This window comes from Mycobacterium sp. NGS62, from assembly GCF_059812285.1.
Window position 1 is genome coordinate 1 of record NZ_JCALCK010000010.1, and the last position, 115,343, is coordinate 115,343.

General features: G+C 65.8%; 95 protein-coding genes and 1 tRNA gene (1 of these 96 running past the window's edge). 38 read left to right on the top strand and 58 right to left on the bottom strand.

The genetic code is table 11. From position 1 onward, the window contains the following. Positions 1-200: 200 nt before the first annotated feature. Both tyrS and AC5Y49_RS19450 read right to left on the bottom strand, forming a co-directional pair. Positions 201-1,490 (bottom strand): tyrosine--tRNA ligase, encoded by a 1,290-nt coding sequence (gene tyrS / locus AC5Y49_RS19445; protein ID WP_499889964.1) that lies wholly within the window; start codon positions 1,488-1,490, stop codon positions 201-203. Between the two features lie 23 nt (positions 1,491-1,513). Further along, positions 1,514-2,125, bottom strand: a complete 612-nt coding sequence (locus tag AC5Y49_RS19450; RefSeq protein ID WP_499889965.1) for a DNA-3-methyladenine glycosylase — start codon at positions 2,123-2,125, stop codon at positions 1,514-1,516. Positions 2,126-2,183: 58 nt separating this feature from the next. Here AC5Y49_RS19450 and AC5Y49_RS19455 point away from each other — a divergent pair, with 58 nt between their 5' ends. The 3 genes from AC5Y49_RS19455 to AC5Y49_RS19465 are packed head-to-tail and all read left to right on the top strand — an operon-like array spanning position 2,184 to position 4,337. Continuing rightward, entirely contained in the window at positions 2,184-2,948 is a 765-nt protein-coding gene (locus tag AC5Y49_RS19455) for an ABC transporter ATP-binding protein (protein WP_499889967.1), read from the top strand. Next, entirely contained in the window at positions 2,882-3,712 is an 831-nt protein-coding gene (locus tag AC5Y49_RS19460) for an ABC transporter permease (protein WP_499889972.1), read from the top strand. The genes AC5Y49_RS19455 and AC5Y49_RS19460 overlap by 67 nt, the downstream gene beginning before the upstream one ends. 4 nt (positions 3,713-3,716) lie before the next feature. Continuing rightward, positions 3,717-4,337 carry a TetR/AcrR family transcriptional regulator gene (locus AC5Y49_RS19465; RefSeq protein WP_499889974.1) on the top strand — a complete coding sequence of 207 codons (621 nt, stop codon included), beginning with the start codon at positions 3,717-3,719 and terminating at the stop codon, positions 4,335-4,337. On the opposite strand, the gene AC5Y49_RS19470 is transcribed toward AC5Y49_RS19465, so the two are convergent. Together AC5Y49_RS19470 and AC5Y49_RS19475 are read right to left on the bottom strand one after the other, a co-directional pair. Next, positions 4,303-4,515 (bottom strand): Trm112 family protein, encoded by a 213-nt coding sequence (locus AC5Y49_RS19470; protein ID WP_499889976.1) that lies wholly within the window; start codon positions 4,513-4,515, stop codon positions 4,303-4,305. The two genes, AC5Y49_RS19465 and AC5Y49_RS19470, sit on opposite strands and share 35 nt — an antisense overlap. Further along, on the bottom strand, positions 4,512-7,496 hold the full coding sequence (locus AC5Y49_RS19475) for an acyl-CoA synthetase (protein ID WP_499889978.1): 2,985 nt from the start codon (positions 7,494-7,496) through the stop codon (positions 4,512-4,514). The genes AC5Y49_RS19470 and AC5Y49_RS19475 overlap by 4 nt, the downstream gene beginning before the upstream one ends. A gap of 87 nt (positions 7,497-7,583) precedes the next feature. Between AC5Y49_RS19475 and AC5Y49_RS19480 the strand changes: the two genes are divergently transcribed. Continuing rightward, positions 7,584-9,347 (top strand): ABC-F family ATP-binding cassette domain-containing protein, encoded by a 1,764-nt coding sequence (locus AC5Y49_RS19480; RefSeq protein WP_499889980.1) that lies wholly within the window; start codon positions 7,584-7,586, stop codon positions 9,345-9,347. Here the strand turns inward: AC5Y49_RS19480 and argH are convergent. The 12 genes from argH to AC5Y49_RS19540 form a co-directional block, all read right to left on the bottom strand. Then, on the bottom strand, positions 9,344-10,750 hold the full coding sequence (gene argH / locus AC5Y49_RS19485; protein ID WP_499889982.1) for an argininosuccinate lyase: 1,407 nt from the start codon (positions 10,748-10,750) through the stop codon (positions 9,344-9,346). The two genes, AC5Y49_RS19480 and argH, sit on opposite strands and share 4 nt — an antisense overlap. 85 nt (positions 10,751-10,835) lie before the next feature. Next, on the bottom strand, positions 10,836-12,032 hold the full coding sequence (locus AC5Y49_RS19490) for an argininosuccinate synthase (protein ID WP_499889984.1): 1,197 nt from the start codon (positions 12,030-12,032) through the stop codon (positions 10,836-10,838). A 17-nt stretch (positions 12,033-12,049) separates the two neighbouring features. Then, entirely contained in the window at positions 12,050-12,544 is a 495-nt protein-coding gene (locus AC5Y49_RS19495; protein WP_499889986.1) for an arginine repressor, read from the bottom strand. Beyond that, entirely contained in the window at positions 12,541-13,467 is a 927-nt protein-coding gene (argF, locus tag AC5Y49_RS19500) for an ornithine carbamoyltransferase (protein ID WP_499889987.1), read from the bottom strand. Before argF ends, AC5Y49_RS19495 begins: the two co-directional genes overlap by 4 nt. After that, positions 13,464-14,654 carry an acetylornithine transaminase gene (locus AC5Y49_RS19505; protein WP_499890242.1) on the bottom strand — a complete coding sequence of 397 codons (1,191 nt, stop codon included), beginning with the start codon at positions 14,652-14,654 and terminating at the stop codon, positions 13,464-13,466. Before AC5Y49_RS19505 ends, argF begins: the two co-directional genes overlap by 4 nt. Before the next feature lie 44 nt (positions 14,655-14,698). Then, the gene (gene argB, locus AC5Y49_RS19510; RefSeq protein WP_499889990.1) at positions 14,699-15,580 is read right to left on the bottom strand and encodes an acetylglutamate kinase; all 882 of its coding nucleotides are present in this window, start codon (positions 15,578-15,580) and stop codon (positions 14,699-14,701) included. Then, a complete protein-coding gene (gene argJ, locus AC5Y49_RS19515) occupies positions 15,577-16,791 on the bottom strand; it encodes a bifunctional glutamate N-acetyltransferase/amino-acid acetyltransferase ArgJ (protein WP_499889992.1) in 1,215 nt (404 codons plus the stop codon). The genes argB and argJ overlap by 4 nt, the downstream gene beginning before the upstream one ends. Then, entirely contained in the window at positions 16,788-17,825 is a 1,038-nt protein-coding gene (gene argC / locus AC5Y49_RS19520; protein ID WP_499889994.1) for an N-acetyl-gamma-glutamyl-phosphate reductase, read from the bottom strand. The genes argJ and argC overlap by 4 nt, the downstream gene beginning before the upstream one ends. Positions 17,826-17,957: 132 nt before the next feature. Then, complete coding sequence (pheT, locus tag AC5Y49_RS19525; RefSeq protein ID WP_499889995.1) at positions 17,958-20,444, bottom strand: phenylalanine--tRNA ligase subunit beta; 2,487 nt, start codon at positions 20,442-20,444, stop codon at positions 17,958-17,960. Then, complete coding sequence (gene pheS, locus AC5Y49_RS19530) at positions 20,444-21,487, bottom strand: phenylalanine--tRNA ligase subunit alpha (RefSeq protein WP_499889997.1); 1,044 nt, start codon at positions 21,485-21,487, stop codon at positions 20,444-20,446. The genes pheT and pheS overlap by 1 nt, the downstream gene beginning before the upstream one ends. 135 nt (positions 21,488-21,622) lie before the next feature. Continuing rightward, a complete protein-coding gene (locus AC5Y49_RS19535; protein WP_499889999.1) occupies positions 21,623-22,408 on the bottom strand; it encodes a rhomboid-like protein in 786 nt (261 codons plus the stop codon). Between the two features lie 9 nt (positions 22,409-22,417). Then, entirely contained in the window at positions 22,418-23,344 is a 927-nt protein-coding gene (locus tag AC5Y49_RS19540) for an adenylate/guanylate cyclase domain-containing protein (RefSeq protein ID WP_499890001.1), read from the bottom strand. A gap of 204 nt (positions 23,345-23,548) precedes the next feature. On the opposite strand from AC5Y49_RS19540, the gene AC5Y49_RS19545 reads away from it, so the two are divergent. After that, complete coding sequence (locus tag AC5Y49_RS19545; protein WP_499890003.1) at positions 23,549-24,628, top strand: oxygenase MpaB family protein; 1,080 nt, start codon at positions 23,549-23,551, stop codon at positions 24,626-24,628. Here the strand turns inward: AC5Y49_RS19545 and AC5Y49_RS19550 are convergent, their stop codons facing one another. From AC5Y49_RS19550 to infC, 4 genes are read right to left on the bottom strand one after another with little or no spacing between them, the layout of a single operon-like run. Further along, entirely contained in the window at positions 24,629-25,399 is a 771-nt protein-coding gene (locus tag AC5Y49_RS19550; protein WP_499890005.1) for a TrmH family RNA methyltransferase, read from the bottom strand. Between the two features lie 16 nt (positions 25,400-25,415). After that, complete coding sequence (gene rplT / locus AC5Y49_RS19555; protein ID WP_499890007.1) at positions 25,416-25,805, bottom strand: 50S ribosomal protein L20; 390 nt, start codon at positions 25,803-25,805, stop codon at positions 25,416-25,418. 32 nt (positions 25,806-25,837) lie between these two features. Beyond that, a complete protein-coding gene (gene rpmI, locus AC5Y49_RS19560) occupies positions 25,838-26,032 on the bottom strand; it encodes a 50S ribosomal protein L35 (RefSeq protein WP_499890008.1) in 195 nt (64 codons plus the stop codon). Positions 26,033-26,050: 18 nt separating this feature from the next. Further along, positions 26,051-26,647, bottom strand: coding sequence for a translation initiation factor IF-3 (gene infC, locus AC5Y49_RS19565; RefSeq protein WP_499890244.1), 597 nt, complete (start codon positions 26,645-26,647; stop codon positions 26,051-26,053). Between the two features lie 339 nt (positions 26,648-26,986). On the opposite strand from infC, the gene lysX reads away from it, so the two are divergent. Genes lysX through AC5Y49_RS19590 form a run of 5 tightly spaced genes read left to right on the top strand, consistent with a single transcriptional unit; the run spans position 26,987 to position 33,632 of the window. Then, complete coding sequence (gene lysX, locus AC5Y49_RS19570; protein WP_499890010.1) at positions 26,987-30,310, top strand: bifunctional lysylphosphatidylglycerol synthetase/lysine--tRNA ligase LysX; 3,324 nt, start codon at positions 26,987-26,989, stop codon at positions 30,308-30,310. A 52-nt stretch (positions 30,311-30,362) separates the two neighbouring features. Continuing rightward, a complete protein-coding gene (locus tag AC5Y49_RS19575) occupies positions 30,363-31,796 on the top strand; it encodes an alpha/beta hydrolase (protein ID WP_499890012.1) in 1,434 nt (477 codons plus the stop codon). A 9-nt stretch (positions 31,797-31,805) separates the two neighbouring features. Continuing rightward, on the top strand, positions 31,806-32,222 hold the full coding sequence (locus AC5Y49_RS19580) for a DUF6653 family protein (RefSeq protein ID WP_499890014.1): 417 nt from the start codon (positions 31,806-31,808) through the stop codon (positions 32,220-32,222). A gap of 9 nt (positions 32,223-32,231) precedes the next feature. Next, positions 32,232-32,447, top strand: a complete 216-nt coding sequence (locus tag AC5Y49_RS19585; RefSeq protein ID WP_499890015.1) for a hypothetical protein — start codon at positions 32,232-32,234, stop codon at positions 32,445-32,447. Then, the gene (locus AC5Y49_RS19590) at positions 32,448-33,632 is read left to right on the top strand and encodes a winged helix DNA-binding domain-containing protein (protein ID WP_499890017.1); all 1,185 of its coding nucleotides are present in this window, start codon (positions 32,448-32,450) and stop codon (positions 33,630-33,632) included. On the opposite strand, the gene uvrA is transcribed toward AC5Y49_RS19590, so the two are convergent. Further along, on the bottom strand, positions 33,629-36,529 hold the full coding sequence (uvrA, locus tag AC5Y49_RS19595) for an excinuclease ABC subunit UvrA (RefSeq protein WP_499890019.1): 2,901 nt from the start codon (positions 36,527-36,529) through the stop codon (positions 33,629-33,631). The genes AC5Y49_RS19590 and uvrA overlap by 4 nt on opposite strands. 92 nt (positions 36,530-36,621) lie before the next feature. Here uvrA and AC5Y49_RS19600 point away from each other — a divergent pair, with 92 nt between their 5' ends. From AC5Y49_RS19600 to lnt, 3 genes are read left to right on the top strand one after another with little or no spacing between them, the layout of a single operon-like run. Further along, positions 36,622-37,299 carry an MBL fold metallo-hydrolase gene (locus AC5Y49_RS19600; protein WP_499890021.1) on the top strand — a complete coding sequence of 226 codons (678 nt, stop codon included), beginning with the start codon at positions 36,622-36,624 and terminating at the stop codon, positions 37,297-37,299. A gap of 41 nt (positions 37,300-37,340) precedes the next feature. Further along, positions 37,341-38,852 (top strand): Hsp70 family protein, encoded by a 1,512-nt coding sequence (locus AC5Y49_RS19605; RefSeq protein ID WP_499890023.1) that lies wholly within the window; start codon positions 37,341-37,343, stop codon positions 38,850-38,852. After that, positions 38,849-40,312, top strand: a complete 1,464-nt coding sequence (lnt, locus tag AC5Y49_RS19610; RefSeq protein WP_499890025.1) for an apolipoprotein N-acyltransferase — start codon at positions 38,849-38,851, stop codon at positions 40,310-40,312. The genes AC5Y49_RS19605 and lnt overlap by 4 nt, the downstream gene beginning before the upstream one ends. A gap of 6 nt (positions 40,313-40,318) precedes the next feature. Here the strand turns inward: lnt and AC5Y49_RS19615 are convergent, their stop codons facing one another. From AC5Y49_RS19615 to AC5Y49_RS19625, 3 genes are read right to left on the bottom strand one after another with little or no spacing between them, the layout of a single operon-like run. Then, entirely contained in the window at positions 40,319-40,795 is a 477-nt protein-coding gene (locus tag AC5Y49_RS19615) for a nuclear transport factor 2 family protein (RefSeq protein WP_499890027.1), read from the bottom strand. Beyond that, complete coding sequence (locus AC5Y49_RS19620) at positions 40,792-41,580, bottom strand: SDR family NAD(P)-dependent oxidoreductase (RefSeq protein WP_499890028.1); 789 nt, start codon at positions 41,578-41,580, stop codon at positions 40,792-40,794. Before AC5Y49_RS19620 ends, AC5Y49_RS19615 begins: the two co-directional genes overlap by 4 nt. Before the next feature lie 16 nt (positions 41,581-41,596). Further along, a complete protein-coding gene (locus AC5Y49_RS19625) occupies positions 41,597-42,043 on the bottom strand; it encodes a universal stress protein (RefSeq protein WP_499890030.1) in 447 nt (148 codons plus the stop codon). 342 nt (positions 42,044-42,385) lie between these two features. Here AC5Y49_RS19625 and AC5Y49_RS19630 point away from each other — a divergent pair, with 342 nt between their 5' ends. Next, positions 42,386-43,756, top strand: coding sequence for a DUF2254 domain-containing protein (locus AC5Y49_RS19630; RefSeq protein WP_499890032.1), 1,371 nt, complete (start codon positions 42,386-42,388; stop codon positions 43,754-43,756). Here the strand turns inward: AC5Y49_RS19630 and AC5Y49_RS19635 are convergent. Genes AC5Y49_RS19635 through uvrB form a run of 3 tightly spaced genes read right to left on the bottom strand, consistent with a single transcriptional unit; the run spans position 43,753 to position 48,225 of the window. Further along, a complete protein-coding gene (locus AC5Y49_RS19635; RefSeq protein WP_499890034.1) occupies positions 43,753-44,622 on the bottom strand; it encodes an SCO6745 family protein in 870 nt (289 codons plus the stop codon). The two genes, AC5Y49_RS19630 and AC5Y49_RS19635, sit on opposite strands and share 4 nt — an antisense overlap. Positions 44,623-44,632: 10 nt before the next feature. Then, positions 44,633-46,057, bottom strand: a complete 1,425-nt coding sequence (locus tag AC5Y49_RS19640; protein ID WP_499890035.1) for an MFS transporter — start codon at positions 46,055-46,057, stop codon at positions 44,633-44,635. Further along, positions 46,054-48,225, bottom strand: coding sequence for an excinuclease ABC subunit UvrB (gene uvrB, locus AC5Y49_RS19645; protein WP_499890038.1), 2,172 nt, complete (start codon positions 48,223-48,225; stop codon positions 46,054-46,056). Before uvrB ends, AC5Y49_RS19640 begins: the two co-directional genes overlap by 4 nt. A 125-nt stretch (positions 48,226-48,350) precedes the next feature. Between uvrB and AC5Y49_RS19650 the strand changes: the two genes are divergently transcribed. The 5 genes from AC5Y49_RS19650 to AC5Y49_RS19670 are packed head-to-tail and all read left to right on the top strand — an operon-like array spanning position 48,351 to position 51,954. After that, the gene (locus AC5Y49_RS19650) at positions 48,351-48,791 is read left to right on the top strand and encodes a ribonuclease FAU-1 family protein (RefSeq protein WP_499890246.1); all 441 of its coding nucleotides are present in this window, start codon (positions 48,351-48,353) and stop codon (positions 48,789-48,791) included. A gap of 49 nt (positions 48,792-48,840) precedes the next feature. After that, on the top strand, positions 48,841-49,830 hold the full coding sequence (ligD, locus tag AC5Y49_RS19655) for a non-homologous end-joining DNA ligase (protein WP_499890042.1): 990 nt from the start codon (positions 48,841-48,843) through the stop codon (positions 49,828-49,830). Further along, positions 49,830-50,720 (top strand): non-homologous end-joining DNA ligase, encoded by an 891-nt coding sequence (gene ligD, locus AC5Y49_RS19660; RefSeq protein WP_499890045.1) that lies wholly within the window; start codon positions 49,830-49,832, stop codon positions 50,718-50,720. Before ligD (AC5Y49_RS19655) ends, ligD (AC5Y49_RS19660) begins: the two co-directional genes overlap by 1 nt. Next, complete coding sequence (locus tag AC5Y49_RS19665) at positions 50,713-51,492, top strand: Fpg/Nei family DNA glycosylase (protein WP_499890048.1); 780 nt, start codon at positions 50,713-50,715, stop codon at positions 51,490-51,492. Before ligD (AC5Y49_RS19660) ends, AC5Y49_RS19665 begins: the two co-directional genes overlap by 8 nt. 48 nt (positions 51,493-51,540) lie before the next feature. After that, the gene (locus AC5Y49_RS19670) at positions 51,541-51,954 is read left to right on the top strand and encodes a hypothetical protein (protein ID WP_499890051.1); all 414 of its coding nucleotides are present in this window, start codon (positions 51,541-51,543) and stop codon (positions 51,952-51,954) included. Here the strand turns inward: AC5Y49_RS19670 and coaE are convergent. From coaE to polA, 3 genes are all read right to left on the bottom strand, one after another. Further along, positions 51,947-53,164 (bottom strand): dephospho-CoA kinase, encoded by a 1,218-nt coding sequence (gene coaE / locus AC5Y49_RS19675; protein ID WP_499890054.1) that lies wholly within the window; start codon positions 53,162-53,164, stop codon positions 51,947-51,949. The genes AC5Y49_RS19670 and coaE overlap by 8 nt on opposite strands. A 5-nt stretch (positions 53,165-53,169) precedes the next feature. Then, positions 53,170-54,606 carry a 30S ribosomal protein S1 gene (gene rpsA, locus AC5Y49_RS19680; protein WP_499890057.1) on the bottom strand — a complete coding sequence of 479 codons (1,437 nt, stop codon included), beginning with the start codon at positions 54,604-54,606 and terminating at the stop codon, positions 53,170-53,172. Between the two features lie 177 nt (positions 54,607-54,783). After that, complete coding sequence (gene polA, locus AC5Y49_RS19685; RefSeq protein WP_499890248.1) at positions 54,784-57,447, bottom strand: DNA polymerase I; 2,664 nt, start codon at positions 57,445-57,447, stop codon at positions 54,784-54,786. A 164-nt stretch (positions 57,448-57,611) separates the two neighbouring features. Here polA and AC5Y49_RS19690 point away from each other — a divergent pair, with 164 nt between their 5' ends. Both AC5Y49_RS19690 and AC5Y49_RS19695 read left to right on the top strand, forming a co-directional pair. After that, positions 57,612-58,052: a Zn-ribbon domain-containing OB-fold protein gene (locus tag AC5Y49_RS19690; protein ID WP_499890061.1), complete on the top strand. Its 441-nt coding sequence runs from the start codon at positions 57,612-57,614 to the stop codon at positions 58,050-58,052. After that, positions 58,049-59,251: a lipid-transfer protein gene (locus tag AC5Y49_RS19695; protein ID WP_499890065.1), complete on the top strand. Its 1,203-nt coding sequence runs from the start codon at positions 58,049-58,051 to the stop codon at positions 59,249-59,251. Before AC5Y49_RS19690 ends, AC5Y49_RS19695 begins: the two co-directional genes overlap by 4 nt. A gap of 12 nt (positions 59,252-59,263) precedes the next feature. On the opposite strand, the gene AC5Y49_RS19700 is transcribed toward AC5Y49_RS19695, so the two are convergent. Next, positions 59,264-59,878, bottom strand: coding sequence for an ANTAR domain-containing response regulator (locus AC5Y49_RS19700; protein WP_499890069.1), 615 nt, complete (start codon positions 59,876-59,878; stop codon positions 59,264-59,266). A 100-nt stretch (positions 59,879-59,978) separates the two neighbouring features. Between AC5Y49_RS19700 and AC5Y49_RS19705 the strand changes: the two genes are divergently transcribed. Then, positions 59,979-60,052: transfer RNA gene (locus tag AC5Y49_RS19705), tRNA-Leu, on the top strand. 3 nt (positions 60,053-60,055) lie between these two features. Here AC5Y49_RS19705 and AC5Y49_RS19710 read toward each other — a convergent pair. After that, positions 60,056-60,895: an alpha/beta fold hydrolase gene (locus AC5Y49_RS19710; RefSeq protein ID WP_499890073.1), complete on the bottom strand. Its 840-nt coding sequence runs from the start codon at positions 60,893-60,895 to the stop codon at positions 60,056-60,058. Between the two features lie 60 nt (positions 60,896-60,955). On the opposite strand from AC5Y49_RS19710, the gene AC5Y49_RS19715 reads away from it, so the two are divergent. Genes AC5Y49_RS19715 through AC5Y49_RS19725 form a run of 3 tightly spaced genes read left to right on the top strand, consistent with a single transcriptional unit; the run spans position 60,956 to position 63,446 of the window. Continuing rightward, positions 60,956-61,585, top strand: a complete 630-nt coding sequence (locus tag AC5Y49_RS19715) for a TetR/AcrR family transcriptional regulator (RefSeq protein WP_499890078.1) — start codon at positions 60,956-60,958, stop codon at positions 61,583-61,585. After that, positions 61,585-62,091: a DUF488 domain-containing protein gene (locus AC5Y49_RS19720; protein ID WP_499890080.1), complete on the top strand. Its 507-nt coding sequence runs from the start codon at positions 61,585-61,587 to the stop codon at positions 62,089-62,091. Before AC5Y49_RS19715 ends, AC5Y49_RS19720 begins: the two co-directional genes overlap by 1 nt. 23 nt (positions 62,092-62,114) lie before the next feature. Continuing rightward, complete coding sequence (locus tag AC5Y49_RS19725; RefSeq protein ID WP_499890082.1) at positions 62,115-63,446, top strand: adenylate/guanylate cyclase domain-containing protein; 1,332 nt, start codon at positions 62,115-62,117, stop codon at positions 63,444-63,446. Between the two features lie 10 nt (positions 63,447-63,456). Here AC5Y49_RS19725 and AC5Y49_RS19730 read toward each other — a convergent pair whose 3' ends face one another. The 3 genes from AC5Y49_RS19730 to AC5Y49_RS19740 form a co-directional block, all read right to left on the bottom strand. Further along, the gene (locus tag AC5Y49_RS19730) at positions 63,457-64,092 is read right to left on the bottom strand and encodes a hypothetical protein (RefSeq protein ID WP_499890086.1); all 636 of its coding nucleotides are present in this window, start codon (positions 64,090-64,092) and stop codon (positions 63,457-63,459) included. A gap of 128 nt (positions 64,093-64,220) precedes the next feature. Continuing rightward, positions 64,221-65,459, bottom strand: a complete 1,239-nt coding sequence (locus AC5Y49_RS19735) for a hypothetical protein (protein ID WP_499890090.1) — start codon at positions 65,457-65,459, stop codon at positions 64,221-64,223. 132 nt (positions 65,460-65,591) lie between these two features. Further along, positions 65,592-65,879 (bottom strand): hypothetical protein, encoded by a 288-nt coding sequence (locus AC5Y49_RS19740; RefSeq protein WP_499890253.1) that lies wholly within the window; start codon positions 65,877-65,879, stop codon positions 65,592-65,594. A gap of 145 nt (positions 65,880-66,024) precedes the next feature. Between AC5Y49_RS19740 and AC5Y49_RS19745 the strand changes: the two genes are divergently transcribed. The 6 genes from AC5Y49_RS19745 to AC5Y49_RS19770 all read left to right on the top strand — a co-directional run bounded on the left by AC5Y49_RS19745 (position 66,025) and on the right by AC5Y49_RS19770 (position 73,185). Further along, on the top strand, positions 66,025-66,654 hold the full coding sequence (locus AC5Y49_RS19745; protein ID WP_499890093.1) for an HdeD family acid-resistance protein: 630 nt from the start codon (positions 66,025-66,027) through the stop codon (positions 66,652-66,654). A gap of 113 nt (positions 66,655-66,767) precedes the next feature. Further along, positions 66,768-68,225 carry a cytochrome ubiquinol oxidase subunit I gene (locus tag AC5Y49_RS19750; RefSeq protein WP_499890096.1) on the top strand — a complete coding sequence of 486 codons (1,458 nt, stop codon included), beginning with the start codon at positions 66,768-66,770 and terminating at the stop codon, positions 68,223-68,225. Between the two features lie 23 nt (positions 68,226-68,248). Continuing rightward, positions 68,249-69,289 carry a cytochrome d ubiquinol oxidase subunit II gene (gene cydB, locus AC5Y49_RS19755; RefSeq protein ID WP_499890100.1) on the top strand — a complete coding sequence of 347 codons (1,041 nt, stop codon included), beginning with the start codon at positions 68,249-68,251 and terminating at the stop codon, positions 69,287-69,289. Between the two features lie 77 nt (positions 69,290-69,366). Beyond that, the gene (cydD, locus tag AC5Y49_RS19760) at positions 69,367-70,947 is read left to right on the top strand and encodes a thiol reductant ABC exporter subunit CydD (RefSeq protein WP_499890254.1); all 1,581 of its coding nucleotides are present in this window, start codon (positions 69,367-69,369) and stop codon (positions 70,945-70,947) included. Continuing rightward, on the top strand, positions 70,934-72,598 hold the full coding sequence (gene cydC / locus AC5Y49_RS19765; RefSeq protein WP_499890102.1) for a thiol reductant ABC exporter subunit CydC: 1,665 nt from the start codon (positions 70,934-70,936) through the stop codon (positions 72,596-72,598). Before cydD ends, cydC begins: the two co-directional genes overlap by 14 nt. 35 nt (positions 72,599-72,633) lie before the next feature. Then, on the top strand, positions 72,634-73,185 hold the full coding sequence (locus AC5Y49_RS19770) for a DUF4190 domain-containing protein (RefSeq protein ID WP_499890104.1): 552 nt from the start codon (positions 72,634-72,636) through the stop codon (positions 73,183-73,185). Positions 73,186-73,193: 8 nt separating this feature from the next. On the opposite strand, the gene AC5Y49_RS19775 is transcribed toward AC5Y49_RS19770, so the two are convergent. The 11 genes from AC5Y49_RS19775 to AC5Y49_RS19825 form a co-directional block, all read right to left on the bottom strand. After that, positions 73,194-74,591, bottom strand: coding sequence for a bifunctional lysylphosphatidylglycerol flippase/synthetase MprF (locus AC5Y49_RS19775; protein ID WP_499890106.1), 1,398 nt, complete (start codon positions 74,589-74,591; stop codon positions 73,194-73,196). A 134-nt stretch (positions 74,592-74,725) separates the two neighbouring features. Then, on the bottom strand, positions 74,726-75,568 hold the full coding sequence (locus AC5Y49_RS19780) for an acyl-CoA thioesterase II (protein WP_499890256.1): 843 nt from the start codon (positions 75,566-75,568) through the stop codon (positions 74,726-74,728). 24 nt (positions 75,569-75,592) lie between these two features. Beyond that, positions 75,593-77,011: a pyruvate kinase gene (gene pyk, locus AC5Y49_RS19785; RefSeq protein ID WP_499890110.1), complete on the bottom strand. Its 1,419-nt coding sequence runs from the start codon at positions 77,009-77,011 to the stop codon at positions 75,593-75,595. A 29-nt stretch (positions 77,012-77,040) separates the two neighbouring features. Then, positions 77,041-77,427 (bottom strand): DUF2752 domain-containing protein, encoded by a 387-nt coding sequence (locus tag AC5Y49_RS19790; RefSeq protein ID WP_499890114.1) that lies wholly within the window; start codon positions 77,425-77,427, stop codon positions 77,041-77,043. Continuing rightward, on the bottom strand, positions 77,417-77,803 hold the full coding sequence (locus AC5Y49_RS19795) for an NINE protein (protein ID WP_499890117.1): 387 nt from the start codon (positions 77,801-77,803) through the stop codon (positions 77,417-77,419). Before AC5Y49_RS19795 ends, AC5Y49_RS19790 begins: the two co-directional genes overlap by 11 nt. Positions 77,804-77,830: 27 nt before the next feature. Beyond that, positions 77,831-79,750, bottom strand: coding sequence for a prolipoprotein diacylglyceryl transferase (gene lgt / locus AC5Y49_RS19800; RefSeq protein ID WP_499890119.1), 1,920 nt, complete (start codon positions 79,748-79,750; stop codon positions 77,831-77,833). Beyond that, positions 79,750-80,559: a tryptophan synthase subunit alpha gene (trpA, locus tag AC5Y49_RS19805; protein ID WP_499890124.1), complete on the bottom strand. Its 810-nt coding sequence runs from the start codon at positions 80,557-80,559 to the stop codon at positions 79,750-79,752. The genes lgt and trpA overlap by 1 nt, the downstream gene beginning before the upstream one ends. Next, positions 80,556-81,830: a tryptophan synthase subunit beta gene (gene trpB / locus AC5Y49_RS19810; protein ID WP_499890126.1), complete on the bottom strand. Its 1,275-nt coding sequence runs from the start codon at positions 81,828-81,830 to the stop codon at positions 80,556-80,558. The genes trpA and trpB overlap by 4 nt, the downstream gene beginning before the upstream one ends. 28 nt (positions 81,831-81,858) lie before the next feature. After that, positions 81,859-82,677 carry an indole-3-glycerol phosphate synthase TrpC gene (gene trpC / locus AC5Y49_RS19815; RefSeq protein WP_499890130.1) on the bottom strand — a complete coding sequence of 273 codons (819 nt, stop codon included), beginning with the start codon at positions 82,675-82,677 and terminating at the stop codon, positions 81,859-81,861. 80 nt (positions 82,678-82,757) lie between these two features. Then, the gene (locus AC5Y49_RS19820; RefSeq protein ID WP_499890133.1) at positions 82,758-83,372 is read right to left on the bottom strand and encodes a TIGR02234 family membrane protein; all 615 of its coding nucleotides are present in this window, start codon (positions 83,370-83,372) and stop codon (positions 82,758-82,760) included. Beyond that, on the bottom strand, positions 83,365-84,900 hold the full coding sequence (locus AC5Y49_RS19825; RefSeq protein ID WP_499890134.1) for an anthranilate synthase component I: 1,536 nt from the start codon (positions 84,898-84,900) through the stop codon (positions 83,365-83,367). Before AC5Y49_RS19825 ends, AC5Y49_RS19820 begins: the two co-directional genes overlap by 8 nt. Positions 84,901-84,962: 62 nt before the next feature. Between AC5Y49_RS19825 and AC5Y49_RS19830 the strand changes: the two genes are divergently transcribed. After that, entirely contained in the window at positions 84,963-85,427 is a 465-nt protein-coding gene (locus AC5Y49_RS19830) for a peroxiredoxin (RefSeq protein WP_499890137.1), read from the top strand. A 71-nt stretch (positions 85,428-85,498) separates the two neighbouring features. After that, positions 85,499-86,797, top strand: a complete 1,299-nt coding sequence (gene lipL, locus AC5Y49_RS19835; protein WP_499890139.1) for an esterase/beta-lactamase LipL — start codon at positions 85,499-85,501, stop codon at positions 86,795-86,797. A 1-nt stretch (position 86,798) separates the two neighbouring features. Here the strand turns inward: lipL and AC5Y49_RS19840 are convergent, their stop codons facing one another. The 3 genes from AC5Y49_RS19840 to AC5Y49_RS19850 form a co-directional block, all read right to left on the bottom strand. Continuing rightward, positions 86,799-88,349, bottom strand: coding sequence for an HNH endonuclease signature motif containing protein (locus AC5Y49_RS19840; RefSeq protein WP_499890141.1), 1,551 nt, complete (start codon positions 88,347-88,349; stop codon positions 86,799-86,801). Between the two features lie 197 nt (positions 88,350-88,546). Continuing rightward, positions 88,547-89,014: a DUF898 family protein gene (locus tag AC5Y49_RS19845; protein ID WP_499890143.1), complete on the bottom strand. Its 468-nt coding sequence runs from the start codon at positions 89,012-89,014 to the stop codon at positions 88,547-88,549. 67 nt (positions 89,015-89,081) lie between these two features. Continuing rightward, the gene (locus AC5Y49_RS19850) at positions 89,082-100,106 is read right to left on the bottom strand and encodes a type I polyketide synthase (protein ID WP_499890145.1); all 11,025 of its coding nucleotides are present in this window, start codon (positions 100,104-100,106) and stop codon (positions 89,082-89,084) included. Positions 100,107-100,454: 348 nt separating this feature from the next. On the opposite strand from AC5Y49_RS19850, the gene AC5Y49_RS19855 reads away from it, so the two are divergent. From AC5Y49_RS19855 to AC5Y49_RS19875, 5 genes are all read left to right on the top strand, one after another. After that, a complete protein-coding gene (locus AC5Y49_RS19855; protein ID WP_499890148.1) occupies positions 100,455-101,876 on the top strand; it encodes a condensation domain-containing protein in 1,422 nt (473 codons plus the stop codon). A gap of 45 nt (positions 101,877-101,921) precedes the next feature. Continuing rightward, complete coding sequence (locus AC5Y49_RS19860) at positions 101,922-104,894, top strand: MMPL/RND family transporter (RefSeq protein ID WP_499890151.1); 2,973 nt, start codon at positions 101,922-101,924, stop codon at positions 104,892-104,894. Between the two features lie 64 nt (positions 104,895-104,958). Continuing rightward, on the top strand, positions 104,959-106,077 hold the full coding sequence (gene pe, locus AC5Y49_RS19865; protein ID WP_499890155.1) for an acyltransferase PE: 1,119 nt from the start codon (positions 104,959-104,961) through the stop codon (positions 106,075-106,077). A 54-nt stretch (positions 106,078-106,131) separates the two neighbouring features. Next, the gene (locus tag AC5Y49_RS19870; protein WP_499890157.1) at positions 106,132-107,871 is read left to right on the top strand and encodes an AMP-binding protein; all 1,740 of its coding nucleotides are present in this window, start codon (positions 106,132-106,134) and stop codon (positions 107,869-107,871) included. Positions 107,872-107,901: 30 nt separating this feature from the next. Continuing rightward, entirely contained in the window at positions 107,902-108,552 is a 651-nt protein-coding gene (locus tag AC5Y49_RS19875) for a GAP family protein (RefSeq protein WP_499890159.1), read from the top strand. Positions 108,553-108,559: 7 nt separating this feature from the next. On the opposite strand, the gene AC5Y49_RS19880 is transcribed toward AC5Y49_RS19875, so the two are convergent. The 9 genes in view from AC5Y49_RS19880 to hisD are tightly spaced (at most 34 nt apart) and all read right to left on the bottom strand, a layout consistent with a single transcriptional unit that may run on beyond the window. Beyond that, positions 108,560-109,870: an MFS transporter gene (locus AC5Y49_RS19880; protein ID WP_499890162.1), complete on the bottom strand. Its 1,311-nt coding sequence runs from the start codon at positions 109,868-109,870 to the stop codon at positions 108,560-108,562. A gap of 34 nt (positions 109,871-109,904) precedes the next feature. Beyond that, positions 109,905-110,252, bottom strand: a complete 348-nt coding sequence (hisI, locus tag AC5Y49_RS19885; RefSeq protein WP_499890164.1) for a phosphoribosyl-AMP cyclohydrolase — start codon at positions 110,250-110,252, stop codon at positions 109,905-109,907. After that, a complete protein-coding gene (gene hisF / locus AC5Y49_RS19890; RefSeq protein WP_499890166.1) occupies positions 110,249-111,022 on the bottom strand; it encodes an imidazole glycerol phosphate synthase subunit HisF in 774 nt (257 codons plus the stop codon). The genes hisI and hisF overlap by 4 nt, the downstream gene beginning before the upstream one ends. Positions 111,023-111,024: 2 nt before the next feature. Further along, on the bottom strand, positions 111,025-111,840 hold the full coding sequence (locus tag AC5Y49_RS19895) for an inositol monophosphatase family protein (RefSeq protein WP_499890171.1): 816 nt from the start codon (positions 111,838-111,840) through the stop codon (positions 111,025-111,027). Beyond that, a complete protein-coding gene (gene priA / locus AC5Y49_RS19900) occupies positions 111,837-112,568 on the bottom strand; it encodes a bifunctional 1-(5-phosphoribosyl)-5-((5-phosphoribosylamino)methylideneamino)imidazole-4-carboxamide isomerase/phosphoribosylanthranilate isomerase PriA (protein WP_499890174.1) in 732 nt (243 codons plus the stop codon). The genes AC5Y49_RS19895 and priA overlap by 4 nt, the downstream gene beginning before the upstream one ends. A gap of 28 nt (positions 112,569-112,596) precedes the next feature. Beyond that, positions 112,597-113,217 carry an imidazole glycerol phosphate synthase subunit HisH gene (gene hisH / locus AC5Y49_RS19905; RefSeq protein WP_499890176.1) on the bottom strand — a complete coding sequence of 207 codons (621 nt, stop codon included), beginning with the start codon at positions 113,215-113,217 and terminating at the stop codon, positions 112,597-112,599. Then, positions 113,214-113,828, bottom strand: coding sequence for an imidazoleglycerol-phosphate dehydratase HisB (gene hisB, locus AC5Y49_RS19910; protein WP_499890179.1), 615 nt, complete (start codon positions 113,826-113,828; stop codon positions 113,214-113,216). The genes hisH and hisB overlap by 4 nt, the downstream gene beginning before the upstream one ends. A 7-nt stretch (positions 113,829-113,835) precedes the next feature. Further along, complete coding sequence (locus AC5Y49_RS19915; protein WP_499890181.1) at positions 113,836-114,963, bottom strand: histidinol-phosphate transaminase; 1,128 nt, start codon at positions 114,961-114,963, stop codon at positions 113,836-113,838. After that, on the bottom strand, positions 114,960-115,343 hold the 3' end of the coding sequence (gene hisD, locus AC5Y49_RS19920; protein ID WP_499890261.1) for a histidinol dehydrogenase. 933 nt of this gene lie beyond the right edge of the window; 384 of the gene's 1,317 nt are visible here — the last part of the coding sequence; its start codon lies beyond the right edge, outside the window; its stop codon occupies positions 114,960-114,962. The genes AC5Y49_RS19915 and hisD overlap by 4 nt, the downstream gene beginning before the upstream one ends.

Sequence of the window (115,343 nt, forward strand, 5' to 3'; positions counted from 1 at the left end):
GCATCCCTGCGGCCGCGCAACTAACCCGCGACCATGGCCGCGAATCGATAGAGCGGACTAGGTGAACGTCCTCAACAGTGGAGGTATTCTCCTGGGATGCCGCGTTGCGGGCTAGCCGCAGCGCGAACCCACAAGTTACGCGAGGGCAAACCGAGAGTCAAATCCCCTGCTAGTTCTTGGCTTTCGGCTCGTAGTGGTCATCAAATGCGCTCCACGCCGGCGATATTTCGCTTGCCGCGCCGCAGCACCAGCCACCGGCCGTGCAGGAAGTCGGCCGGCTGCGGCGCCCAGGCCTCATCGTCGACCTTGGTGTTGTTGACCGAGACGCCGCCTTCGGCGATTGTGCGCCGCGCTGCGCCCTTGCTTGGGCATAAGCCGCTGGCGACCAGCAGCTCGACAATTCCGTCCGGCGTGCCGGGTTTCAACTCCGCCACCGGGGTTTCGCGCAGCGCGGCCGTCAAGGTGTTTTCGTCGAGGCGCGCCAGGTCCCCGCGACCGAACAACGCCCGGCTGGCGTGTTCGACGGCATCGGCCGCTCCCTCGCCGTGCACCAGCGTGGTGAGTTCGCGCGCCAATCGCCGTTGCGCCGTGCGGTCCTGCGGCCGGGACTGGGTGGCCTTGTCCAGCTCGGCCAGTTCCTGGGCTGACAGGAAGGTGAACCAGCGCAGGTAGCGGATGACGTCGGCGTCGGCAGTGTTGACGAAGTACTGGTACCACGCGTACGGCGTCGTCATCTCCGGGTCCAGCCACACGTTGCCGCCGCCGGTCGACTTGCCGAATTTCGTGCCGTCGGCAGTAGTCACCAGCGGCACGGTCAGTGCGTGCACGCTCGCGCTCAGCTTCTGACGCACCAGCCGCACTCCGGAGATGATGTTGCCCCACTGGTCGGAGCCACCGATCTGCAGCACGCAATGATGACGTCGGTACAGCTCGACGTAGTCGTTGGCCTGCAACAGCATGTAGCTGAATTCGGTGTAAGAGATGCCGTCGCCCTCCAGCCGCCGCCGAATGGTGTCGCGGTCCAGCATCACGTTGACCGAGAAATGCTTGCCGATGTCACGCAGCAGCTCGATCGCCGACATGGCGGTCGTCCACTCGAGGTTGTTTTCGACGATGGCGCCCGTCGGTGAATTGTCGAAGTCGACAAAGCGTTCCAGTTGCCCGCGGATCCGCTCGGTCCATTCCACGACCGTGTCGGCGGTGTTGAGTACCCGTTCGCCGCTATCCCGGGGATCGCCGATCAGGCCGGTGGCGCCCCCGGCCAAGACGATGGGACGGTGCCCGGCCCGTTGAAAGCGTCGCAGCGCCAGCAGCGGCACCAGGTGCCCGGCGTGCAGACTCGGCGCAGTCGGATCGAATCCGGCGTACAGCGTGATCGGTCCCCGGGCTGCCTCGGCGGCCAGCGCATCGAGATCAGTGGATTGGGCGATCAGCTCGCGCCAGCTCAGCTCGTCCAGGATGCTCAATGACCGAGAAGGTTCAGGAGCCATGGGTAGATCTTCCAGGATCGTGGCTAGTCGCTGGCCCCAGGGGCGGGCGCGCGTGGACTGCGCCGGTACGCCGAAACTTCGGGTCGGCCCTGTAGCCACAGTCGCCAGGGCCGGTCGGCGGCCTTACTGACTCCGACCCGGGGTCCGCTGGCCGAGTCGAGCGCGTCGTTGAGCCGCAGCGTCACTGGACTGTCGCCGTCAAACAAATCGAGCCCGTTGTCGTCCATCGTGATTCCGAGGGCCGAACACAGATTTCCCGGTCCCCGGGCCAGCGCCACGTCGCGCACCGCCTCGCCGCGGCGCAACTGCGCGACGTCCAGACCGCCATCGACCGCTGCCGCCCTGAGCAGCACAGCGGCGGCTGTTCCGGCGGGGCCGCAGGCGACGTTGGCGCACACGTGGATGCCATGACTGCGATAGGTGTAAAGCCGCCCGGCGGGGCCGAACATCACCGCGTTGCGGCCACTGATGCCACGGTAGGAATGCGCTGCGGCATCCGGCCACGGTCCGTCGGGAACGCCGCCATACGCCTCGACCTCGACGATCGTCGCGCTGACGCCGCGGCCCAACAGCGTGGCGCCCAACAGTCGGTGGGCCGCTGCGACAGGGTCGACAGTCAGTTGGTCAGCGCTCACCGGACAGATTCTGCCCAAGTCCTTGACAGGCGGGCCCACAGGGGCGGATATTCATCATATGATGACTTCATCAAATGATGAATTACCTACCGAAGGTGTGGGCACCGCCGTCGACTTCCGGCATCTACGGGTGATTCGTGGCAAACACGCAGCGCTGCACGACTTTTCAGTGCAGATCGCCCGCGGCAGCATCACCGGGCTGCTGGGACCGTCCGGTTGCGGCAAAACCACACTCATGCGCTGCATCGTCGGCACTCAGATCGTGACGTCGGGCACCGTGCGGGTGCTCGGGAAGCCGGCGGGATCGGGTGCACTGCGCCGGCGCGTCGGCTACATGCCCCAAGACCCCACCATCTACGACGACCTGCGAATCATCGACAACGTCCGCTACTTCGCGGCGCTGTACGGATTCGACCACCAGGCCGCCGATGCCGCCATCGACCGAGTGGGGCTGAGGGATCACCGCACCGCCTACTGCGGAAACCTTTCCGGCGGTCAACGCACCCGGGCATCGTTGGCCTGCGCATTGGTGTGCCGACCGGAGCTGCTGGTCCTCGACGAGCCCACCGTTGGTCTGGATCCGGTGTTGCGGGCAGATCTGTGGGAGCAGTTCACCGACCTCGCCCGGTCCGGGACCACGCTGCTGGTCTCCAGCCATGTCATGGACGAAGCCGACCATTGCGGTGACCTGTTGCTGATGCGCGAAGGCCGGTTAGTCGCCCACACCACTCCGACCCAGCTACGAGAGGACACCGCATGCACGTCACTGGAGGACGCGTTTCTGTCCATCATCAGACGCAGCACCGTGCGCCAAGCCGGGTAGGGCCGGCCGGTTTTCTGCAGGCCTATCGCGCCACTACGGCGCGGATTCTGCGGCAACTGGTTGCCGATCGCCGCAGCGTCGCGATGATCTTGTTGGTGCCGGTTCTGGTCATCACGCTGATGTACTTCATGTTCGAAGACACTCCGCATGCGCCGGGCGCCCCGACGCCGTTCAACAACGCCTGCTTGATTCTGCTGGGCCTCTTCCCACTCTTCTTGATGTTCATCATCACCTCGATAACGATGCAGCGCGAACGTGCCTCGGGAACGTTGGAGCGCATCCTGACGACGCCGCTGCGCCGCCTCGACCTGCTGATCGCCTACGGGACCGCGTTCTCGGTTGCTGCGGCGATCCAAGCGGTTTTAGCGTGCATCGTGTCGTTTTGGTTTCTCGGCTTCGATACCGCGGGCAACCCCGGATGGGTGTTCCTGATCGCGATTGTCAACGCGGTGTTGGGCGTCGGCCTGGGCCTGCTCTGTAGTGCGTTCGCCCGCACCGAATTTCAGGCTGTGCAGTTCATACCGCTGGTGATGGTGCCGCAGCTGCTGCTGGCCGGCATCATCGTCCCCCGAGCGCTCATGGCGACATGGCTGGAATGGATCAGCAATGTGCTGCCGGCCAGCTACGCCCTGGAGGCACTGCAGCAGGTCGGAACGCACCCCGAGCTGACCGGTGTCGCGGTGCGAGACATTCTCGTCGTGTTGGGCTTTGCGTTGGCGGCGCTGTGCCTGGCCGCCGCGACGTTGCGTCGTCGGACGACGTAATCCAGTGGCCACCAACGTGAGTCGAAGGCGGCCCGGCCGCCCCCGGGGCGGATCCGACAATCGGGAGCGCATCTTGTCCAGCGCCCGGGAATTGTTTGCCCGCAACGGCTTCGACAAGACGTCCATCCGCGCGGTGGCCGCAGCAGCCGACGTGGATTCGGCGCTGGTGCATCACTATTACGGGACGAAGGAGCAGTTGTTCACCGCCGCGATCGACCTGCCGTTTGATCCGCTGACCGTCATCGGCCCGCTGCGTGAAACGCCCGTCGAACAACTCGGCTACACACTGCCGTCGCTGCTGTTGCCATTGTGGGATTCCGAGCTCGGCAACGGCATGATCGCGACAGTTCGCTCGTTGCTGTCCGGCGCCGACATCGGGCTGGTGCGGTCATTTCTGCGCGAAGTGATCATCGAAGAGATCGCCGCGCGGGTAGACGATCCGCCAGGGTCCGGAATCATCCGGGCCGAGTTCGTGGCGTCACAGGTTGCCGGCGTGTTGATGGCCCGCTACATCGTGGAGCTGCAGCCGTTCGCGTCGTTGCCCGTCGAGCAGATCGCCGAAACCATCGCGCCCAATCTGCAGCGTTATCTCACCGGGGATCTTCCGCGGCAGCCCGCGCCATGAGCCGGGCATGCTCGTCGTCGCCGACATCGGTCGCTTCGTCGATCAGCAGCACCGGGATGTCGTCTTCGATCCGGTAGGCACGACGCAACCGCGGGTTGTAGAGCAGCTGGTCGATCAACAGCAGCGGACCGCGATCGGCCGGGCAGACCAGAATGTCCAGCAGCGTCTGGTCGATCACTCGTGGCCGCCCGCGATCTCGGTTCGCACCGACCCGGTCAACCGCCGGAACTGGTCGGCGGCCGAGTCGAAATACCACGCATGGCGGCTCGGTTTGGGGATGCCGGCGGCACGCAACGGGCTGACCGTGGGGCGGTAGCTGGCGCTGAGCGTCATTTCGGGTACGACGTGCACGATGTCGGGACCGGGCCCGTGCTCCATGGCGGCGATCGTCTCGGTCAGGTCGGCCGCGGTGATCGTCGCACCCGGTCGCAGTGTTACCGCCGAGACCGCGACGAACTGACCGCCCACCGGCACCCCGTAGGTCACCGCGAGGTCAACTGCCGGAATGAGTCCGAGGGCGTCGGTGATCGGCTCGCAGAAAACCATGCCTCGCGCGGTGCGAATCACTGAGCCGCGCCGTCCCACCAACCAGTAGTCCCCGTCGCTGTCGCGACGGAACAGATACTCGGTGGAGATCCAGGTGTCAGCCGGAGCGAAGACACCACGTTTGACCGATGCGGTGGGGTCGATCGGTCCGCGCGGCTGGGCCAGCAGCACACCGACTTCGTCGGTGCCGGCGACCTGTACGAACCCCTCGTCGTTCTCCAGGATGAGGTCATGCTCGGCGTCGTAGGCGCCAAGCTCGACGCGGCCGACGCCCGGCAGCGGCCGGCCCTTGCTGCCGACCTTGGCGCCGGACACGTTGGCCAGCACCGCCTGTCCGTCGGTGGTGGCGAAGAACTCGACGACGTGTGCGGGCGCGAATGCGTCGACGATGCGGCACCAGAGCCCGGTCGGCATACCGGAACCGATGAACAACCGCACCGGATGATTGCCGTGCAGCACGAAACCCGGGTCGTCGATGACGTCGCGGAGCATGGCCCACGTGTAGGACACCACGGTCACGCCGTATTGGCGCACCTCGGCGATGAACCGGTCCGATTGCAGCCCGCGCGACAGTGCGATGCGGGCACCGCCGACCACCGCTCCGCCCAGGCTCACCAGTAGTCCGGACTCGTGGTGCAGCGGTGTCAGGCAGTACACGGTGTCGCTGCGGCTGAGCGCGGCGGTCGAGGCGGTACCGAATGCCGACAACGCCCAGCGATAGTTGGTGATCTGCTTGGCGGCCAGTTCGCCGCCGGCCGAGCTGAACGCGATGAACGCCAGATCCCGCGCAAAGCCGGGATCGGGCCGATACCAGCCGGGCAACTCGACGGCGTCGGGATCGATCTGCTCCATGTCGATGACACCTGCATCCTCGGGCAGATGCAGATCGCGTGCTTCACCGCCGCCGAGAACGAGGATCTGGCCGGGCAATTGGCGCGCGGTCTCCAGGTGAGTGGGATCGGTGATGATCTCGGTTACTCCCCCGATCCGGACCGCCGCGGCCAAGTCGGTGTCAGGGTGCATCAGCACCGCGACCGCGCCCAGCCGAGACAACGCGGCGATCGCGACCAACGCGCTGGGCCGGGTCTCCATCAGCACACCGACGTGTTCGCCCTGGCGCACCCCAACTTCGATGAGGCCGCGCACGACGTTGTCGATGCGGCGATTCACCGCTTCGTAGGTGTGAACGCGGCCATCGAAGAGCAAGAATTCGCCCTGTGGCGCGTCGCGCGCCTGCTCGCCGATGATCCTGCCCAGCGAGATCCGGGTGTGGTCGTTGATCTGCCCCAGCCGAACCAGTCGGGGCAACGTGCGGACGGTTTCCACCGCCAGCGTGCGCACCGATTTGTTGGCCGCCACGACCGCGTCGGCGGCACCGCGTGCCAGCGCCAGCGCCACCTCGGAAGCCTCACCGATGCCGTGTGCCACCCGGGAGCTGATTGCCACGCCGCTGTCGGTGCGCTCGACGGGCTGGTCGGCCATCGGTGCGATGCTGTCCGGTTTGCCGGAATGTCCGGAAATCCACCGCACCCACTCAGCGACGGTCGGCCAACTTTGTTCGGCGGCCTTGGATCCGACCACCAAGCCGAAGTGACCCGCGCGCAGGGTGTACTCGTACACCTCGGCATTGGGCGCCGCGCGCCGGATGCCGCGCACCGCGGGCGGCTGCCCGATGTCGTCGACCTCTCCGACGAAGGCCAGTACCGGGCAGGTGATGTCCGTCAGCGTCACGAGCTGCCCGTTGATGGCGAAACCGCCAGTCATCATCCGGTTGTGTGCAATGAACTGCTTGAGCAACTCGGAGACCGCCGGCCCCGACCACGCGATCCAGCCCTCGGACTCCAAGAATCTGCGTTGGGCTTCACGCGGCAGCAATGCCTCACGATCATGGAGCTGGCGCACGAAGTCTAGCCGGGCTTTGGCCGTCTTGAGCGGATCCATCATCTGAAAACCGGTGCGGGCCAACCAACTTGGGATATCGAGCCGGTTGAAGACGTGGTCTGCCATGAAGTTGGCGGTGGCTTGGGCCAAGTTGGGCGGGACACCCATCGGCAGCGCGGCCAGGGTGTCCACCGGAGAACCGAACGCCACGATGCTGGCAACGTTCTTCGACCGGCGATAGGCCGCGGCCTGGTAGCAGAACATCCCGCCTTGCGAATAGCCGACCAGGTGCACATCTTGGCCGGTGGTCTCCGCGGTCGTGTCGACCGCCTCGCTCAGTGCGACGATGTGGTCGGCGAGGGTGCGGCGCATGCCGCCCTCGACCTTGTCCGGTGAGCCGAAGTCGATGACCCAGGGATCCAGGCCAGCGGCGTGCAGGATGCCCACCGCACCCTCGGCCCTGGTGACGTCCCACATATTCGCCGACATCATCATCGGATGCACCAGCAACACCGGCGGACCCGCGGGAGGCTGCCCTGGCCGGTTGTCTGGCGGGAAATACCGACGGAGCTTGTACATCGGCACGCTCTCGACGACCTGGAACGGCGACGGAACCGTCCCGGTCTCCAGACCGCCGAGCCGCAAGACCTCCAGGCCGTTCTGGGCCGTGGCCATCAGGCGCTCGACCGGTCGGGTGACCGGTCGCGTGACCGCTGAGAAATTCAAATCCACCGCTACTCCCGTGATTGCCTGCACATTCTGGCACATCGTCAGGGCCGCGCCCGCAGCTTTGGGGCTGTTACAGCTAGTCTCGGGCCGATGGCGCACCTGCTGGGAGCCGAGACCGTGCACCTGGAATTTCCGACTCAGGTGGTCTTCGAGTCGCTGACGGTGGGAGTGAGCGACGGCGACCGTATCGGCATCGTGGGACGCAACGGGGATGGCAAATCCACCCTGCTGGGATTGCTGACCGGGCAGCTGCTTCCGGACTCCGGCCGGGTCACCCAACGCAGCGGGCTGCGAGTCGGTGCGCTGAGCCAGGCCGACACGCTCGACCCCGGTGGCACCGTCGGCACGACGCTGGTCGGTGACCGACCCGAACACGAGTGGGCCGGCGATGCCCGAGTGCGTGACGTGATCGGCGGCCTGGTGTCCGACATCGATTGGGGTGCAACGATTGCCACACTGTCGGGCGGGCAGCGACGGCGGGTGCAACTGGCCGCGCTGCTGGTCGGTGAGTGGGATGTCATCGCGCTGGATGAGCCCACCAATCACCTTGACATCGAAGGCATCACCTGGCTGGCCGGCCATCTGGGTCAGCGCTGGGTCCGCAACACCGGCGGGTTGCTGCTGGTGACCCACGACCGCTGGTTTCTCGACGAGGTAGCCACCACGACGTGGGAAGTGCACGACGCAACGGTCGAGCCGTTCGAGGGCGGTTACGCCGCCTACGTACTGCAGCGCGTCGAGCGGGACCGCCGCGCCGCCGTCGCCGAGGCCAAGCGGCAGAACCTGATGCGCAAAGAATTGGCCTGGCTGCGCCGCGGTGCGCCGGCGCGCACGTCGAAGCCCAAATTCCGCATCGACGCCGCCAACCAGTTGATCGCCGACGTGCCGCCGCTGCGCGACACCGTCGAGTTGGCCAAGCTGGCAACCGCTCGGCTGGGCAAGGACGTGATCGATCTGCTCGACGTGTCGGTGTCCTTCGACGGACGATCGGTACTGCGCGATATCGAATGGCGGATCGGCCCCGGTGAACGCAGCGGCATCGTCGGCGCCAATGGCGCCGGAAAGTCCACCCTGTTGGGCCTCATCGCCGGCACGGTTTTGCCTACTGCAGGAAAGGTCAAGCGCGGCAAGACGGTTCAGTTGGGGATACTCGATCAGCAGGGCGATGCCCTGGCACCGCTGGTGGGCGAGCGGGTGGCCGATGTGCTGGGCAAGCTGCGCAGCGGCTACCAGGTTGACGGTCGCGAAGTCAGCCCGACGCAGCTGCTGGAACGGCTGGGTTTCGGTCGTGATCAATTGTCCGCCCGCGTCGGTGAGCTCTCCGGCGGGCAGCGCCGGCGGCTGCAGTTGATGCTCACGTTGCTGGCCGAGCCGAACGTGCTGCTGCTCGACGAACCCACTAACGACGTGGACACCGACATGTTGGCGGCCACCGAGGATCTGCTCGATTCGTGGCCGGGAACGCTGATCGTCGTCTCCCATGACCGGTATCTGCTCGAGCGGGTCACTGATCAGCAGTATGCGATCTTGGATGGCCGGCTACGGCACCTGCCCGGCGGCGTCGAGGAATATTTACAACTGGCCAATGTGGCTGAACGTCCGGCACCTGCCACTCGAAAATCGACGGGCGGCGCCGAATTACGCGCTATGCAGAAGGAAATCGCGGCAATCGACCGCAGTCTCGCGCGGCTGGCGGAGCGGATCACCGGCAAACACGTCGAACTGGCCGAGCATGACCAGGCCGATCACGTCGGCTTGAGCCGGCTGACCCGGGAATTACGCGGGCTTGAAGACGAAGTCGCCGCGATGGAGAGCCGCTGGCTGGAGTTGTCCGAGTTGGTGGATGACAGCTAGAGACGCTGCCGCAGCCGGTCGGCGGTGTCACGAACCGCGTCGAGCTGCTTCGCGACCTGGATCGGCGCCGTTCCACCACGGGCGTCGCGCGAGGACACCGAACCCTGGATGGTGAGCACCTCGCGAACTTGTGGAGTCAATTCGGGGCTGATCGCGGCCAGCTCGTCATCGGTCAACGCTTCCAGCCCGACACCACGCCGCTCGGCGGCCTGTACCGCCGCGCCGGCCGCCTCGTGGGCCACTCGGAACGGAACGCCTTGGCGCACCAGCCATTCGGCGATATCGGTGGCCAGCGTGTAGCCGGCCGGGGCCAACGCCGCCATCCGCTCGACATCGAATGTCAGGCTGCCGACCAGGCCCGCCATCGCCGGCAGCAGCAGCTCCAGCTGCGCTACCGAGTCGAACACCGGCTCCTTGTCCTCCTGCAGGTCGCGGTTGTAGGCCAACGGCTGCGCCTTCAGGGTTGCCAACAATCCGGCCACGTTGCCGATCAACCGGCCGGATTTGCCGCGGGCCAACTCGGCGATGTCAGGGTTCTTCTTCTGCGGCATGATCGAGCTGCCGGTCGACCATGAGTCGTGCAGCGTGACGTAACCGAATTCTGTTGAGCTCCAGATGATGATGTCCTCGGCGAGCCGCGAGAGGTCGACGGCGATCATCGCGAACACGAAGGCGGCCTCGGCAGCGAAATCCCGTGCTGCCGTGCCGTCGATGGAGTTGTCGACGGCAGCGGCGAAACCCAGCTCGTCGGCGATGGCATCCGGATCGAGCCCCAGCGACGAGCCGGCCAGTGCTCCAGACCCGTACGGCGACACCGAGGTGCGCTTGTCGAGGTCGACGATCCGGTCCACGTCGCGTAACAACGGATGGGCGTGGGCGAGCAGGTGGTGAGCCAGCAGGATCGGCTGGGCCGACTGCAGATGCGTTTTGCCCGGCATGATCGCGTTCGGGTGCGCGGCCGCTTGGGCGGCCAGGGCGTTGACGACGTCGAGCGCGCCCGCGGCGACCCGACCGGCGGCATCGCGCAGCCACATCCGAAACAGCGTGGCTACCTGATCGTTTCGCGATCGTCCGGCGCGCAGTCGGCCGCCCAGTTCGGGGCCTACCCGCTCGATCAGGCCGCGCTCCAGGGCGGCATGCACGTCCTCGTCGTTGGGCAGCGGGCCGAAGCTGGCGTCGGCCACGTCTTGGGCGAGGCTGTCCAGCCCGGCCAGCAGCCCATCGCGCTGGTCGTCGGTGAGCAGGCCGGCCCGAAAAAGCACCCGGGTATGCGCCCGCGACGCGGCAAGGTCGTAGGGCGCCAGCACCCAGTCGAAGTGGGTGGATCGGCTCAACGCCGCCAGCGCGTCGGACGGGCCGTCGGCAAACCGCCCGCCCCACAGCGATCCCTGGTTGGTGCTCATCGGACCGTCACCTTTGGCGCGAGCGTGCGTAAACCCGGCGACGCTCCGCATGCCACTTGGGACACGCACGCTCGCGGAAAGGGGGTCACCCCAGGTCCCGGCGGGCGGCGATCTTGGACGACAACCCGTGCACGTACACGAAACCCTTCGCTTTGGACTGGTCGAAGCTGTCGCCCTCGTCGTAGGTGGCCAGGTTGAAGTCATAGAGTGACTGCGCGCTGCGTCGGCCATTGACCGCAATGTGCCCGCCGTGCAACACCATTCGGACCTCACCGGTCACGTGCTGCTGCGTGGTGGCGACAAAACTCTCCAGCGCCGTCTTCAACGGTGAATACCACAATCCGTCGTAGACGAGTTCGGCCCAGCGCTGGTCGGTGTGCCGCTTGAACCGCCCGAGCTCGCGCTCGAGCGTGACGTGCTCGAGCTCGGTGTGGGCGGTGATGAGCACCATCGCGCCTGGGGCTTCGTAGATTTCGCGGCTCTTGATTCCGACCAGCCGGTCCTCGACGACGTCGAGCCGCCCGACGCCCTGGGCACCGGCGCGGGTGTTGAGTTCCTCGATGGCCTGCAGCATCGACACCGGCTTGCCGTCGATGGACACCGGCACGCCGCGTTCGAACCCGACGATGACCTCGTCGGGGGTGTTCCAGTTGAGGGTGGGATCTTCGGTGTAGTCGTAGACGTCTTTGGTGGGCGCGTTCCACAAATGCTCGAGGAAGCCGGTTTCCACCGCCCGGCCCCAAACGTTCTGGTCGATGGAAAACGGCGACCGCTTGGTGACGTTGATCGGGATGGCGTTCTCTTCGGCGAAGGCGATGGCCTTCTCCCGTGTCCAGGCATAGTCACGAACCGGCGCCAGCACCTCCAGATCCGGTGCCAGCGAAGCGAACCCGACCTCAAAGCGCACCTGGTCGTTGCCTTTGCCGGTGCACCCGTGCGCGACGATGCTGCCGCCGTGCTCGCGCGCGGCGGTGACCAGGTGCTTGACGATCAGCGGCCGGCTGATCGCCGAGACCAGCGGATAGCGATCCATGTAGAGCGCGTTCGACTGGATGGTGGGCAGACAGTAGCCCTCGGCGAACTCGTCGCGGGCGTCGACGACGACCGCTTCCACCGCCCCGCAGTCCAGTGCGCGTTGGCGCACCACCTCCATGTCCTCGCCGCCCTGACCCAGGTCTATCGCGACCGCGACAACCTCCCGGCCGGTCTCCTTGCCGATCCAGCTGATCGCCACGGAGGTGTCCAAACCGCCGGAATACGCCAAGATGACGCGCTCGGACATGAACCAATCTCCTTATATCACTTGAGGTTTTCGATAACGGTGGCCAGCTCAGCGCCAGTCATCGGTTCGCGTGCGGCCACAAAGATAGTGTCGTCGCCGGCGATGGTGCCGACGACGTAGGGTAGCGCCGCCCGGTCGATGGCGCTGGCCAGGTAGTCCGCCGCCCCGGGCGGGGTGCGCAGTACCGCGAGGTTTCCGGTGGCGTCGGTCGACACCAGCAGCTCGCTCAGCAGCCGCGACAGCCGCCCGGTGCCGCCGGACACCCCGCGTAGCGGGCTGCCGTCCTCGGGCACCATGTAGGCGCCGACGCCGCCGTCGGCGCCGCGCAGCTTCACCGCACCAAGCTCTTCCAAGTCACGCGACAACGTGGCCTGGGTGACCTCGATTCCCTCGGCGGCCAGCAGCCCGGCCAGCTCGCCTTGGCTGCGCACCGGAGCTGACGACAGGATCGCCACGATGCGGGCCTGCCGCCCGGCGCGGGTGACGTCAGCTGCCGCTTTTGACCGGGTCATCGCGACTGCTCCAGCAGCCACACCAGCAGCGCCTTCTGCGCATGCAACCGGTTCTCGGCCTCGTCCCATACCGCGCTGTGGGGTCCGTCCATCACCTCGTCGGTGATCTCCTCGCCGCGGTGCGCCGGAAGGCAATGCAGCACAACGGCCTCGGGGTCGGCGAGGCTGACCAGGCCGGCGTTGACCTGGTACGGCCGGAACGGCTGCACTCGATCGAGCCCGTCGTCTTCCTGCCCCATCGATGTCCAGGTGTCGGTGACCAGCACGTCGGCGCCAGTCGCTGCCGCGTCGGCATCCGCGGTGACGGACACCGATGCGCCGGTGACCACCGCACGCTGCGCGGCGGCGGTCAGTACCGCCTTGTCGGGCGCGAACGTCGAAGGAGCGGCGATCGTCACGTGCATGCCCGCGGTGACGCCGCCAAGGATCAGCGAGTGGGCCATGTTGTTGGCGCCGTCGCCGAAGTAGGACATCTTCAGGCCGCGCAGCGCGCCCTTCCGCTCGGCGATGGTCTGCAAATCGGCCAGCACCTGGCAGGGATGGAACTGGTCGGAAAGCGCGTTGACGATCGGCACCGTCGCCGTCGCGGCCATCGCGGTCAGCCGGTCCTGTCCGAAGGTTCGCCACACGATCGCATCGACATAGCGGGACAGCACTTTTGCGGTGTCTCCCAACGTCTCGTCGCGGCCCAACTGGGTGCTGCGCCCGTCGACGACGACGGCGTGCCCGCCCAGCTGCGCGATCCCCATCTCGAACGAGAACCGGGTACGAGTGGAGTTTTTGTCGAAGATGACCGCCACTCCCCGCGGTCCTTCCAGGGGGCGGCGGCTCAGCGGATCCTTCTTCAACTCGGCCGCCAACTCGAGCACTTCGGTCTGCTCGTGCGGCGACAGGTCGTCGTCGCGCAGGAAATGCCGGGTCATAAGCTTCCCCCGGCGCTGTCCAGAATGCCCGGTAACGCGGTGACGAAGGTGTCGAGCTGATGCTCGGTGATGATCAACGGCGGAGCCAGCCGGATGACGTCGGATGCCGCGGCGTTCACCAGGAAACCGCCTGCGCGCGCAGCCATCTCGACGTCTTTTGCGCTGGGTGCGGTCAGCACGATTCCGCACAGCAGGCCGCGGCCGCGGACATGGTCGATCAGCGGGTGGTCAAGCGATTCGATGCCGTGGCGCAGCGACTTTCCGAGCACATCAGCTCGCCGCACCAGGTCGTCGGCAGCCAGCACGCGCAGCACCGCCAGTGCCGCCGCGGCGCAGATCGGGTTGCCGCCGAACGTACTGCCGTGCAGACCCGGGGTGAGTAACTCTGCGGCCGGCCCGACAGCCAGACACGCCCCAATCGGCAGCCCGCCGCCAAGCCCCTTGGCCAGCGTGACCACATCGGGGCTGATGCCGTCGTGCTGGTGGGCGAAGAACACGCCGGTGCGGCCCATCCCGGTTTGCACCTCGTCGAGCACCAACAGTGCACCATGTTGTGCGGTAATGTCCCGGGCCGCAACAAGATAGCCGTCAGGTGGGACAACGACACCGCTCTCCCCCATGATCGGCTCCAAAAACACTGCCGCGGTGTCGTCGGTGACCGCTGCGGCCAGCGCGTCGGTGTCGCCGTACGGCACGTGCGAGACGTCACCGGGCAGCGGCTCAAACGGCGCCCGCTTGGTCGGCTGGCCGGTCAGCGCCAGCGAGCCCATCGTGCGGCCATGGAAGGCCTGGTGGGCGGCAACCAGTTTCGTACGCCCGGTGAGCCGCGACAGCTTGAACGCCAGCTCGTTGGCCTCGGTACCGGAGTTGCAGAAGAACACCCGGGCCTCGGCGCCCAACAGTTCGACCAATGCCTCGGCCAGCGCGATGCCGGGCTCGGCGGCATACAGGTTGGAAGTGTGGCCGAGCGTGGACATCTGCCGGTTGACGGCATCGATGACGGCCGGATGGCAGTGCCCGAGGATGTTGACGGCGATCCCGCCGAGCAGGTCCAGATACGAGTTGCCGTCCACGTCGGTGACAACCGCGCCGTCGCCGCTGGCCAATGCGACGGGCGGGACACCGTAGTTGTTCATCATCACCGCCGACCACCGCTGCTGGATGGTTTCAGTGCGTGGCGATCGCAAGCTCGGCGATGCCGAGCGCAGCGGGTCGCCACCATGTGATTCGGTCACGCGCTCACCACCTTGGTGCCGGTACCGGCATCGGTGAACAACTCCACCAACACGCAGTGCTCGACGCGGCCGTCGATGACATGTGCGCTGGGCACGCCGCCGGCGACGGCGCGCAGGCAGGCTTCGACTTTCGGGATCATGCCGGTCTCCAGCGCGGGCAGCAGTTGCCCCAGTGTTGCCGTGTCGATTTCGCTGACCAGTGAAGTGCGGTCGGGCCAACGGGTGTACAGCCCTTCGACGTCGGTGAGCATCAGCAGCTTTTCGGCTCCCAGCGCTTCGGCCAGCGCCGCCGCAGCGGTGTCGGCGTTGATGTTGTGCACGACGCCGTCGGTGTCCGGCGCCAGCGTCGACACCACCGGAATACGCCGGGCCGCAATGAGATCCAGCACCGCGGCGGTGTTGACGCGGTCGACATTGCCGACCAGTCCGATATCGGTGGCCACCCCGTCGACGGTGACGCTGCGCCGCACCGCGGTGAACAGCTGCGCATCCTCGCCGGTGATCCCGACCGCGTAGGGCCCGTGGGCGTTGATCAGGTTGACCAGTTCCCGACCCACCTGCCCGAACAGCACCATGCGCGCGACATCGAGCACTTCAGGTGTGGTGACCCGGAATCCGCCCTTGAAATCCCCGGGAACTCCGAGCCGCCGCAGCATGGCAGTGATCTGCGGGCCGCCGCCATGCACGACGACGGGATGGATACCGCAGTTACGCAGAAATGCCATATCCGCGGCAAACGCATGCTTGAGCGTCTCGTCGGTCATCGCGTTGCCGCCGTATTTGATGACGACGATCTTGCCGTGCAGTTGTTTGAGCCAGGGCAGGGCTTCGGCCAGCACCTGCGCTTTGACCAGGGTGGGTAGCTCGCTGGTCGTCATGAGCTGTAGGCCGAATTCTCGTCGACGTAGCCATGTGACAAGTCGGTGGTGCGGATGGTGGCGGTGGCGTCGCCGGCGCCGAGGTCGACGTCGAGATTGATGTCGGCGCCTGAAAGATCGACCTCACGCGCGCCGGGCATCCCGGCGCCGTCCGTGAACACTGCCGAGCCATTGAACGACACGGTGATCCGGTTCGGGTCGATGGTGAACGGCGCCATGCCCACGGCGGCGAGCACCCTTCCCCAGTTCGGGTCAGAGCCGAACAGCGCCGTCTTGACCAGGCTGTCACGGGCGATCAGCCGGGCGGCGGTGAGCGCGTCGTCGTCGCTGGCGGCACCGGTCACCGTCACGGTGATGCGCTTGGTCACGCCTTCGGCGTCGGCCTGCAGCTGGGCGCACAGGTCGTCGCAGACCCGCAGCACCGCATCGTCGAGATCGGCTTGGCTCGGCGCGATTTCGCTTGCGCCGGAAGCCAGCAGCAGCACGGTGTCATTGGTCGAGCAAGTGCCGTCGATGTCGAGACGGTCAAAGGTGATCGCGGTGGCGCGGCGCAGCGCCTGGTCGAGCGCTGCCGGTTCGGCCACCGCGTCGGTGGTGAGCACACACAGCATGGTGGCCAACGACGGAGCCAGCATCCCGGCGCCCTTGGCCATCCCGCCGATGGTCCAGTTGCTTTTATGGTGCAGTGCCACCTGTTTGGGCACGGTGTCGGTGGTCATGATGGCGCGAGCTGCTTCGTCGCCGCCGGTCAGTCCGCCGGCCATCTCGTGCACGATCTCGGCGACACCGGTGAGCACCTTGTCCATCGGAAGTCGGTCGCCGATCAGCCCGGTGGAACAGACCGCGACCTCGATCGCCCCAGTTTCGGTGCCCCAGTCCGACAATGCGGCGGCGACGGCCTCGGCGGTCGCGTGAGTGTCTTGAAAACCGGCCGGTCCGGTGCAGGCGTTGGCACCGCCAGAGTTGAGGATCACCGCACGCAGCCGGCCGGTCGTCAGCACTTGCTGGGTCCACAGCACCGGGGCGGCTTTGACCTGATTGCGGGTAACCACGCCCGTCGCTGCATAGTCGGGGCCTTCGTTGAACACCAGCGCCAGGTCGGGGGCGCCGGATGCTTTGATGCCGGCGGCAATTCCGGTGGCGCGGAAGCCGGCCGGCGCGGTCACTCCCTGCGCGCGCACCAACCGTGTGGCGTCTGCGATGTCGGTCATGGCGCCATCCCAACCAGCGGAAGACCTTCTGACTCCGGCCAGCCCAATGCCAGGTTCATCGACTGCACCGCGGCGCCGCCGGTACCTTTGACCAGGTTGTCGATCGCGGCGATCGCAATGAACGTCCCGGCGTCCTCGTCGACCGCGACCGCGAGGTGCGCCGCGTTGCTGCCGATCACCGCCCCGGTGCGGGGCAGTTGCGCGTCGGGGAGCAGAAAAATGAAAGGCTCAGCGCCGTAAGCCTTTTCGTAGGCAGCCCGTAACTCCGAAACCGGCGCACGGGTGGGTGCGGTACACGTGGCCAGGATGCCCCGCGACGTGGGGATGAGCACCGGCGTGAACGACACCGTGACGTCACGGTCAGTCACCAACTTCAGGCCCTGCGCGATTTCCGGTGTATGCCGATGCGCACCGGCGATGCTGTAGGCGCGCGCCGAACCGATGACCTCCGACCCGAGTAGGTCGGTCTTGGCGGCCCGCCCGGCACCGGAGGTGCCGCTGACTGCGACCACGGTCACCGCGGGCTCGATGAGATCCTCGGCCACCGCGGGCAACAGCGCCAGCAATGCGGCCGTCGGATAGCAGCCGGGTACCGCGATCCGGCGGGTAGCCCGCAGTTGGTCGCGCGCCCCGGGCAGCTCGGGCAGTCCGTACGGCCAGCTGCCGGCATGTGTGGACCCGTAGAACCGCTGCCAGGCGTCGGCGTCGGTGAGCCGAAAATCTGCGCCACAGTCCACCAGCAGCGTTTCGGAGCCGAGCTGTTCCGCCAGCGCGGCCGAATGTCCGTGCGGCAGCGCGAGGAAGACCACGTCGTGGCCTTGCAGTATCTCCGGCTCGGTCGGTTCCAGGAATCGCTGCGCCAGTGGCATCAGGTTTGGATGATGTTCGGCCAGCGTGCTGCCCGCGCTTGCCGCAGCGGTCAGAGCGCCGATGGTCAGCCGGCCATCGGAATAGGCTGGGTGTCCGAGCAGCAGCCGCAGGATCTCCCCGCCCGCGTAGCCGCTGGCACCGGCTACCGCCACCCGCATAGTCATGTCAGCATCCTTGCATGACTATGCATCGTGATGCAAATTCATTCCTGGGCTTCCGCGAGCGTGCGTGTTCCCGGGTTTCGCTCCGGAGTGTCGGCCGGGAACACGCACGCTCGCGGCAGAAGTAAGGGGCGCTTAACCCCGCAACACCGCACCGACCCGGTCGGCGGCGCATCGTACGGCGGCGTCGCGGGCGGAGCTGGCGTCGTCCTCGGTCAGCGTGCGGTCGGGGGCACGGAACCGCAGCGCAAACGTCAGCGATTTGCGGGCTTCGCCTAGTTGCGGGCCGGTGTAGACATCAAAGAGCCGGATGTCCTCCAAGAGCTCACCTGCGCCGTCGCGCAGCGCATCCATCACCGCCTGGGCGGCGACGTCGGTGTCGACCACCAGGCTGACATCCTGGAACACCGCTGGGAACGGCGATACCCGGGGCGCGGGCAGCGCCTCGACGATGGGCATCGCGTCGAGGTTCACCTCAACCGCGCAGGTGCCCTTCGGTAGGCCGGACCGCTCGATCACCGCCGGATGCAGTTGGCCGGCGTGGCCGATCACGGTCTCGCCGACCAGCACCTCGGCGCAGCGGCCCGGATGCCAGGGCAGATACTGAGCGGCTCGCAACACCACGTCGACACCGCTGACGCGGGCGATCACCCGAACCGCTTCGAACGCGTCGGCGGCCTCCACCGGCCGGCCGGCTCCCCACGGGCCACGCGGCTCCCGCAGCCCGGTCAGCACCGCGGCGACGTGCTGCGGCTGACGCGGCAGCGACGCGTCCAGCGCCGCGACCTCGGCAGCGGTGGGACGGCGGTCCACCGGGATGCGCGCCACGCCGTGGGGCTGCTCGGCCGACTGAGCCACCTGCGCGATGGCGTAGAGCGCAACATCGGCGATGCCCCGAGACACATTGCGCACCAACGCTTCCAGCAGGCCAGGCAGCAGGGTGGTGGCCAGGTGCGGCCGATCGAACTCCAGCGGGTTGAGCACCTGGGTGGTGGCACGCCGTGGGTCATCAACGGCTAGACCCCAGGCCTCGAACACTCCTGCGGACAGAAACGGTGTCGGAAGGATTTCGACGTAGCCGGACAGCGCCAGCGACTTGCCGACCGCGCGGCGCCGCTTTTGGGTGGCGGTGAGGCCGCGGCCCGCCGGCGCCGACGGCAGCACCGAAGGGATGGGCTCCAGGCCCTCCAACCGGAGTACCTCTTCAACCAGGTCGGCGGGTTGCAGCAGGTCGGGTCGCCAACTCGGCGGCGTCACGGTCACGACGTCGCCGTCGCCGGTCACCGTGGCGCCGATCTGCGTAAGACGCCGGGCGGTGGTGCCGTGCGGGTATCGGACGCCGGCGGTACGGTCCGGCAGGTCGGCGGCAATGCGGATCGGCGGCAACCGCCAGTCGTCGACAGGAGGGTCGCCGCGCCAGTCGGTCAATGTCGGGGCGACCGCGCCACCGGCGATCTCGGCGAGCAGCGTCGCGCAGCGGTCCAACGCCGCCACCGAGATGGCCGGGTCGACCGCACGTTCGTAGCGGCGGGCAGCCTCGCTGGGCAGGTGCAGCCGCCGTTGGGTACGCGAGACCGCCGCCGGATCCCAGACCGCGGCCTCGAGCAGCACCTCGGTCGAGTCGTCGCGCATCTCGGTGCTGCCCGATCCCATCACGCCGCCGATGGCCGCGGTCGCGACCTCGTCGACGATGAGCACATCAGCCGGATTGAGCTGGCGTTCGACATCGTCCAAGGTGGTCACGGTTTCGCCGGGCCGGGCGAATCGCACGTCGAAGCCACCGGTGACCCGCTTGCGATCGTGGGCGTGCATCGGATGGCCCAGTTCGAGCATCACGTAGTTGGTGGCATCTACGGCCGGCGAGATCGCCCGGATCCCGCACAGCAGCAGGCGCCGCTGCAGCCACCAGGGCGACGCCGCGGCGGGGTCGATGCCGGTCACTGGACGCAACGCGAATCGCCGCACCCCGGTCTCCGGTTGCACCGTCAGCGGCCACGCCTCTCCCTGGACGGGCAACGGCGCCACGTCGGCGGGGTCGACGAATTCGAGGTCGTAGGCGCAGGCGATTTCGCGGGCCAGGCCGCGCACCGACATGCCGTAGCCGCGGTCCGGGGTGATGGCCAAATGGAAGACGACATCGTCGAGACCAAGGACCGCAGCCCCGTCGGCTCCGGGCTCTGCGGTGTCCGGCGGAAGCACCAGGATACCGGAATGCTCCGCAGCCAAACCTAATTCAGCTGCCGAGCAGATCATTCCGTCAGAGGTGCGGCCGTAGGTCTTGCGCGCGGTGATCGTGAAGTCACCGGGCAAAACGGTGCCCGGTAGCGCCACCACCACCAGGTCACCAACGACGAAATTCGTTGCACCGCAGATGACATCGCGCGTCTGGCGCTCCCCCACGTCGACCTGGCAGGCGCGGATCGGCTTTTTGAATTCGGTGAGCTCTTCGATATCGGCCACCCGCCCCACCGTCAACGGGCCGCTGACCGGGCCGAGCGGAATCACCTCCTCGACCTCGTGGCCGATGCGGACCAGCGTCTCCTCGAGCTCGTCGGGCGGCACATCCCAATCCGGGGCGCCGAGGGCGACGGCTTCGCGCAGCCAGCTGTACGGGACGCGCATCAGGCCCCGACCCCGAACGGCAGCGAGAACCGCACGTCGCCCTCGACCATGTCGCGCATGTCGGGGATGCCGTTGCGAAACTGCAGGGTGCGCTCCAGCCCCATGCCGAATGCGAAGCCGGTGTATACCCCGGCGTCAATACCTGCGGCGCGCAAGACATTTGGGTTCACCATGCCGCAGCCGCCCCACTCCACCCAGCCCGGGCCACCTTTCTTGCCCGCGAACCACACGTCGACTTCCGCCGACGGCTCGGTGAAGGGAAAGAAGTGCGGGCGGATCCGGATGCGGGCGGACGGGCCGAACTCGGCTCGAGCGAACGCGTCCAGCGTCCCGCGCAGGTGGGCCATCGACAGCCCTCGATCCACCGCCAGGCCCTCCACCTGATGGAACACCGGTGTGTGAGTGGCGTCGAGTTCGTCGGTGCGGAAAGTGCGCCCGATCGAGATGACGTAGACCGGCAGTTCACGCTGTAGCAGCGTGCGCACCTGGACCGGCGAGGTATGGGTGCGCAGCAACTGCCGCGAGCCCTCCGGGGCGATGTAGAAGGTGTCTTGTTCGCTGCGCGCGGGATGGTCGGCGGGGAAGTTCAGTGCGTCGAAGTTGAACTGCTCGGTCTCGATTTCCGGTCCGTCGGCCAGTTCCCAGCCCATCGCGATGAAGGTGTCGGCGATGTGTTCGGCCAAAATCGTGATGGGATGGCGGGCGCCGGTCGGCTGGCGGGTCGACGGCAGTGTCACGTCGATTTGTTCGGCGACCAGCACCGCTGTATCCCGCTCGGCGCGCAGTTCTCCCAATCGCTCGTCGAAACTGCCCTGCGCTTCACCCCGTGCGCTGTTGACGCGCCGGCCGGCGTCCGCGCGGTTGGCTTTAGGAAGCGTGGCCAACGCTTGGCGGGCCTGCGCCAACGCCGACCGGTCACCGAGGTGCTCGGTTTTGGCGTGGGCCAGCGCATCGAGGTCGGTCGCCGCGGCAAAGGCCCGCCGTGCCGCGTTGACGGCTTCGGCCAACGCCTCCGGCGACAGGTCGACGGGCTGGTCACCCACGCGGCGACACTCTCCTTGGCTGGCGGTTCGCGGCACGAGTGTGACGCAAGTGCAAATCTTAGGTGATTGAGCGGCGCCAAGGATGGGGGCGTCGACACCTCCGGCGACGGTGTCGGGCGTGCTCGGAGTGCGGGGTCAGGCGGTGGACAACTCGGCCATCGGCAGCGGCCGGCGCAGCGTGCGGAGCCGGATGATCCCGTCTGCCGTCAGCGCGCCCAGGGCGCCCACACCGACACCGGCCAACACCGACCACGGGGTGTGCGCCAGCATCAAAAACCCGAAGGCGCCCCCGACGCTCAACAGCACATACCGCACCGGCGTCCACGGAGTCGGTCGCCCGAACCGGGTGGCGACCAGCATGCCCAGCACCAGTGCGACGGCGTGCCCGGCGTCGGTGAACTCGGCACCGACGGCCGCCGCCGCCACCGCGGCCGGCACCCACCAGCCGATCCACACCGGTCGCCAGCGCGCCGGCACGGCGCCGGTCAGCGCTCCCAGCACCGCGACGGCCCCGTAGCTCATGCCGACGTCACTGGCGTGCGAGATCGACATCGGCAACCAGCCGAGTTTGATCGCCGCAGTGATACCGGCCGCGACAAGCAGTGTCGCGCCGATGTGTCCGGTGACGAACACCACAGTCATCCGGGCGCTGTGCCAGATCAGCTCAGCCAGGGCGAGCAGGCATACCAGTCCGGGCAACCAGACGTAGATCGGCCCGGCATCGGTGACGAATGCGCTGCCGAACAGGGTGTCCAGGTGCCCGTGCGCCAGGTTGTGCACATTGGTGCTGGCGTTGCGAATGGCCTGCGCCTGCGCCTGCGGACCGAGAACCAGGAGTGCCGTGCTGACCGCTGTCAGAATCGCTGCGTAACCGACGGTGATCCGGACCCGGGCGAGCCGGGTGAACATATCGGCGATCATCGACATCTACTATGCCTCAGCATCGTCGTCTTCCGCTTCGTCGGTACCTGACAGGTCCCTGGCAGTTCTGAGTCGATAGAGGGCCAGTTCGGGAGGAAGCCCGGGCGTCTTGGCCGCGAACATCGATCGGTGGGTGCGTTTGGCCACCACTCCCAACTCGTCCAAATCACCCTGAGCGAGCTCGTCCAGGGTCGTGCCGGAGATCATGATGCCGCCCTTGGTCGCGCGTTCCATCACTCGGGCCGCGATGTTGACGTCGACGCCGAGCCAGTCGCCGGCCAGCCGCTGCGGACGCCCGGTGTGGATTCCGACCCGCATCCGCGGTCGATAGCCCGCCACGTCGACCGCCTTCACTGCCTGCACAGCAGCGCACACCGCGCCGACCGCGACGAGCGGATCGGCGAACACCGCCATGATGCCGTCGCCCATCCGTTTGACGATGTGCCCCCCGGCATCCAATAGCGGCGGCTCAACGGCGCGGGCCACCCGCCGCAACAGCATCAACGTCGCGTCGTCGCCGGCCTGCAACGACCACGACGAGAACCCCACCAGATCGGTGAACACCAACGTCACATCTGGGTTGGCCGGCCTGCGGGCAACCGCTTCGGTCAGCGCTTGCCACACCTGAAGCGCGCCGAGACCGACCTGACGCGACGCCCCGTCGCGGCCGCCGAGTAGCCGCCCCGCGGCCCGTGCCGCGGCGCGTGGACCGCCCTCCCCCGCGGTGGACAATGGATCGCCGAATTCAGGATCGCCGGGTAATGCGCGGCGGGCGCGCCGGATGAAGTCGACAACTCCCGCGCTTTGATTTCTGTCGCGCAGCCAATCCGCCGCTCCGTGTATCGATACCGGAGAGCGGTCTTTGGACGAAGGCGTGGCCGGCGTGGTCGCCGCTTGCTCGGGCTCGCCGGACGCCGAATCGGGCCCGAGGTCCACGGCGTCCAGCCTAGGTGCTGCCCAAAGAGCGCGGCAACGACCGTCGTAGTGGCGTCCGCCACCGTTGACGTCAAACCGCCTGATCACGCGCTTGCCTCAGCGCGGTCGACAGTCGGTAACACGTCGACGCGGCACACCGCGGAAATCGTAGACAACGTTTGTTGTCAACATTATCGTGGACTTATCAGCAGCCAGGAGGTCGCGATGACCACGACGAAATCGATACCGTCGGTCGAGCCCGCCCTCGTCACGCATAGCGACGATGCCGCCGCCAACGCCGAGCCCCTGGGCCCGGATTCGCTGACCTGGAAGTATTTCGGCGACCTGCGCACCGGGATGATGGGCGTGTGGATCGGCGCGATCCAGAACATGTATCCGGAGTTGGGCGCCGGCGTCGAGGAGCATTCGATCCTGCTGCGCGAACCACTGCAACGCGTTGCCCGCTCGGTGTATCCGATCATGGGCGTGGTCTACGACGGCGACCGAGCGCAGCACACCGGCGAGCAGATCAAGCAGTACCACCACACCATCAAGGGCGTCGACGCGTCTGGCCGCCGCTATCACGCGCTTAACCCGGAAACGTTCTATTGGGCACACGCGACGTTTTTCATGCTGGTGATCAAGGTGGCCGAATACTTCTGCGGCGGGCTGACCGAGGCCGAGAAGCGCCAACTGTTCGACGAGCATGTGCAGTGGTACCGGATGTACGGGATGAGCATGCGGCCGGTGCCCAAATCCTGGGAGGACTTCCAGGAATATTGGGAGCGCATGTGCCAGGACGAGCTGGAGATCAACCAGGCCACCCTGGACATCTTCCAAATCCGGATCCCCAAACCAAAATTCGTGCTGATGCCCACGCCGATCTGGGATCAGTTGTTCAGGCCGTTGACGGCCGGGCAGCGCTGGATAGCGGCCGGACTGTTCGACCCGGCGGTTCGGGAGAAGGCCGGCATGCGGTGGACGCCGGGCGACGAAGTGTTGTTGCGGCTCTTCGGCAAAGCAGTCGAGCTGGCGTTTCTGGCGGTGCCCGACGAGATCCGGTTGCATCCGCGCGCGTTGGCCGCCTACCGGCGAGCGGCGGGCCGGCTCCCCGCCGACGCCCCGCTGGTGGAGGCACCGGGTTTCATGGCGCCGCCACGTGATCGTCGCGGCATGCCGATGCACTACTTCCCGCCCCGCGCCCACCCCGCGAAGAACATCATTGAACGCGCCGGATCTTTGGTGCACACCACGTTCTCGTTGGCTGGTCTGCGACCCACGCGCAGCCGCGGTAGAGCCGCCTGATCAGCGCAGCGCCCGCGCGCTCTGGTAGAGGCAAATCGATGCGGCCGCAGCCACATTGAGGCTCTGCGCGCCGCCCGGCATGGGGATCTGTACGCGGTGGTGTGCCCGCTGCGCCACCTCCGCTGAAAGACCGTGCGATTCCGGCCCGAACAGCCACGCCGTAGGGCTGGCGAGGTCGGCGTCGTCGAGCGAGAGCTCGCCATCCAGCGTGGTCGCCAACACCTGCAAGCCGGCGGCCTGCAGCGACGCAACCGCGTTACCGGCATCGGGCGCCACCGCGACCGGGATGGAAAAGATGCTTCCAGCGGAGGCGCGCAGACACTTGCTGTTGTAGGGATCGACGCTGTGGCCGGCCAGGATCACCGCGGCGGCGCCCATCGCGTCAGCGACGCGAATCAAGGTGCCGGCGTTGCCCGGTTCGCTGATCTCGACGGCAACGACGACCAGTCGGGGCGCGCCAGTCAGCACGTCGTCGACGGTGACGGACGCCATCTCGCACACCGCCACCAAGCCAACCGGAGTCACCGTGTCCGACAACGCCTTTGCCGCGCGCTCAGTGACCAGATGAACCGGGGCATCCTGCGCGTCCAACAGTGCGGCGTGCCGTTGGGCGGCTGACTCGGTGACGAAGACGTCACGAGTCAGTCCGCGGCGAGACGCCGCCTCGACTAGGTTGGCGCCTTCGGCCAGAAACCGTCGGGACCGCCGCCGAGCGATATGCCGATGCAGTTTGACCGCCGTGACCACCCGGGTCGAGCGTTCGGTGAGCACCTGACTGCCGCGAAGCTCAGGCAGCCTCTCCGGAGGGCGCGTTGACGTCTTCGGGCAGTGCGGCCCGGGCGACATCGACCAGGGCGGCAAACGCCGCAGCATCGCTCACCGCGATTTCGGCGAGATTCTTGCGGTCGACCTCGACACCGGCGGCCTTGAGTCCCTGGATCAACCGGTTGTAGGTGATGTCGTTGGCTCGGGCTGCCGCGTTGATCCGCGCGATCCACAGCTTGCGGAACTCGCCCTTGCGTGCGCGACGGTCACGGTAGGCGTAGTTCAGTGAATGCAGTTGCTGTTCTTTGGCTTTGCGGTATAGCCGGGAGCGCTGACCGCGATAACCTCGCGAAGCCTTCAGGATGGTGCGCCGCTTCTTCTGGGCGTTGACTGCCCGCTTCACGCGTGCCATGGGGTGTTCCTATCGTCGGGTGGTTGGGCTGGTCAGCCGTTCAGCATCTTGTTGACCCGCTTGGTGTCGTGGGCCGACACGGCGGTGCGCCCTTCCAGGCGGCGGGTGCGAGTGGACGGCTTGTGCTCGAGCAGATGCCGGCGATTTGCTTTCTGACGCAGGATCTTCCCGGTACCGGTACGCCGGAACCGCTTGGAAGCCCCGCTGTGGGTCTTGGCCTTGGGCATGTGTCCTCAGTTCTGCTGTTAGTTCGATGGAGTTTCGGCGTCGTCACCGTGTGCGGGGCCGGCGGGTTCGCCGGCTTGCTGCGCCGCCCTGGCGCGAGTCTTCGCGCCGCGGTGCGGTGCCAGCACCATGGTCATGTTGCGTCCGTCCTGCTTGGCCGACGTCTCGACGAATCCGTAGTCGGCGACGTCGGCGCCCAACCGTTGCAGCAGCCGGTAACCCAGCTCGGGTCGCGACTGCTCACGTCCGCGGAACATGATGGTGACCTTGACCTTCGACCCGGCCTCCAGGAATCGGACGACGTGGCCCTTCTTGGTTTCATAGTCGTGATCGTCGATCTTGGGTCGCAGCTTCTGTTCCTTGACGACGGTCTGCTGCTGGTTCTTGCGAGACTCGCGCGCCTTCTGCGCCGCCTCGTATTTGAACTTGCCGTAGTCCATGATCTTGCAGACCGGCGGTCTGGCGTTCGGTGCGACTTCGACGAGGTCGAGATCGGCGTCGGCGGCGACGCGCAGTGCATCTTCGATACGCACGATGCCTACCTGCTCCCCTCCCGGGCCGATTAAACGGACTTCAGGTACGCGAATGCGCTCGTTGACGCGGGTCTCAGTGCTGATGGGGCCTCCTGGGCTCGATGGATAGTTTTCCGGTAGCGGCCGGCCGGTGTCGGAGATCCAGCGGTAGAAATACCACGCCATCAGCGAAAAAGCCCTGCGTAAGCAGGGCCCGTGCCGACCGGTCGCGGATCGAGCCGCCTGCGTCGCTCGCAGAACAGGCACCCTCGGGATGCCGGTGACCGGACCGTTGAGCCGGTCTGGCCAACGGTGGGAGTGGGACTCCACTTGCTGTCCCTGGCCTTCGCCGGGACGGTCGCGCAGGCAAGTCTAGCAGTGCTGATGCTATGGCCGGTCGCGTACTCAGGCGATTCGCGGTCTGAGGGCATATCCTCGCGGTCTGTGACACTTGTTGCGCCCCGCTCCGGGCGCCTTTCCGCCTCGCGCTATCACTGGGTTCCTGCCGCAGCCGGTTGGACCGTCGGGGTTATCGCGACGTTGTCGCTGCTGGCCAGTGTGTCGCCGTTGGTCCGCTGGGTCATCAAAGTGCCGCGAGAATTCATCAACGACTATCTGTTCAACTTCCCCGACACCAGCTTCGCCTGGTCGTTCGTATTGGCGCTGCTTGCGGCGGCTCTGACCGCACGCAAACGTATCGCCTGGTGGATCCTGGTCGGAAACCTGCTGGTTGCCGCCGCGATCAACGGCCTGGAACTGGCGCAGGGCAGCGATAGCGCGCTGCAGGTGTTCGGCGAGAGCCTCGGGCTCGCCCTGCATGTGGCGGCGGTCGTAGTTCTGGTGCTGGCCTATCGCGAATTTTGGGCCAAAGTTCGGCGCGGGGCGCTATACAAGTCGGCCGCGGCCCTCATCGCGGGGTGGGTGCTCGGGATTGCGCTGTCGTGGGGACTGGTCGAGTTGTTTCCGGGGTCGCTGCACCGCGGCGACCGGCTCCTCTATGTAGCGGACCGGGTGGTCGGCTTTGCGCTGGCCGGGCAGGCGTCGTTTGCGGGGAAACCACATCTTTTCCTCAACGATCTGTTCGGCCTCTTGGGCGCACTCGCACTGATCGTGGCAGCGATCGTGCTGTTTCAGTCCCAACGCGCCGAGAGCGCGCTGACCGGCGAGGACGAATCGGCCATCCGCGGGCTGCTGGAACTGTACGGAAACAACGATTCGCTGGGCTATTTCGCGACGCGCCGCGACAAGTCGGTGATCTTCGCGCCCAGCGGTCGCGCCGCGATCACCTATCGCGTCGAGGTCGGCGTCTGCCTGGCCAGCGGCGACCCGGTGGGCGACCCGAGGGCATGGCCGCAAGCCATTGGCGCGTGGTTGCAGCTGTGCCAGGCCTACGGGTGGGCCCCTGGGGTCATGGGCGCCAGTTCTCAAGGGGCTAAAGCTTTTCGGGAAGCGGGACTCAACGCTCTGGAATTGGGTGACGAAGCCATCCTGCATACCGCGGAATTCAAGTTGTCCGGCCCCGATATGCGCGCAGTGCGCCAAGCGGTGACCCGAGCCCGCCGGGCGGGGTTGTCGGTACGCATCCGCCGGCACCGCGACATCGCAGGCGACGAGATGGCACAGCTGATCACCAGCGCGGATGCGTGGCGCGACACCGAGACCGAGCGCGGGTTTTCGATGGCGCTGGGTCGTCTCGGTGACCCCGCCGACGGCGATTGCCTGTTGGTCGAGGCGCTGCATGGCGACAGCGACGTAGTGGCGATGCTGTCGTTGGTGCCCTGGGGGCAAACCGGAGTCTCGCTGGACCTGATGCGTCGCTCACCGCAATCACCCAACGGCACCATCGAACTCATGGTCAGCGATCTCGCGCTGAATGCCGAACGCCTTGGCATCAACCGTATTTCGTTGAACTTCGCGATGTTCCGTTCGGCGTTCGAGCAGGGCGCTCAGCTCGGCGCCGGCCCGGTAGCCCGGTTGTGGCGGGGATTACTGGTGTTCTTCTCACGCTGGTGGCAGTTGGAGACGCTGTATCGCTCGAACATGAAATACCAGCCGCAGTGGCTACCCCGATACGCCTGCTACGAAGACGCCCGGCTGATTCCGCGGGTGGGTGTCGCGTCGGTGATCGCCGAGGGTTTTCTGGTGCTGCCGTTTTCTCGCCGCAACGAGCAGCACACCGGCCATCGTCCGTCGGTGCCGTCGGTGCTGGTAGAGACCGGGCTGTTGCATCACGATGGGCGGGCTCCCGACGTCTCCGGCTTTCAGCAAGCCGAGGTCTCCGAAACCGAGGACCGTCAAACCCGCCTGCCCGAGCAGATGCGGGTCCGGTTGGCGAAGCTGAAGAAGCTGCAGCACAGCGGGATTGACGCTTATCCCGTCGGGCATCCGCCAACTCACACGATCACGCAGGCACTGGGCAGCGTCGACGACGCGACCGTTTCGGTGGCCGGGCGTGTGCTGCGGATCCGCGACTTCGGCGGCGTGTTGTTCGCCCAGCTGCGCGACTGGTCGGGGGAAATGCAGCTGCTGCTGGATAATTCGGTCCTCGAGCAGAGCCGCACTGCGGATTTCACCAGGGCCATCGACCTGGGCGACCTTGTCGAGGTTACCGGCCACATGGGGCTCAGCAGGACCGGCACCCGGTCGCTGATCGCCACCAGTTGGCGGTTGATCGGTAAATGTCTGCGACCACTGCCGAACAAGTGGACGGGGCTTGCCGACCCGGAAGCCCGAGTGCGCACCCGCTACGTCGACCTGGCGATCAACTCCGAATCGCGTCAGCTCATCACGGCGCGCAGCAGCGTGCTGCGCTCGATCCGGGAGACATTGACAGCCAAGGGATTTCTCGAAGTCGAAACCCCGATTCTGCAGCAGATCCACGGCGGTGCGACTGCCCGACCGTTCGTCACTCATATCAACGCATACGACCTGGACCTGTACCTGCGCATCGCGCCGGAGCTATACCTCAAGCGGTTGTGTGTCGGCGGTGTGGAGCGAGTGTTCGAGCTGGGCCGGGCGTTTCGCAATGAGGGCGTCGACTTCAGCCATAACCCGGAGTTCACCTTGTTGGAGGCCTACCAGGCGCACGCCGACTATTTGGTGTGGGTCGACGGATGCCGGGAACTGATTCAGAACGCCGCGGCAGCCGCCAACGATGCGCCGGTGGTGATGCGACCGCGATCCGACGATGCCGACGGCAGCTTGGAACCGGTCGACATCTCCGGTGTGTGGCCGGTGAAGACCGTGCATGACGCGGTGTCAGAAGCACTCGGTGAGCAAGTCGACAGCGGAACGGATCTGGCCACGCTGCGCAAACTCTGTGATGCCATCGGCATCCCCTACCGCCCCCGCTGGGATGCCGGCGCGGTGGTGCTGGAACTCTACGAGCAGCTCGTCGAGGCACGTACCGAACTGCCGACGTTCTACACGGATTTTCCGACGTCGGTGTCGCCGTTGACCCGTCCGCATCGCAGTAAACCGGGGGTCGCGGAGCGTTGGGATCTGGTGGCGTGGGGCGTCGAGCTGGGGACCGCCTACAGCGAGTTGACCGATCCGCTGGAGCAGCGGCGTCGGTTGCGGGCGCAGTCTCTGCTGGCCGCCGGCGGAGACCCGGAGGCGATGGAGCTCGACGAGGATTTCCTGCAGGCGATGGAGTATGCGATGCCACCCACCGGGGGCCTGGGGATGGGTGTTGACCGGGTGGTCATGCTCGTCACCGGCCGTAGCATCCGCGAGACGTTGCCCTTCCCGCTGGCTAAACCGCGTTGATTTCGACGCGTTTCACAGCCGGCGCTCAGAATCGCAGATCAGAATAGGTCTTGTGTCTGCATCGACGGCGATTGTGGCCGCGCCGCTGCTGGTGGGCCACCACACTTCGCTGATGCATGGCTGGGTTCCGATCACTGTGCAGGCCGTGGCCGCGGTCGCCTTGGTCCTCGCGGTCGGGTGGCGGTCGCGTCGTTGGCGGCTGGTATGGCTTCCAGTGGCGGCTGCCGTCGGAATTGCGGTGACGTGTTGGGCGTACTGGCAGATCGCCGACGACGGCCTGGCCGGCGAACCGGCGCCTCGCACGCTGTGGATGTGGATTGCGTTGACCGGTGTCGCCGCCGCCGTGCTGCTATTGGGCTGGCCGGGCGCGCGCTGGTGGCGACGAGTCGCGTCGGTCGTGGCCGTGCCGTTGTGCCTGGCCAGCTCCGCGCTGGTGCTCAACGAGTGGGTCGGGTACTTCCCCACGGTGCAGACGGCCTGGAACCAGCTCACTGCCGGTCCGCTGCCCGACCAGACCGACGCTGCCACCGTTACCGCAATGGCCGGCAAGGGCGTCCGGCCGCCGCGCGGCAGCGTGGTCCAAGTGACGATTCCCGCCGACGCGTCACATTTCAAGCATCGCGGCGAGCTGGTGTACCTGCCGCCGGCCTGGTTCGCTTCCAACCCTCCCCCGCGATTGCCGGCCGTGATGATGATCGGCGGCGAATTCAACACTCCGGCCGATTGGTTACGGGCCGGCAATGCGGTCAAGACGATCGACGACTTCGCCGCCACCCACGACGGCAACGCGCCGGTGCTGGTGTTCGTCGACTCCGGCGGGGCATTCAACAACGACACCGAATGCGTCAACGGCAGCCGCGGCAATGCCGCTGATCATCTCACTAAAGATGTTGTGCCATACATGGTTTCACGCTTCGGAGTCAGCCCTGAGCGGTCCAACTGGGGCGTCGTGGGCTGGTCGATGGGCGGCACGTGCGCGGTGGACCTGACGGTGATGCACCCGGACATGTTCAGCGCCTTCGTCGATATCGCCGGGGACCTCGTCCCGAACTCGGGTACCAAGGCGCAAACGATTGCCAGACTGTTCGGCGGCAGCGCCCAGGCCTGGGCGACCTTCGATCCGACCACGGTGATCACCAGACACGGGCGCTACAGCGGGGTTTCGGGCTGGTTCGCGATCAACTCGGCCGGTCCGCAGGCGTCGCATACTGTCACGGTGGCCGACACCGGCACCACGGGCACAGACCACCGAGGCGGCACCGCCAAACTCAGCGACACCGCGGCGGCCGCTGATTCGCTGTGCACGCTCGGGCGGGCCCACGGCATCGACTGCGCGGTCGTCGCCCAGCCGGGCAAGCACGATTGGCCGTTCGCCGGCCGGGTATTCACTGCGGCGCTGCCATGGCTGGCCGGCCAACTCGGCACGCCGGGCGTACCGCGCAGTGCGTTGCCGGCCCCGCCAGGACCGCACACCGGCGGCCGATAACCTCGCGTGATGGCATCGATCGCACGCATCCGCCGCGCGATATTCGCGCGGCACTCCAATCCGTGGAGCGCATGGACCCGCTGGGCAAGCACACCGCTGCTCTTGCTGCCGGTCTGGACACGCAAGTGGAGCCACGCCGCAGCGGTCGGGCTGTGGTTCGCAGTCAACCCGGTGGTGTTCCCGGAACCGGTCGACAAGAGCAATTGGGCCACCCGCGCCATGCTGGGCGAGGAGCTGTGGATCACCCGGCGGCCCAAGGACAGCGCCGCCGTCGTGAGCGCCGCGACGTCTGCTGCCACCGTCGTTGCGATCGTCGCCGCACGTCGCCGCCGGATCGCCGCAACCGCAGCGGCAACCGTGGTCGCGATGGCGCTGACGATGGTGTACTGGCAACAGATGGTGCGCTACCTCGACCGCGGCAGGTAACCTGGCGCCATGCCCGACCCGGAATACGATGACTCCGGTACGCCGACGTTCGACTCGGTCCGCGAGAGGATCGAAGCTCGCTACCAAACATCCCTCGGCGCAGCCGAACTGGACGCTGAAAGCGCAGCCGGCCGCAGCGCCGAACAACAGTACCGGGAGCGGGAGCAGGCGGCTGCTGACCGGCTGGCCGAAATCCGCGCATCGATGCGCAAGGACACGCACTGAGTGGTCCGGTCATTCACCAGCGGTGAGCGGCGGAACCGCTTAGCGCGCAGACATTTTCTGTCGAACACCGATTCCGCATCGATTACCGCAATCACCGCCGGACTGGTGGGACTGCATGCCACCGACCCCGCGACGCCGTATCTGTCGCTGTGGGCGCGAAAGCCGGGCTTCGTCACCGACGAACTCGACACGCAGCTGTACCGGAAGCGTTCTTTGGTCAAGCATCTGGCCATGCGTCGCACGCTGTGGCTGGTGAACGCCGGGGACCTGGCGACGGTCCAGCCGGCAGCCAGTGAGCGGGTCGCGGCCAACGAACGTCGCCGACTGATCGCAGATGTGCAAAAGGCCGGTGTAGCGACCGACGGCGAACGCTGGCTGGATAGGGCGGGCGCTGCGGTGCTGCGTTATCTGGACGAGCACCAACACGCCAACAGCGCCGAACTGCGGGCGGCGCTGCCAGAGCTGGCCGGAACCCATGATCCAGCACCCGGAAAGCGTTGGGGCGGACCGGTTCCGCTGGCACCCCGGGTACTGACGGTACTGTCCGTCCGCGGCGATATCGTGCGCGGTCCCAACGACGGCACCTGGACCACGTCGCGTCCGCGATGGACAAGCACCGCCAGTTGGGTCGGCGAGCAGGGCCAGCCGATACCCGTCGACGCTGCGCGCGCCGAACTGACCCGACGGTGGCTGCGCACATTCGGGCCCGCTACCGTCGAGGACATCAAGTGGTGGTTCGGCATCACGTTGACCGCGGTGCGCAAGGCGCTGGCCGAGGTTGGCGCGGTGGCCGTCGACTTGGAGGGCGCACCGGGATACGGGCTGGCCGACGATCTCGAGCCGGAACCCGACGTCGAACCGTGGGGCGCGCTGCTGCCCGGGCTCGACGCCACCATCATGGGTTGGTATCAACGCGGTTGGTATCTGGGCGACCATCGCGGCCAGGTGTTCGACACGAATGGCAACGCCGGCCCCACTGCGTGGTGGAACGGACGCGTGGTCGGCGGCTGGTGCCAGGACGCCGACGCCCGCGTCCAGCTGCAACTGCTCGAAGACCCCGGTGCTGATGGGCGGCGCGCCCTGCAGCAACGGGCCGACGAGCTCACCGGATGGCTCAACGGGATGCGGGTCAGCCCGCGGTTCCCGTCGCCATTGTCCAAGGCGGCTAACGGGACTGGCCGCTAGGCGCTGACCCGGCGCCGCCGTCGTGGCGCTGGAGTGGCCGGCACACCGAGTGTCTCGGCCAAAAACTTGCCGGTATAGCTCTCCGGAACCGCGGCGATGTCCTCGGGCGTTCCCTCGGCCACGACCGTGCCACCCTCGGCGCCGCCCTCGGGGCCCATGTCGATGATCCAGTCCGACGTCTTGATCACATCCAGGTTGTGCTCGATGACGATGACCGTATTGCCTTTGTCGACAAGGCCGTTGATCACGCCCAGTAGTTTGCGGATGTCGTCGAAATGCAACCCGGTGGTCGGCTCATCGAGGATGTAGACGGTGCGCCCGGTGGAACGCTTCTGCAACTCGGAGGCCAGCTTGACTCGCTGCGCCTCGCCGCCGGACAGGGTCGGCGCCGGCTGGCCGAGCCGCACGTAGCCGAGCCCGACGTCCACCAGGGTGCGCAGATAGCGGTGGATCCCGGTGATCGGCTCGAAGAACTCCGCGGCCTCCTCGATGGACATGTCCAGCACCTCGGAGATGGTTTTGCCCTTGTAGTGCACTTCGAGGGTTTCCCGGTTGTAGCGGGCGCCCTGGCACACCTCGCACGGCACGTAGACGTCGGGCAGGAAGTTCATCTCGATCTTGATGGTGCCGTCGCCCGAACACGCTTCGCAGCGGCCGCCTTTGACGTTGAACGAGAACCGTCCGGGTTGGTAGCCGCGGACCTTGGCTTCGGTGGTGGCCGCGAACAGGGTGCGGATCTTGTCGAAGACCCCCGTGTAGGTCGCCGGATTGGAGCGCGGTGTGCGCCCGATCGGCGACTGGTCGACGCGCACCAGCTTGTCGACGTGGTCGAGCCCGGTGACCCGAGTGTGCCGGCCGGGAACCTGCCGGGCGCCGTTGAGCTTATTGGCCAACACCGCGGCCAGGATGTCATTCACCAGCGTCGACTTCCCGGAACCGGAAACTCCGGTCACCGAAGTGAGCACGCCGAGCGGGAAGGCCACGTCGATCTCGCGCAAGTTGTGCTCGCGCGCACCGACGACCGTCAGCCGCCGCCGCTTGTCTACGGGACGCCGGATCGTCGGCGCCTCAATGCTTTCCGCTCCGGACAAGTAGGCGCCGGTGATCGACTTCTTGTTGCGCAGCAACTCTTGGTAGGTCCCGCTGTGCACAATCTGGCCGCCGTGCTCACCGGCGGCCGGGCCGATGTCGACGATCCAGTCGGCATGCGCGATGGTGTCCTGATCGTGTTCGACCACGATCAGCGTGTTACCCAACGCCCGTAACCGGGTGAGGGTTTCGATGAGCCGGCGGTTGTCGCGCTGATGCAGCCCGATCGACGGCTCGTCGAGCACGTACAACACGCCCACCAGCCCGGAGCCGATCTGGGTGGCCAGCCGGATCCGTTGCGCCTCACCGCCGGATAGCGTCGCCGCTGCCCGCGACAGCGACAGGTATTCCAAACCGACGTCGAGCAGAAAGCCCAGCCGCGACTGGATCTCCTTGAGCACCTGCCCCGCGATGGCTTGCTCACGCTGGCCCAGCGTGAGCGCATTCAAGAAGTCCGCGCAGTCGGAGATGGACAATTCGCAGACCTCGGCGATCGATTTCTTGCCGCGATCCCCCGCTGCCAGCGTGACCGCTAGAATTTCCGGCTTCAGCCGCGTGCCGTCGCACTCCGGGCACGGGATGTCGCGCATGAAGCCCTCGTAGCGCTCCTTCATCATCTCGGACTCGGTCTGGTCCATCTTGCGCTGCAGGAACGCCAGCACGCCTTCGAAGTCGGCGTAGTAGGAGCGGGTGCGACCGTAGCGGTTGCGGTAGCGCACGTGCACCTGCTCGTCGCAGCCTTCCAGAATCGCCTTGCGCGCCTTGGCCGGTAGCTTCCGCCACGGGGTGTCGACGTCGAAGCCCATGGTGTCGCCGAGGCCGGCCATCATCCGGGTGAAGTACTCCGCGGTGTGGCCCATCGACCACGGCGCCACCGCGCCCTCGGCCAGCGTGAGTTCGGGGTCGGGCACCACCAGGTCGGGGTCGACCTCCTTGCGGATGCCCAGCCCGCTGCACTCCGGGCAGGCGCCGTAGGGCGAGTTGAACGAGAACGACCGCGGCTCCAGGTCGTCAACGGCCAGCGAATGCCCGTTGGGGCACGCCAGCTTTTCGGAGAACCGCTGCTCGCGGTTGTGGGCGTCGTGTTCGTGATCGACAAACTCCAGCACCACGATGCCGTCGGCCAGGTTCAGCGCGGTCTCCACCGAATCGGTGAGCCGCTGCTTCGCGCTGGCTTTGACGGTGAGGCGGTCCACCACCACCTCGATGTCGTGCTTCTCTTGCTTCTTCAGCTTCGGTGGCTCGGTCAGCGGGTGCACCACACCGTCGACTCGGACCCGGCTGTAGCCCTGGGAGTTGAGCTTTTCGAACAGGTCGACGAACTCGCCCTTGCGGGTGCGCACCACCGGGGCCAGCACCTGGAACCGGGTGCCCTCGGGCATCGCCAGCACCTGGTCGACGATTTGCTGCGGGGTTTGGCGGGCGATCCGCTCGCCGCAGACCGGGCAGTGCGGGGTGCCGGCGCGGGCGTAGAGCAGCCGCAGATAGTCGTACACCTCGGTGATCGTGCCGACCGTCGACCGCGGGTTGCGGTTGGTCGACTTCTGGTCAATGGACACCGCCGGTGACAGGCCTTCGATGAAGTCGACGTCGGGCTTGTCCATCTGGCCCAGGAACTGACGCGCATAAGCCGACAGCGACTCCACATAGCGCCGCTGCCCCTCGGCGAAGATCGTGTCGAACGCCAGCGAAGACTTTCCCGAACCGGACAGGCCGGTAAAGACGATCAATGCGTCGCGTGGCAAATCAAGATCAACGCTGCGTAGGTTGTGTTCACGCGCACCCTTGACGATCAGGCGGTCAGCCAACGCGTTCCTTTCCAAACGAGTCATCACACACGTCGTTTTCCATGCTATGTGCCGGCACCGACAAGCAATTCTCGACCAGTACCGTGGCCGGTATGACCACCCTCGACGACAACTACACCGGGCACGTCGAGCCGGGCTCTGCCGCCCGCCGCACCCTGCCGGGCGCGACGATCGTCAAGGCGTCAGTCGGCCCCATGGACAACAACGCTTACCTGGTGACGTGTTCCGAGACCGGGGAAACGCTGCTGATCGACGCTGCCAACGACGCCGAGATCCTGATTGACCTGGTGCGACGCTACGCCCCGAAGGTGTCGCTGATTGTGACCAGCCACCAGCACTTCGACCACTGGCAGGCGCTCGAAACCCTGGCCGAGGCCACCGGCGCACCGACCGCCGCGCACGAGATCGACGCCGATCCGCTGCCGGTCAAACCCGACCGCCTGCTCGCGGGCGGCGACACGGTGCAGATCGGCAAGCTGAGCTTCGACGTCATCCATCTGCGTGGCCATACCCCGGGCTCGATCGCGTTGGCGCTCGGCGGACCCGCGGCTGGCGAGGCCACCCAGCTGTTCACCGGCGACTGCCTGTTCCCCGGCGGAGTCGGCAAGACCTGGCAGCCCGGCGACTTCGACCAGCTGCTCGACGACGTGACTACCCGGGTGTTCGACGTCTACGACGACGCGACAGTCATCTACCCCGGCCACGGCGACGACACCTCGCTCGGCGCCGAGCGGCCCAACCTCGCCGAGTGGCGCGAGCGCGGCTGGTAAAAGCACCGCGAAACGCGCTGCACCGCCTACACTCTGGCGAGATGAGGGTGGGCATCGACTTCGGCACAACGCACACGGTCGCGGCGGTCGTCGACCGGGGCAACTACCCGGTGGCGTCGTTCGACGGCGTGGACACCTGGCCGTCGGTCATCGCCGCCCACGAGTCGGGCGAACTGCGCTTCGGCCTGGACGCCGCCGCGGTGCGCCACGAACCGGGCTGGTCGTTGCTGCGGTCGTTCAAGCGCCTGCTCAACGACGCCGGGCCGCGGACGACGGTGCAGCTGGCCGGGCACAGTCACCGGCTGGCCGATCTGTTCGCGGGATTGCTCGCCCAGTTCAAGAGCGATCTGCAACAACGCTCCAACGTCGACCTGGCCCCCGGCGAGCGGATCGAGGCCGCGGTGAGCGTGCCGGCCAACGCGTCGAGCGCCCAACGGTTTTTGACCCTGGACGCCTTCGCGCAAGCCGGCTTCGAGGTCATCGCTCTGCTCAACGAGCCATCGGCGGCGGGGTTCGAGTATGCGCACCGATATCGCTCCACGATCAGCGCCAAACGCGAGTATGTGCTGATCTACGACCTGGGCGGCGGCACGTTCGACGCGTCGCTGCTGAGGATGACCGGACGGCTCAACGAGGTCGTCACCAGCGAAGGCATCCAACGACTGGGCGGCGACGACTTCGACACGGCGATCCTCAAGCTGGTTCGTCACGGCGCGAAACTCCGGACACTCGACGCCGTCGCGCAGGACCTGCTGCTCGAGGAGTGCGCGGCTCGCAAGGAAGCCGTCGGCCCCAACACCCGCCGCTTTTTGGTCGACCTCGACGCGCTCGGCGAGCCGCCGTTCTCGTGCCCGATCGACGACGTCTATACGGCCTGTTCACCGCTCGTCGCGAAGACCCTCGACGTCCTCGGGCACGTGCTGCACGACGCGCAGTGGTCCGAGGTGGCGGGCATCTACGTGGTGGGCGGAGCCGGCAGCTTCCCACTGATCGCCCGGATGCTGCGCGCCGACCGTAATGAGAAATTCGACGAGAAACGCGTCAAACGCTCACCGCACCCCTTCGCCGCGACGGCGATCGGGCTGGCCGTCTTCCTCGACAAGGAAGCGGGATTCGCGCTCTCCGAACGACTTTCGCGACACTTCGGGGTCTTCCGGGAGGCGCATGCGGGTGCGGACGTCAGCTTCGACCCGATCGTGCCCAAGGGCATGCAACTGCCCACCGACGACCAGCCTCCCCTAGTCGTCACCCGAAGCTACCGGGCAGCGCACAACATCGGGCATTTCCGGTTCGTGGAATGCAGTCGGCTACGCGACGGCCGTCCGGACGGTGACGTGATGCCCTACGACTCGGTCTTCTTCCCGTTCGACCCGGACCTGCACGACGATCAGGACCTCGGACACCGGCCGGTGCGCCGGCGCGATGACGGGCCCGACGTCGAGGAGCGCTACATCGTCACCCCGGGCGGAGCTGTCGAGGTCACCCTGACGACGCAACCGGCCCGGCTGACCCGAACCTTCCGGCTGGCGCGGCACGCCCTCGCCAGCGCGTGAGCTTCCGTCGCCTGCGAGGCTGCGCGGCGGCGTTTCTTCTCGGCGCACTGCCGGCGCTCGCCTTTCCGGCGCCGTCCTGGTGGTGGCTGGCCTGGTTCGGTGTGGTTCCGCTGTTACTCGTCGTGCGGGCGGCACCGACTCCGGCTGGCGGCGCGGTACGGGCGTGGTGCGGCCTGGCCGGGTATGTGCTGGCCACGCAGTACTGGCTGCTGCCGAGCAGCGGTCCGCTGCTGGTGCTGCTGGCCGCGGGGCTCGGTGCGTTGTGGCTGCCGTGGGGCTGGGCCGCCCACCGGCTCTTGTCAACGGCGGCCACGGCGCCTCAACTGCTGGCGGCCATGGTCGTATTGCCCAGCGCCTGGGTGGCGGCCGAGGCGCTGCGGTCGTGGCCCGCTCTGGGCGGCCCGTGGGCCGCGCTGGGCGCGTCGCAGTGGAACCAGCCCGTCACGTTGGCGTCGGCCTCGCTCGGCGGCATGTGGCTGACCGGCTTTTTGGTGGTCGCGGTCAATACCGGCATCGCTGCGGCGATCTTGTACCGGCGGCGCGCCATCCCAGTGGTCGCAGCGGCGCTGGTGTGTGCGGGTGTTGGGCCGACCACCTTCCTGGTCGAAGCGCCGACAGCGGCCAGCCCCACAGTCCCGGTGGCGCTGGTGCAGCCGGGCGTCATCGACGACTCGACCGCCCGGGCGGCGGCCAGTGTGGCGCTCACTCGCACGCTGGTAGGTCAACGGCCGGATGTGGTGGTCTGGGGCGAAAGCAGCGTCGGATTGGATCCCGCAAACCACCCGGACACCATGCACGAGCTGGCGGACCTGTCCCGGCAGGTGGGGGCGGACCTGCTCGTCAACGTCGACGCCCGCGCGCCGACCGGCGGCATCTATAAGTCGTCGGTGCTGATCGGGCCGCACGGGACACTGGGCGTCTACCGCAAAACCCGGCTGGTGCCGTTCGGCGAATACGTGCCGCTGCGCCCGCTGCTGGGGAAGATCACCGGGCACACCAAGGCCGCGGGCGAGGACCGGCTCCGCGGCAGCGACCAGGTAGTGCTGCGCACCGGTGGGCTGGCACTCGGGCCGCTGATCAGTTACGAGGCAGCGTTTCCGGATCTACCCCGCCGCGTGGTGCAACTCGGAGCGCAGTTGTTGGTCTACCAGACTGCGACCTCGACGTTTCAAGGGAGTTGGGCCCAACCGCAGTTGGCCGCGATGGTCGCGGTACGCGCCGCCGAAGTCGGCCGCCCAGCGGTACACGCCGGATTGTCGGGCGACAGCGCCGCATTCGATGCGCGCGGGCGCACACTTGCCTGGTGCCCGTCGAACTACCGCGGCGCGGTGGTTGTCAGTGTTCCGCTCGGCTCGCGCAACACCGCCTACCAGCGGCTGGGTGATTGGGTTCTGGTGCTGGCCTTCGGCGTCGTCGCGGGCACCGGCGGGCTGGCTGTGGTGCGGTCTCGTCGGCACTGAGCCGGTTCAGTGGCGCAGCAATGCGCGCGCCTCCGCCGACCCGTCCAGCGCTCGCGTCGTGCGCTTGACGATCTGCCAGCCCGACACCGCCCGTCGCAGCGTGATGCGGTTGGCTCCGGCCCGCCACACCCGGTAGCCGCTGCCGTCATCGCTGCGACGAATCAGAATCGACTCACACACCGCGACGGCGTCATCGCCGTCGACGTCGACGTGGACCGGGCCCAGGAAGTGTGCCGAACCCCCACGAATCAGTCCTTGATGCGCCGACGAGCGCACCATGTCGGCGACGTCGGCGCGGCTGCGCATGTGCCAGCCTTCGACGTCGTATTCGCCGTCCTCGGCCCATAAGCCGGCCACCGCATCGGCGTCACCGGCGTCGACCAATGGCCCGTAGGAAGCCAGCAGACGGCTGATCGCCAGCTCGTCTTCGACCCGGCGCAGCCGTTGCTCCAGCGCGGCGAGCCGCGCTTCCGGACCGGTCATTTCCCCATCAGCCGCTGCATCGTTCGGTGCGCGCCGAGCACCGCCGCGGCCCGGTCGGGATCATTGCGCATGGCCACGATCTCTTCGTTTCCGCTGACCACGTGCACCGGTCCGCGCGTCAGCCACTCCAGCCCCTCACGCGCGACGTCGGCCGGGTCGGCGACGGCCATGCCGGGAACATCGAAATTCAGGCCCACCCGCTCCATCGCCGGCGTTCGGGTCACACCCAGCACCAGCTCCAGTACGTCGACGCCGTGGTCGCGAAGCTCCAGCCAGAGCCCTTCGGCGAAAACGCGTCCGAATGCCTTGACGCCGCCATAGACGGTGTGCCGTATTGATCCCAGGTAGCCGGCGAGCGATCCGATCAACACGATGCCGCCCCGACGGCGGGCCCGCATCGGCTGTCCGTAGTGGTGAATGAGCGCTAGCGGCGTGGAGAGATTGAGATCGATGACGCGCTGGAACTCCGCCAGGTCGCCGTCGAGAAACTCGCGGCTGTGCGTGTTGGCGCCGGCGTTGAGGATCAACAACCCGACGTCGAGTCCCGCGGTTGCCTCAGCGATGCGGGCGCTGGCTGCGGTGTCACTGAGGTCGGCCGAGACGGTGCGGACCTCGTGGCCGTACTGTCGACAGCGCTGGGCGGTCTCGGTCAACGGATCGGGCTTGCGGGCAACCAACACCAGGTTCAGACCCGCTTCGGCGAGCAGCCGGGCGAATTCGGCGCCGACGCCTTCCGAACCACCCGCGATGACCGCCCACGGCCCGTACTTGGTGGAATCGATCACGAACGCAGGATGCAGCTCACGTGGTGGTGTGCACGATCAAGACGTCGACCTTGGCCCGACGCGAGACGTTGGCCGGCACCGAGCCCAGCAGCCGGCCGGCAATCGTGTTCAAGCCGACGTTGCCCACCACCAACAGGTCGGCTTGGACCTCCTCGGCGAGGCCGACCAGCGCGTCGACCGGGGCGCCGACCACAGACCGCTCCTCGATATTCTGCGCGCCCGCGGCGCTCGCCCGATCCTTGGCCTCGCGCAGGATCGAATAGATCGGGGCGCTGCCCGACACCTTGTAGCTTTCGTCCTTCAAGACGTCGGCGGCACGCGGGTCGTCGTGCTGGGGCAGGTAGGCCGTCGCGATGATCAATTGCGCGTTCGCCCCGGCGGCGATGGTGCCCGCCCGGTCGACCGCGCGCAGCGACGAGTCCGAGCCGTCGGTTCCTACCACCACGGTCCGATAGGCGCTCATTTACCCTCCCAGGTGTCGGTTGCTACGCCAACCCAAGACAGTATCGCTTCGCCGGATGCAGATGGTTGATTTGCGACACACCGAATAGGCGGCGCCACCGGCGTGCGGTCGACGCTGTGAGCGTCACTGTAATCGGCGGATGTCCAGTGCGGATGAAATTCCTTGCCCGGCAAAAGGGTTGTTGACGCGCCCACCAGGGGTAATCCCCTTACCAAAGGAGCCTTACAGTGACAGACAACATGGCTGTACCGTTACTCGACGAGCCTGCGACCGCGATCGCCCGCTCGGGCAGGCCGAGCGCCGGCAATTCCGCTTCGCCCAGCTCATCATGTCAGTGCACTGATGAGTAAACCGTTGCACCGTAAGCGTTTTCGTATCCGCACTGATCTGGGACTGCGTGGATCCGCAGTGGCCTACCGGTTCCGGGAGAGCCTATTCCTGTTGCCCGTCGTCCTGGTGATCGGCGGAATCGGCCTGGCCCTCGTCACCGGGGCGGTCGACAACGCCTTGGGCGCAGAGACGCGCGTTCCGTTGACGATCGCAATGGACATCGACGTCGCCACCTGGCTGTTGAGCACCATCGCCGGCGCGACCATCACCACCGCGGGCGTCATCTTCTCGCTGACCATCGTGAGCCTGCAGCTGGCGAGTTCACAGCTGTCGCCCCGAGTGATGCGGTCGTTCATCCGGGACCGGCTCAGCCAGGTCGTCATCGGGCTGCTGGTGGCGACGTTCGTGTACTGCGTTCTCACCCTGCCGCGCATCAACGGTCATGCGATGGAGCTGGCACCGCGGGTGTCGGTGACGGTCGCCGTCGTGCTGACCATCGTCACGGTGGTCACGATCATCGCGCATGTCGACCACCTCGCTCACCGCTTGGAGGTGGGCCGGGTGGTGCGCGACATCGCCGCGGAGGGCCGAGCGGTGATCGACGCTGTCGCGGCCACCGCCGGACGCGAGCAATCAGCGTCCGACGTCGACATGACGCCACCGGCGGAGTCGTTGCGAATCACCTCGCGCGTCGACGGTTGGGTGAGCCGAATCGACACTGACCGGCTGCTGGCCGCGGTGCCCGAGCGGACGACGGTGCGGCTCGACACGCGCGTGGGTGCCTATGTGCATCAAGGCGAACCGCTGGTGACCGTGTGGCCGTCTCCGGCGCGAGCCGATCAGGTTCGACGCCGGCTGGCCGCGACGATCGCGGTGACCGGCGGCCGCACCATGCAGCAAGACGTTGACTTCTCGTTTCGGCAATTGGTCGACATCGGGCTGCGGGCGCTCAGCACCGCGATCAACGACCCGACCACCGCGGTGGAGGCAACCCTGCGTGTCGGCAGTCTGCTACGCCGACTGCTCGTCGCCCCTCCGTTAGCTCGGGCGATATCCGGGCCGGAAGACCGAATTCTGTTGCGGCCGTGGGAACTCGATCCCGAGGAGTACATCGCCCACGGTTTCGACCAACTGCGCCACGTCGCCCCGACGCAGCCGCTGGTCGCAGCGACGATCCTTCGCGTATTGCGGATGCTGATCGTGCACGTCGAACATGCCGGCCGACCGGAACTGGTGCCGGCATTGCACAAGCAAATCGACATGCTGCTGGGGTCGCTGGAGAAAACTCCGGGGCTTCATCCTGACGACCTGGCTCGATTACATGCCATTGGTGCCGACACCACCGACCCGGCCGATCACAGCCACCGCCGCTTGACGCCCTAGCGATGTTCGCCGTGACGGGGCCCGAACAGTCCGGCGGGGAACACGTCGGCGGCTTGGACTGCGGCACGGATCACTGTGGCGAAGCTGACCAGTTCGTCAGCCTGGTCGGCGGTCATCGTCCGCCACGGTGCGTACCCCAACTCGTCGGTGAGATCTTCGATGCGGGAACGCAACTCGGTGCCGTCCGGCGCCAGTTCGCCGGTACTGCCCAGGATGCCTCGTGAGGTCAGGCCCTGCGCCGCGGCGTTCCATTGATCGACGCTCCACCCGCGCATCCGCCGCGCGTAGTCGGCGTTGAAGCCGATTCCTGTTGCAGTGTGGGTGATCAGCGCCTCCAAACCGCTGAGGCCGTTGGAAACCAGCGCGGCGATATGCCCGTCGCCGCGGTACTCACGCAACAACGTGATCGCGTGCCACAACTGGGCGACCGGGCTCTCGGGCCACGGCAGCTCGGCGTGGCCGGCGTACAACGGCCGGCCGTCTGCGTTGGGAATCGCTTCCGCGATCCCCCGCAACAATGCCGCCGCACGCCCCAATTCCGCAGACTGCGTGAGCTTCTCACCGAGCACCCGTGGCAACGCCGCCGCAACGATCTCGTAGCGCACCCTGGTCACCGTCGCCGGCGACGCCAGTTCCCAGGCGGCCGGAATGGCGCTGGCGACCAATTGTGCGTTGAAGTTATAGAACGTGGCCGCAACGACATTCGCCGAAACCGCGCCCATCGGCGCGGACCGGCCGGCGAAGTAGTGCGTCCGGAAATCCATGCCCAGCTCGCCGAATTTCTCGTTGGCCTCGGGCAGGAAGTAGACGACAGAGTGCAATGCGTCCAGCGAGCGGGTCAGCCGTCCGGCGGCGAAGGCGTCCACGCTGCTGAGACTAGCCCGGCGCCGCCGCCGTGCAGCGGTGTCCCCGGGTGGCCCGATAGGCGGCCAGTACACCGACCGCGGCCAGCACCGCAAACACGGCGAACAGCCAGCGCGCCGCCATAACGGCGCCGCCTTCGGTGCTGTTGACCACCACGCCGGCCAGCCCCGCACCGAACGCCCCGGAAATCAGCTGGACGGTGTTGATGGCCGCGGCTGCGGCGGGCCCCTCGGCCGGGTCGTCGACGCAGTCCATTGCCCAGGCCGACAAGTGCGGCCACGCCACCCCGATTCCGCTTCCGGTGATCAGCAGCGCTAACGCCCACAGCGCGACGACGCCGACCGGGGCGTTGTCGACCTGGGTGATCGCGCCCAACGCCAAGCCGACTGCCGTGATCAGCGGGGCAGCCGCGACCACGCGGGCAATCACCCGGGCGCCTTTCAGCGAGGCGCTGACGATCTCGCTGACCGTCCAGCCGACGGCCAGCGCCGCGCCCAGAAATCCGGCCACCACCGGAATCAGGTGGGCCAGTCGTTGACCGAACAGCGGCACGTACATGTCGACCATCGCCGCCCCCATCAGCAGCGCCATGGTCACGTAGATCCATTTCAGCGGACCCGATCCGAACGCGCTGCGGGGCAACACCGCGGCGGCCATCCGCCGGTCGACCACCACGAACCCCGCGACCAGCAGCACGCTGATCGTGAGCAACGCGACGGTGGCGATGTTGTTGTTGTGCGGGACTTCCGCGACGCTGATCGCCAGCGCCGCCGCACCGAGCAGCAGCAGCGACCACACCGGCACCCTGAGCGCCGGGGAGCGCTCGCTCTGGTCGACCCGGCGCGCTGATAACACGATGGGGACCAGCACACCCATCGCCGCGGTCAACACCGCCACCGTGCCGAATGCCCAGCGCCACTGGCCGAATTGGGCGAAGATGCCGCCCACCGCCGGGCCGACCACCGTCGCGACTCCCCACATCGCGGAGACCAGCGCCGAAGCGCGGGTCCACAGCACCCGCGGCAGTGCCGAGTTGATGACCGCATAGCCCAGTCCGGCCAGCAGCCCGCCCGCCGCGCCCTGCACGGTGCGCCCCGCCAGCAGAATTTCCATGGTCGGCGCCGTCGCGCACATCAGGCTGCCGATCCCGAAAACCACCACGCCCAACAGATACGACGTGCGGGCGCCGAACCGCTGCAGCGAGGCGTAGACCGTGGTGGCGGCGACCACCGACCCCACCAAGTACAGCGTGGTCACCCAGGCGTACAACCGTTCGCCCCCGATGTCGGCGACCGTGCTGGGCAGCAGGCTGATCGTCAGGAACTCGTTGGTGGCACACAGCGCCACTCCACCGGCCAGCAGCGTCGAGGTCCCGAGATACCTGCGGCCGAGTAGCGCCCGCCAACTGCCGGCGGTCTCGATGACGGGTGAGCTCACTTCAGACCGGCAGCATCCATACCGCGCAGTTCTTTTTTCAGGTCGGCAATCTCGTCGCGGAACCGCGCGGCCAGCTCGAACTGCAGGTCACGGGCTGCGGCCATCATCTGTGCAGTGAGGTCTTTGATCAGGTCGGCCAGCTCGGCGCGCGGCATGTTGGTCGTGTCGCGGCCTTCGAACACGCCGCCGCTGACCGCCCGCCCCGGTGCGCCCTGGGCGCGCCGCCCTCGCGACGCATTGCGGCCGGAGCCGCCGATCTCGACGGTGTCAGAGTCGTCGGCCTCGCGATAGACCTGGTCGAGAATGTCGGCGATCTTCTTGCGCAGCGGCTGCGGATCGATGCCGTTGGCCTCGTTGTAGGCGATCTGCTTGGCGCGCCGCCGTTCGGTCTCGTCGATGGCCTCTTTCATCGAATCGGTCATCGTGTCGGCGTACATGTGCACTTCGCCGGACACGTTGCGGGCGGCGCGGCCGATGGTCTGGATCAGGCTTCGCGACGAACGCAGGAAGCCTTCCTTGTCGGCGTCGAGGATCGACACCAGCGACACCTCCGGCAGGTCGAGACCCTCACGCAGCAGGTTGATGCCGACCAGCACGTCGTAGTCGCCCAGCCGCAGCTGGCGCAGCAACTCGACTCGGCGCAGCGTGTCGACCTCGGAGTGCAGGTAGCGCACCCGGATGCCCATCTCCAGCAGATAGTCGGTGAGGTCTTCGGCCATCTTCTTGGTCAGCGTCGTCACCAGCACCCGCTGGTCGGCCTCGGTGCGCTTGCGGATCTCGCCGATCAGGTCGTCGATCTGGCCCTTGGTCGGTTTCACCACGACCTTCGGGTCGACCAGACCGGTGGGCCGGATCACCTGTTCGACGAACTCCCCGCCGGACTGGCTGAGCTCGTAGGGGCCCGGGGTGGCCGACAAATACACCGTCTGCCCGATCCGCGATGCGAACTCTTCCCAGGTCAGCGGGCGGTTGTCGACGGCAGACGGCAACCGGAAGCCGTAATCGACCAGATTGCGTTTCCGCGAAATGTCGCCCTCGTACATGCCGCCGATCTGCGGCACGGTCACGTGCGACTCGTCGATGACCAGCAAGAAGTCCTCGGGGAAGTAGTCGAGCAACGTCGCCGGAGCCGAGCCGGCGGGACGGGCATCGATATGCCGCGAATAGTTCTCGATGCCGGAGCAGAACCCGACTTGGCGCATCATCTCGACGTCGTAGTTGGTGCGCATCCGCAACCGCTGAGCCTCCAGCAGCTTGCCTTGTCCTTCCAGTTCGGCCAGCCGCTCGGCCAGCTCCTCCTCGATGGTGGAGATCGCGTGCGCCATCCGCTCCGGGCCGGCGACATAGTGGGTAGCTGGGAAGATCCGCAGCGAGTCGACCTGACGAATCACATCACCGGTCAGCGGGTGCAGGTAGTAGAGCGCCTCGATCTCGTCACCGAAGAACTCGATGCGGACTGCCAGCTCCTCGTAGGACGGAATGATTTCGACGGTGTCGCCGCGCACCCGGAACGAGCCGCGGGTGAAGGACAGATCGTTGCGGGTGTACTGCACGTCCACCAGCAGCCGCAGCAGACCGTCCCGGGGAACCTCGCTGCCCACCTGCAGTTCGACGGAGCGGTCCAAGTACGACTGCGGTGTGCCCAGACCGTAGATGCACGACACCGAAGCCACCACCACCACGTCGCGCCGGGACAGCAGCGCCGAGGTGGCGGAGTGGCGCAGCCGCTCCACGTCGTCGTTGATCGAGCTGTCCTTCTCGATGTAGGTGTCGGTCTGCGCGATGTAGGCCTCGGGCTGGTAATAGTCGTAGTACGACACGAAGTACTCAACAGCGTTGTGCGGCAACATCTCTCGAAGCTCATTGGCCAACTGCGCGGCCAGCGTTTTGTTGGGTGCCATCACCAGGGTGGGCCGCTGCAGTCGTTCGATCAGCCACGCGGTGGTGGCCGACTTGCCGGTGCCGGTGGCGCCGAGCAGTACCACGTCGCGCTCCCCCGACTGGATCCGTCGCTCGAGTTCGTCGATGGCGGCCGGCTGGTCTCCCGCCGGCGCGTGCGGGCTGACCACCTCGAAGTGGCCGCCGACACGCACCAGCCCTTCCACCGCCTCTTCGGCTGGGCGGTACTCCGAGTGCGCGACCACCGGGTGTTCGGTAGCAAAAGCCATATCAAAAGCCTAGAACGAGATGCCGACAGGGATCGTTCCCGCGGCTTATCCTGACTGCTATCCATCCGCCCAAGCACGAGACGTTCGACCTGGTGGCCCGCACCAACACCGACCCAAAGGGCATCGTGCGGGCCGTCGACCAGTACACCGTGTGCCGGTGGGGCCTGTATATGGCGCGGCCCACACCCGGCCGCGCCCAATTCCACTACCTCGAATCGTGGCTGCTGCCGTCGCTGGGCGTGCGTGCCAGTGTCTTCCATTTCAATCCAGGCCATGAACGCGACCACGACTACTACCTGGACATCGGCGAATACACGCCCGGACCGGCCATCTGGCGGTCCGAAGACCGCTATCTCGACTTGGAGATCCGTACCGGCGTCGCGGTGCAGCTCGCCGATGTCGACGAGTTGCTGGTTGCCGTCCGACACAACCTGCTGAGGCCCGACGCCGCCGAACAGGCGGTGCGACGCGCTGTGGACACCGTCGACGGTCTGTCCCGGCATGGCTACGACCTGCAACGCTGGCTGACCAGCAAGGGCATGACGCTCAGCTGGCGTGACGCGTAGCGCGCGACCGAGGCGGGTACCTCCGAGGCATGGGCCTTAGCGAGTCGTCGTGATCGAATTACCGGGCGACCTTCGCGAAGGGCTACCAGACGAGCCGGTGCCCAGCTGGCGGACGCCGACCCTGGCCACCCTCACCGATCGGCGGTTTTCGGATCCGCGCTGGATCTTCGAGCGCAAATTCGACGGCGAACGCTGCCTGGCGTTTCGCGACGGCGACAAGGTGCGGCTGCTGTCGCGCAATCGGCACTCGCTCAACGGAACCTATCCCGAGCTGGTGGACGCACTTGCCGCCCAGTCGGCGTCCCGATTCGTCGTCGACGGCGAGGTGGTCGCTTTCGAAGGCCGACGCACCAGCTTCGCCCGCCTGCAGGGCCGGTTGGGCATCACCAACCCCAACCAGGCGCGCGCCACCGGCATCCCGGTCTACTACTACATTTTCGACCTGCTGCATCTGGATGGGCAGCGCACTACCGAGCTGTCATTGAGCTGGCGTAAGCGGCTGCTGCGTGACGCCTTTCAATACGGCGATCCGCTGCGGTTCACACCGCACCGGGTAAAGAACGGTGAGGCCGCCTACCAGGCTGCCTGCGCCCGCGGCGACGAGGGAGTGATCGCCAAGCTGGCCGACGCGCCTTATGAGGGCCGCCGATCGGCCAATTGGCTGAAGTTCAAATGCGTCCGCGACCAAGAGTTTGTGATCGGCGGCTACACCGCCCCGAAGGGCAGCCGAGTCGGGCTGGGGGCGCTGCTGGTCGGCTACTACGACGGGCCTGAGCTGGTCTACGCCGGCAAAGTGGGGACCGGATTCGACGACGCGACGCTGCGCAGCCTGCACAAGCGGTTGTCGGCTCTTGAGCAAGACACGTCGCCGTTCATCCGCGGCCGGGTCCGAGAACTCAAAACACATTGGGTACGACCAACACTCGTCGCCGAGGTAGGGTTCACCGAGTGGACCCGCGAGGGCAAGCTGCGCCATCCGCGCTACATCGGACTGCGGACCGATAAGGCCGCCGACGAGGTGGTGCGGGAGACCCGCTGATGCCACGTATCGACGTCGCGATCACCCACCCGGACCGGGTGCTGTTTCCAGCCGACGGGATCACCAAACGCGATCTCGTCGACTACTACTGCCAGGTGGCCGATGTGATGCTGCCGCACCTGAGAGACAGACCGTTGACGTTGCAGCGGTTCCCCCGTGGCATCGACGAAAGTGGGTTTGTCCAGCAAGACTTCGCTGACTCGATGCCGGCATGGATGAGCTCGGCAGAAGTCGCCAAGGAGGGTGGCAGTGTGGTGCATCCAGTGGCGCACCGGCCAGAAGCGCTGGCATGGCTGGCCAACCAGAACTGCATCACCTTGCACGCGTGGCAGTCGCGGCGGGACCGACTGGATAGGCCGGACCGACTGGTATTCGACTTCGACCCGTCCGGCAATGATTTCGCGGTGGTGCGGGCCACGGCCCGCGCGACCGCCGATGTGCTGACCGACCTCGGTCTGGCAACCTACGTGCAAACCACCGGATCGCGCGGTCTGCATGTCGTCGTGCCGTTGCGCGCAGACGCTGACTTCGATGCGGTCCGGCAATTCGCCCGCGACGTCGCAGACATCGTCGTGGCCGACGATCCGGCGCACCGCACCATTGAGGCCCGCAAGAGCAAGCGCGGCGAACGGGTATACCTCGATATCATGCGAAATGCCTACGCACAGACCGCGGTCGCACCGTACTCGGTGCGGGCCCGTGCGGGTGCGCCAGTGGCAACCCCGGTGGAGTGGGACGAATTGGGCGCTCGGGGCATGCGACCGGACCGGTTCACGCTGCGCGACCTTCCCAAACGGCTGGCCGGGCAACGTGATCCGTGGATCGATATGCGCCGGCATGCGCGTTCGCTGACCAGCCCGATGCGGCGATTGGCGAAACGTCGTGCCTGAACTGCCCGATGTGGAGGGCTTTCGCCGCGAGCTGGCCGGCACGCTGCCCGGCCGTCGGGTGCAACGCGTTGAGGTGCGCGACCCGGGAATCCTGCGCAATACCACCGCCGGGGCACTGGAGCGGGCATTGAAAGGCCGTCGCTTCGGAGCGCCGCGCCGGCACGGCAAGTGGCTGATCCTGCCGACCGACGGCCCGACGCTGATGATTCACAGCGGTATGACCGGACATCCGTACTATGCGCCTGACGGCGCGAAGACGGAAGGCCAAGAACGACTGGTGGTCTCGCTGGACCGCGGCGAGCTGCGATACCTCGACCAGCGCAAGTTGCGCGGAGTCTGGTTGGCCGACAGCGAAGATGACACCGCCGGTGTGATGGGCCCGCTGGGCCCAGATGCCATGAACATCAACCTGCCGGAATTTCGCGCCATATTGTCGGGCCGGCGTGGCGGGTTGAAAGCGACACTGCTGGATCAGTTCGTGATCGCCGGGCTCGGCAATCTGCTCGTCGACGAAATCTGCTGGCGGACACGGCTGCATCCGTCTCGACCGGTTGCGACGCTTGACGCCGACGAAGTCAAGCAGCTGCACACCGCCATGCGGCGGGTGCTGCGAACCGCGATACGGCATGGCTGCGTACCCGGATTGCCGCGGTGGCTGACCGGTGTGCGCGACGAACCGGATCCAAGCTGTCCGCGCTGCGGCACGCGGCTGGTTCGCGGTAAGGTCGGCGGCCGAACGTCACTGTGGTGCTCGCACTGCCAGCCACGGTAATTGGCTACCGGTGCCTACTATCTGCCGTTGCGGGTAATCTCTGCAGTCATGAGCTTCACCACGCAGCACGGGATGACGATCGTCATTCTGGCAGCCGCAGCGGCCGCATCGCAGTTAACTCCCCCCGCCGCAATGGCCGATCTGCACAACGTCACCTACATAGCCCGGGTCGACGGGGTCGCGCCCGGCGCGCAGGCCACCTTCCGGATCCACGACGACGAGACCAGCAGCTCCGGCCTGGGGTCGATGCCCGGCAACACATTCGAGGCCAATACGGTGCTGGCCGATCCCGCGAAGGCTGGCATGCAGGTGTCGATCCGCTGGCCGTATTCGGCGAATGTGCACTGTGAGGTGGACGTCGACGACAACGTCGCCGCGCAGGTCGACCAGTTCGTCCGTCCCACGCCGGGCAATGCCGACCCGATGAACGGCGTGCTGGCCTGCGGCGCGCCGCTCAGCTAGGCCGCCACTTAACCGCGTCGGCCCACTGCCAGGCCCGACGGTAGCCCTCGGCGAACCAGGGCTCCTTCGCGTCGGCGTAGGACGCACTGGTCGGATGCTCCTGGGCGGCGATTTGGCGCTTGGCGGCCAGATAGCTGGCTTGCTCGTCGGGATTGGCCTTCAGCCAGTCGACGAATAGCAGCGCGAATTGTTGGTTGGGCCAGCCGTCGACCCGCAGATGGAGGTAGGTGGGCCGGCCGGGATCTGCCGAGCCGTGAATCCGCTTGTGCCACAAAACCGCATCATCGCTGTGGTCGTAGCTTTCGACGGTGCTTCGAGCCTCGGGTTTGACTATGTCGCCGACGGTGTTGTTGATTCGCGGGTATCCCATCGGGAGTAGGGCCTGCGCGAGTTCATCGGCAACCGCTAATGATTCGACGGTGACTTGGATGTCGATGGAATCCTTGGCGTCCAGGACCGGCACCGCAGTCGATCCGATGTGGTCGACACGCAACGCCTTTGAGCCACACGCCGCTTCGATGCGGGCGATGATACGCCGGGCCTGGGCGGGCCACGTCGGGTCGGCCGGCGCGAGGCGCGCGGGTGCACGGACAACTTCTCCGGCGCTCAGATTGCGTGCGAACGGCACGATTCGGTGATTCCACACTTCACGGGCACGCTCGGCCAGTTCCTCTGGCGTACCCGAGTTGTCCAGCCAGACGTCGGCGACCGCGCGCCGCTGCTCGTCGGTGGCCTGGGCGGCGATGCGGGCGCGCGCGTCGGACTCGGCCATGCCGCGTTGTTCGACTAGTCGCTGAAGCCGCAGTTCGGCGTCGGCGTCGACCACAACGACCAGCGGGAACAACGGCGCCATCCCGGACTCCACCAGCAGCGGAATGTCTTCGACGATGACCGAGTCTTCGGGAACGGCCGCGATGATCTCCTCGCGGCGCCTGCCCACCAGCGGGTGGACGATGCCATTGAGGACCGAGCGGGATGCGTCGTCCTGAAATGCCTTGGCTGCCAATGCCGGCCGGTCCAGTGCACCGTCGGGCAGCAGAATGTCCTCACCGAACGCATCGACGAGCGCCGAAAGCCCTTCGGTTCCCGGCTCCACCACCTCGCGGGCGATGACGTCGGCATCGACGATGACTCCGCCGCATTCCCCAAAAGTCGAAGTGACCGCAGATTTACCGGCGCCGATCCCTCCGGTCAGCCCGATCCGAAGCATTCGGGCTAGGCGCTGCCGGCGAGCTTCTCCCGCAGCGCCGCAAGCTGCGCGTCGCTGGCCAGTGAGCCGCCCTGCTGTTCTTCGGACGGCGCACCGTTGGCCGGTGCATGCTCGGCCTCGGCGTGCTCGGCAGCGGCGAACTTCTCCATCTGCGCGGTGTGCATCTTGTGCCGGCGCTCGGCCTCGGCGTAGCGGGCCTCCCACTCCTGGCGCTGCGCGTCGAAGCCCTCGAGCCACTCGTTCGTCTCGGAATCGAAGCCCTCGGGGAAGATGTAGTTGCCCTGCTCGTCGTAGCTGTCCGCCATGCCGTACTTGGCCGGGTCGAACTCTTCGGTGTAGTCCTCGTTGGCCTGCTTGAGCGACAGCGAAATGCGGCGCCGCTCCAGATCGATGTCGATGACCTTGACCATCGCGTCGTCGCCGACGGCGACCACCTGATCGGGAACCTCGACATGGCGCTCGGCCAGCTCGGAGATGTGCACCAGACCTTCGATGCCCTCTTCGACGCGGACGAACGCCCCGAACGGCACCAGCTTGGTGACCTTGCCGGGCACGATCTGGCCGATGGCGTGAGTGCGGGCGAAGTGCCGCCAGGGGTCTTCCTGAGTCGCTTTGAGCGACAACGAAACCCGCTCGCGGTCCATATCGACGTCGAGCACCTCGACGGTGACCTCGTCGCCAACCTGCACCACCTCGGAGGGGTGGTCGATGTGCTTCCAGGACAGCTCGGAGACGTGCACCAGACCGTCGACCCCGCCGAGGTCGACGAACGCACCGAAGTTGACGATCGAGGACACCACGCCCTTGCGGATGGCGCCCTTCTGCAACTGGTTGAGGAACTCGCTGCGCACCTCGGATTGGGTCTGTTCCAGCCAGGCCCGGCGGGACAGCACGACGTTGTTGCGGTTCTTGTCCAGCTCAATGATCTTGGCTTCGATCTCCTTGCCGATGTACGGCTGCAAATCACGCACCCGGCGCATCTCGACCAGCGACGCCGGCAGGAAGCCGCGCAATCCGATGTCGAGGATCAGGCCACCCTTGACGACCTCGATGACGGTGCCCTTGACGGCCTCGTCCTTCTCTTTGAGCGCCTCGATCGTGCCCCAGGCGCGCTCGTACTGCGCGCGCTTCTTGGACAGGATCAGCCGGCCCTCTTTGTCCTCCTTGGTGAGGACCAGAGCCTCGACCTCATCGCCGACGGACACCACCTCATTGGGGTCGACGTCGTGCTTGATGGACAGTTCGCGAGACGGGATGACGCCTTCGGTCTTGTACCCGATGTCGAGCAGGACCTCGTCCCGGTCGACCTTGACGATGGTCCCTTCGACGATGTCGCCATCGTTGAAGTACTTGATTGTTTTATCGATGGCGGCTAGGAAGTCCTCGCTCGAACCGATGTCGTTGACGGCTACTTGGGGCGAGGTGACGGTGGGACTCGGCATATGGGGGGTTGCTCCGGACAGGTTTGGTCGTAGGGACAGTGCTTGGTAGTACCCGTCGAGGCTACTCGACATGCCACATGCTGGCCAAACTGGCGTTCGGCGCGCGCCGAGTGTGAACGGGTTGCGAAAAAGTCGCCGAAATCTCGCAGCCGCTTCACGCTCGGCGTTTCACGCAGGTCAGTGCGCGGCCGCGTCCCAGCTGCGGCCATAGCCCAGCGACACCTCGAGCGGTACATCAAGCGGGTAGGCGCCGCACATTTGCTCGCGCACCAAGGCTTCCAGCTGCGCACGCTCACCGGGCGCGATTTCGAAGAGCAATTCGTCGTGTACCTGCAGCAACATCCGTGATGCCAGGCCGGCGTCGGCGAGCGCTTTGTCGACCTGGATCATCGCCACCTTGATGATGTCGGCGGCGCTGCCCTGGATCGGCGCGTTGAGCGCGGCGCGCTCGGCGGCCTCGCGCACCTGACGATTGCTGCTGTCCAGTTCAGGCAGGTAGCGCCGGCGACCGAGCACCGTCGAGGTGTAGCCGTCTTTGCGGGCCTGTTCGACAACCGCCATCAAGTAGTCGCGCACGCCGCCGAACCGGGCGAAGTAGGCGTCCATCTGGTCCTTGGCCTCTTCGGTGGAGATCTTCAGCTGCTGCGAGAGGCCGTAGGCGCTCAGCCCGTAGGCCAACCCGTAGGACATCGCCTTGACCCGCCGGCGCAGCTCGCCGGTGACCTCCTCGATCGGAACTCCGAAGGCCCGGGATGCGACGAAGGAGTGCAGATCCTCACCGGTACGGAAGGCCTCGATGAGCCCGGCGTCCTGCGAGAGGTGCGCCATGATCCGCATCTCGATCTGGCTGTAGTCGGCGGTCATCAGTTCGCCGTAGCCGTCGCCGACGATGAATGCGTCGCGGATCTGGCGCCCGGCATCGGTGCGGATCGGAATGTTCTGCAGGTTGGGCTCGGTCGACGAAAGGCGGCCCGTCGCGGCGATGGTTTGGTTGAACGTGGTGTGGATGCGCCCGTCGGCGGCAACCGAATTCAGCAGCCCGTCGACGGTGACCTTCAACCGGGTCACGTCGCGGTGGGTGAGCAGATGCCGCAGGAACGGGTGTCCGGTCTTGTCGAACAGCGACTGCAGGGCGTCGGCATCGGTGGTGTATCCGGTCTTGGTGCGCTTGGTTTTCGGCATTTCCAGTTCGTCGAACAGCACCACTTGCAGCTGTTTTGGTGAGCCAAGGTTGATCTGCTTGCCGATCACCGCGTATGCCGCTTCTGCGGCATCGCGGATCTGATCGCCGAATTGGCTTTGCAGCGCGCTCAATTGGTCGAGGTCGACGGCGATACCGGCGGCTTCCATGCCCGCCAGCACCCCTTGAACCGGCAACTCCATCTGGCCCAGCAGCGACGTCGAGTCGATGCGGTCCAGCTCGGCGTCGAGCGCGTCAGCCAGATCGATAACAGCGCGAGCCCGCAGGATGGCGGTCTGGATAGCCTGGCCGTCGACGCCGTCGGTATCGTCCAGCAGTGAAAGTTGCTGCTGCTCAGGGGCTTCCGCACGCAATTCGCGACGCAGATAACGCAGCGACAGATCGTCGAGGGTGAAGCTGCGCTGCCCCGGTCGGACCAGATAAGCGGCCAACGCGGTGTCGGAGGTGACGCCGTTGAGTGTCCAGCCGCGCCCGGCCAGATCGTGGATGGCCAGCTTGGCCTCGTGCAGCGCCTTGGGCTTGTCGTGGTCGGCGAGCCAGGCGGCCAGGGCAGCCTCGTCGTCGGGTGTCAGCGTGGCGGTGTCGATGTAGCCGCCGTCGCCGTCGGCGGCGGCGATGGCCAGCGCGGTGGCGTCGCCGTCAGAGGCGACGTGTGAGCCGACCACGGTAAGACCGGACCGGCGCCCGTCGCCGGCGTGCTCGGCCAGCCACTGGCCGACTGCGCCGGGTTCCAGGGCACCGCCCCGAACGTCGAATCCCTCTTCCACTTCGGGTTCGACAGCGGCCAGGGTTTCGAAGAGCCGGTCCCGCAACACCCGAAATTCCAGCTGGTCGAAGAGCTGGTGGATCTGGTCACGGTCCCACGGCTGCATCCGCAGCGTGTCGGGGGTCTGCGCCAGCGGCACGTCTTTCACCAGGTCGGTGAGCTCGCGATTGCGCACCACGCCGGCCAGATGGGCACGTAGCGCGTCGCCGACTTTGCCTCTGACACTGTCGACGTTGTCGACCAGTGATTGCAGCGACCCGTATTCGACGATCCACTTCGACGCCGTCTTCTCCCCCACCCCCGGAATCCCCGGCAGATTGTCGCTGGGGTCCCCGCGCAGCGCGGCGAAGTCGGGATACTGCTTGGGCGTCAGCCCATATTTCTCGACCACGGCCTCGGGGGTGAAGCGGGTCAGCTCGCTGACGCCCTTGCGTGGATAAAGCACCGTGACGTCGTCGCTGACCAGTTGCAGCGAGTCGCGGTCGCCGGTGACCACCAGAACGCGGTAGCCCTCGTTTTCGGCCTGGGTGGCCAACGTCGCGATCAAATCGTCGGCTTCGAAGCCCGCCTCGGCGAGCACGGTAATACCAAGTGCGGCAAGGACTTCCTTGGTGACATCAATTTGGCCGTGGAACTCGTCAGGAGTCGTCGAGCGGTTGGCCTTGTACTCCGGGTAACGCTCGGAGCGAAAGGTCTGCCGCGACACATCGAACGCGGCGGCGACATGCGTCGGCGACTCGTCGCGCAACAGGTTGATCAGCATGGCGGTGAACCCGTAGACCGCGTTGGTAGTCAGCCCACCCGCGGTCTTGAAGTTCTCCGCCGGCAGCGCATAGAACGCCCGGAACGCCAGCGAATTGCCGTCCAGCAGCATCAACGTCGGCTTGTCGTCGGCGGCCTGGGCGGCCGGTGCCTTCCTGCTCGCGGTCTTCGCTGGGCTCACGGGCTCAACTCTAGGCACCGGGTCCGACGCTGCGCCCGCCGCCGTAAAACTGCAACACGTTTCAGTTTTGCAGTGGTTGTCGGTACGCTGGCTCAGTGCCAACAGCTACCCACCAAGAGCCGGCAATCGAGGGCTGGTTCGCCACCGACGAGTCCGGGGCGCCCCATCTGATCGGCGCCAAGTGCCCGCAGTGCGGCACCTATGTGTTCCCGCCCCGGGCCAACAACTGCCCCAATCCGGCGTGTGACAGCGACGTCCTCGAATCCGTCCCGCTGTCGCGGCGCGGCAAGGTATGGAGCTACACCGAAAACCGCTATCCGCCGCCGCCCCCCTATCCCGCGGCTGACCCGTTCGAGCCATTCGCGATCGCCGCGGTGGAATTGGCCGACGAGGGTCTGATCGTTCTGGCCAAGGTCGTCGAGGGCACGCTGGCCGCCGACCTGAAGGTCGGCATGGAGATGGAGCTAACCACGATGCCGCTGTTTACCGACGACGACGGTGTGCAGCGCCTGACCTACGCCTGGAGGATCCCGTGACCACGCCTGACCCGGTGTACATCCTGGGTGCGGGCATGCATCCCTGGGGCAAATGGGGCAACGACTTCACCGAATACGGCGTGGTGGCTGCCCGCGCCGCCCTGGCCGAGGCCGGGCTGGACTGGCGGCAGATTCAGTTGGTGGCCGGCGCGGACACCATTCGCAACGGCTATCCCGGGTTCATCGCGGGGTCGACGTTTGCCCAGAAGCTGGGATGGAATGGCGTGCCGGTGTCATCGTCGTATGCCGCGTGTGCCAGCGGGTCGCAGGCCCTGCAGAGCGCCCGGGCGCAGATTCTGGCCGGGTTCTGCGACGTGGCGCTGGTGATCGGCGCCGACACCACGCCGAAGGGCGCGTTCGCCCCGGTCGGTGGCGAACGCAAGAACGACCCGGACTGGCAGCGGTTCCACCTCATCGGGGCGATGAACCCGGTGTACTTCGCCCTGCTGGCCCGCCGCCGGATGGACCTCTACGGCGCGACGGCCGAGGATTTCGCGCAGGTGAAGGTCAAGAACTCGCGGCACGGGCTGCAGAATCCGAATGCCCGCTACCGCAAGGAATCCGCGGTCGAGGATGTGCTGGCCAGCCCGGTCGTCGCCGACCCGCTGCGTCAGCTCGACATCTGCGCTACTTCCGACGGCGCGGCGGCGGTGATCGTGGCCAGCGCCAAGTTCGCCCGCGAGCACCTGGGCTCGCTCGACGGTGTGCCGTCGGTGCGCGCGGTCAGCACAGTCACGCCGCGTTACCCGCAGCATCTTCCCGAATTGCCCGATATCGCAACCGATTCCACCGCCGTGGTGCCCGCACCCGAGCGGTTGTTCAAGGACCAGATCCTTGACGCTGCCTACGCCGAAGCCGGCGTCGGGCCCGAGGACGTGAGCCTGGCCGAGGTGTACGACTTGTCCACGGCGCTGGAGCTGGACTGGTATGAGCATCTCGGCCTGTGCGCCAAGGGTGAGGCGGAGGCGCTGCTGCGCAGCGGCGCGACGACGATCGGCGGCCGGGTGCCGGTCAACCCGTCGGGCGGACTGGCCTGCTTCGGCGAAGCCATCCCCGCGCAAGCGATCGCCCAGGTCTGCGAGCTCACCTGGCAGCTGCGGGGACAAGCCACCGGTCGCCAGGTCGAGGGCGCAACCGTCGGCATCACCGCGAATCAGGGTCTATTCGGCCACGGCTCCTCGGTGATCGTGGCGCGGTAGCCGCTGCCCTGGCTAAGCGGTATCCGTATCGAGGGTCTCCAGCACCACTTCGGCGACCCGTTTCATGGTGGTCCGCCGGTCCATCGCGGCCCGCTGAATCCACTTGAACGCCTCCGGCTCGCTCATGCCCTGCTTGGCTTGCAGCAGGCCTTTGGCTCGTTCGACGAGCTTGCGGGTTTCCAGCCGGTCGGACAGCGTCGCCACTTCGCGTTCCAGCGCGCTGATCTCGCTGAATCGGCTCAGCGCTAATTCGATCGCCGGAACCAGGTCGCTGGCCGTGAAGGGTTTCACCAGGTAGGCCATTGCCCCGGCGTCGCGGGCTCGCTCGACCAGGTCGCGCTGGCTGAACGCGGTCAGCACCACGATCGGCGCAATGCGTTTGGTGGCGATCTCCGATGCGGCGTCGATGCCGTCACGTCGCGGCATCTTCACATCCATGATCACCAGGTCGGGTTGGAGTTGTTCGGCCAGTTCGACGGCTTCCTGGCCGTCGCCGGCCTCGCCGACGATGTCGTAGCCCTCTTCGCGCAGCATTTCGGCCAGGTCGAGCCGGATGAGCGCCTCGTCCTCGGCGATCAGCACCCGGCGCGGGGCGGGAGCATCAACATCTGTCGTTGAGCCGGTCATGACGCACATTGTGTCGTGGGTCGCTGTGAGCGACGACCGCGGGGTTGTGAGCAGAGGCAGGTGTCCGAATCCTCTAAGGTGGGATGCCGTAGACAGCCACGCCCTCGTATCCCAACTGGCAGAGGAAACGGATTCAAAACCCGTACAGTGTGAGTTCGAATCTCACCGAGGGCACCGTCACGTCCGATGCGCTGCCGGTTTTCGTTCCAAGAGACCGAGCAGCGCCGACGTCACCTCGTCCGGCCGTTCTTCCATGATGTAGTGATCAGCGCCGCCAAGCCGCGTCAGGGTGGCGTCCGGGATCCGCACGGCCAACTCGAGCGCGGTGTCCAACGGAATGTATGGATCGCGGTCGCCCCAGATGATCGCAGTCGGACAATCGATTTCAGCGAGCCCGTCTGCAAGACGAGATATCCGCGGCAGGTGATAGTGCGCGAAGAACTCGACGAATGTTTTTCTGCCGCGCGCGTCGTCCATCCAACTGAGATATTCGTTTTCCAACATCGCGTCGAAGCAGCCGAGTTGCCGGTAGCGACACAGCGCATAGTGATGAATGCTTCGAAGCGGCAGCCGCCGGAGGAGACCGGGCGAATGGACGGCCGCCCAGCACTGTGCGACGGAGAACCGGTAGAACCACGGCTGAAAAACGCTGTGCCCGCGGGTGTTCAATAACGCCAAGCGCCGCACTCGCTCTGGATACCGCATCGCGTAGCCAAGTCCGAGGAAGCCGCCATAGTCGTGTGCGACAAGATTGAATTGCCCCAGGCCTAACGCTTGCACCAACTGCTCGATTCTTGCGACTTCGGCGTCGTAGGTGGGCGGTGTCGCTGGCGGTTCGGAGCGACCGAACCCGGGCCAGTCAGGCGCAATGACCCGGTGGTTCATCGCTAGGTCCGGAATCTGATGGCGCCAGCAGGATGAACTCTGCGGATAGCCGTGCAGTAGCAGGACAGGTTCTCCGCTGCCCTGGTCGATGAAGTGCACGCGCCGACCGTCGATCTCGCAAACAGAGCTCATTTTGTACAAACTAGTATAAAATTACACCAGACAGCAGCATCGATTGCGGATTGGTACACAATGCCGACATCGGAACCCAAATCGCGGGGCCGTCCCCGTTCCTATGACCCTGACGTGGCGCTGGCCCGCGCGCGCGACACCTTCTGGGGGGCCGGGTACGCCGGCACCTCGCTAGACGAGCTCGCCAGCAGCATGGGCATGAACCGACCGAGCATCTATGCCGCGTTCGGCGATAAGGAAGCGCTGTATCTCAAAGCCGTCGAACGCTATGCGGACGACAGCCGCGCGGCACTGGCATACGAGCTGGCTCAGCCACGTCCGCTCGCCGACGGGCTGCGCGCGGTTTATCACGGCGCGTCGCGCTGGTATCTGGCCGGCGGTGACGGGCGCCGAGGGTGCTTTCTGATCGGCACCGCAGTCACCGAGGCACGCCGCAACGAGAAGGTGCGGGCTGTCGTCGAGTCGACATTCGACGCGTTCACCCAGCTCTTCACCGACCGCTTCGAGCAGGCCGAACGCGACGGCGAGCTGGCACCGCTTGCCCCCGCCGCGCTGGCACAGCTGGCTACCGGCACGCTCAACACCCTGGCGCTGCGGACCCGGACCGGCGCGCAACCGGACGTCATCGACGCGATCATCGACGCGACCGTGCACGTTATCTGTGCCACGGACCAGGGCACCCAGGACTAGTGCTGTTCACCATCGGCCATGGCGCCAAAACCGCTGAGGAGCTGGCCGCGGTGCTGCGCCAGCACGACATCAGGCTGCTGGTCGACGTGCGCAGCTTCCCGGGTTCGCGCCGCAATCCCGACGTCTCCAAGCAGGTCATGCCGGACTGGCTGGGTGAGGCGGGGATCGAGTACAGCCACGAGGCCGATCTGGGTGGGCGCCGCAAGCCCCCAACCACGCCGATACCGCGAGACCGGTGGTGGGAGAACCAGTCGTTTGCCAACTACGCCGCCCACACCCGCACACCGGCGTTTCGCGCCGCATATCAGCAACTGCTGCGAGACGCCGACACCCGCAATGTTGCGATCATGTGCGGGGAGCCGATGTGGTGGCGCTGTCACCGGCGGATGATCGCCGACCTGGCCACCCGCGATGGACGGCTGGTGCAGCACATCATGCCCAATGGGTCACTTTCCGAACACCACACCTCGGAGTGGTTGACCAAGGAATTACCCGAGGAGTTCTGACCGGAGATTGTTAGGCTTTTGGGGTGGCGGCTAAGAAATGCGGCGTGCCACCGGCAAGGACCGCAGGTGCGTCGCGATCGCCGGACTGTGTGGCAGCAGCGCGGGCTCAATCTCGCGCCCGCGTCCAGCACTACGTCGACAGCATCTCGCGACGCCGCCGGGTGCTCAATGTCAACGCCTGGATTGCCGTCATCGTAAGCGTGGCCTTCGAGATTGTCGGGTTTCTGACCGGGCCCGAATGGTGGCGCACCGGGTTAATCAGTATTGTCGCCGCCGCGATCTTCGCGATTGTCCCGTTACTGCACCGTTTCGGGGAACTCGTTGCGCCGCTGACGTTTCTGTGCACGGCATATGTGTCGATTTTTACCATCTGCTGGATCCTGGGCACCGGCACGGGCTTGCAGTTCTTCTTCTTGGTTGCGGCCTGTCTGGTGGTGCTGCAGCTCGGCATCGAACACATCGCCCTAGCGGCCGGCCTGGCGGCTGCCGCCGCCGGGCTGGTGATCGCGCTTGAGTTCCTCGTCCCGCGCGACACCGGAATTCAGCCGCCCGGGGCTCAGTCACTCGGCTTCGTCATCACCACCGTTTCAGCGTGCGTGATGGTGGTGGTGTCTATGTGGTACGCGCTTCGTGATACCGCGCGAGCGGAAGCGGCCATGGAGATGGAACATGAACGGTCGGAAACCCTGCTGGCGAACATGCTGCCCGCAAGTATCGCGGCTCGGCTCAAGGATCCGGCGCGCGATGTCATCGCCGACAAATACGATGACGCCTCGGTCTTGTTCGCCGACATCGCCGGTTTCACCGAGCGAGCCAGCGATGTCCCGCCGGATAAGTTGATCCGTTTCCTGGATCGGCTGTACAGCGACTTCGACGAACTGGTTGATAAACACGGGCTGGAGAAGATCAAGGTCAGCGGTGACTCGTACATGGTTGTCAGTGGCGTACCGTGGCCGCGACGAGACCACGTCGAGGCGCTGGCAGACCTGGCGCTGGACATGGGCGACGTCGCGTCCAGACTGACCGATCGTGATGGTAGCCCGGTTCCGCTGCGTATCGGTCTCGCCAGCGGTCCGGTGGTCGCCGGTGTAGTGGGGTCCCGCCGGTTCTTTTACGACGTGTGGGGCGACGCGGTCAATGTCGCATCTCGGATGGAGTCCACTGATACCGAAGGACGCATCCAAGTGCCCGAGGCGGTTTACCAGCGGTTGAAAGATGACTTCGTGCTTGAGGCGCGCGGTGAAGTCGAGGTTAAGGGCAAAGGCGTGATGCGGACCTGGTATCTCGTTGGCCGTAAGCCTGATACCGGTTTCGACGGCGTCCACGCCGAGGCCCCGCAGACCGCGAGAGTTTGAGATGTACCGCTCACTCGGGGACGAATCGTTCTGTCCGGAGGCGTTCCAGCGCGCGCCCGTCGGTGAGTTCGGCGCGGTTTTCCGGGTGCTTCCAGTAATGACGAATCATCCAGTACAGCGCGGCGCCGCTGGGCGCAAAGCCGCCGGTGTTCCTGAGAACTAGACGCCTTCCGTCCTTCATCACGAAGACGGTGGGATGGCGGGCTTGCTTGTCCGTGTATTCGTCGATGATGTCGACGACATCGATCCACGACCCGACTTGGGTTGTCACGAGGCCGACCAGTTCGAATCCGGACGGCGTCAGCCTCAAATAGCCCACTGTGCGGCGACGGGCGAAGGCGATCAGTCCTCCGCCGGAGAAAGCTACCCCGAGCACGACGAGGATTGGACTGCCGACTCGCCCGGTGTGACTCGACGGTAGGTCGACAACGCCGCGGGGCAGATTAATGAGGTACAACGTGCCGAAAACCGCTATGGCGATCAGCATGATGAAGGCGATCCCAATGAGTATCCGGTCGGGGTGCAGCGTAGTCCCTTGCGAATCGCTTGTTGCACGCAGGGGCGACGTCGCAAACCCGACACGGACTCCAACTACTGCCATGCACGCGCAGAAAACCGCGCCGCCGAGAACGATGACGGCGGTCAAGGGCTGACCATGCTGCAGTTTCTCCACGCCCACTACTGCGGTAGCTATGACGGCGACGCCAAAGAGAGCTGCTCCGAACAGCGATGTGGCGTGCTTGTCGCGCCAATGTGGCGGCTGCGGTAGCTGTGTCATGAGCAGAACGCCTCGCCGACCTTATGCCCGAGCGACTCCATCAACCCGCCGAACACGTACGCGCCTGCCACTGCTCCCATGGGACCCGTGACCACATCGACGCCGGGAAAAGCACCACCGAACGCGCCGCCCGCTACGCCCCCTGCATAATCGCCAGCGATGCCGAACGTTCCGGCAATACCCGCTACACAGGCGTCGTGCAATGTCGGCGCTGAGCCCACCCCATAGATGGTGGTGAGCACGCCCAGCGCTGGGCCCGCATAGCGCGCACCCTTGCCGATATTCTCAACGGCATCCATCGACAATCCCGGGATCCGCCCGCCGCGCTCGGCATAATCCTCTAATCCGGTCAGGGCGCCGCCAACCACCTTGGGCGCCGGTCCGGTGAAAAACGGGTTGTTCGGCGGTAAGACGCCATGGCGACCGTCGGGCAACGTAAAGGCGGCGGTGCGCTGACCGTCGGGCATCATTGAGCCGACGAACTGCGTTCCGTCGGCCCAGTTGATGATCGTCTGAGTCGAGCCATTGGGCGTCTTGGTGGAGCTGGTCTTCGAAATCCAGTTGCCGTTGGCACCCCAGTGTTCGTCGGTCGTCATTTCCGGGACGCCATGGGCGTAGTCGTAGTGGTATTCGGTCACGACATGTTTACTGCCGTCCTGCATGGTGAGTGTTTTGACGTAATGGCCCTCCTTGTCGTAGCCCTGAGTGGTGTCCCGAACCGTCACGGCCATGTCCTCGCCGCGCACCAGTGACTGTTGGTAAAGGCCGGGGCCGGTTGCTGGATTGGGAACCTCGTCCTGCGGTCGCTGCCCACCGGGCGTCATCATTCCGGCCATCCCAGTCGGAACGCTGAATCCGAACCGTTGAGCTGCTGTCGTCACATTCGACGCCGTGGTTTCGTCGGCGCTGCCGACCGCCGTGAGTAACGTGTTTACGGCGCTCTGTTCGGTTACCACCCGCGCGTTCAGCTTCGTTATTTCCTCAGCGGTCAGCGCCGCGGGTTTGATCAGGACGACCCATTGGTCGGTGATGTGAAGGTCGGGGTCCCGGTCAAGCTCATCCGCCTTATTCAGCAACGCGGCCCGGGCGTTACCAATCGGGCCGGCACTATCCGCTAGCGCTTTGCCGACCGCAGCGGCATAGTCCGAAAAGGCTTGAGCTTGCTTGTGGCCGCGGTCGAACATCTGTGTCGCCGCATCATGTGCCGAGCCGGACCACGCCTTGGATTCGGGCATGGTCTTGAGGTTGTTATTGATCCGGTCAACCGCCTCCTCCACCGAGTGGCCGGCTGCTCCGACGGCGGGACCGGTAGAAGACAGTGAGCTTGGGTTCCAGCGTTCAAGCCTTGGGCGCGACGGGAGCATCGATCAGATAAAGAGCTTATTGAAATTGCCCGCCAGGGCGCTGTCGGTGACTTCGTAGCGATCGCCCGCGCCACGCACTGCCACGCCCATGGCACTGACGGCCTGGGCAATCTTGTTGGCGGCTTCAGTCACATGACCGCCGACTAGCTGCGCCGCCCATTGCGTCGTGGAGCCGTCGAGCTGATCTGCCGCGGCAGATGCCTTGTGGCCGGCATCGGCAGACTTGATGAGTTCTGACGCCGTGTTCACCTCACCGGCAAATGCGTGCAATACCTCCGGATCGACCAGGATCCCTACCCCTGCCTCGAAATGGCCTTCTCTCTCAAGCGTCCGCCTGATACTAACCGCCGTTCGGAGTCGTCTCTGCCGCTAATTTCCGTTGTTCGTGACCACCTTCGCGGCCGGCGTCTGACACCCGACGAAACCCAGCGCTGAAATGGCGACCATGTGGGAGAATTCGCAAATGCAACCAACCGCCGTCCCAAACTTGTTGCCGCATTTGTGGAAGTCCACTTTGGTGTCGGGCATTCTGGCGCTGGCCCTCGGCATTTTGACCTTGGTCTGGCCGGGTATAAGCATCCTGGTCGCTGCCATTGTCTTCGGTGCTTACCTACTGGTGACCGGGATTTCGCAGGTGATCTTCGCTTTCAGCCTGCACGTCTCCGCCGGCGGACGGGTGCTGTTGTTCATCAGCGGGGCAGCGTCGCTGATCCTGGCCCTGTTGTGCTTCCGTAGCCTCGCAAATTCGATTCTGCTGCTGGCTATCTGGATCGGCATCGGTTTCATCTTCCGCGGCGTGGCTACAGCGATCTCCGCGACCAGCGACCCGGCGCTTCCGGGCCGCGGCTGGCAGATTTTCCTTGGTGTGATCAGCCTGCTCGCCGGGATCGTGCTGATTGCATCGCCGTTCGAATCCATCGGTGTGCTGGCCATTGTCGTCGGTGTGTGGCTTGTCGTCATCGGTGTATTCGAGATCGTCTCGTCGTTCGGTATCCGCAGCGCATCCAAAGCACTCAACCGCGGGATTGGCCAACCCATATCCAGCGAGCCTTCCGGAGCGATCTGACGAGTACGACCGTGACCTTCACGACATCGTGGTGGATCATCACGCACACAGCTACTACACTGCGTCGTAGTTGGTCGTAGCAGTACGCGCTCCGCAGTTTGGGGAGATGCCAGATGGACGTCGTCGACGTATCGCGGTGGCAGTTCGGGATCACCACCGTCTACCACTTCATTTTCGTGCCGCTAACGATTGGCCTGGCGCCGCTGATCGCCGTCATGCAGACGATATGGGTCGTCACCGACAACGTGGCGTGGTATCGACTCACCAAGTTCTTCGGCAAGCTGTTTTTGATCAACTTCGCACTCGGCGTGGCAACCGGGATCGTCCAGGAATTCCAGTTCGGGATGAACTGGAGCGAGTATTCCCGGTTCGTCGGCGACGTCTTCGGCGCGCCATTGGCCATGGAAGGTCTGGCCGCATTCTTCTTCGAGTCCACCTTCATCGGGTTGTGGATCTTCGGATGGAGCAGGCTGCCCAGGCTGGTGCACCTGGCATGCATCTGGGTTGTCGCGGTCTCGGTCAATGTGTCCGCGTTCTTCATCATTGCGGCCAACTCGTTCATGCAGCACCCGGTCGGCGCGCACTACAACCCGGAAACCAAGCGTGCCGAGTTGGACAGCATTCTGGCTCTCTTCACGAATAACACTGCCCAGGCCGCGGTCTCACATGCTGTCACCGGCGCGTTGCTGACCGGCGGAACATTCGTCGCAGCGGTGTGCGCGTGGTGGATGGTGCGCTCGCACAACGGAACCGCCAGTGACGACGCGCGCACCATGTACCGCCCCGCGACGATTATGGGTTGCTGGGTCGCGCTTGCGGCGGCGGTCGGATTGTTCTTCACTGGTGATGCGCAGGGCAAGTTGATGTTCGCTCAGCAGCCGATGAAAATGGCGTCGGCAGAATCATTGTGCGACACCGCCACCGACCCCGACTTCTCCATCCTGACCGTGGGCCGGCAGAACAACTGCGATGCTCTGACCCGCGTCATCGAGGTGCCGTATGTGCTGCCGTTTTTGGCCGAGGGTCGATTCAACGACGTGACGCTGCAAGGGGTACGCGATATCCAGCGCGACTACCAAGATCGGTTCGGCGCAGGCGACTACCGACCCAACCTGTTCGTCACCTACTGGTCCTTCCGCGCGATGATCGGATTTCTGGCGATTCCGCTGCTGTTCGCGGTGACCGCCTTGTGGTTGACCCGCCGCGGCCGGATCCCTGATCAGCGGTGGTTCTCGTGGTTGGCGTTATTCACCATTCCCGCACCGTTTTTGGCCAACAGCGCCGGGTGGGTATTCACCGAGATGGGCCGCCAGCCCTGGATCGTCGTGCCTAACCCAACCGGCGACCAGCAGGTCCGCCTCACTGTCGCCGAAGGCGTGTCAAACCATGCGCCCGGCATGGTGGTCACGTCGCTGGTGACGTTCACGCTGGTCTATGCGGTTCTGGCGGTCATCTGGTTCTTTTTGCTGAAGCGCTATGTCGTGGAAGGACCGCAGGAACACGACGCCGAGCCGGCACCGCCGAGCCCACCCGACGCCGACGAGGTGGCACCGCTGTCGTTCGCTTACTAGGACAATACGAGAGGAGTTGACCTGTGGCACTTCACCAACTGTGGTTCGGCATGCTCGCGGTGTTGTTCCTCGGATTCTTCATCCTCGAGGGTTTCGACTTCGGTGTGGGCATGCTCATGGAGCCCCTGGCCCGGCTGGGCAGCGGCGACCCGGAAATAAACCGGCGCGCCGCGCTCAACACCATCGGCCCGGTATGGGACGGCAATGAGGTGTGGCTGATCACTGCCGGCGGAGCAATGTTCGCCGCATTCCCCGGCTGGTATGCCACCGTGTTCTCCACGCTCTACCTGCCGCTGCTGGCAATCCTGTTCGGCATGATCCTGCGCGCGGTAGCCATCGAATGGCGCGGCAAGATCGACGACACGCAGTGGCGCGGCTGGGCCGACTTCGGGATCGCGGCCGGCTCCTGGCTGCCCGCGGTGCTGTGGGGAGTCGCGTTCGCCATCCTGGTCCGCGGCCTTCCGGTGGATGCCAACCATCATGTTCACCTGTCCATCACTGATGTGCTCAACACCTATACGGTGCTGGGCGGTTTCGCTACGGCGGGCCTGTTCCTGTTCTACGGCGCGCTGTTCATCGCGCTGAAAACATCAGGCTCGATCCGCGACGACGCGTTGCGGATCGCGGGCTGGCTGTCACTGCCGGTGACGGCACTGGTTGGCGGCTTCGGGATTTGGACCCAACTGGCCCATGGCAAAACCTGGACCTGGCTGGTATTGGCCGTTGCGGTCATCGCGCAGTTGGCAGCGGTAGTATTGGTGACCGGCCGCAAGCGCGAAGGTTGGGCCTTCTGCTGCGCTGCCGTGGTCGTCGCCGCAGTGGTGGTGTTGCTGTTCGGCGCGTTGTATCCGAACCTGGTGCCATCGACGCTGAACCCGCAGTGGAGCGTGACGATCGAGAACGCGTCCTCCACCCCGTACACATTGAAGATCATGACGTGGGCGGCGGCGATCTTCGCACCGTTGGCCATGGTGTACCAAGGGTGGACGTATTGGGTTTTCCGCCAGCGCCTTTCGGCTGACCGGATACCGCCGGCGATCGGGCTGGTAAGGCGATCATCCTGAACGCGAGCAGCCGGGCACCGCTGGACCCGCGACTGTGGCGGCGGTCTGCCCCGCTGCGCAGCTTCTTGGCGGCGACCGTGTGCTGCGGTGTCGTGATCTCCGCCTGCGCGATCGGCTCGGCGATCATCGTGGCACACATTGTCGCTCGGGTAATCACCGATCCCGCCGGACGCAATCTCCTGCAGTGGGCACCGGCGCTGTCGATCCTGTCGGCGTTGTGGGCGCTTCGGACTGTGACGCAATGGTTTCAGGCACGGTTAGGCCAACGCGGGGCCAGCGCGGTGATCGCCGATCTCAGCGGTCAGGTACTCACGGCGGTGACGATGCGAGAACCCCGGCGACAAGCAGAACAGCACGACGCCGCCGCGGTAGTGGTAACGCGCGGGCTGGACGGGTTGCGCCCATACCTCACCGCATACCTGCCAGCGTTGCTGCTGGCGGCGATCCTGACCCCAGCCAGCGTGATCGTGCTGGCAGCCTACGATCTCAAATCGGCGGTGATAGTGCTGATCACCCTGCCGCTTATTCCGGTCTTCATGGTGCTGATCGGCATGGCGACCGCCGACCGCTCTGAAGCTGCACTCGCCGCGATGACCACGCTGCAGGCCCGGCTGCTGGATTTGATCGCCGGGATCCCCACCCTGCGTGCCCTCGGGCGTGCCAGCGGCCCCGAGCATCGCATTGCCGAACTCGGTGCGGCTCACCGGCGTTCGACGATGGCGACGTTGCGGATCGCTTTCCTCTCCGCGCTGGTGCTGGAGCTGCTGGCCATGCTAGGTGTCGCCGTCGTCGCGGTCAGCATCGGTCTACGGCTGGTGTTCGGTGAAATCAGCCTCACTGCGGCGTTGACGGTCTTGCTACTGGTGCCCGACGCGTACTGGCCGCTGCGGCGCATTGGCGTCGAGTTCCACGCCGCCCAGGACGGTCGCGCCGCGGCGGACAAGGCGTTCGCGTTGATCGAGGGCTCAGCGGCCGCGGTGCATGGTTCGCGCACGGTGACCGCCCGCGGCGCGACGATCAGGATCGAGGATCTCAGTGTTGCGGGTCGTGACGGCTGGTCACCGCGTGAACTCAGCGCGGTGCTCGAGCCCGGTCAGGTGACCGTGCTCACCGGGGCCAACGGGGTCGGCAAAAGCACCACCTTGCAGGTGATCGCGGGTATCACCATGCCCACGTCGGGCCGGGTCACCGTTGCCGGTATCGACGTCACCGACTTGGACCCGTCGGCGTGGTGGCGTGAAGTCTCCTGGCTGGCACAGCGGCCGGTAATAGTACCTGGCACCATCGCTGACAACCTGGCTCTGTTCGGCCAACTGCCCGATGGTGAAAGCGCCTGCGCCGCAGCTGGATTTGATGCGGTGCTGGCGGACCTGCCGGATGGACTGCGCACCGTGGTTGGCCGGGGCGGTGTCGGCTTGTCGCTGGGTCAGCGGCAGCGCCTCGGTCTGGCCCGTGCGCTCGGGTCGGCGGCGCCGGTGCTGCTGCTCGACGAGCCCACCGCTCACCTCGATGCGGAAACTGAGGCCGGGGTGTTACAGGCGATCATCGAACGAGCCCGCGCCGGTGCGATCGTGGTGGTTGTCGGACATCGTCAGCAGGTCGTCGGCATCGGTGATCGAGTCGTCGAGGTCTGTGCGGAGGATCATGCCCACGTCTGATGCTTCGCCGACCGCGATACGGTTACTACGCCCGCGCCTGCCGCGGCTGCTGCTGGCCATCACACTCGGCGCACTCTCGTTGACCAGCGCGTTGGCGTTGGCCGGAGTATCGGCCTGGCTGATTACCCGTGCGTGGCAGATGCCGCCGGTGCTGGATCTATCGGTCGCCGTGGTGGCGGTACGAACATTCGCGATTTCCCGTGGGGTACTGCACTATTGCGAGCGGCTGGCCAGCCACGACACCGCACTGCGCGCCGCGGGCACCGCCCGCACCGAGATCTATCACCGCCTGGCGCACGGACCGGCCGAAGTCGCGGCCCGGCTGCACAGCGGCGAACTAGTTGCCCGCGTTGGCACTGATGTCGACCAGTTGGCCGACACGCTGGTCCGCGCCGTGTTGCCCATCAGCGTTGCGGCGGTACTGGCCGTGGGGGCGACGGCCGTCGTCGCGGTCATCTCCGTACCGGCCGCAGTGATCATGGCGCTCTGCCTGCTGGCTGTTGGTGTCGTCGCACCCTGGCTGGCTGCGCGCGCGGCAACCGCCCAGGAAGCCCTGGCGCAGCAGCATCATTCGGACCGAAACGTCTCGGCGATGCTGGCGCTGGACCACGCGTCTGAGCTACGCGTCGGCGGCACGCTGCCCGGCGTTATCACTGAGTCTCAGCAGCGCCAGCGTAATTGGGGCGACGCCATCGACTCCGCGGCAAAACCGGCCGCGATCGCCGAGGCGATGCCGACCGCCGCGATCGGAGTCAGCGTGCTGGGCGCCGCGGTGGCGGGCATCGCCATGGCCGGTACCGTCGCTCCGACGACACTGGCGATTTTGATGTTGTTGCCACTGTCGGCCTTCGAGGCCACGCTGGCGCTACCTGCCGCCGCCGTCCAATTGACGCGGTCACGGCTGGCCGCGCGACGCCTGCGCGACCTGCTTCCCGCAGCGCCGCCGACTAACCGGACCACCCGGGTCACGCCACCGGCTTCGGCAGCGGGCCGACTCCGTGCGGTGGATGTGCGTAGTGGTCATCCCGGGTCGCGCGCGCTGCGCCCCCGGACCATTGATCTGGCCCCAGGCGCGAGGCTCGCCGTCACCGGCGCCAGCGGCTCGGGCAAAACGACACTGCTGATGACGCTTGCCGGGTTGCTGCCGCCGTTGCACGGAGACGTCACTCTCGACGGTGTGCGCCTCGACAACATTGCTGAGCCTGAATTACGCTCTGCAATCGGCTTTTTCGCCGAAGATGCGCATATCTTCGCGACCACTGTGCGGGACAACTTGTTGGTAGCCCGAGGCAACTGCCGAGATGACGAGCTGGCCGCGATACTGCGGCGGGTCGGCCTCGACGGGTGGGTGACCCGCCTCCCCGATGGTTTGGCGACGGTGTTGGCTGGCGGAGCGCAGGCGCTGTCGGCGGGTCAGCGCAGGCGACTGTTGCTGGCCCGAGCGATGATCTCGCCGGCGCGAATCGTACTGCTCGACGAACCGACCGAACATCTCGATGCCGCTGACGCCGAACCGCTTCTGCGTGCTCTCCTCGACCCGACCAGTGGGCTCATCGACGAACAACGATCCGTCGTGGTGGCCACCCACCAGTTGCCCCATTCCATGCACTGTGCCGAACTAGCCATTGGTGATGGCAGGTACCCTGGCTGACAGTCGTCCACGCCGCCCGATCCGGAGAGCGAGCCATGACCGAATTCCCCGACGGACCGTCGGAGAAGCCCGGAACGCCTGAGAAGAGTACGGAAACCGGAACGCCGTACCAGCAGTATCCGTACCCATATCCATATCCGCCCGGCGACTATCTGACGCCACGCCAAACGTATTTCGGTTATCCGACGCCCCCTGTCGCGCCACGGAACGGACTCGGCGTTGTCGCGCTGGTGGTGGCCATTGTTGGACTGGCGATGGTGTGGTCGGTCTTCGGCGGCGTCATCCTCGGAATCGCTGCCGTGGCGGTCGGAATTTTCGGATGGTCGCGGGCCAAACGCGGCCGCGCCAACAATGGCGGAGTCGCCATCGCCGGTATCGCGCTGGGCATCGTGGCGATCGTCGTCGGCTTGGCCTTCATTCCGATCTGGTTTGCGCTTTGGAAAGACGTCGGCGGTGACACCTACTTTGACTGCCTGGAGAACGCCGGCTCGAACCGAACCCGCCAACAGCAGTGCGCGGATCAGTTCCGGGAAAAGGTCCAGAACCGCATCAGCGGCACGCTGACAACTCCCCCGCCCACGCCGTAGGCGCCAGTTCAAAGCCGCCGTCGTCGCGGCATGAACTCTAGCGACATCAGCACGTAGAGCAGCGGAACCACCTGGGTCAATCTCACCAGCGCATAACGCCGGTCGCCCAGCGAACGGAACTTGCGCAGATAGCGGTACAGCGATTCGAGCGCGATCAGTGGGTCGCCAAGGTGAATCAGCCGGTAGAAAATGCTCTGCGTCCGTGAGCGGTGCTTTTCGTCGAAGATCTCCGGGAACGCAGCGAATGCCAACGATAGCCGTTGTGCCCCAGCCTCTTTAGCAGCGTTAACCATGTCGACACTGAGGCGCTCGTCGATTCCGTTGGGCGACCCGCGTCGGCGCCACGGCACGTCAAGAGACAGATCGCTTCCGCCGCCGGCAACCGCGTAGCGGTGGAAGCCCTGCACTCGTCCCGCGGCATCCCTGGCCACGATCAATTGCACCCCTGGGTAGCGACCTTCCAACGCGCCGTCGAGCGCCATCGAAAATCCGCGTTCGGTGTGGGCGCCGCTGGGCGACGCTTTCAGCACTTCGGTCAGTTCGGCAAGTTGCTGCGCGTCAAGGTTCTGTTCGCACAGGATCTCGGTGGTGATACCGCAATTGTGAGTGCGCTTGACGGCCTGACGTAGATTGCGGAACTTACGGCCGACCATTTCGAAGTCGCGCACGTCGATAACGACATCTCGACCGATCGGCACCGCCCGCAACGGCTGTCCCAGCGCGGCTGAGTCGCTCCACAACCCGAGTTTCTGCTCGCTGCAACACAACACCACAATCCGCCAACCGCGGGTGTGGCACATGCCCGCGAAATCGGCGACCAGTTGCGAAAATTGCGCTTCGTCGCCGATCGGGTCACCGCTGACGACGGCATACCCGATGCGGGTGCAGTATGCCAGGGCCGCCTTACCGTCGGAACTGAAGTGGTAGCACTTGCCCACCTGCATGGCGAACGGTGCCAGCGGGTCCCCGGCGGTCGCTTGGATCAGCGCCCACACCTTGGGCAGATCCGCCGGTTGCGGGCGCGCCGATGTTGGCCACATCAGCGCCAGCCCGGTCCCGGCGACCAGTAGATGGCCCAGCAGATCGAAGGACAGCACATGCGCGGCTATGCCGGCGAACAACATGAAGACCGCAACCGCCGCGTGCTTCGCAGTCACCGGACGACCCAGAAAGATGCCACGGGCGATCAGCGCGACCGCGGCCAGCACCGTCAGCGACCATGCCAACCGGCCCGCGGGCTCCCAGTCGGCCTGCAAGTGTTCGCGGACAACGATCGCGATCAACCAGCACGTCGCGCCGAGCAGGGCAAACGCGCCAATCCAGCGCGCCGCGGGCGAATCGACGTGAACGACGACCCGCTCGCCTGCGCGGACGCTGGGGGCGACGCCGACCGACGACTGGTTCACACGCTCCTCCGGTTGCTCCACGTGGCCATTCCGGTCTAGGTGTAATACCCAGAACGCTACGCCTCGACCCTGATTGCTGTACTGGTCTGGCGCGGGTCGCAATCAGATCGTTGCCGTGTGCCGCCGCTCGGTCGTTATCCCCGTGAACTGGGAAAATATTTGACGACGCCTTCCTGCACCACCGTGGCTACTGGCTGTCCGGAACGATCGAAGAAATAACCGGTGCCCAACCCACGCGAATCCGTCGCCACCGGCGACGACGTGGAGTACAGCACCCAGTCGTCGAAATTGACCTGGCGGTGAAACCACACCGAGTGATTGACGGTGGCGGCAAAAATGCGGTCGAATCCCCACGACAGCCCATGGGTGGTGATGATCGAGTCCAGCACCGTGGTGTCCGAGCAGTACAGCATCGTCGCGGTGTGCAGCGTGGGGTCGTCGGGCAGCTTCCCGTCGGCTTTCACCCAGACGCGGTTGTAGTCGAGCCGCTCTCCCTTGTCGCGCATCACCCAGGATGGGTCGTTGGTGTAGCGCCACTCGATCGGCTGCAGTGCGTTGACGAACAACGGAACTTTGTCCTCGTAGCCGCGCAGCTGCTCTTTGACCGGTGTCAAGGCATCCGGTTGGGCGACGTCGGGCGGTTCGATGTTGTGCTCGAGGCCGCGTCCGCCGGACAGGTACGAGATCATTCCGGTCGCCAGCAGCGTGCCGTTCTGCGTCACATCGATGCGGCGGTTGGCGAAGCGGCGTTCGTCGCGCAACCGCAACACCCGGAATTCGATGTCCTTGTCGATGTCGCCGCCGTTGATGAAGTGAACGGAGAACGCGTTGGCCGGCAGGTCGCGGGTCAGTGTGCGACTGGCCGCCACGAACGATTGCGCCATGAGCTGGCCGCCGAAGGTTCGAGGCGGATTTTTGCTCGCGTGCGATCCGATGAAGACGTCGTCGGCCACGCAGTGAAGATCCAGTATCGCCATCAACTCGTCGAAGTCGGACACGTTCTAGACGTCGTCCTCGCCGATGCGGTGCACGTGAATCAAGTTGGTGGAGCCGACGGTGCCGGGCGGGGCGCCCGCGACGATGACGACGAGATCACCGCGTTTGTAGCGGCCAAGATCGAGCAACGCTTTGTCGACTAAACGGATCATCGCGTCGGTGGACTGCATCGTCGGAACGATGAAAGTCTCGGTGCCCCATGTCATCGCAAGTTGGCTGCGCACCTCGGGCAGTGGCGTGAAGGCCAGCAGCGGCAGTGGGGTGTGCAATCGGGCCAGCCGCCGCACAGTATCCCCGGACTGGGTGAATGCGACAAGGGCTTTCGCATCGAGCCGCTCGCCGATGTCGCGCGCGGCGTAGGAGATCACGCCGCGTTTGGTGCGGGGCACGTGCGTCAGCGGCGGTGCGGCTGTCGAATTCTCTTCGACGGCGCAGACAATTCGTGCCATCGTCTGCACTGCGGCGAGCGGGTGCTTGCCGACGGCGGTTTCCCCGGACAGCATCAGCGCGTCCGCGCCGTCCAGCACTGCGTTGGCGACGTCGGACGCCTCGGCGCGAGTCGGGCGGGAGTTCTCGATCATCGAGTCGAGCATCTGGGTGGCGACGATGACGGGTTTCGCGTTCTCCCGGGCCATTTGGATGGCCCGCTTCTGCACCAGCGGGACTTCTTCGAGTGGCAGCTCGACGCCTAAGTCACCTCGGGCCACCATCACGGCATCGAAGGCCAGTACCACCGCTTCCAGATTGTCGATGGCTTCTGGCTTCTCGAGTTTGGCGATCACCGGCACCCGGCGCCCGACGCGGTCCATCACCTCATGCACCAACTCGACATCGGACGGCGACCGCACGAACGACAGCGCCACCATGTCGACACCCAGGTCCAGTGCGAACTCCAGATCCTCAATGTCCTTCTCCGACAAGGCAGGAGCCGACACGTTCATCCCGGGCAGCGACATTCCCTTGTTGTTACTGACCGGCCCACCTTCGGTGACGGTGCAGACCACGTCGTCGCCGTCGATGTCTTCGACCACCAAGCCGACCTTGCCGTCGTCGATCAGAACCCGGTCACCGGGGAGTGCATCTTGGGCCAACTGTTTGTAGGCCGTTGACACTCGATCGTGGCTGCCCGGGCAGTCAGCGACGGTGATCCGCACCGTTTCGCCGTTTGCCCAGTAAGTTGGGCCGTCCGCGAACCGGCCCAAACGGATCTTCGGGCCCTGTAGGTCAGCCAGCAGCCCGACAGCGCGACCGGTGGCGTCCGAAGCCGCGCGAACGCGTTCGTAAGCGGCCTTGTGATCGCTGTAGTCGCCGTGGCTGAAGTTCATTCGGGCGACGTCCATTCCAGCCTCGACCAGCGCTCTGACCGACTCGTCGGTGTTGCTGGCCGGGCCGAGAGTACAGACGATCTTGCCGCGCCGCGTCACGACGACACAGCATAGTCGCGGTGGCCGACCTACCCGGTAACGAGCATCGGAACCAGCGGGAAACCAGGCAGGTTGCGCAGCACGGACCACGCGATTGTGGCGATCACAACAGTGACGATCGCAGGCAACGGCAGTACCGCTTTGTGGCGGTGGCGGCGCAGCACGATCCACGCCGCCAGCAGCGGAAGGCCCATGAGCACAAACATGTTGTCGGCGACTGCGGCGACGAGATCGCCGTGCAGTACGTCGTGCGTCACGCGAAGCCCTCCGCACAACGGGCAGTTCCAGCCGGTGAGCAGCCGGAACGGGCAGGCGGGGTAGATCGAATTTTGCTGATGGGGGTCCACCAGCCCGACGTATGCGACGGCGCCAATTAGCAGCGCGCCAGAACCGATTACACCTCGGCTAGGTTCCATCGCGCAGTGGCCGGCCCTGCGGGTCGCGCACCTTGTCGGTGAGCATCAATACGGCGTCGACGATGCCCCAAATCGCGGCACCGACGCCAAAGGTCACCAGACCCACGATCATCTGCGCGATGCCCAGCCCGGTCTGCCCGATGTAGATGCGGCCGACACCAACGATGCCGACCAGTCCGATCAGCTGAAGAAGGCCGGCCACGACCTTCGATTTGTCCGACAGCGGCTCGCCGGTCACGGGGTGCCGACCGTAGGGCGCCGCCGGGTCGGCAACGTTGCCCGGCGGATACGGTTGCGGTGGCGGCGGCGAATACGGCGGATAGCCCGGTTGCTGCGGACGCGATTCACCAGAAGAGTCGGTCACGTCCTTCAGCATGCCAGTTCCACCGGCGATCGCGGGTCGTTATCTCGTCGACCTGCGCCTTAGCCTGCTCAGCCGCGACCTCCACCCCGTTGGGGTGGGGCTGGCCGGCTCCGTCACGTCCGGCACCGGTTCTTCGGCGTCGTCTTCGACGGCGGGTGGTTCGCTTTCCCCGTCGATGACGTCAGCTGGTTCGGGCTCTTCCTCAGCCTCGTCGGACTCTGCTTCCTCAACCTCAGACTCGGGCGCCTCGGCATCAGCCTCGGCCGCTGCTTCCTCGGCCTCTGCGGGCTCAGGCTTCTCCGCTTCGGCCTCGGGCTCGGCTTCGGCCTCAAGCTCAGGCTCTTCGAGGACAGCTTCCTCAGCTTCAGCTTCGGGCTGCTCGGCGTCGGCCTCCGCTTCTGCTTCCTCGGCCTCCTCCGCTTCGGCCTCGTGCTCGGGCTCCTCGACCTCTGCGGGCTCAGGCTCCTCCGCTTCGGCCTCAGCTTCCTCACCTTCGGCCTCGGGCTCGGCGTCGGCCTCAAGCACGGGCTCGTCGAGCTCAGCTTCCGCAGCTTCGGGCTGCTCGGCGTCGGCCTCCGCTTCTGCTTCCTCGGCCTCCTCCGCTTCGGCCTCGTGCTCGGGCTCCTCGGCTGCGTCTTCTGCCTCTGGCGGCTCAGCTTCGGCCTCAGCTTCCTCACCTTCAGCCTCAGGCTCGGCGTCGGCCACAAGTTCGGGCTCTTCAAGGACAGCTTCCTCAGCTTCGGGCTGCTCGGCGTCGGCCGCTACCTCGGCCACGGCCGCGTCGGCTTCAGCTTCTTCGGCCGCTGCCGCGACCGCCTCCGATTCGTCATCGGCAGCCTGCGTCGCCGCCGTATCGAGCTCCTCGGCCACGGCCGCGTCGGCTTCAGCTTCTTCGGCCGCTGCCGCGACCGCCTCCGATTCGTCATCGGCAGCCTGCGTCGCCGCCGTATCGAGCTCCTCGGGCTCGACCGCTTCGGCTTCCGCCGCAGTCGCCGGTTCTCCGGAATCAACCGACTCCGCAGTACCCGCGCCCGCGGCGGCGGATGCCACAGGTGCAAGCTCCGCAGCCCGCTCCGACTCCGGTTTCTCGGCAGCCGTCGCGGCAGGCGCCGCCAGATCCTCGCGGCCCTTGGGTGCCAGAATGAGATAGACCACGGCACCGATGAAGACGAAAGTCGCTGTGAAGGAGTTGATTCGGATCCCGGCGATGTGGGTCGCAGCGTCGTCGCGTAGCAGCTCGACACAGAATCTTCCGAAGCAATACCCGGCGACGTATAGCGCAAACAGTCGGCCATGCCCGATTCTGAATCGTCGATCGAGATAAATGAGCGCGACGAATACCAGGACGTTCCAGAGTAATTCGTAGAGAAACGTCGGGTGCACGACGACGCACAATTCGCCGGTCGATACGCCGTCAAGTGGTTGTTGGCCGCTACATCCGTACGGGCCGCGGCTGAAGATCTCCAGGCCCCAGGGCAGCGTGGTCTCCCGGCCGTAGAGCTCCTGGTTGAAGTAATTTCCGAGCCGACCGATCGCCTGCGCCAACACAATTCCGGGTGCGATCGCATCAGCGAAGGCGGGCAGCGGGATGCCGCGATTGCGACAGCCGATCCACGCACCGACGCCGCCGAAAGCCACGGCGCCCCAGATCCCTAATCCGCCGTCCCAAATGCGCAAGGTCGCGAGCGGACCTAAGCCGAACTCACCGAAATACGTCCGCCAATCGGTGGCCACATGATAGAGCCGGCCACCGATCAACCCGAAAGGCACGGCCCACAGCGCGATGTCGTAGATGACCCCGCGCTCGCCGCCCCGAGCCACCCACCGCCGATCGCCGATCACCAGCGCGGCCACGATGCCGATGATGATGAACACCGCGTAGGCCCGGATCGGGACGGGTCCAAGATGCCACACTCCTCGTGGCGGACTGGGAAAATACGCAAGAACAGTCGTCGTCATTATGTGGAAATCCTTTGGCGCACACCCACAGCAAGCTCTTCGGTCAGTGCCCGGAGCGCGGTGACGCCGTCGGCCAGCGCTGACACCAGCGCCGAGCCGACGATGACCCCGTCAGCGTATCCGGCGATTTCCGCCGCTTGCTCAGCCGACCGCACACCCAGGCCGACGCCGACGGGTATATCCGAAACCGCTCGTACCCGGCGCACTAACTCGGGGGCGGCCTGCGAGACCGCGTTACGCGCACCGGTGACACCCATGATCGATGCAGCGTAGACGAAGCCCCGTGATGCGTCTGCCGTCGCCGCCAAGCGCTGCGGCGTCGACGACGGCGCGACGAGGAAGATGCGATCCAACCGGTGCTCCTCGGAGGCAGCCAACCACTCGTCGGCCTCGTCGGGGATGAGGTCCGGCGTGATGAGGCCATGGCCGCCGGCCGCGGCGAGGTCCCGCGCGAACGCGTCAACCCCATAGCGCAGCACCGGGTTCCAATAGGTCATCACGACCGCGCGGCCACCGGCGGCACTGATGGCCTCAACAGCGGCCAAGGTGTCTCGCACTCGAACACCGCCACGAAGCGCGACCTCGGAAGCCGTCGCGATCGTCGGCCCGTCCATTCCCGGATCCGAATACGGAACGCCGACTTCGACCAAGTCGCACCCTGATTCGACCAACGCGGTCATCGCGCTGACCGACGCGGGAACGTCGGGGTATCCCGTGGGCAGATAACCGATCAGCGCTGCCCGGTTATCCCCACGGCATGAACTGAAAAGCTCGGCCAGTCGGCTTGCTTCGCTCTGCTCGACAATCACGAACGGCCCTCATCCGATGAACCGGTAAGCAGGCCGAACCACTTGGCTGCGGTTTCGACGTCTTTGTCGCCGCGGCCAGACAAATTCACCACGATCACCGCTCCCCTGCCCATCTCGACGCCCAACTTGAGCGCGCCTGCCACGGCGTGCGCAGATTCGATGGCAGGGATGATGCCCTCGGTGCGGCAGAGCAAACTGAACGCATCCATTGCCTCGGTGTCGGTGATCGGCCGGTACTCGGCGCGGCCGGTTTCTTTGAGCCATGCGTGTTCCGGGCCGACGCCGGGATAGTCCAGTCCTGCTGAAATCGAGTGTGACTCAATGGTTTGACCGTCCTCGTCCTGTAACAGATAGGAGAACGATCCCTGGAACGCGCCCGGCGACCCGCCGGTGAACGTTGCGGCATGGCGCCCGGTTTCGACGCCGTCGCCGGCGGCTTCGAACCCGATCAGCCGAACACCGGGGTCGTCGAGGAACGCGTGGAAAATCCCGATGGCGTTGGATCCGCCTCCGACACACGCTGTCACGGCGTCGGGCAATCGCCCGGCCTGATCCTGGATCTGCACGCGCGTTTCGAGTCCGATGACCCGCTGGAAATCGCGCACCATGGTCGGAAACGGATGCGGTCCCGCGGCAGTGCCGAAGCAGTAGTAGGTGTTGTCGGCGTTGGTGACCCAATCTCGAAAAGCCTCGTTGATCGCATCTTTGAGAGTTTTCGAGCCGGATTCCACCGACACCACCTCGGCGCCCAATAACCGCATGCGGGCCACGTTGAGCGCTTGGCGCGCCGTGTCGACCGCGCCCATATAGATGACGCACTCCAGACCGAGCAGCGCGCACGCCGTGGCGGTCGCCACCCCGTGCTGGCCGGCGCCGGTCTCGGCGATCACCCGGGTCTTACCCATTTGGCGGGCCAGCAAGGCCTGCCCAAGCACGTTATTGATTTTGTGAGAACCGGTGTGGTTCAGGTCTTCTCGCTTGAGGAATATCCGCGCACCGCCAGCGTGCTCGGACAGGCGTGCGGCTTCGTACAGCGGGGACGGCCGACCGGTGTAGTGCGCCTGCAACTTATCGAGGGCGTCCAGGAACCCCTGATCGGTACGGGCCTTGTCGTAGGCCGCGGTGACCTCCTCGATCACCGCCATCAACGCCTCGGCGACGAATCGGCCGCCGTACGCACCGAAATGCCCTCGCGAATCGGGGTCGTGGCTAGTCGGTTCGGCGATGGCCGCGCTGGAACGCGGGAGTTCCGGACCGGAAAAATCTGCCATCACTCAATGTCCATGCGGACTAGCTGATCTAGCGGGCGGGCTTCGGGCAAGAGGGATGCCTGCCCGCGGTGACCAGGTCGGCGACGGCGGCGCGGGGATCGCCGCTGGTGACCAGACCCTCGCCGACCAACACCGCGTCAGCGCCGGCGCCGGCATAGGCCAGCAGATCGGCAGTGCCCCGCACTCCGGATTCGGCAATTCTGATCACGTCGGTCGGTAGCCCAGGAGCGATGCGGGCGAAGCAATCCCGGTCGACTTTGAGCGTCATCAGATCGCGGGCGTTCACCCCGATCACCCGGGCGCCGGCTTTGAGCGCGCGGTCGGCTTCTTCCTCGGTGTGGACCTCGACCAGCGCAGTCATGCCGAGCGACTCGGTGCGCTCCAACATCGACACCAACGCCGACTGTTCAAGCGCGGCAACGATGAGCAGCAGCATGTCTGCGCCATGGGCACGCGCCTCGTGAATCTGATAGGGCCCCACCACAAAGTCTTTACGCAACACCGGTACCGACACGGCCGCGCGCACCGCATCGAGATCAGCCAGCGAACCATGGAACCGGCGCTGCTCGGTCAGCACGCTGATAATTCGCGCGCCGCCGTCCTCGTAGGTGCGCGCCAGCTTGGCCGGGTCGGCGATCGACGCCAGTTGACCCGCCGACGGACTGGCACGTTTGACTTCGGCGATAACTGCGATTCCCGGCTCACGAAGCGCTGCCATCACATCCAGCGGCGCCGGCATCGACTCGGCGGCGGCTTTGACCTCGGGCAGGCTCACGACGGCTTCGCGGGCGGCAACGTCGGCGCGGACTCCCTCGATGATGGAGTCGAGCACGGTTGCCGAACTCATACCTGTCGGTCCTTCCCCGCGGGCCCCGCAGATTTCGATGACGTTCACCGAAAGGGTAGCGGCCGTCAGCGCGCGGTCCGTCACCGACCCTCGGAGTCCGAGTCGTGTCGCGTCGGGTCACGGCCATCGTCGAGCGCATCCCAGATCATCCGCTCCGACATGTCCCCGTCGTGCTGCTCGGCCTGCGCTCGTCGGACCGCTGGTGCGACATATTTCGTGGCACCCGTCGGGGCGCCCGACCGCATCAGCAATACCGCCGCGACCAGCGTGCATACCGCTGCCACCAGGGTTATCGCCGCACCGGTGTGATACCGCTGGCTTCCGACCAGCGTCAGTAGCGAAACGTGCGCGAGGTCAGCTGCTCGCACCGCCACGTCCCGCACCACCCACTGGCTGACAGCGAGATAACCGATCGCCAGGCTGGCCGCTGCCACCAATACCGCCAGCATGCGCAGCGGCCAGCCGCGCACGGCGACCGTGGCCACCGCTGTGACCAGCAGCAACACCGCCAACGGCAGCAGAGCCGTCGACCACGACCCGCCGGAGAGGGTAACGGTCTTGGGTTGTCCGAGCCCGTCGAACGACTCGACGGCAACCCACGGCAGCCGCGAGGCCGCCCACAACCCCGCTGCCGCGATCACCAGCAGCAGTTGGGCGATCCGGATCGCCAGCCGGCCCCGGCCAGGGTCAGCCATTGCGGCCGGCGTCCGGGGCGGAGAGCGTCTCCGCGGCGGCGATCGCGTTCAGCACCGCGCGGGCCTTATTCGTCGCCTCGGTGTGCTCGTAGGGGCCGTTGGAGTCGGCCACCACTCCGCCGCCGGCCTGCACATAGGCGGTGCCGTCGCGCATCAGCGCGGTGCGGATCGCGATCGCGAAATCGGCGTTACCGGCGAAGTCGAGGTAGCCGATAACGCCGCCGTACAGGCCGCGCCGCGTCATCTCGACCTCTTCGATCAGCTCCATCGCCCGCACCTTCGGCGCACCGGACAGCGTGCCCGCCGGGAAGCAGGCGGTCACGGCGTCCAGCGCGGTGCGGCCCTCGGCCAGCAGCCCGGTCACCGTGGAGACCAGGTGCATGACGTGGCTGTAGCGCTCGATGTGGCTGTAGTCCTCGACGCGCACCGTGCCGGGCACGCAGACCCGGCCGAGATCATTGCGGCCCAGATCGACGAGCATCAGGTGCTCGGCGCGCTCCTTGTCGTCGTGCAGCAGTTCCTTCTCCAGCAGCTGGTCTTCTTCCTCGGTCTGTCCGCGCCACCGGGTCCCGGCGATCGGATGGGTTGTCGCCCACTGGTCCTGCACGGTGACCAATGCCTCCGGGCTGGATCCCACGATCGAAAATGCTGTTCCGCCAGCATCATTCGGCACCTGCAGCAGGTACATATAGGGGCTCGGGTTGGATACCCGTAGCATTCGGTAGACATCCATCGGTGCGACATCGGTGTCCATCTCGAAGCGCTGCGACGGCACCACTTGAAACGCTTCGCCGCGCTCGATTTCCCCGACCAGACGCTCGACGATCCCGCCGTACTCCTCCACAGTGCGCTGGGCTCGGTGTTGCGGCTCCGGTCTGGTGAAGGTGGCGACGGTCGATGGCAGCGGCTGACTCAGCGCCGCGGTCATCACGTCGAGCCGGGCGATCGCGTCGTCGTAAGCCCAGTCCACCCGCTCGTCGGTGCCGTTCCAGTTGACCGCGTTGGCGATCAGCGTGATGGTGCCCTCGTGGTGGTCGACGGCGGCCAGATCGGTGGCCAACAGCAGCAGCATGTCGGGCAGCTGAAGGTCGTCGGTGGCCAATGCGGGCAGCCGTTCCAGCCGTCGCACCAGGTCGTAGGCGAAGAAGCCCACCATGCCGCCCGAGAGCGGCGGAAGCCCGGGCAGCGCCGCGGTGGCCAACAACTCGAGCGTGGCATCCAGAGCCGCTAGCGGATCACCACCGGTGGGCGCGTCCTGGGGCACCGTGCCCAGCCAGGCCGCTTCGCCGTCGCGCACGGTCAACGCCGACGGCGCGCCGGCGCCGATGAACGACCACCGCGACCACGACCGGCCGTTCTCGGCCGATTCCAGCAGGAAGGTTCCCGGCCGGTTGTCGGCCAGTTTGCGGTAGGCCGACAGCGGCGTCTCGGCGTCGGCCAGCACCTTGCGTGTCACCGGGACTACCCGGTGCTCGGCTGCGAGCGCGCGGAAGTCCTCGCGTGAGGTGGTGGCGAGGTCGGCGTGCACCCCTCCATCTTCCAAGCCATCTTCGGCGACACCGCGTCGACCCCCGGCGTAGCGTGACGGCCATGAAAACCGGTGACACCGTGACCGACTTCGAGCTTCCCGACCAGACCGGAGCACCGCGCACGTTGAGTGCCCTGCTTGCCGACGGGCCCGTCGTGCTGTTCTTCTATCCCGCAGCGATGACTCCGGGCTGTACCCGCGAGGCGTGCCACTTCCGTGACGTGGCCGGTGAGTTCGCCGCTGTCGGCGCGCAACGGGTCGGCATCAGCACCGACGCGGTGGACAAGCAGGCCAAGTTCGCCGATGCGCACAGCTTCGACTACCCGTTGCTGTCGGATGCCGATGGCGCAGTTGCTGCCCAGTTCGGGGTCAAGCGCGGGCTGCTCGGCAAGCTGATGCCGGTGAAGCGCACGACGTTTGTCATCGACACCGATCGCAGAGTGCTCGACGTGATTGGCAGCGAGTTCAACTTCAACTCGCACGCCGACAAGGCGCTGGCGACGCTGCGGTCACGGTCGTCGGCGTAGCCCGGATGCCAGCCTGACGAATATCTCGATTCCACAGGTAGGGCGGTCAGCGCGGGCGCATCGTTGATGCCATGACGCAGCAATCGCTTCTGCGCGCCAACGACGGCCTGCCGCGCGGCGTGCAGGGTGCCGCAGATCCGCGTTTCGGAGCGGTGGTCCGGTTGTTCGCGCAGCTTTTCCCGGGCCGCCGCTTCGGCGGTGGCGCGCTGTCGGTGTATATCGACGGGCGGCCGGTCGTCGACGTGTGGACCGGGTGGTCCGACCGAGCCGGCGAGGTGCGCTGGACGGCCGACACCGGGTCGATGGTGTTCTCTGCGACCAAAGGAGTCGCCGCAACTGTCATCCACCGCCTGGTCGACCGCGGACTGCTGTCCTACGACGCGCCCGTCGCCGAGTACTGGCCGGAATTCGGCGCCAACGGCAAATCCGGCATCACCGTTCGCGACGTGCTGCGGCACCGCACCGGACTGTCACATCTCAACGGCGTCAGCAAAACCGAGTTAATGGATCACCACCTGATGGAGGAACGACTGGCCGCCGCCCCGGTCGATCATCTGCACGGGCTCCCGGCCTACCACGCGTTGACCTACGGCTGGCTGCTGTCGGGACTGGCCCGATCGGTGACCGGGCTGGGAATGCGCGAACTTTTTCGCACCGAGGTGGCGCGTCCGCTCGACACCGACGGTGTTCATCTCGGTCGCCCACCTGCCGACGCACCCACCCAGGTGGCACAGATCTTGGTGCCGCAAAGCGGCCAGGCCAATCCGGTCGTCAACTTCGTCGCACCCAAAGTCGCCGGACTACGGTTTTCCGGGGTTTTGGGCGCGATGTACTTCCCGGGCATGAAATCCTTTGTGCAAGGCGAGATCCCATTTCTCGACGGTGAAGTCCCAGCGGCCAACGGCGTCGTGACCGGTCGTGGGCTGGCCAAGATGTATGCCGCACTGGCCAACAACGGACGCGTCGAGGGCGCCGCCGAGCTCCTCTCCGGCGAGTTGGCGCGTGGGCTGGCCGGTCGACCCAGGGTACTGCCCGACCTGAACATGTTCGTGCCCATGCCATTCCATCTCGGTTATCACGAATCCCCCATTCCCGGACTGCTCAAGGGATTCGGGCACATCGGTTTGGGCGGAACCCTCGGCTGGGCCGATCCGGACACCGGCAGCGCGTTCGGTTACGTCCACAACCGACTGTTGACACCGATGGTCTTCGACATGGCCTCGTTCGCGGCCTTGGCGCGGCCGATGCGCAGTGCGATCACCGCCGCACGCCATACCGGACCGATGGAGGTGCCCCACTACGGTGCGCCCTTCCCGGCACCGGATCGTCGGCGAGCCAGCAAGCGCAGGGCAGCGGTGGGACGGCGGTGACCTAGAAGGGTGGCGGCTGGTTGCGTTCTTCGATGTGGGCGTCGTTGAGTGCGCGCTCCGCGTCGATGCGGCGCGCGCGGTCCTGTTCGCGAGTTCGTCGTCGCACCGGCATCATGACACTGCGGTTAGCAGGTGGTGGGTCTGCCTTTGCCGCCCAAGGTAATTCACCAGTCGGCAGACACAGGCTGGGAAACAGCAGGCGACTGCCCGGATGGGTGATGTAGGTCGCTCCGGTGGGTGATGTCCAGACCACTGTCCCGTCGGGCCGTTGCTCGTCCCGCCAAGCAGTCCAAAACGTTTTGAGCAAGTGATGTTTTCGGCAAACGCACTTGAGGTTCGACGCGTGAGTCGGCCCGAACGGGTAGGGCACTGTGTGGTCAACATCGCAAATTTCGGCAGGGCGATCGCAGTTGGGAAATCGACAGGTCAAATCCCGGCAGCGCACAAAGCGCTCCAGTGCAGCCGACGGATGATATCCCGATTCCGGCGCGGCGTCGCCGGGATGCCGCACCGGCTGAAGCTTCGCGCCACCCCTGACTAACTCGGCCAATAGCGACGTTGGCACCACACCACCGCTGGTGATCAACGCGGCTGGCGCCTTGGCAGCCCAGCCGCCCGGCGGCTCTGGCTCGGGGTCGGGTGCCAGCGCCTCATGCAGCGGGGTATGAGGCGTGACCGGCCGCTGCTTGGGCTCGCCTGACAGGTGCGGGTCAGGCAGGCTGCTCACCGCCGATGCGTCGGCAACGACGTTGATAACCACACCGGTCGTCCGCTCAGTGCCGTCGACGCCCGCGGGGCAATCGGCATTCCCGCACGCACAGGCCAGCCGATCTGCATTCGCTGCTAGTGCGCCCAATGCGTCAGCGCGACGCTGAGCAACGGTGCGCGGATCGTCATCGCACACCTGGTGAGCCATCTGCATCAGCCGCCGATCCAGCACGGCGGCATCGGTGGCATACAGTCGGCCCCAGAACGGTGCGGTGCCCGACTTCTCGTCGGCAGAGTCGATCACTACGTCACGGCTGCGCGCGTGGGCCCGGGTACGCCGCAACGCGCCCGGATCGTATTGATCCACAATCGCCTCGATGGCCTGCGCCGTCTTGTTGACCGACATCGGCCCAAACCGCACCGCATCTTCGGCCAGCGTCTTGTCCACCAGTTGCAGCGCCTGGGAGTCCTTGATCAGGTCGGTGTGCCAGACGATCGTCGCCGCCAGCCGGGCACTGATCTTCCCGTCGAGAAACACCGCTCCTACCCGTGGCAACCGGTCGCGCAATGCCACAGCCAAATACATCCGGCTTGAGGCCATCCCGTGGCTAATGCCTTGTGCAGCAGCAACTTCAGCTGCCATGGAGTCCCAGTTGTCACACGACCAGTGTCCGCATTCGGGAGATCCGCCCTCGACTCGCCGGGCCACCAGCTCGGCAATGGCGGCGAGCCCGCGCGCCGATGCCGCGGCCTCCGCGCGTGCCCACTCGCCGATCGCGGCCACCACCAGCCCGTCGTCGGCACTCTCGAGCGCCTCCGGGCCCGGCGGGAAAGTATCGAACATACGTGCGATTCTACTCCGTCCACCGACCCGATGGGCCGCGCAGCGCCGCTCTGTGGACAAACACCCAACTGTGGACAAAATCAGAAACGTGACAGCCGACCTAAATCTCTGGCGCACTGCCTGCGTCGTGACGGCCTATTCCGCCCAGTCCGAATTGATGAACCCGTTCCCGGGCCGTGTCGCCAGAGCCCCCACACTCAGGTTTGTTCCTGCCGCGCCCAAGAGGTGTTCTCCCACTTCCAACGAGCGATACGCGGCCCAACCCAGAATCCGTAGATTCCGACCGTAACGATGATTAGGAGCAGCCACTTCCACCATAAGCCGAATAGTCCCCACGCACTTCCGTTGAACACGAGTTGTCGGCCCTCGATGTAGGAATGCTTCGCGCGCCACCGTTCCCGCAGTACGAGGGCGAACGGGTAACAGATCCCGAGCGTGCACACCGTGATTAGGGAGGCGAGTACCGCAGTGCCAAAGTAAGTACCAGCACCGCCGTCGAAAGCGAACTGGTGAGTCTGAGCGCGCTTTGGCACAACGATCGCGGCATCGGGCTGTGGAGCATAGTGAAGATTGGGCGGCTCAGCAGGCATTGGCTCCGACGGTTGCGGCTCAGGCATAGACGGTGTTGACATAGCTTCCCTCAGGCATAAGTAGGTAAAACGCATCAAGCGCGCTTAAAGGGTTTTCCAATTTCCTCAATATCCATAGTGCGCCGCGTTACATAGCGTGCGTTCAGCCAGTCGCCGTGACGGGTTCCGCCTCCCCCAACTCCGATTCCGACTCGGGCATCTGACCTGCGAGGTACTCCCCCAGGCCCTCGATCGTCGGATAGTCGAATACCGCGGTCGCGTTGATCGTGAATGCGCCACCAAACTGGCTGTGTAGCCGGTTTCGGAGTTCGACCGCCATCAGTGAATCGGTGCCCAGGTCCAGGAACCGACTGGTTGCGGCGGGTGGTTGCGCGAGCCGCAGGAAACCTTGCACTTCGCGCTGCAGGAATTCGGTGAGGAAGCTGGCGCGCTGCGCCACCGGTATCTCCTGCAGTTGCCGGAGCAACTCACTGTCGCCGGTTGCCTCTGCGACAGCGCTCGGCAACACGAGGTCCAGAATCGGCGGACGAGAACTGCCCAGCATCTTCGCGGCGCGCTGCCAATTGGCCTTGATGACGGTTGCCTGCGCAGTTCCGTTGGCGACGGCCTCGGCGAGCGCGGCCAGCGCAGCCGAGGGCTCCAACAGAGTCAGTCCTTGCGCTCCGATATTGGTGCGTGCCGCCTCCGAAGACGCCATGCCGCCCTGTGCCCAGGGACCGAAGTTGACCCCGGTTGCCGGCAAGCCTCGCGCCTGTCGTTCCGCGACCAACCCGTCGAGCAGCGCGTTGGCAGCCGAGTAGTTGGCCTGGCCGGGTGAACCGAGCAAGCTGGATACCGAGGAAGACACGACGAAGAAGTCGAGATCGTCGCCTGTCGTCAAGCGGTCCAAGTAGCACGCACCGAACGCCTTGGGCGCCAACACTGTTCGGAAACGCTCCAGGCTCTGCTGTGACAGCAACGCGTCGTCGAGCACGCCTGCCAAATGCGCTACTCCGGCCAGCGGCGGCAATTCCGCGCGGATCCGCCCTAGCAGCTTTGCGACGTCGGACTCGTCGCCGACATCGGCGGCGAACGTGTGGATGCGGCACTTGTAGCGCTCGGTGATGTCCTCGATTGCCCGTTGTGCGTCCGCATCGGGCGCGCGCCGGCTGGTCAATACGATGTCGCCGGCCCCGAGTTGGGCCAGGTACGACGCCGTATGCAAACCGATGGCACCGAGTCCACCGGTGATCAGGTAACTCCGATCGCGGCGTGGCTGTAGCGGGCTCGGCATCTGCAGCACGATCTTCCCGATGTGCCGCGCTTGCTGCATCCGGCGAAACGCCGTCCTGGCCTCCGTCAGCGGGTAGATCTCGGCGGGTAGTGGCGCCCAGTCGCCACGACCCAGCCCATCCGACACCTCGCCGAGCAAACCGCGAATACGCTCCGGGTCTTGGAAGGTAACCGTGTCCAACGCAACGATTTCGTAGGCGATATCGGGACGGGCAGCCGCCATCTGCTCCGGAGTCCAGATGTCTCGCTTGGCGATCTCGGCGAAACGCCCGTTCTTGGCGGTAGCCCGTACGGTCGCTTCGACGAACCCTTCGTTGGTCAGGCTGTTGAGCACCACGTCGACGCCGGCCCCGTCGGTGTCGGCGAGGATTTGGTCGGCGAAATCCGTAGTGCGCGAGTCGTAGACATATTCCACGCCCAGCTTGTGCAGTGTCGCGCGTTTGTAGGTGCTGGCGGTGGCGAAGACGACCGCGCCGTGCTGCTGGGCCATCTGGATGGCGGCCAATCCGACACCGCCGCTCGCGGCGTGAATGAGCACACGGTCACCGGGCTTCAACTGCGCCCAGTCGAACGCGAGTCGGACCGTGAGCGCCGCCGCGGGGATGGTGGCCGCCGCTACCGCGCTCAACCCGTCGGGAAGCGGCGCCAACAGCTGAGCCGGCACATTGAACCGGCTGGCGAACGCACCCTGCATGAAGCCATAGACGCGTTGACCGACCTCCAATCCGGTGATACCGCCACCTAACTGGGTGACGATGCCGGCAAAGTCGCCGCCGATCGGGCCCGGGTCACCCGGGTAGAGGCCCAGCACATTGAGCACATCCCGGAAGTTCAAACCCGCAGCCTCCACCCGGACCTGCACATAGCCATCGTCCGGCGAGGGCACTTCTGTCTCGGACAGCCGGAGGTTGTCGATCGCGCCGCGTTCAGTGGGCATCAGCGCGTAATCAGTGCCACGCGGCACCGCGAGATGACCGCTGCGCGACCATGGCACTAACCGCGATGCCAGGAACTTTCCTTGCCGCAGCGCGAGTTCGGGTTCCTCGATCGGGGTGGCGAGAAGACCAGCTAGCGACTGCACGGCCTCTTTGGATCCGTCGTAATCGACTAGCCTGCAATGCAGAGCCGGCTCCTCGTTGGCGACGGTACGTCCGAGTCCCCACAGCGCGGCCTGAACCGGGTCGACCGGTTCGCCCGATTCGGTCGCCACAGCTCGTTCGGTGACGATCCACAGCCCGTTGGGAAGGGGGGCGACCCCGTCGGCCTGCAGGGTGTGCACGGCGCTGAGCAGATGGGCGATTTCAGTCTCCAGCCGCGCGGCAACGTCAGCGCTCGACTCCTCTGCACTCGGCCCGGCGCTGCGCCACACGATGCCGCCGATTGCCAGGCCGCGCTCTCGAGCCTGCGTCAGCAGCTGCCCCAAGGGCTGGGAATCCGCTGAAGTCGAGGCCCTGTCAAAGGAGACGCAGTCCGGCAGCTCGGCCGCCAGTTCGTCGAATCCGGAAACCAGCCAAGTGCCGGCCCCGTTTCCGGTGACCTCGATACCACTGCTCGATGCCGGCGGCGGCACCTGGTGCCAGCCAAGGGCATACAGCAACCTGGTGGGATCGCCGCCGAGGCCTCGCAGCAACGCCTCCCGAGGAGCACGTTTGACCGTGAACTCGCGAATCCCGCCCAGGTGGCGCCCGTCTCGACCGACGAAGTCGAGATCGAAGACTTGGGTCTCGCTGTCGAGGCCGCCGGTATGCCACCTCGCCCGGCAGTAAAACCTGCGAGGCATCTTCTCCCGCAGCATCACTTGCCCGTACCGCAACGGCAGGAAAAGTTCGCTCACTCCCTGTTCGGCCGCCAGAAGTGCCGGGAACGCCGGGAAGGCAACTCCGGTGCACAAATCGAGCAGCACCGGATGCATCGGCTCGGTTCCGAGCTGTTCGGTCAATTCTTCGCCGACCGTGATATCGCCGATCGCCTCGCCCTCACCGAGCCACAGCGACTTCAGGGAACCGGACCAGGTGGGCCCCCAGGCCAGCTCCATGTCGGCGAAAGTCTCGAACAGCTCCTGTGGACGCATGCGATTTGACCGCTCGATTACCGCGTCGATGGGTTCCGCCGGGTCGGATGTCGGATCGTCGTCGGCACCGGAGGCAACTGTGCCATCGGCGTTCAACGACCAGTCGGCATCACGAACACCGTACGGGCGGCTGTGGACCTGGAAGGTCCAGCCAGCCCCGTCCTCGAGCGGACGCAATGTCAGCTGAACCTCACGAGAATCCTTCTCGGGCAGGATGATCGGCTCATAGAAGAAGACATCTTTCACCCGCGCCGGCGGACCAACGGCAGCCAGGGCCATCGCCGCATACGTCGCCCCGGGAACGACGACGGTGCCATAGATGACGTGGTCCGCCAGCCACGGCTGCGATTTGACGGACAGCCGACTGGTGTATACGGAGTCGCCCGAAGCGAGATCCTTTGCACTGCCCAAGATTCCGGAGGCGGCCGCGCCGTCCACAGCGATGTCGGACGTTTTGGGCCAGAACCGGCGGCGCTGGAACGGATAGGTCGGCAGTTCGACTCTGCGACGAGGTTGGTGATGCAGCGCAGCGAACTCAGGCCGATGGCCGCTGACATAGGCCGTGGCCAGCGCTTCGGCGATCTGGCGCCGGTCAGCTACGCCCTTGCGCAGGGAAACGATCGCGCGCGGTGCGGCCAAATGCTCCGGCCAGACCTGTACGGCTGCCCCGGTCAGAACCGGTTGAGGACCGATCTCCATCAACACCGAGCATCCCAGCGCGGCCACCGTGCGCACGCTTTCGGCGAACTGCACCGGCTGGCGGGAATGCCGCCGCCAATATTGAGCGTCCAGGGGGGTTTCGGCCGTGAGTATGGCGCCGGTGCGGTTGCAGACCAGCGGCAACGTCGGCACAGCGAACTGCAACCGCGCTGCATAAGATTCGAATTCACCGAGCACCGGCTCCAGCAGCTCCGAATGGAAGGCGTGGCTGGTTTCCAACCAACTGCACCGGGTCCCGTCGTCCTCAAACCTGGCGACGATCTGTTCGAGATCGGCTCCCGGACCCGAGAGCACCGTGTTGGGGCCGTTGTAGGCGGCGACCGACACCCGAGGGAATTCGGTGGCAACTTCCTCGACATGCTTGGGATCGGCGAACACCGCGACCATTCGCCCGCCTTCGGGCAGACTGCCGAACAGCCGACCACGCTCGGCCATCAGCCGCACCCCATCCTCGAGGCTGAAAACTCCCGCCACGCATGCCGCCGCGTATTGGCCAACACTGTGGCCCAGCACCACATCGGGATTCACGCCCCACGACTGCCACAGCCGGGCCAGGCCCATCTCGACAGCGAAAAGCGCTGGCTGCGCAAATGATGTGTGCTTCAGCGTTTCTCCGGCCCTGCCGCCGGTTTCGCGGTCGGTGGCGAACAGCACCTCCAGCAACGGGCGCGGCAGTATCTCCTTGACCGCGTCCGCGCAACGTGTCACGGTTTCTGCGAAAACCGGTTCAGCGTCGAACAATTCGCGCGCCATTCCCGGATACTGACTGCCCTGACCGGTGAATAGCCACGCCGTGGTCGGCCGGTCGGTGCACTCACCACGTACCGCGCCGGGCCGTAGCCGGTTCTCGGCCAGCTCGGCCAGGCCTTCGCCGGCGCTCCGGACCGAATCCACCACCAGCGCGGCCCGATGTTCGAAATGCGAACGCCCCGCCCCGGCCGTCAGACACACGTCGGCGATATCGACCTCTGGATGGGTGGTCAACCAGGTTCCATAACGCCGCGCCAACGCCACCAGCGCCTCCGGTGACCGCCCCGACAGCGCCAGTACATTGACCGACTCGTTTCGACCGTTCGCGATGTCATCGTCTGTTGAGTGCTCATCGGGGGTCGCCGGTTGTGCCGGCGCCTCCTCGATCAGCACGTGTGCGTTCGTGCCGGTGAATCCGAAGGAACTCACGCCCGCGCGCCGCGGCCTGCCGTTGGCCTCCCAGGGAGTCGGCTTGTCCACCACCCGAACAGGCGACGAGTCCCACGGGATATGCGGCGACGGTTCGTCAAAGTGCAGGCTTTGCGGCAGTACTCCGTGCTGCAGCGACAACACGACTTTGATCAGACCGGCAGCCCCCGACGCCGATTCGAGGTGGCCGATGTTGGTCTTCACCGATCCGATCAGCAACGGCCGGTCCGCGTCACGAGCGGCTCCATAAGCGGCCCCGGCCGCCTGCACCTCGATCGGATCGCCCAACGGGGTCCCCGTCCCGTGTGCCTCAAGGTAGTCGACATCTCCGCCGGCCAGGCCGGCGCGAGCCAACGCCGCACCGATAAGTCGTTGCTGCGCACCACCGTTGGGCACCGTCAAACCACTGGAAGCACCGTCCTGGTTGACCGCGCTGCCCGGAATGACCGCGCAAACCCGATCGCCGTCCCGCACTGCGTCGCTCAGCCTCTTGAGCACCAGAATCCCGCAGCCTTCGCTGCGCACGTAGCCATCGGCCGAGGCGTCGAAGGTCTTGCATCGTCCGGCAGGAGAAAGCATCCTGGCGCGGGAAGCGGCGATGATGGATACCGGACTCAGCAGCACGTTCACGCCACCGGCCAACGCCAAATCGCAGTCACCGGAATGCAATGCCTGGCAGGCCTGATGGACGGCCACCAGCGACGAACTGCAGGCGGTATCGACGGCCACCGCCGGTCCCTCCAGTCCGAGTGCGAAGGCAACCCGACCGGAAATGGCATTGAGCGCATTGCCAGTGATGAAGTGCGGCTCGATCTTGTCGACCGGCCCGGCGGACAGCAGATGTGCATACTCGTTGGCAGCCACCCCCACGAAGATCCCGGTTCGGCTGCCGCGCAACGCACCCGGGGAATATCCGGCGCGTTCCAAGCCTTCCCATGCGGTTTCGAGCATCAGCCGCTGCTGCGGCTCGATCCACACCGCCTCGCGCGGGGAGATACCGAAGAATTCCGGATCGAATCCGTCGATTCCGTCCAGGAACCCCCCGAAGCGGCTGTAGATCTTTCCGGGGGTCTCAGGATCCGGATCGTAAAACTCGTCGATGTCGAATCGGTCATCCGGGACTTCCCGGATCGCATCGACACCACCGGACAACACCTCCCAGAAGGCTTCTGGATCAGGCGCGCCGGGGAAACGGCACGACACCGCAATGATCGCGATCGGCTCATCGGTGCGCGTCGTCACTACTGAGGCCGGCTGGGACCGGGACTTGGCCGATGCCTGCTCGCTGAGCTCGAGCACGTCGCCGAGCAGATAATCCGCCACGTCTGACAGACGCGGATAATCCATCGCCAGGGTCGCCGATATCTCCTTGCCCACTCCTTGCTCGATGCGGCGCCGCAATTCGATGGCCATCAGCGAATCCATGCCGAGATCGAAGAACCCCGCGTCCTCGCGTATCTCCGCGGCATCGATGCGGGTCACCTCTGCCACCGCGTCGCGCAGGTAATCGGTCAAGAGTTTCTTGCGCTGCTGCACCGGAGCGCCTGTGAGCTGCTCGACCAGCTTGGTCTTCCCCGACTGCGTTGGTGCCGCGGCCACACCGGGCACCTCCTCCTCCAACTCGGCCAGGAATGAGCGCCTGCCCGCTTGCTGGTAGAGCGGCAGGAAGCGGGCCCAGTCGACCCGTGCCACGATTCCTTGTCCGCAGCCGGGTGCTTCGCCCTGCCCGCGGGAAGCAGCGATCACATCAGCCATACCCGCCAGCGCATCGGCAGGTGACAATGTCAAGATCCCGCGCTTGTCTAGTCGCGCACGAGCGTCCGCGTCGGCCATCCCCGCCGACCAGGGACCGAAATTGACGCTGACTGCGGGGACGCCCTGCTCGCGCAGTCGCCAGGCCAGCCCGTCGAGGAAGGCGTTAGCCGCGCCGTAGGCGGTCTGACCGAATCCGCCCCATACTGAGGCGATCGAGGAGGTGCTAAGGAAGAAGTCGAGCTGCAGCTCCGCAGCCGCTTCGCTCAAATGCCATGCACCCCAAACTTTCCCGGCAAAAACACGATCCACTTCGGCATCGTCCAGGGCGCTCAGCGGGGTGGTACCGATTTCGCCCGCGGCATGGACGATACCGGCCAACGGCGGCAGGTCTGCCTGCACGGTGGCTAGCAGGCGCGCAACGTCGTGCGCATCGGCGACATCGGCAGCAACCACCCGAAATTCGCAACCGTGCTGTTCGCGCAGCGCATCGAGGCGCCGTTGCGCGGCGTCGCTGGGTGAGCGTCGGCCGACGAGCGCCAGATGCCGGGCGCCGTGCGCAGCCAGGTATTCGGCTATTTCCAGCCCGACCGAGCCCAGACCCCCGGTCACCAAATACGTTGCGTCACTGCGCAGTGCCAGCGGTGCTGTGCTCGGCTGCTCAGCGCATCGAACCAACCGGGGAACATAGACCGCTTGATCACGCAGCGCGACTTGGTCTTCGCGGCGCGGCTCGGCCACCACCTGGTCGATCAACCGCGACCATTCATCGGCACTGCCGTGCGCCAGATCCGCCATTCCGCCCCACACCTGGGGATACTCCAGCGAAGCGGCGCGACCGAATCCCCACAGGCAACTCTGATCCGGTGCCATGGTGTCCATCGCAGTGATGTGTTGCGCGCCGCGGGTTACCAACCAAATGGGCCGGCGCACGTCAGCGGCAACTGCGGCGCGGAAGAGTCGCCGTGTTCCGCCCAGAACTCGGTGCTGCATCCGCAACAGCGACCGCATCGACGGTGCGGTATTGGCGTCGAGTGCAGCGACATGCAGAATGCGTAACGTCGGTTCGTCTGCCACCGCCGCGCGCAGCGCGGCCTCGAGCTGTTCCTCGTCCGCGTCGGACGCCGGCAACTCGAGAGTCCGATGCTGGTGTCCCTGCGCGCTCAGCGCGTCTAGTAGAGGCTGAACTGCATCGGAACCATGGCCGATGAGCAGGACGGAACATCCCCCGCCGGCATTCGCATCCGAACCGATGGCGGTGGTCTTCTCCCACCGAAACTCGTAGCGCGCATCCGCGATCGACCGGGTGTTGCGCTGCTGGTTGTGTTGAGCGGCAAGCCTGGTCAGCACATCTCGGGTCTGGTGCTCGCCGTTCGCACCGCCGAGTAGGGCCGCAAGCTCGTCGATGCGGCCACCCTCGAGAAGACGGATGGCTTCGGTACTCACGGCGTTGGTCTGGTTGGTGGGCCGGACCCGCTTCTCACTGAACCAGTACTGGCGATGCTGGAACGGATAGGTGGGCAGGTCGAGCTTTCGCGCTGGTCCTACGACAGCGTCGAAGTTGGGTAGGTGACCCAGGACGTACGCGTCGGCAAGGGCTTCGGTGATCTGGCGGTGGTCGGCGGTGTTTCGACGCAATGACGCGATCGCCCGCGGTGCAGTGGCAGGGTCAGGCCATGCCCGGAGGGCTGCGGCGCTGAGCACCGGCTGCGGACCGATCTCCAGCAACACTTTGCAGCCCAGATCGGCAAGGGTCTGCACGCTCTTGGCGAACTCCACCGGTTGACGCGCGTGGCGACGCCAGTAATTGCCGTCGAGTTTCACGCTCCTGCCGAGCGCGGTGCCGGTGCGGTTGCACACCAGAATCCGTTGTGGCGGGCGGCTGAAATCGAACCGGTCCGCATACGACTCGAACTCGTCGAGGATCGGATCTAGCAGCGCCGAGTGGAACGCATGGCTGGTGTCCAGCCAATCACACCGAACACCCTCGGCTGTCAACCCGGCCAGCGCCTGGTCCAGATCCTGCACAGGTCCCGACAGCACGGTGTTAGCACCGTTGTAGGCGGCAACCGACAGCGTTGGAAACTCGTCGGTGAGGCGCTCGACGCGCTCGGCGGCGGTGAAGGCCGCCACCATCCGGCCACCGGCGGGCAGACTGCCGAACAGACGGCCACGCTCGGCCATCAGCAGCGCGCCATCCTCCAGCCTGAACACGCCCGCAACGCAGGCCGCCGAATACTGGCCGACGCTGTGGCCCAGCACCACGTCGGGTTCGAAGCCCCATGACTGCCAGAGCCGGGCCAGGCCCATCTCCACCGCGAACAAGGCGGGCTGGGCGTAGGTGGTTTGCCGCAGTGTCTCCTCGCCGTCTGGGCCATCCATCTCGAAAATGACGTCCAGCAGCGGTTTTTCGAGAACGTCAGCGACCGCTGCGGCACAGCGGGTCAGCGTCTCGGCGAACACCGGCTCGGTGTCGAACAACTCGCGGGCCATGCCCACGTACTGGCTGCCCTGGCCGGTGAATAGCCACGCCGTCTTCGGCGTGTCATCGGATACTCCGCGCACCAGACCCGGAGCCGGGCGATCGTCCGCCAGCGCACCGAGCAACTCACTGGCGGATTCCTTCGAATTGACCACTAAAGCGGCCCGGTGCTCCAAGTGTGCTCGCCCGGCCCCGGTGGTCAAGCACACGTCGGCCAGGGTGGCCTCGGGATGTGCGCTCAACCAGGTGCGGTATTGATCAGCGAGCTGCACCAGTGCTGCGGGCGTGCGCGCCGAGAGCGGAAGCACACTGAACCGTCGGTCACCGGACCCCGCGGCCGAGATCGGTGCCACAGCGCTCTGACCCACTCCGTCGGGCGCCTCCTCGAGGATGACGTGTGCATTGGTCCCGGAGAAGCCGAACGAGCTGACCCCTGCGATACGGGGCCGGCCGTTGCGTTCCCATGCGGTGGCCTCCTGCACGACCTGCACCGCAAGCCGGTCCCACGGAATATGCGGCGATGGGTTGCGAAAGTTGAGGTGCTGCGGCAGTAACCCGTGCTCGAGGGACAGGATGACCTTGATCACTCCCGCGATCCCCGCGGCTGCCTCCAGATGCCCGATGTTGGTCTTCACCGAGCCGATCAACAACGGCCGGTTCGGCTCGCGTCCAGCGCCGAGCACCGCACCTGCGGCCTGGGCCTCGATCGGGTCGCCCAGCGACGTCCCGGTCCCGTGCGCCTCCAGGTATCCGACGTCGCTGGCGGCAAGACCGGCGCGCTTCAGTGCATCCGAGATAACCCGTTGCTGGGCAACGCCGTTCGGCACGGTTAAGCCACCCGATGCACCGTCCTGGTTGATCGCGCTACCCCGGATCACCGCCCGGATCCGGTCACCGTCGCGGATCGCGTCCGCAAGCCGCTTCACGACAATGACGCCGCATCCCTCACCGCGCACATAGCCGTCTGCGGCCGCATCGAAGGTCTTGCATCGGCCGTCGGGCGCGAGCATGTTCGCGCGGGAAAACGTAATCATCGTTGCGGGCGCAAGTAAGACGTTGGCGCCGCCGGCCAGCGCGAGGTCACATTCCCCTAAGCGCAGCGCCTGGCATGCCTGGTGGATTGCCACCAACGACGAACTGCACGCCGTATCGACGGTGACCGCCGGGCCCTGCAGCCCTAACCGATAACTGATCCGGCCCGCCGCTGCGGCACTAGACGTGCCGATTGCCATGTAGGCTTCGATCTCGCCGTGAGCCAGCTGCTCAGACACCATCGCCAGGTAGTCGTGGGTGGCCAACCCGACGAACACACCCGTGTTGGTGTTCGCCAACGCTGTTGGCGCGGTGCCCGAATGCTCCACCGCCTGCCATGCCGTCTCCAGCAAGAGCCGATGCTGCGGATCCACCAACCTGACCTCGCGCGTCGACATACCGAAGAACGGCGCGTCGAACCCCGTCACGTCATCGACAAAACCTGCACGACGGGTCACGATCTTCCCGGGTGCACCGGGTTCCGGGTCGAAATACTCGCCGGTATCCCACCGGTCCTCGGGCACCTCCGATATGGCATCGCGGCCTTCGCGCAGTACCTCCCAGAACCCGTCTGCATCCGCGGCACCCGGGAAACGCGCCGCGTAGCCGACGATCGCAAAACTTGGTGCTGACTGCTGGTGGCCTCCGACGGATGCCATGCCGTTGTCCTCCCTGCTGAAGACGGTGAAGACTCGATCGCAACGGGCGGCCCGATGGGCTGCAGAGTCACCGACCGGGCGCCAGTATTACACGTGCGCCAGTATGGGGCGCCACCATGGCCAGCGCGGTGCCGGCACCGGGCACCCCCTCGTCAGGCATGCCTACCGGTCTGCGTCCCACGCCGAAGTTGTTCCATCTTCGCGGCCGGCCCACTGGGTCCGCGAAGGAGTGTAGGCGTGTCCACGCGTGCTGACGACAGTGGGCGACAGTGATGACAGAGCGGGCTATGTTGATCTCGCTGCCAGCGCGGCCCGGACCGGAGTCGTTCCAACCAAGGAGGATGAAGCTTGCGCGTCGGGAAAATTACGGTCGGCTCGCTCGATGAGTGGACGTTGACCCCGGGCTCGGTCACCTCTTGGCACCCGACCGCCGCAGCTGCCGAAAAGGCCCGGCAAGCGCCGGTCAGCTCGGTACCGGTCAGCTACATGCAGGGCCAGCATCTGCGTAATTATTGCGAACGTACGGCCGCGGGACAGAATTTTTCCCGGCAGATCATCGCTAGCTGTGAAGTACCCGGCCAGTGTGACATTTCGGCCATGAATCACGCCATCAACGCATACCTGCGTCGGCATGACACGTTCTGCAGTTGGTTCGAACGCGCCGATGATGGAGAGTTCGTTAGGCATGCGATTAGCGATCCGGCTGAAATTGAATTCGTACCGATCGATCAGGGCAGTATGACGCGTGAGGAAATACACGCGCATGTCGTGGCCATACCGAACCCGTTGGAGTGGGGCTGCTTCACCTTCGGGATAATCCAAAGCGACAGCTACTTCACGTTCTTTGCCGCTATGGATCATGTCCACGGGGATGCGACGTTGATCGGCACGACGATGCTGGAAGCCAACGGAATGTATTCGGCGTTGAGCGCAGGCGGTGAGCCTCTCGAGCTTCCCAGTGCCGGCAACTATGGCGATTTCTGTGTGCGCGAACGCGAGTACACCTCAACCTTGACCCTAGATTCGCCCCAGGTGCGCACGTGGATTGATTTCGCCGAGAACAATAGTGGTGGCCTTCCCGAATTCCCTCTTCCGCTTGGCAATCCGTCGCAGTCCACTCGCAGTGACATGGCCTCCGAACTCCTCATGGACGCGGCACAGACAGAGCGATTTGAATCGTCCTGCACGGCAACCGGTGCCCGTTTCGTCGGGGGCCTGTTCGCCTGCCTCGCCCTGGTGGAGCATGAGTTCACGGGTGCTCTCACGTATTACGGCCTTACTCCGAGGGATTCCCGCACCGGCTCCGACAATTTCATGACACAGGGCTGGTTTACCGGCTTAATCCCGATCACGGTGCCAATAGCTGCCACCTCTTTCGGCGCAGCCGCGTGGTCGGCGCAGACTTCTTTCGATGCGGGCCTGGATATGGCGAGGGTGCCGTATTATCGAGTATTGGAGCTAGCCCCGTGGTTGAAGTGGCCCGGGCCAAACTTTCCGGTATCGAACTTTTTTCATGGCGGAGCTGCACCGCTCAACGCTGTTCTGGCGGTCGCCGACATGGGCATCGTTAATAATATAGGAATTTATCCGGACGGCCGATACTCATATCAGTTGACCATTTATATATTCCGGCACGGCGAGGGCACGGCAATGGCGATCATGCATCCCGATAATGCCGTCGCTCAGAAATCAGTGGCCCGCTATATGGCCGCGATGAGGTCGGTGTGCGTGCGGGTCGCTGACAGCGGAGACTGGGGACGCGTCGCATAGCGTGGAGCGATTCGATGGGCTGCGTCGAGCAGGGATGAGGGCGATATGCAACGGCTAGCCGATGTTGTGGTGCGGTGGCCCTGGGTAGTGATCGGTATCTGGGTCGCGATTGCTGTGGCACTGCCGCTGACGTTCCCGTCCCTGAACGAGATGGCCCAGAAGCATCCGCTCGCCATACTGCCCAGCGATGCACCGTCGAGCGTCACCGCTCGAAAGATGACCGAGGCGTTCCACGAATCGGGCTCAGAAGACCTCCTACTGGTGGTCCTGACCAACGACCGCGGCCTCGGCCCCGCGGACGAAGCCACCTACCGAAAACTGGTCGACGCGCTGCGCGCGGATACCCGAGATGTCCTGATGTTGCAGGATTTCGTCAGCGCACCGTCCCTGCGCACCGCCCTGACGAGCGAGGACAACAAAGCCTGGGTGCTGCCAGTGGGAGTTGCGGGCGAGTTGGGCACGCCGCAGTCCTACGCCGCTTTCAACCGCATCGAGGGCATCGTCAAACAGACGGTTGCTGGAACGCACCTGACCGCACACCTCACCGGCCCGGCGGCGACTGTTGCCGACCTCACGGTCGCCGGCGAACACGATCGGCTTCCGATTGAGCTGGCGATCGGTGTTCTGGTGCTCATCGTCCTGCTAGTGGTTTACCGCAGCCCGATCACGATGCTGCTGCCGTTGCTATCCATCGGGATATCTTTGGCGATCGCGCACGCGGTCGTGGCCGGCTACTCCCAGCTGACCGGTGCAGGCGTCTCGAACCAGTCCATCGTGTTCCTGAGCGCGATAATGGCCGGCGCCGGAACGGATTACGCAGTCTTTCTTATCAGCCGCTATCACGACCATTTAAGGATGGGAGTGGATTCCGATCAGGCGGTCAAGCGGGCAATGATGTCGATCGGAAAGGTGATCGGCGCATCCGCTGCCACCGTCGGAATCACTTTTCTTGTCATCAGCTTCGCCCGAATGGGAGTCTTCAAGACGGTCGGAACGTCATCGGCGATCGGGATCGGCGTGGCATTCCTTGCCGCAGTGACGTTGCTGCCGGCGATTCTGGTGCTCGCCGGGCCGCGCGGATGGGTCAAGCCACGCCGCGAGCTGACCGCTGGGTTCTGGCGGCGTTCGGGCATCCGCATCGTGCGCAGGCCACGGGGTCATCTGGTTGCCAGCCTGCTTGTCTTGATCATTCTGGCCAGCTGCGCGGCCTTCGTGCGCTATAACTACGACGACCGCAAGGCCCTGCCGTCTTCTGCTCCCAGTTCCATCGGGTACACCGCGTTGGATCGACATTTCCCAGTGAACCAGTCGATTCCGGAATACATCCTCGTCCAGTCACCGCACGACCTTCGTACGCCGGAGGCCCTTGCAGACTTGGAGCAAATGGCGCAGCGAGTCAGCCAGCTGCCGAACGTCGCTGCGGTCAGCGGTATCACTCGTCCCGCCGGAGCTGTCCCAGAAGAATTCAGAGCCACGTACCAGGCGGGCGCAATCGGCACCTTTCTGTCCAAGGGATCCGCCCAGATCAGCGGCCGCACCGATGACCTCAACCGGCTGGCCGACGGGGCCGGCACGCTGGCCGACAACCTCGGTCACGTCCGCGGCCAAGTCAGCCAGCTCGCTGCCAGCATCCAGAACGTGTCGGATTCCTTCGCATCGATGAAAAGCCAATCCAACGGCGATGCCTTGGTCAAGCAGGTCGACACCGCAGCCAAGCTCGTCGACCACGTCAACTCGCTCACTAACTCCATGGGGTGGAACTTCTCAGCCGGCAAAAACCTGTTCGGCTGGATAGGCCCGGTGTTGGCGGCACTGCAGGGCAACCCAGTCTGCGATCTTGACGATTCCTGCGCCGCCACCCGTCTGACATTCGAACGACTGGTCGGTGGGCGGAATCAGGAAGACCTCGACGCGATCGACGATCTGGCGCGGCAACTGCAGTCGTTCCCGGACAAAAAGTCCCTGAACGCATCGATAACCCGAGTGCGTGGTGCGTTGTCGAACCTCACGAAGGTGATGCATTCACTGGGAATGGACAAACCCGGCGGGCTGCAGGCCAACTTGGCCAACCTGCAAGATGGCGCATCGCGATTCGCCGGCGGAAGCCGAGAAGTGGCTGACGCGGTGGGGAAACTCGTCGACCAGGTCAAAGAGATGGGCGCGGGGCTGGATAAGGCAGCGGCGTTTCTGTTGACGCTCAAAGATGGTGCGGCACAGCCAGCAATGGCCGGGTTCAATATCCCGTCCGAACTGCTGCGGCTAGAGGAGTTCACCAAGGCTGCCAAGGTTTTCATTTCACCAGACGGCCACTCGGTCCGGTATGTAGTTCAGACCAAACTCAATCCGTTCAGCACCGAAGCGATGGATCAGGTCGATGCCATCACCGCGGCCGCCCGGGGAGCCCAACCCAATACCGCATTGGCGGACGCCACGGTATCGATGGCGGGACACACCGTGAGTCTGCGCGACACCCGCGACTACTACGAACACGACATCCGGTTCATCATCGCGGCAACTCTGCTTGTCGTGCTACTGACCTTGATCGCGCTGCTGCGTGCGGTCGTCGCGCCGCTGTATCTGGTCGCCTCCGTGGTCATTTCGTATTTGTCGGCGGTCGGTATCGGTGCGCTGGTGTTCCAATTCGTCCTCGGTCAGCAATTACATTGGAGCGTTCCGCCACTGGCGTTCGTGGTATTGGTCGCGGTGGGGGCCGACTACAACATGCTGCTTGTCTCGCGAATGCGTGACGAGTCTCCGGGCAGCATGCGTTACAGCATCATCCGCACCCTGAGCTCGACCGGCGGCGTGATCACTGCGGCCGGTCTGATCTTCGCTGCCTCGATGTGCGGTCTGTTGTTTTCCAGCATCGGCACCGCCGTCCAAGGCGGTTTCGTGATCGGTGTCGGAATTCTGCTGGACACCTTCTTGGTTCGCACCGTCACGGTTCCCGCCATCGCCGCGCTGGTCGGGCGGGCGAACTGGTGGCCGTCGCGGCCAGCAGTCGGACGCGCCGAGTAGGGGACGGTCAGCGCGCATGGGCGGAGTATGTGAGACTAGAGAAGCCGAGCGGTCAGGAGTAGGGATGAAGAAACTACTCGCAGGAGTGACGGCGCTGGTAACTGTCAGCGCCACGGGGTATTTCGGCATCGAGAGCGCATCGGCCGACGATACGCCGACCGGTGGGACGTCGACCCCCGGCACGTCAAGCGACCGGACCGCGTTCGCACTCGGGGGCGCGCACGTACTGGGCATTCCCTATGACGAGTACATCCGCCGCGAAGGCGAGGAATGGTTCCCGGGTTTGAAGCGACAAATCGTTCGCTACCCCGCGGGGCAGGTTCAGGGCCATGTGCTGGAGCGCCTCTTCCCGGGCATCGGCAAGGTCGGGGATGACATCTTCCCTGGCATGGGTTTGGACGGTCCCAGCGTCGGCGAGTCGGTCGACGAGGGGGAAGACAACCTCGATTCAGCGATCCGCAACGGTGGCCCCGGGACCGCGATCGGCCTGTCCGAGGGAGCGCTTGTACTCAACGCCGTCCAGGCGCGGCTTGCCAACGACCCGACCGCTCCCCCGCCGGACCAGCTGAACTTCGCCACGTTTGGCGACCCGATTGCGCGGCACGCTTTCGGTGAGAGTTTCCTGACTGCCATGTTCCCGGTCGGGTCCGTTGTTCCCGCAATGGACTACCGCATACCGCCTCCGGTGGAAAGCCAGTACGACACCGACATGTTCATCTCCGCCTACGACTCGATCGCCGACTTCCCCGACCGTCCCGACAACCTGTTCGCCCTCGCCAACACACTGATGGGCCTCGCTACGGGACACACTGCGGTTGCCTTCACCAATCCGAGCATGGTGCCGCCGCAGAACATCCGGTCAACGGTGAACTCAAGGGGTGCGACGACCACGACGTATTTGATCCCCGAAAAGCACCTTCCGCTGGTCATGCCGTTGGCCTACATCGGGATTGACGAGGACACGCTGAACAAGCTGGACGCGATATTGCTGCCCCGGGTGAACGCCGCATATTCACGCAACGACGATCCGGCGACCGCTCCGGTCCAGGTGGACCCGGTGAACGGCTTCGACCCCGCGGCCGTCACCGCACCGGCCACCCAGGCCACCTTCGGTGGCGGCGCCGATCCGTTCTCGCAGATCCTCAACGGTGCCATGTCCGTGTTGTCCACCGGGCCACGTTGACGAGAATGCGAGCCGACAAGTTCGACGAACTACTACCGACGTAATGTGACGCCTATGCCACAGTCATCGATTCTCTCGATGCTGCACGGACGTGCCAGCCTGCGGCCCCATGACATAGCGTTCACCTTCACCGATTACGCAAACGACTGGGCAGGTGTACCCGAGAGCATTACCTGGTCGCAGTTGTCCCGTCGAACAATGAATCTGGCTCGCGAACTCAGCGCTCATGGATCGGTCGGAGACCGGGCGGTAATCCTCGCTCCCCAGAGCCTCGAATACATCGTGGCATTCCTGGGATCGATGCAAGCCGGGTTGATCGCAGTTCCGCTCCCACTGCCGCATCGCGGTTCAAGTCATGAGCGCGTCGGTGCAGTCCTTGCCGACACGTCGCCGTCAGTTGTTCTCACCACGTCGGCGGTCGCCGAAGATATCGCCGAATATGTTGATCAAGCATGTCTGGACACCGTTCCCAAGATCGTCGAAATCGATTCTATGAATCTGGATGTCGAAGGCGGAGCAAGTCTTTCGAACGCCGATTTACCGAGCATCGCGTATTTGCAGTACAGCTCTGGTTCCACGCGGGTGCCGACCGGGGCGGTGATCTCGCACAGCAATCTCCAGGTGAATTTCGAGCAGCTGATGCGCGGCATGTTCGCCGACGCCCACGTTAAACCCCCGCCGGATACCACCGTCGTGTCGTGGTTGCCGTTCTACCATGACATGGGTCTGGTGATCGGACTCTGCACACCGATTCTGAACGGCTGGCGCGGCGAGTTGACCAGTCCGATTTCATTCGCCGAGAGGCCGGCGAGATGGATGCAGGCTTTGGCAAAAAATCCGCATGCGTGGTCAGCGGCGCCCAACTTCGCCTTCGACTTAGCCACCCGCAAGACAACCGACGATGACCTGGCCGGGCTCGACCTCGGAGGGGTGGTGGGCATTATCAATGGTGCCGAACGTGTCGAGCCGACGACTTTACAACGGTTCGTCGATCGGTTCGCGCACTTCAATTTTCGGGATCACATGATTTTCCCGTCATACGGATTAGCGGAGGCAACCGTCTTCGTTGCGACTAGCACCTGGAGTGAATCGTCACCCTCGGTTCATTTCGATGTCGGGGAGCTGGGCGCGGGCCGCGCCCAGCGGTGTGCAGCCGGGAACGGCACTGCGCTGGCCAAATACCGAGTGCCGCAGTCGCCCACGTTGCGCATCGTTGACTACGACACCCACCGCGAGTGCCCGCAGGGATCGGTCGGCGAGATCTGGGTACACGGTGCCAACGTCGCCGACGGCTACTGGCGCAAACCGCCGGAGGAGCAGCGCTGTTTCGGCGCCACGCTCGCCGACCCCTCACCGGGCACACCTGACAGCTCCTGGCTGAGGACCGGCGACCAGGGGTTTATCTACGAGGACGAGCTGTTCATCGTCGGCCGCATCAAGGACCTGCTGATCATTCGCGGGCGCAATCACTGTCCCGAGGACATTGAGGCAGCGGTCCGGGAGATCACAGGTGGTCGGGTCGCGGCGATCTCGGTGCCGATGAACGATACCGAGAAACTGGTCACCATCATCGAGGTCAAGAAGCGCGGCGATTCCGACGAGGAGGCCACGCACTGGCTCGCCGGCGTCAAAAGCGATGTCACCTCCGCGATATCCAAGGCACACGGCTTGAACGTCGGGGATCTTGTACTGGTGGCACCCGGGTCGATTCCCACCACGACGAGCGGCAAGATCCGGCGAGCCACGTGCGTCGAGCAGTACCGTCGGGACCAGTTCGCCCGGCTGGACGCCTGAGCCGGCCGCTGGGCGCACCCAGAACTGCCAATGCTGGTCACTGTCCTGGTCATGGCCCTTGCCGTCAGCGTCGAACCGTTCCGACTCGGGATGACCGTGCTCATGCTCAACAGGCCTCGACCGGCGCTGCAACTACTCGCGTTTTTGGCTGGCGGTTTCGCCATGGGTACGACGGTGGGTCTGGTTGTCTTGTTCGCGTTTCGACGCACACCGCTGTGGCCTAGCTACTTCACTTTGCCCAGAGTTCAGCTTCTGATCGGGCTTTTGGCGTTATTGGCCGCTGTCGTCGTGGGCATGGGTGTCCACCGGCGGTTGGGCTCGCGCCCGGCAAGGTTGGCTAGTCCGGCCCAACGATTGTTGAGCGGGCCTTCGCTGTCGGTCGCTGGCGTGGCCGGCCTCGCGATCGCGTTGCCTTCGGTCGACTATCTTGGCGCGCTAGCCGTCATCCTCGCCTCCGGCGCCGCAGCCCTGACGCAAGTCGCAGTGCTGTTGATGTTCAACGCCGTGGCCTTCGCGCTCATCGAGATTCCGCTGCTGGCCTATCTGCTGGCGCCCAAGACCACCACCACGTCGATGACAGCGCTGCACAACTGGGTTCGATCGCGTCGTCGCCGCGACGTCGCAATCCTGCTGGCCGCGTTCGGCGCTGCGTTCGTCGCAGTCGGCGCAGCGGGGCTGTGATCGGCAGCTAATCGGCAATACCCACCTCGGCGATGCGCTCGTCCCGGCGGGCCGGCGCGCGAATGGGCAGCATCGCCAGCAGCCCCGCCCCGAGTACGACTAGCAGGCCGCCCAGACCGGCCCGGTCAGCACCGAACAGATCGATGAACGCGAAGAACATCGACGGTGCCAGAAATGCTGCGGCTCGCCCGGTGGTGGTGTAGAGCCCGAAGGCCAGTCCTTCCTTGCCCTCAGCGGTCATTCGCAACAACAGAGCGCGCGCCGACGACTGGGTTGGGCCGATGAACAGACACAGCATGAGGCCGCATACCCAAAACGCCAGCGGCCCCGACAGCGCCAGCAGCAACAGCCCGACCGCGATCATCGAGGCCAGCGAGCCGAGGATGACAGTCTTGGACCCGACACGCTGGTCGAGGAGACCGCCGAAAACAGCACCCGTCGCCGCCACAGTGCTTGCTACCACGCCGAATAACAACACGCTGGCTTCTGAGATGCGATACACGTTGACGCCCAACACTGCCCCGAATGCGAACACGCCCGTCAGCCCGTCCCGGAACACGGCACTGGCAAGCAGGTAGTAGACGACGTTACGGTCGCGGCGCCACTCGCCAACAAGGTCCGACCAGAACTGGCGAGCCGCGCTCAGCGCGGCGACCGGTGCAGCGTCACCGGGTATGGCCGGCGGTTTCGGCGCCCAAATCAACAAAGGCAGCGCGAAAAGCAGAAACCAGGCTCCGGTCAGCAGCATCGCCATCCGCACGTTCAGACCATCGGCCGTCGAAATGCCCAGCGCGCCAGCCACCGGCCCGTCTCCTGCGATGAAGCCGACATACACCGCCAACAGCAAGGTCACGCTGCCGGCATAGCCTGCGGCCAAGCCAAAGCCTGATATTTTGCCCGAGGTCTCCGGCGTGGAGATCAGCCGCAGCGTCGCGTTGTACGGGACAGTGGCCAGGTCACTGCAGGCTGCGGTGGCGGCCAGCAGTATCAGGCCCGGCAACAGGTAGCGGGCGTCGTCGCGGACCAAACTCATCATCGCGGTCAGCGCCGCCACCGCCCCGGTCAGGACGGTCAGCACATTACGGCGTCGTCGCGGGTCAGCGACCCAACTTCCGGTCATCGGGGCGAGCAGGGCGACGGTGATGCCGGCAACCGTCATGGCCCGGCCCAGCGAACTCGTCGGCGATGTGCCCCCACCGGCTCCCACCGACGCGGTCAAATACACCGGGAAAACGAACGTGATGACGACCGCGTTGAGGCCCGTCGCTCCGCAATCCCATAGCGCCCATGCCAGCAACGGGGATTTCCGCACGGTCACAAACCTTATAGCTGCCGCGTGCGTGCGGTCACGGTCAGGCCTCGGGCTCCAGCAGCACGTCGGCGTCGAAGCAGCTGTGATCACCGGTGTGGCAGGCACCGCCGACCTGGTCGACCACCAGGAGCACCGCGTCGCCGTCGCAGTCCAAGCGCACCGAATGCACGTGCTGGGTGTGGCCCGACGTGGCGCCCTTGACCCACTGCTCGCCGCGGGACCGCGAAAAATACGTCGCCTGGCGGGTTTCCAACGTGCGGGCCAGCGCTTCGTCATCCATCCACGCGACCATGAGCACATCGCCGCTGCTGCGCTCCTGCACGATCGCGGTGAACAGACCGTCGGCGTTGCGCTTCAGACGCGCCGCGATTGTCGGGTCGAGCGTCATCGCACCGTAATCCCTTCAGCAGCCATCGCCGCTTTCACCTGCCCGATCGTCAGCTGGCGGAAGTGAAACACGCTGGCGGCCAGCACCGCATCGGCCCCCGCGGCCACTGCCGGGGCGAAGTGCTCAGCTGCTCCGGCCCCGCCACTGGCAATCACCGGCACGGTCACCGCCGCCCGGACCGCGCGAAGCATCGCCAGGTCGAAGCCAGCCTGGGTGCCGTCGGCGTCCATCGAATTCAACAGGATCTCCCCCACGCCCAATTCTGCTCCGCGAGAAGCCCATTCGACGGCGTCGATACCTGTGCCGCGCCGGCCGCCGTGTGTGGTGACCTCCCAGCCCGACGGTGTCGGCGGCGACCCGGCCGGCACGGTGCGCGCGTCGACGGACAACACGATGCACTGGGAGCCGAATGCTCGCGCCATCTCCGCCAGCAGGTCAGGGCGTGCGATCGCGGCGGTATTGATCGACACTTTGTCCGCGCCCGCTCGAAGTAGCATGTCGACGTCGGCGACCGTGCGCACGCCGCCGCCGACGGTGAGCGGTATGAACACCTGCTCGGCGGTACGGCGCACCACCTCCAGCATGGTGGCTCGCCCCGACGACGAGGCGGTCACGTCGAGAAAGGTCAACTCGTCAGCACCCTCGGCGTCGTAGGCGGCCGCGAGTTCAACCGGATCGCCTGCGTCGCGCAGATTTTCGAAGTTGACGCCTTTGACCACCCGACCGGCGTCGACATCTAGGCACGGGATCACCCGCACGGCGACATCCATGCTCAGTAGCTCCCAGGGTCGCCAACGGCCCGCAGCAGCTCGAGCATCTGAGCGTGCACGCCTGGTGCGGCCGCCAGCGCTGACCGCGATTGCGGGGTCCACTCTTCCCCGGCCAGATTGGTGACGATGCCACCGGCCGCCCGCACCAAAGCCACGCCGGCCGCGTGGTCCCACACATGATCACCGAAACTGATTGCACCGCCGAGGATGCCGTCGGCGACGTAGGCCAGATCGATGCCGGTAGCACCGTGCATGCGCAGCCGCGACGACACCCGGCTCAGACTCTCCAGCACCGCGAGGCGGTAGCGTCCCGGAAACCGCCCCCGCGACTCGACGTTGAACGTGCCGATGCCGATCACCGAATCGGTCAGGTCGGTGTGCTGCAGCGGAGGCTGGGGGGCACCGTTTTTGAGTAGCGGGCTGCCGACCACGGCCGTGTAGCGCTGCCCGATGAACGGCAGCCAGGTCAGACCTGCGACCGGTTCACCGTCATGCAACAGGCCCAGGAGGATGGCCGCCATGGGAGATCCGGCTGCGTAGTTGAATGTGCCGTCGACCGGGTCGAGTACCCATACCCACGGGGAGTCGAGGTCCGCACCGCCGAACTCTTCGCCATGCACCTCGATTCCGGTGTTCTTGACCAAGGCGTCGACGACCTGGCGTTCGATAGCCAGGTCGACTTTGGTGGCGAAGTCGTCTCCCTTTTTGGCCACCGCGGAGTCGGCGCGGTGGCCTTGCAGAAAGGGTTCGGCGGCGGCGTCGAGGACCGCCGCCGCTTCGGCCACCAACGCATCGAGGTCCTTGGTATCCACGGTCATTCGCGGACCGCCGCCAGAGCCTGCGGCAACGTGAAACGCCCTGCGTACAGAGCCTTTCCGACGATGGCACCCTCGACTCCGCTGTCGGCGAGCGTGGCGATGGCACGCAGATCGTCGAGGCTTGACACCCCGCCGGAGGCGATCACCGGGGCATCGGTGCGGTGAGCCACCGAACGCAGCAAGTCCAGGTTCGGCCCGGTCAACGTGCCGTCCTTAGTGACGTCAGTGACGACAAAGCGTGAACACCCTTCGCGGTCAAGGCGTTCCAACACATCCCATAAGTCGCCGCCGTCGGTTTCCCAACCGCGTCCGCGCAGCCGGTGCGCGCCATCGATGATTTGCACATCCAGGCCGACGGCAACTTTGTCGCCATGTTCGGCGATTACCGCAGCGCACCACTTCGGGTTTTCCAGGGCCGCGGTGCCGAGGTTGACCCGGGCGCAACCGGTGGCCAGCGCGGCGGACAGCGAGTCGTCGTCGCGGATACCGCCGGACAGTTCGACATGCACGTCGAGCTTGCCGACAACCTCGGCAAGGAGTTCGCGGTTGGATCCGCGACCGAAGGCGGCGTCGAGGTCGACCAGGTGCACCCACTCGGCCCCGTCGCGCTGCCAACCCAGCGCGGCGTCGATGGCCGAGCCGTATTCGGTTTCGCTGCCTGCGCGTCCTTGCACCAAGCGCACCGCGCGGCCGTCGACAACATCGACAGCCGGTAACAACGTCAGCACAGTGCCTCCCGCGGCGCGAAAGTATTGGTCATAGTCCTTCGATCCAGTTGCTGAGCAGGGCTGCCCCGGCATCCCCGCTCTTTTCCGGGTGGAATTGGGTGGCGGCCAGCGGTCCGTCCTCGACGGCGGCCAGAAACGGTACCTGATGGGTGGCCCAGGTCAGCAGCGCATCGGCTTCACCCGTCCAGCACTGGGCGGCGTAGGAGTGTACGAAATAGAACCGGTCGTCGGCGCTGAACCCTTTGAACAGTGCGCTACCCGGTGCGGCAGCCACCGTGTTCCAGCCCATGTGCGGGATCACCGGGGCGTCGAGTCGGGTGACAACACCGGGCCATTGCCCGCAGCCGTTGGTTTCGACCCCGAATTCGATACCACGGGCGAACAGGATCTGCATACCGACGCAGACACCCAAGACGGGGCGGCCGGCCGCGACGCGTTCCGCGATGACCCGTTCGCCTCCGATCCCCCGCAGCCCGGTCATGCATGCCTCGAACGCGCCGACGCCGGGTACCACCAGCCCGTCGGCGGTTGCGGCCGCGTTCAGATCGGAGGTCACCTCCACCGAGGCACCGACCCGTTGCAGCGCACGCTGCGCCGACCGCAGATTGCCCGACCCGTAGTCGAGGACGACTACTGATTTTGTTGTCACAAGGCGCCTTTGGTGGATGGCACCCCTGAGACCCGCGGGTCGGGCTCGACGGCTTGACGCAACGCTCGGGCGACAGCTTTGTACTCGGCCTCGGTGATGTGGTGCGGGTCGCGGCCATACAGGACACGAATGTGCAACGCGATACGGGCGTTGTTGGCCAGCGTCTCGAACACATGCCGGTTGACCACGGTGTGATAGGGCACGGTGTTGCCGGCGATGGTGAAGTGCCGCAGGTGATCCGGCTCGCCGGTGTGCACGCAGTAGGGCCGCCCGGATACGTCGACAGCGGCGTGGGCCAGCGCCTCGTCCATCGGGATAAAGGCGTCCCCAAACCGGCGGATGCCGTTCTTGTCGCCGAGAGCTTGGCCTAACGCTTGCCCGAGCACAATGGCGGTGTCCTCGATGGTGTGGTGTGCCTCGATCTCGACATCACCCTTGGCTCGCACCGTCAGATCGAAGCTGGCGTGGCTGCCCAGCGCGGTCAGCATGTGGTCGTAAAACGGGATACCGGTGTCGATCTGAACCTGGCCGGTGCCGTCGAGGTCGAGTTCGACGACGATGTCGCATTCTTTGGTGCTGCGTTCCACACGCGCGTAGCGGTTCTGGGTCATGAGGCTCCTAGGGGCTGGGTAGGGGCTGGGCCAATTCGGTGGCAGCGATCAACGCGCTGGCCTCCAAGAAGATGTCGTTCTCCTCGGCCAGCCCGGTGGTGACCCGCAGATAGCCGGGGATGCCGACGTCGCGAATCAGCACGCCGGCATCGAGGTAACGCTGCCAGGCGGTGGGCGCGTCGGCGAACTGCCCAAACAACACGAAATTCGCGTCGCTGGGCACCACCTGAAAACCTAAGCTGCTCAACGCGGCTGATACTCGTTCGCGTTCGGCGATCAGGGTGGCGACACTGCCCAGCGTGTCGTCGGCGTGTCGCAACGCCGCTCGCGCCGCGGCCTGGGTCAGCGACGACAGGTGGTAGGGCAACCGCACCAACAACATCGCCTCGATCACCGCCGGGGTGGCGATCAGATATCCCAGCCGCCCACCGGCAAAGGCGAAGGCCTTGCTCATGGTGCGGGTGACGATCAACTTGGTCGGATACTCATCCACCAGCTGGATCGCGCTGGCCTGCGACGAGAATTCGCCGTAGGCCTCGTCCAGAATCACTATGCCCGGCACGACGTCCAACAGCTGTCGCAGCTCTGAGGGTGAAACACTCTGCCCGGAGGGGTTATTGGGGCTGGCGATGAAAACCACATCGGGTCGGCGCTCGATCACCGCGCCGACGGCGGCCTCGATGTCGAGGCTGAAGTCATGTGCCCGCACCGTCTCGACCCATTCCGTGCGAGTGCCATCGGCGATGATCGGGTGCATCGAATACGACGGGACAAATCCGATCGCGCTTCTGCCTGGCCCGCCGAACGCCTGGAGCAGCTGCTGCAGGATTTCGTTGGAACCATTGGCGGCCCAAAGGTTTTCAACACTCAGCTGGACGCCGGTCTGTGCGGTCAGGTAACCGGCCAGGTCTCTGCGCAGTGCCACCGCGTCGCGGTCGGGATAACGGTGCAGGTCGGCGGCGGCGTCGCGCACCGACTGCACGACGTCGTCGACCAGCGCCCGGGTGGGCGGGTGGGGGTTTTCGTTGGTGTTCAGCCGCACCGGTACCGCCAACTGCGGTGCGCCGTACGGTGACTTGCCGCGCAGATCCTCACGCAGCGGTAAGTCCTCGAGTGTCACCGGCTTTCGGCTCATCGCTCGAACCTCCGGCGGACCGCCTCGCCGTGGGCGGGCAGATCCTCGGCTTTGGCCAACGTGATGACGTGGCCCGACACGTCTTTGAGCGCCGCCTCGGTGTAGTCGACGACGTGGATACCACGCAGAAAGGTCTGCACCGACAGGCCGCTGGAGTGTCGGGCACAGCCTGCGGTCGGCAACACGTGGTTGGAGCCTGCGCAGTAATCGCCGAGGCTGACCGGCGACCACGGCCCGACGAAAATTGCCCCGGCCGAACGGATCCGGGCCGCAACGGCGCCCGGGTCCTCGGTCTGGATCTCCAGGTGCTCGGCGGCGTAGGCATTCACGGCGCGGATACCGGCGTCGAGGTCGTCGACCAGGATGATCGCCGATTGTGG

What these genes read in the sequence shown, in the direction of transcription:
- AC5Y49_RS19850 (WP_499890145.1), bottom strand. Translation starts at nt 100,106, where the DNA reads ATGGCATCCGTCGGAGGCCACCAGCAGTCAGCACCAAGTTTTGCGATC.
- AC5Y49_RS19585 (WP_499890015.1), top strand. Translation starts at nt 32,232, where the DNA reads ATGCCCGACCCGGAATACGATGACTCCGGTACGCCGACGTTCGACTCG.
- AC5Y49_RS19615 (WP_499890027.1), bottom strand. Translation starts at nt 40,795, where the DNA reads ATGACCGGTCCGGAAGCGCGGCTCGCCGCGCTGGAGCAACGGCTGCGC.
- AC5Y49_RS19745 (WP_499890093.1), top strand. Translation starts at nt 66,025, where the DNA reads ATGGCGACCATGTGGGAGAATTCGCAAATGCAACCAACCGCCGTCCCA.
- AC5Y49_RS19600 (WP_499890021.1), top strand. Translation starts at nt 36,622, where the DNA reads ATGACCACCCTCGACGACAACTACACCGGGCACGTCGAGCCGGGCTCT.
- AC5Y49_RS19630 (WP_499890032.1), top strand. Translation starts at nt 42,386, where the DNA reads ATGAGTAAACCGTTGCACCGTAAGCGTTTTCGTATCCGCACTGATCTG.
- AC5Y49_RS19495 (WP_499889986.1), bottom strand. Translation starts at nt 12,544, where the DNA reads ATGACCCGGTCAAAAGCGGCAGCTGACGTCACCCGCGCCGGGCGGCAG.
- hisF (WP_499890166.1), bottom strand. Translation starts at nt 111,022, where the DNA reads ATGGATGTCGCCGTGCGGGTGATCCCGTGCCTAGATGTCGACGCCGGT.
- hisI (WP_499890164.1), bottom strand. Translation starts at nt 110,252, where the DNA reads ATGACGCTCGACCCGACAATCGCGGCGCGTCTGAAGCGCAACGCCGAC.
- AC5Y49_RS19830 (WP_499890137.1), top strand. Translation starts at nt 84,963, where the DNA reads ATGAAAACCGGTGACACCGTGACCGACTTCGAGCTTCCCGACCAGACC.
- argF (WP_499889987.1), bottom strand. Translation starts at nt 13,467, where the DNA reads ATGACCCGGCATTTCCTGCGCGACGACGACCTGTCGCCGCACGAGCAG.
- AC5Y49_RS19490 (WP_499889984.1), bottom strand. Translation starts at nt 12,032, where the DNA reads ATGTCCGAGCGCGTCATCTTGGCGTATTCCGGCGGTTTGGACACCTCC.
- AC5Y49_RS19870 (WP_499890157.1), top strand. Translation starts at nt 106,132, where the DNA reads ATGCCACAGTCATCGATTCTCTCGATGCTGCACGGACGTGCCAGCCTG.
- AC5Y49_RS19480 (WP_499889980.1), top strand. Translation starts at nt 7,584, where the DNA reads ATGGCGCACCTGCTGGGAGCCGAGACCGTGCACCTGGAATTTCCGACT.
- cydC (WP_499890102.1), top strand. Translation starts at nt 70,934, where the DNA reads ATGCCCACGTCTGATGCTTCGCCGACCGCGATACGGTTACTACGCCCG.
- AC5Y49_RS19840 (WP_499890141.1), bottom strand. Translation starts at nt 88,349, where the DNA reads ATGTTCGATACTTTCCCGCCGGGCCCGGAGGCGCTCGAGAGTGCCGAC.
- AC5Y49_RS19845 (WP_499890143.1), bottom strand. Translation starts at nt 89,014, where the DNA reads ATGCGTTTTACCTACTTATGCCTGAGGGAAGCTATGTCAACACCGTCT.
- AC5Y49_RS19875 (WP_499890159.1), top strand. Translation starts at nt 107,902, where the DNA reads ATGCTGGTCACTGTCCTGGTCATGGCCCTTGCCGTCAGCGTCGAACCG.
- AC5Y49_RS19895 (WP_499890171.1), bottom strand. Translation starts at nt 111,840, where the DNA reads ATGACCGTGGATACCAAGGACCTCGATGCGTTGGTGGCCGAAGCGGCG.
- AC5Y49_RS19750 (WP_499890096.1), top strand. Translation starts at nt 66,768, where the DNA reads ATGGACGTCGTCGACGTATCGCGGTGGCAGTTCGGGATCACCACCGTC.
- coaE (WP_499890054.1), bottom strand. Translation starts at nt 53,164, where the DNA reads ATGCTTCGGATCGGGCTGACCGGAGGGATCGGCGCCGGTAAATCTGCG.
- AC5Y49_RS19605 (WP_499890023.1), top strand. Translation starts at nt 37,341, where the DNA reads ATGAGGGTGGGCATCGACTTCGGCACAACGCACACGGTCGCGGCGGTC.
- AC5Y49_RS19770 (WP_499890104.1), top strand. Translation starts at nt 72,634, where the DNA reads ATGACCGAATTCCCCGACGGACCGTCGGAGAAGCCCGGAACGCCTGAG.
- AC5Y49_RS19545 (WP_499890003.1), top strand. Translation starts at nt 23,549, where the DNA reads ATGACCACGACGAAATCGATACCGTCGGTCGAGCCCGCCCTCGTCACG.
- AC5Y49_RS19625 (WP_499890030.1), bottom strand. Translation starts at nt 42,043, where the DNA reads ATGAGCGCCTATCGGACCGTGGTGGTAGGAACCGACGGCTCGGACTCG.
- AC5Y49_RS19790 (WP_499890114.1), bottom strand. Translation starts at nt 77,427, where the DNA reads ATGGAACCTAGCCGAGGTGTAATCGGTTCTGGCGCGCTGCTAATTGGC.
- argB (WP_499889990.1), bottom strand. Translation starts at nt 15,580, where the DNA reads ATGACGACCAGCGAGCTACCCACCCTGGTCAAAGCGCAGGTGCTGGCC.
- AC5Y49_RS19715 (WP_499890078.1), top strand. Translation starts at nt 60,956, where the DNA reads ATGCCGACATCGGAACCCAAATCGCGGGGCCGTCCCCGTTCCTATGAC.
- trpC (WP_499890130.1), bottom strand. Translation starts at nt 82,677, where the DNA reads ATGAGTTCGGCAACCGTGCTCGACTCCATCATCGAGGGAGTCCGCGCC.
- hisB (WP_499890179.1), bottom strand. Translation starts at nt 113,828, where the DNA reads ATGACCCAGAACCGCTACGCGCGTGTGGAACGCAGCACCAAAGAATGC.
- AC5Y49_RS19795 (WP_499890117.1), bottom strand. Translation starts at nt 77,803, where the DNA reads ATGCTGAAGGACGTGACCGACTCTTCTGGTGAATCGCGTCCGCAGCAA.
- AC5Y49_RS19455 (WP_499889967.1), top strand. Translation starts at nt 2,184, where the DNA reads ATGATGACTTCATCAAATGATGAATTACCTACCGAAGGTGTGGGCACC.
- AC5Y49_RS19700 (WP_499890069.1), bottom strand. Translation starts at nt 59,878, where the DNA reads ATGACCGGCTCAACGACAGATGTTGATGCTCCCGCCCCGCGCCGGGTG.
- AC5Y49_RS19535 (WP_499889999.1), bottom strand. Translation starts at nt 22,408, where the DNA reads ATGATCGCCGATATGTTCACCCGGCTCGCCCGGGTCCGGATCACCGTC.
- rpmI (WP_499890008.1), bottom strand. Translation starts at nt 26,032, where the DNA reads ATGCCCAAGGCCAAGACCCACAGCGGGGCTTCCAAGCGGTTCCGGCGT.
- AC5Y49_RS19915 (WP_499890181.1), bottom strand. Translation starts at nt 114,963, where the DNA reads ATGAGCCGAAAGCCGGTGACACTCGAGGACTTACCGCTGCGTGAGGAT.
- trpB (WP_499890126.1), bottom strand. Translation starts at nt 81,830, where the DNA reads ATGGCAGATTTTTCCGGTCCGGAACTCCCGCGTTCCAGCGCGGCCATC.
- argC (WP_499889994.1), bottom strand. Translation starts at nt 17,825, where the DNA reads ATGACTATGCGGGTGGCGGTAGCCGGTGCCAGCGGCTACGCGGGCGGG.
- AC5Y49_RS19780 (WP_499890256.1), bottom strand. Translation starts at nt 75,568, where the DNA reads ATGGCGATACTGGATCTTCACTGCGTGGCCGACGACGTCTTCATCGGA.
- polA (WP_499890248.1), bottom strand. Translation starts at nt 57,447, where the DNA reads ATGCTGCTGGACGGCAATTCGCTGGCGTTCCGGGCGTTCTATGCGCTG.
- lgt (WP_499890119.1), bottom strand. Translation starts at nt 79,750, where the DNA reads ATGACGACGACTGTTCTTGCGTATTTTCCCAGTCCGCCACGAGGAGTG.
- AC5Y49_RS19820 (WP_499890133.1), bottom strand. Translation starts at nt 83,372, where the DNA reads ATGGCTGACCCTGGCCGGGGCCGGCTGGCGATCCGGATCGCCCAACTG.
- AC5Y49_RS19460 (WP_499889972.1), top strand. Translation starts at nt 2,882, where the DNA reads ATGCACGTCACTGGAGGACGCGTTTCTGTCCATCATCAGACGCAGCAC.
- argH (WP_499889982.1), bottom strand. Translation starts at nt 10,750, where the DNA reads ATGAGCACCAACCAGGGATCGCTGTGGGGCGGGCGGTTTGCCGACGGC.
- pe (WP_499890155.1), top strand. Translation starts at nt 104,959, where the DNA reads ATGAAGAAACTACTCGCAGGAGTGACGGCGCTGGTAACTGTCAGCGCC.
- AC5Y49_RS19670 (WP_499890051.1), top strand. Translation starts at nt 51,541, where the DNA reads ATGAGCTTCACCACGCAGCACGGGATGACGATCGTCATTCTGGCAGCC.
- AC5Y49_RS19860 (WP_499890151.1), top strand. Translation starts at nt 101,922, where the DNA reads ATGCAACGGCTAGCCGATGTTGTGGTGCGGTGGCCCTGGGTAGTGATC.
- rpsA (WP_499890057.1), bottom strand. Translation starts at nt 54,606, where the DNA reads ATGCCGAGTCCCACCGTCACCTCGCCCCAAGTAGCCGTCAACGACATC.
- uvrB (WP_499890038.1), bottom strand. Translation starts at nt 48,225, where the DNA reads ATGGCTTTTGCTACCGAACACCCGGTGGTCGCGCACTCGGAGTACCGC.
- ligD (WP_499890045.1), top strand. Translation starts at nt 49,830, where the DNA reads ATGCCACGTATCGACGTCGCGATCACCCACCCGGACCGGGTGCTGTTT.
- lipL (WP_499890139.1), top strand. Translation starts at nt 85,499, where the DNA reads ATGACGCAGCAATCGCTTCTGCGCGCCAACGACGGCCTGCCGCGCGGC.
- rplT (WP_499890007.1), bottom strand. Translation starts at nt 25,805, where the DNA reads ATGGCACGCGTGAAGCGGGCAGTCAACGCCCAGAAGAAGCGGCGCACC.
- AC5Y49_RS19710 (WP_499890073.1), bottom strand. Translation starts at nt 60,895, where the DNA reads ATGAGCTCTGTTTGCGAGATCGACGGTCGGCGCGTGCACTTCATCGAC.
- tyrS (WP_499889964.1), bottom strand. Translation starts at nt 1,490, where the DNA reads ATGGCTCCTGAACCTTCTCGGTCATTGAGCATCCTGGACGAGCTGAGC.
- argJ (WP_499889992.1), bottom strand. Translation starts at nt 16,791, where the DNA reads ATGACCGACATCGCAGACGCCACACGGTTGGTGCGCGCGCAGGGAGTG.
- AC5Y49_RS19735 (WP_499890090.1), bottom strand. Translation starts at nt 65,459, where the DNA reads ATGCCCGAATCCAAGGCGTGGTCCGGCTCGGCACATGATGCGGCGACA.
- pheT (WP_499889995.1), bottom strand. Translation starts at nt 20,444, where the DNA reads ATGCGCGTCCCGTACAGCTGGCTGCGCGAAGCCGTCGCCCTCGGCGCC.
- AC5Y49_RS19580 (WP_499890014.1), top strand. Translation starts at nt 31,806, where the DNA reads ATGGCATCGATCGCACGCATCCGCCGCGCGATATTCGCGCGGCACTCC.